Origin of the sequence: Pseudofulvimonas gallinarii (genome assembly GCF_004343305.1) — a bacterium.
GTDB lineage: Bacteria > Pseudomonadota > Gammaproteobacteria > Xanthomonadales > UBA2363 > Pseudofulvimonas > Pseudofulvimonas gallinarii.
Map to the genome: position 1 here is coordinate 1 of NZ_SMAF01000009.1, position 115,343 is coordinate 115,343.

The following is a 115,343-nucleotide window of genomic DNA, read 5'->3' on the forward strand; positions in this document are numbered from 1 at the left end:
GACCATCTGCGCGCCCATGTTCTCGAACTTGTCCTTCAGTTCGATTTCCTTGGCGACGGAGACGCCGTCCTTGGTGATGGTCGGGGCGCCGAAGCTCTTCTCGAGCACGACATTGCGGCCCTTCGGGCCCAGGGTGACCTTGACCGCATCGGCCAGGATGTTGACGCCGGCCAGGATGCGGGCGCGGGCGTCTTCGGAGAAACGGACTTCTTTGGCTGCCATTTTCGTGTTCTCTCAATATCTGTGGTGGATCGAAGCGGGAGGAGAAGCGAGCCAGCGATGGCCGGGCAAGGCGCGCGGCGCGGCACAATCCGGGTCAGGCATCAGCCTGACGGGGATTTGCGACGCGACGCAGCAACGCCGCCCGGGCGAGCTGGCGCCGCTTATCCCTCGATGACCGCCATCACGTCTTCTTCGCGCATGACCAGCAGTTCCTGGCCGTCGACCTTGACCTCGGTGCCGCTGTACTTGCCGAACAGAACCTTGTCGCCGGCCTTGATGTCCAGCGGACGCTTCTCGCCGTTCTCCAGGATCTTGCCGTTGCCGACGGCGAGGACTTCGCCACGGATCGGCTTCTCGGCAGCGTTGTCAGGAATGACGATGCCACCCGCCGACATGGTTTCAGCCTCGAGGCGCTTGATGATCACGCGGTCGTGCAAAGGACGCAGATTCATGTGCTTACCCTATACGCAAATGGTTGATTTCACTTGGATTCGGGCGAGGCTGTCAGCACTCTGCCCGGGTGAGTGCCAATTTTACGGATTCACCCGGACCGGACAAGCCTCGCCGCTGGCTGCAAGGTTGGGGCGGTGGGCGGCCGTTCAAGGGCCGGGCGCGAAAAAACCATCGGCTATGCTCGTGGCATGGAAACGACACCCGCCCTGCTCTGCCTGGCCACCTGCCCCGACGAGGCCTGCGCGGCCTCGCTGGCACGCGCGCTGGTCGGCGAAGGCCTGGCGGCCTGCGTCAGCAGGCTGCCGATGACCGCCTCGGTGTACCGCTGGCAGGGCGAGGTCCACGAGGAACCGGAAGTGCTGCTGCTGATCAAGACCACCCGTGAATGCTGGCCGCGCCTGAAGGAACGGCTGCCCGCGCTGCATCCCTACGACACACCGGAACTCATCGCCCTGCCGGTCTCCGATGGCCTGCCCGCCTACCTGGCCTGGCTGGCCGCGGAAACCTTGCGCTGATTCCGTTGTCCACCAGGGCCACGGCCGGCATCGTTCATGGTGCCGCCTTCCTCTCGACGATAATGCCCGGATGATCCGTCCCGCCTGCCTGCTCGCCGCCCTGTTCGCGGCCTTCCCGGTCGTCGCCTCGTTGAACGAGGACGACCTGCTGCCCATCGACGAGGCCTTCGCGCTGACCGCGCAGGCCGATGCGACCGACCTGCGCCTGCACTGGCGCATCGCCGACGGTTATTACCTGTACCGGCACCGTATCGCGGTCAAGGCGGTGACCGCCGACGTCGTCCTCGATGAGCCGGTCCTGCCCGAAGGCGCCCGCCACAACGACGAGTTCTTCGGCGAGGTGGAAACCTATCGCGGCGAGCTGTCCGCAACGGCGCGCATTGCGTCCTGGCCGGCCTCGGCGCGCGATGCGCGGTTCGAGGTCCGCTACCAGGGCTGTGCCGATGTCGGCATCTGCTATCCGCCGCACCGCGCGACCGTCACGGTGGCCCGCCCGTCCACGCTCGCCGCGGCGTCGCCGGCGGGCGACGGGAAGGTCGCCGACAACCCGCTGGCGCGCGCATTGACCGCGCCGTCGCTGCCGACATCGGGCGCGTCCGATCGCGCGCCGCTGATCGGCCCCGGCGGCAGCCAGCCGCCGTTGCAGGATCCGCTGCCGGCCGACCGCGAACCGCCACTGCCGGAAGAACAGGCCTTCGTCTTCGAAGCCATCGCCTGGTCGCCGACCGAAGTGCTGGCGCGCTTCACGATGCCGAAGAACTACTACCTCTACCGCAACGGCACCAATTTCAGCGTCGAAGGGGATGGCGGGCACTGGCAGCTGGCGGCGCCGGGCTGGCCGACGCCGCGACAACACACCGACGACCATTTCGGCACTGTTCCGGTGTATTTCGATCTGGTCGAAGTGCCGATCACGGTGGCGCCGCCACAGGCCGGCACGCCGGCGCCGCTACGGCTGACGGCGAGCTTCCAGGGCTGCCAGCTGGACGGCATCTGCTATCCACCGATGACGCGCCAGGTCACGATCGACATGCCGGCCGCCGACGCCGGGCAGATCGCGGCGGCGCAGGCGGCCATCGCCCGCGATCCGTATGTCACCAGCGTGCTGCAGGAGCGCGAGGAAACCGGACCCGTGGCCGGCACCGGCGCCACTGTCGCCGCGACCGGCGAAGAACCGGCTTCCTCACTGGGTTTCATCGGCGCGCTGCTGCTGGCGCTGACCGGCGGCGTGTTGCTGAACCTGATGCCCTGCGTGCTGCCGATCCTGTCGCTGAAGGTGCTGGGTCTGGCACGCAGCGGAGAAAGCGTCGCCAAGGCGCGCAGCCACGCGCTCTGGTACACCGCTGGCGTGATGACGACCTTCGCCGCGGTCGGTCTCGCCGTGGTCGCCCTGCGCGCCGTCGGCCTGGCGCTGGGTTGGGGCTTCCAGCTGCAGCAGCCGGTGGTCGTCGCCCTGCTCGCCTACGTGATGTTCGCGCTGGGCCTGTCCATGTCCGGCGTTTACAACATCGGTGTCGGCCTCACCGGCGCCGGCCAGTCGCTGGCCTCGCGCGGCGGGCCGGCTGGTGATTTCTTCACCGGCGTCCTCGCGGTCGTGGTCGCCAGCCCCTGCACGATTCCTTTCATGGGCTCGGCGCTGGCCTATGCCTTCGCCTCCTCGTCGCTGCTGGCGCTGCTGATCTTCCTTGCGCTTGGCCTGGGCCTGGCGCTGCCGTTCCTGCTGGTCGGCATGGTGCCGGCGCTGGCGTCGCGACTGCCGCGTCCGGGCGCGTGGATGGAAACACTCAAGCAGTTCCTCGCCTTCCCGATGTACCTGACGGCGATCTGGCTGTTGTGGATCCTGGGCAAGCAGCGCGGCATCGACGCCGTGGCCGCGGTGCTGGCCGGTGCCACCGTGCTGGCGCTGGCGCTGTGGTGGTGGGAACGCGGCCGTTACCGCGAGGGCGTGCTGCGCCGGCTGCTGCCCGTGCTGGTTGCGCTCCTGGCCCTGGCGCCGCTGCTGTTGGTGCATCGGGCGCCGCCACCGGCGCAGGTGGCGGGCACGCAGACCGGCTGGGTGCCATATTCGGCGGAACGGCTGGCGAGCCTGCGTGCGGAAGGGCGCACCGTGTTCGTCGACATGACGGCGGACTGGTGCGTCACCTGCAAGGCGAACGAGAAGCTCGTGCTGCACACCGACCGGTTCAACGAACTGCTGGAACGCAGCGGCGCCGTCGCCATGGTCGGCGACTGGACCAATGTCGACCCGGAGATCAGCGCCTTCCTGCGTGACTATGGTTCGGTCGGCGTGCCGCTGTACGTGGTCTTCGGCGGCGGCAGCCAGGGCCCCGGCCGCAAGCTGCCGACCGTGCTGACCTTCGGCATCGTCGAAGCAGCACTGGCGGGTACGCGATGAAGCGCTTCCTGCCGCCGCTGCTGATCCTGCTCTTCGCCGCCGCCGGCGGCACGGCCGGCTTCCTGCTCAGCAGCCGGTACTATGACAATCCGCCGCCACCGCCGGGCATTTCCCAGGTGGCGCTTGGCGACAAGGTCCCCGACGGCGTGCTGCACGATCCCCAGGGCCGGCCGCACACCTTTGCGCGCTGGCATGGCGACCTGCTGGTGGTGAACTACTGGGCGAGCTGGTGTCCGCCGTGCATCGAGGAAATGCCGATGCTCGATGCCTGGGCAAAGGAACACGCGCAGCAGGGCATCACCGTGGTCGGCGTCGCCGAGGATGATGCGGAAGCCGCGCTCGCCTTCCTGCGCGACCATCCCGTCGGTTATCCGGTGCTGATCGGCGGCCGTGCGCTCGACGGCTCGTCGATGCAGCTGGGCAACAGCCGCAACGTGCTGCCCTACACCGTGCTCATCGGTCGCGACGGCCGCCTGCTGGAGCGCAAGGCCGGGCTGCTGGATCGTGGCCTCCTCGATGGCTGGCGCGATCGCCACGGCGGTCCGGCGCGCTGATTCCCGACGCGCTGTCGTATTGCCCGCGCTTTCTGCGTCCTCCCAACCACCGGCCACCCTGGAAGGCGGCCGGTGCATCAGGGAAACTGTTCCCACAACTCGAACAAGAAGGGAGCTTCATGCGTCATACCACCTACCTCATTGCCCTCGCCCTCGCACTGGCCGGCTGCAAGGACAACGCCTCGACCACTGCCGACGGCAGCGCCGCCGCCAGCGCGCCACCCGCCGTTGCCCCCGCGGCACCCGCCGCTGCCGCCAGGCCGTCGATCATGTTCGATGGCGAGGACTACCAGGGCGAGATCACCCGCTACGAAATCGTCGGCAACCAGGTGATCGAAGCCATCGACCGGGGCGCCACCGCCGAGGAGATCGAATATCCGCTGACGGAGCTCACCGGCATCTTCGATGTGCTGGTGCCGCGCTTCGTGGAAGTGCATCCCCATTGCGCCGACTACCTGAAGGCGGCCACCGAGCTGCGCTTCACCTGGCGCGAGATGACGCCGGCTGACGTCGAGGCCGGCTACCACAACGACAAGCTGCTGCCCCCGACCGAGAACGCCCAGGCCTGCACCATCATCAAGAACCTGCTGGTCCGTCCGATGACCGCACTGGTGATGGTCAACACGGGCGCCAGCGAGCGCGAGAACGCGAAGCGCGAGCTCACCGACGTGTTGTCACAGATCCCGACCGTGCGCCAATTGCCGCGCTGATCCCGGATCACCCGGCTGACACTGCGGCGGCCCGCCTGTTCCGGCGGGCCGTCTGCATTGCGGTATCAGGCGCGCCGGACGGCGCGTCTCAGGCGATGGCGTCCGCCACGCCCTGTCCCTTGAAGGTCACCACCAGCACGTCGCGGAATGCGGGCGCAGCGACATCCAGCGCCTCGACTGCGGTGACGCCATGCATGACCCGCGCATCATCGACCAGCGCGGCGTCGAAGGGCTGCGCCAGTGTGAAGCAGCCCAGTTCGTGTCCGGACAGGTCGTGGATGGAGGTCGTGCCACGCGCGATGTTCTGCCTGCGGATCATCAGCACCATCACGTAGTCCACGCCGTCGCGGTGCATGCCTTCCGGCGTCGGCTGGCCGGGGCGGTCACCCGCCGCCTCGATGCGGAACTGGTGCACTTCCACTTTCCATGACGGCACGTCCGGGCGCAGGCGGCCGAACCAGTCGTGGCCGCAGCGCAGGATCGTCGCCAGGCTGTCGCTGGCACCGATGGCCGCCGTCACCGGTTCGAACCAGCGCGCGATGCCGCCGTTGAGCGGGTTGTAGTCGCGGTCCTGCCAGTGCGGCTGGTGCGGCTGGCGCACCGGTTTGCCATCGCGTTCCAGCCGGAACACCGCGTGGCGACGCCGACGATAGCGACCTCCGTCGGCCATGTAGCTGTCCAGATGCAGGTCGTTCCAGCTGTCGGCGAAATCCGCCCAGTCCGTCAGGGCGCCGAAGCCGGCCAGCAGCGCGGACGTGCGCGCACCGGGAATGAACGCGAAACCATCGCGGTCAAGCGTGGAGAGTTCGAGTTGCAGCACGGTGGGCGGCGGCGAGCACATGCGCCATGGTAACGCCGCGGCCTGGCGGCACAGCGATGCTCGCCACGCGCGATTCAACCGGCGTTGCCGGCGCGTCGTCGGCCGTGCCGGACCGGGGCAGTCGAACGCCGGTGGGCCGCGCCATGTCCGCCTGTCCACGGCGCCCATCGCTGTCGCCGCTGCAACCACAGACCCTGCTCAGGCGCCCGGCGCCAGTGCGCGCACGCACATCCTGGCGTGTCCCAGCACCAGGCCCAGCCGCGCTCGCCGCTCGGCCAGTACGGCCAGGACCAGCAACCCGTCCAGGCCGGGCACGCCGACCAGCACCAGCTTGCCGTCCTGGCCTTCTACCAGCAGGTGGTCCAGCTCGCCGGCGTTCAACTCGCGCAGCACCGTGCGCCCCAGCGCAGTCAGCGAACTGGTCATGGCGGCCAGCTTGCCGCTGTCGCCGGCAACCGCACTGCGCCACACGAAGGGTCGGCCGTCGCGCGATGCCAGCATGGCGATCTGTACGCCTTCGCAGCCACTGACGATGCGCGCCAGCGCCTGAAGCGCGTGATCCGGGTCCGGCCAGCGGTTCATGCCCCACCCCGCTCGCCGTCGAGGACCGGATAGTCGCCGTGATCGAGCAGCAGGCACAGCATCCGGAACACCTGTGCCAGGTCGGACCTGGAGCGTGCGTCGATCACCAGCAGCGGTGCGACCAGGCCCTGGTCGCGAAGCATCGCCATGCAGCGTTCGCGGAACGCCATCGGCGGATCCGGATGCTTGTTGAGGCAGAGCACGAACGGCCGCTGGCGCAGTTCATCGGCATAGGTGGCGAGCGTGCCCGCCAACCCATCCAGTCCTTGCGCGGAGGCGGCATCGACCAGCACGACCAGGCCCATGGCGCCGTCGCGCACCACGTCGAACATGAAGCGGAAACGTTCCTGGCCCGGCAGGCCGTAGAGCCGCAGCATGCCCTGCTCACCGAGATCCATCTCGCCATAGTCCAGGGCCACCGTGGTCGATGCCTTGCGGCGGGCCAGGTCGTCGGTGCAGCCGACATCGGTCGTCACCGGCGCAATGTCGCTCAGCGCGGCGATGCAGGTCGTCTTGCCTGCACCGGGTTCGCCGATGAAGACCAGCTTGTGACAGGCGTTCATGCCGGCAATCCCAGAAGGCGGCCGACACGGGTGGCCAGCGCGCGCCATCGGCCGGGCACCACGTTGCCGTGGACGATGCGCGGCGCCGGTGGAACACGCTGCGTGGCGAGTTCAAGCAGGCCCTGGTCGCGCAGCCGCGAAAGGACGACATCGACACGGGCGGGCGCGACGCCGGTCGCGGCGACGATCTCCGCCTGCGTCGCCGCCCGCGAGGTCAGCGTCGCCAGGATCCGCAGGGCATCGTCGTGCCAGCCGTCCAGCTGCAGCGGCCACGCCGCGAGGCGATGCCTGCCTGTGGGCGCGGACACGGCGGCGCAAACGGGTCGCGCTTCGGCGCTCACTGCATCATTGAGCACCGTGAGGATCTCGGACGCGCGCAGCGGACGGTGGATGCAGGCGCGATGGCGCAGGCGCGGCCTGGCCGCGCAGTCGATGCGGTTCAGGCCATCCGGCAACGGTGCCGGCGCCGGGTGGTCGAGGTTGACGAGGACCAGGTCGATGTCGCGGTCGATCCGTTCGACCACTTCCCAGCGGTTGCGGAGATAGGACTCCAGCAGGCGCAGCAGCGAGCGCAGTGCTTCGACATCGGTGGCCAGGAACTGGTGGCAGGCCAGGCGCATGTCAATCCCGTTCAACAAGTGCCGCATCCGTGCGCTTGCGCGTTCATGGCATCAGACCGCCGCTTCCGCCGCCGCCATCGATGCCCGCGATCGCACCAGCACCATGCCGATGTTCGCCGACGCGCGGGTGACGAACACGGCGGCATGGTCGGGATTCTTCCGCGAACGGATGAAGATGTGCAGCAGGTTGGTGCTGAACACCACGATCTCGTTGAAGTAATGCCCGGCACGGCCCTCGATGCCACGCGAGCGGTCGAACAGCTTTTCGATCTCGACCACGTTGCGGCCCTGGAACAGGTCGCCGGTGGCGGCTGCCACCAGATCCAGCACTTCGGATGGGTGCGAGTCCACCGTACGGATGCCGAGCAGCAGGCCGCTGACCATGTCCACGTAGCCGGCGGCCACGCATTCGGGGATTTCCGCCTGGGCTGCGCCCAGTACCTTGTCGAGCGACATTGATGTTGGCCTCCGCTATCGATGGGTCATTGCCAGCCGATGATCCGGCTGGCGAAGTCGTGGACGAACTGCAGTTGCACCGGACTCTGGATGGCACCCGCCCGTGCCGCGCGCACGCGCGCGATCGCGCGATCGGCGCTGTCGCCCATCCACGCGAGGATCGCGGCCAGCGCCGTGCCGGTGCGTCCGAGTCCGCCGCGGCAATGCACGGCGAGCCCGCGGTTCTGGCGCAGCTGGCCTTCGGCGAAGCGGCACAGGGCCACCCCCTGGTCGAAGGTCGGTGCCGCCATGTCGCGAACGGGAACGTGATGGAAGGCCAGGCCGCTGCGCTTGAGCGGCTCCAGCGGATAGACACGCCGTTCCTCCATGCACACCAGCGTGCGCACGCCAGCGTCGCCGAGGTGTCGGCACTGCTGGTCCGGATCGTTCACCAGGCCGGGCCGGCTCATGCCGCACAGCAGGCCGCGCTCCACCCACCACAGGCCGTCGGCTCCGGCGCCGCTCCTTTCGCGCGGCGGTGACAGGTTGCAGTAGCCGGTCTGCACGTAGTGGCGGCCGGCCGTCGTCGCCGGCGTGGAGAAAAAGGTCGCGGTCGGCGCGCATTCCTGGATGCGGCCACCGGCGAGCAGGGCGGTGTGGCCGCCCAGGGCCAGGCAGTCGCGACGGTTGTGCGTCACCATCACCACCGTCGCGCGCGCCGACAGTTCGCGCACGCGCTGGCGCAGCCGTTCGACATGGGCCTCGTCCAGGTCGGCGGTCGGCTCGTCGAGCAGATACAGGTCACCCGGCTGCGCCATCGCCGCCAGGCGACGCAACAGCCGCGACAGACCGGGTGACAGCCTGCCGGCGGGGAGTCCGATGTCGGCGGGATTGCCGCCCGCCTCACGGATCCACGTCGCGGTGACGTCCGGGGACACGCCGTGGCATTCCTGCATCTGCACCGCGACGACGGCCGCCGGGTCGAGTCGCGCGTGCTGCGGCAACCACACCGTCCGGACCTTTCCCGAAGCCAGGTCGGCACCGCCAAGACAGGCGTAGCCGCAGGCCACGCGCGTGTCCGCATCCGCCGGGCGTGCCAGCGCCATCAGCAGACTGGATTTGCCGGCGCCTCCCGCGCCGACAACCAGCAGGATGCCCGGATGGTCGCCCCGCATGCAGACATCGCGTGCGACCATGCCGTTGCCCCGACGGACTTCAACTCCCTGAAGCTGGAACACCGTCCTTCCTTGCCTGTTCGACCCCATTGACACCCGCGCCTGGAACCGAGCCGAAGCGGGGTGCGATGGCTGGACGATACTTGGGGTGCGCGTGGGCGAACCATCGGGAGATTCCCTAAAGTCACAGTCGTTCACAACGATTCGCCGTCAGGCGGCCAGCGTTCGTCGCGCGCCGCGCCAGGCGCGCGAAGACCGGCACGCGCGCCCGGAAGCGACATGGCCGACAATCGCGGCTGCTACGGCCGGTATAGGGAGATTCCCTATTCTCCGCACGGCTGAAGCGGTATTCGATAGCCCCGACTGGGGCTGGATCAATCATGGCGCGTGAGCAACACCACATTTCACATGGACAGGCCAGTACGCCGCCGTCCGTCATGAAACCCGGCAGCGCCGCCTCGCGTGGCACCGTCGCCGTCGCCACCGACTCCGCGCTGGTCGAGCGTGGCCTGGTCCAACTCATCAACGAACAGCCGCAACTGAGGTTCGCGGGCGGCGCACGCAGCCTGCGCGCCGTGCCCGGCCTGCTGGCGCGCTCGCATCCGGATGTGCTCGTCCTCGACATGCGGCTGCTCGATGACATGCCGGCCCGCAGCATGCCCACGGCGAACATGCCGCGCGTGCTGCTGTTGTCCCATCGTCGCTACGCCTGCATCGATGCCGAGCGCCTGCAGCCCCATACCTGCACCACCTTCCACCTGGCCTCGCCGGAATCGGAGATCGCCGCGGCGCTGCTGACGCTGTACGACTGCGAGCGCAAGGCGCCCGCCTCGCCCGACTGCAACCACTGCCCGGCCCGGCGGCGGCTGCGTCGCCCGAAGCCCGCGCTGTCGGCGCGCGAGTGCGCGGTGTTCGAGCGCATCGGCCACGGCGACAGCAACCGCGCCATGGCCGGGCGGCTGGGCATCAGCGTGAAGACGGTGGAAGCGCATCGCGAGAACATCAAGGCCAAGCTTGGCCTGGATTCGCGGCATGCGCTGGTATCGGCGGCGATCGCCTGGCTCAAAGGCGACCTCGACCTGGCGACGCTCAACCCGGCGCCGCGCGAACGCGGTCGCCTGCCACCGGGCTGAAACCGCCAACAGGCAACCCGCGCGATGGCCTCAGCCGGCCGCGCGTTCCTCCAGGATCGCCACCGCCGGCAGCGTCTTGCCTTCGAGGAATTCGAGGAAGGCGCCACCCCCGGTCGAGATGTAGGACAGTTTCGACTCGATGCCGTACTTCTCGACGGCGGCGACGGTGTCGCCACCACCGGCGATGGAGAAGGCATCGCTGGCGGCGATCGCGCGCGCCATCGCTTCGGTGCCCTTGCCGAAGGCATCGAACTCGAATACGCCGACCGGCCCGTTCCAGACCACGGTGCCGGCACGCTTGATCAGCTCGCCGTAGCGCAGGGCCGTTTCCGGACCGATGTCGAGCACCATTTCATCGGCGCCGATGGCCTTGGCCGACTTCACCGTCGCGCGTGCGTCGGCCTTGAACTCGTCGGCGACGACGACATCGCTGGGAATGGGAATCTCGGTGCCGCGCTCGGCCGCCAGTGCGAGGATCTTCTTCGCCGCCGGGATGAGGTCCGGTTCGTACAGCGACTTGCCGACCAGGAAGCCGGACGCGGCAAGGAAGGTGTTGGCGATGCCGCCACCGACGATCAGCATGTCGACCTTCTGCACCAGCGTTTCCAGCAGCTCCAGCTTGGTCGACACCTTGGAGCCGGCGACGATTGCCAGCACCGGCGGCTTCGGGTCCGTCAATGCCTTCGCCAGCGCATCCAGCTCGGCCGCGAGCAGCGGGCCGGCAACGGCGACCGGCGCGTACTTCGCCACGCCATGCGTCGACGCCTGCGCACGATGCGCCGTGCCGAAGGCATCCATGACGAAGACATCGCACAGCGCCGCCATGCGGCGGGCCAGCGTCTCGTCGTCCTTGCCCTCACCCTTGTTGAAACGGACGTTCTCCAACAACACGACCTGGCCCGGCTCGACCTCGACCCCGTCGAGCCAGTCGGTCACCAGCGGCACCTCGGCCTGCAGGGCTTCACCCAGCCACCGGGCGACCGGTGCCAGGCTGTAGGCCGGATCGAAGACGCCCTCGGCCGGACGGCCCAGGTGCGACATGACCAGCACGCGCGCTCCGGCATCGCGGGCCGCGCGCAGCGTCGGCAGTGCCGCTTCCAGGCGCTGCGTGGCGGTGATCCCGCCTTCCGGCGACAGCGGCACGTTCAGGTCCTCGCGGATCAGCACGCGCTTGCCGGCCAGATCGATTTCGCTCATTCGCTTGAAGGTCATAAGGTGACTACCTTGTTTCGGATGGGAGTAAGGTGGCGACGCGCCGGCCCCGTCCGGCCAGTCGCAGGCAGACGGCGAATGGTAGTGCATGCCCACCCGTACGGACCCGCGATCCGGACACAGGCAGCCCGTGGACAGGCTTGCGCAAATCCGTCCAGACGCACTTGCAAAATCTGCAGGATGAGGACGGAAACGGGACAAATGGCACTTGAAAACAGGCCGAAGCGGGAGCAGTCTGCCGCCATGCTGCCAGCCCGCCTCGCCATCACGTTCATGTTGGCACTCAGCCTGCCGATTTCCGGCAGCGTCTGGGCGCAAGGTCCGCTGCCCGACAATCTCGACAACGTGAATTACGCGGGCATCGAAGGCGGCAGCGGTTCCGACCGCGACGCCTCACCGGAAGGCCCGGCGCGTGCCGGCGACGATAGCAACGGCGACTGCGACCACCACGACGACGGTCCGACCGTCCCGGCAGTGAACGACGGTGGCAAGGCCCCTTCGCGCCAGGCACCCGGCAATCCGCACGGCTGCTGCGCCGACGGCAACTGCCCCTGCCCGCCGCCGATCGGCAAGGGCATGGCCATCGGGCCGGCGCATCTGGCATCCAACCGGTCAGCGACGCCGTACCCGCCCGTAGCCGTTCCGGTGTCCACCGACCCCTATGGCGCTGCCCTGAGGCCGCCCATTTTCTGAGCCGCACGCGCGCGGCCCGTACGCATTCCTGAGCCCGCCTGCCCGCGAAGCTGGCGCATCAGGTCCATCCGTACCATTCTCTGTCGCGCCCTGCCGCCGCACCGCGGCGGACGCCCGCGCCTGGACACGCCGACTGCAGGACAGCGCCGCACCCGCGGCACTGTCGCGCAGCCCGGCCGACCGGCACCGTGCTGGACAACCGGAGCACCGGAAACGGTGCCTGCGACACTGCCATGACATCGACCTTCAGATCCGGCCGCGGCGGGCTTGCGTGCATCGCGCTCTGCCTGCTGGCTGCCTGCTCCACGCTGCCCCGGAACGGCGGCCGCGACCAGCTTGATGCGCTGCTTGCCGGACGGACGCCACCGCTCCAGTCCGGAAGCAGCGGATCCACCGACCTGCGCGCCGCCTTGTCCGGGCCGCTCGATCCCGAGGCCGCGGTCGCCCTGGCCTGGCGGGAAAGCCCGCGCATCCGCCTGCTGCTGGCGGAACTGGGCCTGGCCAGCGCCGATCTCTTCGAATCCGGCCGCCTGCGCAACCTGACGCTGTCGGCCGGACGCATGGGCGGCAGCGACGGCACCACCACCCTCGGCATCGGGCTGCTGCTGGGCGACCTTGTGACCCTGCCGGCGCGCAGCCGGATCGGCCGGCAGCGCTGGCAGGCGGCGCTGGCGCAGACTGCGCAGGCATTGGTCGACGAAGCCGCCGCCACGCGCACCGACTGGATCCGCCATGTCGCCGCGGTGCAGGTCGCCGAACTGCGGGAAGCCGTCGCGGAGGCCGCGGCGCTGTCCGCGGAACTGGCCGCGCGATTCCACGCCGCCGGCAATATCAGCGCGCTGCAACTGGCGCGCGAGCAGGCGGCCGCGAGCCTGGCGCGGACCGAGGCGGCGCGTGCGCGCAGCGAACGCTTCGCCACGCGCATGGCGCTGGCCGAACGCCTCGGGCTGGCCGGACGCAGCAACGCCTGGCGCACGCCGGCGCGCCTGCCGCTGCCACCGCTGGCCGACCCGGACCTTGACACGGTGCTGTCGCAAGCAGGACAACAGCGCCACGACCTGGCCGCGGCGAACGCCCTGCTGGCCGCCGACCAGTCGGCCGCCAGCCTCGCCCGCAGCCTGGCCTGGCTGGGCGGGATCGAGTTCGGCTTCGAACGCGAGCGCGAGGACGGCGAACGCAGGAGTGGACCGCACCTGTCGCTGCAACTGCCCCTGTTCCAGCAGGGACAGGCGCAACGCACGCGCGCCACTGCCCTGCGCGACATGGCACGCGAGCGCGTTGCGCTGCTGCAGCTGCAGCTGCAGCGGGAAGTGCGCAGCGGGCTGGAGCGACTGGCGACCCAGCGCGCGATCATCGCCACCTTCCGCGATGCCCTGATCCCGCAGCGCGAAGCCATCGTCGCGCGCGAACAGGAGCGCTACAACTTCATGCTGATCGGCGTCTTCGAACTGATCCAGGCGCGGCAGCAGGAATACGACGCCTACCAGGCCTACATCGAGGCGATCCGCGATTACTGGCTGCATCGCGTCGAACTGGCGCGCGTCGCCGGCGGCGTGCTGCCTGGGGACGACACGCCCAGCGGCGAAGCACCGGCGCTGGACGACCTGCTCGGCCCGCCCGGCGACCACGACCCCCATCACCACCATTGAGGCCGACGCCATGAACCTGACCCGACGCGCCCTGCTGCTCGGCGCCGGCGCCGCCGCGCTGGCCCCGGCCATCGCCCGTCCGCAACCGGAAACCCGCCCCGGCATCGGCATCGCCCACGATCCGCCACGCGACCGCCGCTTCGCCTACACGCCGGTACGCACGCCGAATGGCTGGACGCTGCCTTACCGCATGAACGACGGCGTCAAGGAATTCCACCTCGTCGCCGAGGAAATCGAGCATGAATTCGCGCCCGGCACGCGCGCCGTCTGCTGGGGCTACAACGGCACCACGCCCGGCCCGACCATCGAGGTCGTCGAGGGCGACCGCGTGCGCATCTTCGTCACCAACCACCTGCCCGAGCACACCACCATCCACTGGCACGGCCTGCTGATTCCCAGCGGCATGGATGGCGTCGGCGGCCTGACGCAGCCGCACATCAGGCCGGGTGAAACCTGGGTCTACGAATTCACCATGCGCCAGCACGGCACGCACATGTACCACCCGCATGCCGACGAGATGGTGCAGATGGCGATGGGCATGATGGGCCTGTTCATCATCCATCCGCGTGCCGGCGAACCGCGGCGCATCGACCGCGACTACGCCATCCTGCTGCACAACTGGGCCCTGCACCCGGGTACCTCGCGACCCGATCCGTCGGTGATGACCGACTTCGACCTGTGGACCTTCAACTCCAAGGTGTTCCCCGCCATCGAGCCACTGGTCGCGCGCAGCGGCGAGCGTGTGCGCGTGCGCATCGGCAACCTGTCGATGTGGAACCACCCCATCCACATGCATGGCGTGCAGTTCGACGTCACCGGCGGTGACGGCGGACGCCTGCCGCGCGCGCAGTGGCGCAGGGAAGTCACCGAGATCGTCGGCGTCGGCCAGATGCGCGACCTGGAATTCACCGCCGTGCCGGGCGACTGGGCCTTCCACTGCCACATGTCGCACCACGTCATGGGCCCCATGGGCCACGGGATACCGAACACGCTGGGCGTCGACCAGGCCGGCATCGAGGATCGCATCCGCCGCATCCTGCCCGGCTATATGGCGATGGGCGAAACCGGCATGGCCGACCACCAGGGCCACACCGACAGCGGCCACATGCGCGGACCGGACAATACGCTGGCGATGATGGCCGGCAAGGGGCCGTTCGGAAACATCGAAATGGGCGGCATGTTCACCGTCATCAAGGTACGCGACGACCTCGCGGCCGGCGATTACCGCGATCCGGGCTGGTACACGCATCCGGCCGGCGAGCAGGCGCGCAAGGTCAGCGACGTGCCTGGCATTGGCGAGCCGGTCCGCCGCGGAACACCGCGCGCCGACGCAGCGCGGGACGATCTGCCGCGCGCGCACCGGCAGCACCGCCATTGAGGGATACGCGTAGACACCATGGCAGCGATGACCGCCCCCCCCTGTCGGATCAATGACCATGGCGGCTGACGCAAGTGAGCGGCGCAATGCTCGCCTTGCCGGGGCCAACGCATTGAGACCACCGGTGGAAGACCGGTGCGATGCGCTGCAAACCTGCGCACGTACACACGAAAACCTGCGTCGGCCAGGCAAGAAGCGGGCAGGATGCCCGCGCCTCTGCAGGGCCCCATCCGGCCTGGCGGGTGGCGGGCGGAAATGTCGCGCCACAGGCGCGAGCGGCCGCAGGGATGCGGCCGACCGGAGCGACGCGCCAGGGATGGCGCGCCGCGCAGGCCCGACCGCCGCACGCGAACCGCACGGGCAGGAGGCCCGGGCGGCAGGCCGGCTGGGGTGTCCTTCTCTTTGGTTACTTTCTCTTGGACAAGCAAGAGAAAGTAACCCGTGCGCCACGGACTGCGCACGGAAAAAGCCACGGAAGGCACCCCGATCACATTCCCCGCCGCTACCAACCGCAGCAACACGCATTGCCATGCTGTGATGCGTGGCGAAGCTTGAGGATCGGGCGTCAGTTGCGACGGGCGCGTGCCAGGGCGTCGGCCAGGGCGTTGCCGAGCGGCGAAGCCGGTGACTGCGCCCGGCCCGGGTTGGCGCGATCATCGCGGCGACCGCCTCGTCCATGGTCGCGGCGCGAGTCGCCGCCGCCGGCGGCGCGCGCCGGCTGCTGGCCCGGTTCGTCATCGAGGCGCATGCTGAGGGCGATGCGCTTGCGGCCAAGATCCACTTCCATGACCTTCACATTGACGATATCGCCCGCCTTGACGACGTCACGTGGATCCTTGACGAACCTGTGCGACAAGGCCGACACATGCACCAGGCCATCCTGGTGCACGCCGAGATCGACGAAGGCACCGAAGGCCGCGACGTTGCTGACCACGCCTTCGAGGATCATGCCGACCTGCAGGTCCTTGATGTCCTCGACACCCTCGGCGAAGTTGGCGGTGCGGAATTCCGGGCGCGGATCGCGGCCGGGCTTTTCCAGCTCGCGCAGGATGTCGCGCACCGTCGGCAGGCCGAAGCGTTCGTCGGTGAAGCGCGAAGGATCGAGCGCGCGCAGGAAGGGGCCGTCGCCGATCAGCTGCTTCACGTCGCGGCCGGTATCGGCCACGATGCGCTCGACCACCGGATACGCTTCCGGGTGCACGCAGGACGCGTCCAGCGGATTGTCGCCATCGGCGATGCGCAGGAATCCGGCGCACTGCTCGAAGGCCTTGTCGCCCAGGCGCGGGACCTTGAGCAGCTCGCGGCGGCTGCGGAAGGCGCCATGGCCTTCGCGATGACGGACGACGTTCTCGGCGACCGAAGCCGACAGGCCGGCGACACGCGCCAGCAGCGGTGCCGAAGCGGTGTTGACGTCGACGCCGACGGCGTTCACGCAGTCCTCGACGCGCGCGTCCAGCGCACGGGCCAGCTTCACCTGGTTGACGTCGTGCTGGTACTGGCCGACGCCGATGGATTTCGGATCGATCTTCACCAGTTCCGCCAGCGGATCCTGCAGGCGGCGCGCGATCGAGACGGCGCCGCGCAGCGACACGTCGAGATCGGGGAATTCCCGGGCGGCGGTTTCCGACGCCGAATACACCGAGGCGCCGGCCTCGCTGACGACGATCTTCGCCAGTCCCAGTTCGGGATGGCGACGGATGACGTCGGCGGCGAGACGGTCGGTTTCACGCGAGGCCGTCCCGTTGCCGATGGCGATCAGCGCCACCTGGTGGCGCCGGCACAGTTCGGCCAGCGTCGCGATCGAGCTGTCCCATTCGCGGCGCGGCTCGTGCGGATAGATCACGCCGGTGTCGAGCACCTTGCCGGTGGCATCGACCACGGCGAGCTTGCAGCCGGTGCGGATACCGGGGTCCAGGCCGAGAACCGCCTTCGGTCCGGCCGGCGCCGCCAGCAGCAGGTCCTTGAGGTTGGTGCCGAAAACATGGATCGCCTGTTCCTCCGCGGCTTCGCGCGCCTGCCCGATCAGGTCGATGCCCAGATGAACATGCAGCTTGGCGACCCAGGTGAGGCGCGCGGTGTCCAGCAGCCAGCGGTCGGCGGCGCGGCCGCGGTCGGCGATGCCGGCGTGCACGGCCACCTTCGCGGCCGCCTCGGCCTGTCCGGCGGCAATCGTGTCGGCCAGCGCGTCCTCGGCGATCACCTTCGGCGCCCCGGTCGGCATCGGCACCAGTTCCAGGTCGATGATGCCTTCGTTGCGGGCACGCAGCATGGCCAGCATGCGGTGCGAAGGCACGCCCGCGATCGGCTCGATGTGCGCGAAGTAGTCGCTGTACTTGGCCCCTTCGGCTTCCTTGCCGGTGACGACGCTGGCTCGAAGCTGGCCCTGCTGCCAGAGCCAGTCGCGCAACTGTCCGACCAGCGCCGCATCCTCGCCGAAGCGCTCCATGAGGATGGCACGCGCACCATCCAGCGCAGCCTTGGCGTCGGCGACGCCACGATCGGCATCGATGTAGGCGACCGCTTCGTCCTGCGGTACGCGGGTCGGATCTTCCAGCAGCGCCAGCGCCAGGGGTTCCAGTCCGGCTTCGCGGGCGATCTGCGCCCGCGTGCGGCGCTTGGGCTTGTAGGGCAGGTAGAGGTCTTCCAGCCGCGCCTTGGAATCGGCGGCGATCAGGTCGGCATGCAGCGCATCCGTCATCTTGCCCTGTTCGTTGATGCTGGCGATGATCGTCGCGCGGCGATCCTCCAGTTCGCGCAGGTAGCCCAGCCGCTCTTCCAGCAGGCGCAGCTGCGTGTCATCCAGCCCACCGGTCACTTCCTTGCGGTAGCGGGCGATGAACGGCACCGTGGCGCCGCCGTCCAGCAGTTCCACCGCCGCGCGCACCTGGTGCGGCTTCGCGGCGATGTCGTTGGCAATTCGTTCTTCGATTGAAAGCATCAGCGATTTCCGGCTATCCATAACGACGCCGGGCCGTCATGGCGGCCCGGGTCGCGAAGTCTAGCGCGGATGTCCGCCATGCCGGCCAGCCGCGCACCTCGCACGGCGCACTGCCTGCGACGCCCGGGCGGCGCTGGCCCTTGGGCGTTGCCGCCGCGTCCGGCGCGCGCGACTGCGGCAAAGCCGCGGACAGCGGCTACCCGGCGCGGGCCGGGCGGCCGATCGGCCACCAGGCGGCCGTCACGACGGCTTCGAGGTGACGATGCTGCCCCACGGCGAAGGCGAAGCCGAAAGGCCGAGGTCGTGAACGGGTCGGACATCAGGGCACGTTCGCTGGAGAACACCTGGTGTCCCGTGCCAGCCGCCTGTGACACGGCATTCGCGGAAGGCCGCAACTCCGGTCCGGACTGAGGCGCGCCTTCCTTCTGGCCGGTGCGCGGACGGTGACCATGAGCCCGTGGCGCATCGACGACGTCACGACCGCCCCATGGATGCGGGCGCTGCATGGCACATGCTTCGTCGACGGCAGGGACATGCCCGCGCCGGTCCATAGCGCACGGCGCGTCGTCCATGAGGCACGACGCGCTGCCGGGCAATCGACGCCTCCGAATTTCCGGGCCGCTTTAATTGCCGCAGGCGACTGGCGTTGAACGATGCCGTCGCGCGCATGCTGTTTCCCGCGCCGCCGGGTCGGCAATGGAGATCGCTTGCCGGCAACCCGTCGCCCGGTGCGGAAAGCCGTGGCACACGCGCGGTCGCAGGCCGTTGCATACGCAACAAACGACATCCGTCCAGAACAGGGGAAAAGCATGCAAGCCAATCGGTCCCGATCCTTCCGCATCGTGCGCCGCCAGCGCACCGGCCTGCTGCTTGCGGGCCTGCTGGCCGGCGCCACCGGCCCGGCCCTGGCCGGCAGTCCCGTGGTCGCGCTGACCCCGAATCCGTTCGATTTCGGCGCCGTCACGGTCGGCCAGGACAGTCCGGCCCAGGCCTTCACGCTGGCCAACCCGACCAGTGATCCGATGACCCTGACCAGCGTCGGCCTCGGTGGCGCCGCACCCGCCCAGTACCAGCTGGTGTCCACCAACTGCGCCGGCGTCCTCGATCCGGGCAGCAGCTGCACGGTCAACGTGCGCTTCGCTCCGTCCGCCACCGGTTCGCAGGTGGCGCTGATCCGCGTCCAGTACACGATGCCGCCGCCGGCTCCTCCGGGCGGCCAGGAGATCACCGCGACGCTGTTCGGCACCGGCGTGGCGGCGCCGGTCGCGCCGCCGCGGCCTGTGCCGGGCCCCGGCGCGCTCGCCGTCGGCCTGCTGGCGCTGCTGGGCGTGGTCACCGGCCTGCGCGCGTTGCGCCGCCAGCCGGGCTGAGGCCATCGCTGTCACCGGACTGCCGCGGCGTCATGGCGCCGCGGCGCCGGATTCCGGCACAATCGTGGGCTTCGCTGGCAAGCGCACGACCCACCTTTCCGAATGAGCAACCAGATGCCGGGCTTCGAGCCCGTCCCGCTGCGCCAGTACGCCGAGAACGCGTACCTGGACTACTCGATGTACGTCATCCTGGACCGCGCCCTGCCGTTCATCGGTGACGGCCTGAAGCCGGTCCAGCGGCGCATCGTCTACGCCATGAGCGAACTGGGGCTGTCCGCTGGCGCCAAACCCAAGAAGGCCGCGCGCACGGTCGGCGACGTGATCGGCAAGTTCCACCCGCACGGCGACAGCGCCTGCTACGAAGCGCTGGTGCTGATGGCGCAGCCGTTTTCCTACCGCTATCCGCTGATCGACGGCCAGGGCAACTTCGGTTCGCCCGACGATCCGAAGTCCTTCGCGGCGATGCGCTACACCGAAGCACGCCTGACCCGCTTCACCGAGCTGCTGATCGAGGAACTGGGCCAGGGCACGGTCGACTGGCAGCCGAACTTCGACGGCACCCTGGAAGAACCCAAGTTCCTGCCGGCCCGCGTGCCGACGCTGCTGCTCAACGGCGTCACCGGCATCGCCGTCGGCATGGCCACCGACATTCCGCCGCACAACCTGCGCGAAGTCGCCAGCGCCTGCATCCGCCTGCTCGACGATCCCGAAGCGACGGTGCGCGACCTGTGCGAGCACATCCCGGCGCCGGACTTCCCGACCGAAGCGGAAATCGTCACGCCGCGCGTCGAACTGCAGAAGCTGTACGAGACGGGCAATGGTTCGTTGCGCGCCCGTGCCGTCTACGTGCGCGAGAACGGCAACATCGTCCTCACCGCGCTGCCGCACCAGGTATCGCCGGCGAAGATCATCGAGCAGATCGCCACGCAGATGCGCGCCAAGAAGCTGCCGCTGCTGGAAGACGTGCGCGACGAGTCGGACCACGAGAATCCGGTGCGCCTGGTGCTGATCCCGCGCAGCAACCGCGTCGACGCCGAAGAGCTGATGAACCACCTGTTCGCGACCACTGACCTGGAGAAGAGCTACCGCGTCAACTTCAACGTCATCGGCCTGGACGGCCGGCCGCAGGTGAAGAACCTGCGCGCGCTGCTGGAGGAATGGCTGCAGTTCCGCACCGACACTGTGCGCCGCCGCCTGCAGCACCGCCTCGACCGCGTGCAGCGCCGCCTGCACATCCTCGCCGGCCTGCTGGTCGCCTACCTCAACCTCGACGAGGTGATCCGCATCATCCGCAGCGAGGACAAGCCGAAGCCGGTGCTGATGGCGCGCTTCGACCTCAGCGAGGACCAGGCCGAGGCGATCCTTGAGACGAAGCTGCGCCACCTGGCGCGCCTGGAGGAAATGAAGATCCGCGGCGAGCAGGAGGAACTGGAGCGCGAGGCACAGCGCATCGAGGGCATCCTCGGCTCCAGGGCCAGGCTGAAGAAGCTGATCAAGGACGAACTGGCCGCCGATGCCGAGGATCATGGCGATCCGCGCCGCTCGCCGCTGGTCGAGCGCGAAGCCGCGCAGGCGCTGTCCGCCACCGACCTGGCCCCTTCCGAACCGGTGACCGTCGTGCTGTCGGAAAAGGGCTGGGTGCGCGCCGCCAAGGGCCACGATGTCGATGCCGCCAATCTCTCCTACCGCGAAGGCGACCGCCTGCTGCTTGCAGTCGCCGGGCGCAGCAACCAGCAGGTCGCGTTCCTCGACTCCAGCGGGCGAAGCTACAGCGTTGCCGCGCATACGCTGCCGTCGGCACGCGGCAATGGCGAACCCCTGACCGGGCGCTTCACGCCACCGGCCGGCGCGCGCTTCCAGGCGCTGGCCACCGGCATCGAATCGCAGCGCCTCGTGCTCGCCTCCAGCGCCGGCTACGGTTTCGTCACGCAGTTCGAGAACCTGCTCGGCCGCAACAAGTCCGGCAAGCAGTTGATCAGCGTGCCCGACGGCGCCGACGTGCTGCAGCCGGCGCTGGTGACGGATGCCGACGGCGACCTGCTCTGCGTCGCCACCAATGCCGGCCACCTGCTGGTGTTCCGCGTCGCCGACCTGCCGGAGCTCGACAAGGGCAAGGGCAACAAGCTGATCGACATTCCGAAGAAGGCCGCGACGGCGGGCGAGAAGGTCGTCGGCATCGCCGTCATCGGCGCCGGACGCGAACTGATCGTCCACGCCGGCAGCCGTTACCTGCGCCTGAAGGCCGGCGACCTTGCCGCCTATACCGGCGAGCGCGCACAGCGCGGCGGCACGCTGCCGCGCGGCTTCACGCGCGTCGACCGCATCGAGTCGGAATGACGCCAGCCAAGGCCACCTGACCGGGGCCGCCCTGAGGGCGCGCCTCGCGAACCGGCATGGGCCGTTCGCGCCCGCACCGGTGCCGGTGATAGGTTTTCCGCGGCTCTCCCGCTTACCTGGATGAGGCCCGGACTGGTCCCTCCGTGACCGGCCCACGGCGACATCCAGGTAGCCACATGAAGTCCCAGCCACCCCTGCCGTACGGGCAATACGGCCCGGCACATGCGCCGACTCCGGACGCCGGTCGCCATCCCGGTCCCCAGCGGCCTGCGGCGACCCACGGCTGCAGCCCTGAGCCGACCGGGCCGGGCGCGTCCTTTGCATCCACGCTGGCCGCCGCGCAGCCCCGCGGTCCCGGCCTTGCCCGTCCACCTCGTGCCCGGGTTTCCGGCCCGGCAGTCCGCCGCCCGCGCTGTTCCGCTCGCGGCGCCCTGCACGCGCATTCCCGTCCACTGGGATGCGGACGGAACCGGATGCCCGTCTCCCTTGGCGACCACAAGTGAGGATCCCATGAAATCCCTGCGCTCGAACTCCAATCCCTCCACCCTGCGCCGCAGCAGCCGGCTGGTTGTTCCACTGCTGTTGGCCGTGGCCGGCAATGCCGGTGCCGTGGTCGACACCATCATCAATTTCGAGTCCTTTCCGCCGGAACTCGAGCTTCTCCCGGGGCAGGTCCACAACGAAAACGGATTCACGCTGCAGGTCGTGTCGCCCGGTTCCTCCTTCTGGATCCAGCCGTGGGGCGATCCTGACAACGTGCTGGCCATCGCGCCGTTTTCCGCCATCGGCACGGGCGACACGCTGGCCATCCGCCACGCGTCAGACCGGCCGTTCCGTTTCATCGCCTACGACTTCCGGTCCGGCGACGACCTGCCCTCCGATACGGTCGACCTGGTCGGCCTGCGGAATGGAGAGCAGACCGAACTCGTCGCCAACCTGCAAAGTGCCAGCTCTGGCTGGGTGACCCGGGCAGGCGAATTCCACGGCCGCATCGACACCCTGCACATCGTCGGCGTCCAACCGCAACAGGCCATGCTGCTTCTGGACAACCTGCAACTGGAGAAACCGCTGGAGGAGATCTTCCTCCACAGTGGCCCCGCCAGACTGGCGATTCCGGCGCCGGGCCTGGACGGCCTTCACCCCGCCGGTTTCATTACCCTGCTCGAGGCTCCGCTCGACACCCGGCACGCCTATGCGACCGGCTGGTTCATCCGCACGGATGCCGATACCACGCAGGTCCGGCAACCGGCTCCCGATGTCGCCGTATCCTCCGGCAACGTTGCCAATTTCCAGTGGCATTCGGTTGGCGCCGCCGGGCTGCAGGCGTGGCAGTCCGTCGTCCTGCATGCGGATCCCGGGGCGCCGGACAATGGCGGCATATGGATCCGCTGGATACTGAGGTTGACCAACCCGACCAGCACCGATCTAACGGTCGACGTCTTCGCCTACGCCGACCAGACACCCTTCGGCAGCTACGACGTATCCGCCGACCTCATGCGCGGCAATGACTGGCTTCGCGCGTTCCACGACAAGGGCTACATGGATTTCCATGGCGTCGATGCCGACCTTTACCGGGTGGCGCCCTATCCGGACCTGGCGGTGGACCTCAATGACGATGCCCTGGACCTGGACAACTCGGGTACGCCCTTCCAGGGCGACTACACCGCCGCCTTCCAGTGGCAGAAGCGCCTGCTGCCGGCGAACGGTCAGCTGACCTTCGAATGGATGCAGACGCTCAACCTGCCGGCGACCGTCGACACCCTGTTCGCGGACGGCTTCGAGAGCATCCACTAACGAAGCAGCGCGGGTCCTCCGGGCCCGGAAATGAGGGACGGGCGGGAGACGGCGGATGCCCGCCAGCCCGGATACCCGACGCGTGCACCCAACCGGTGCCGGACCCTTCCGACCGTCACCGACTTTTCCTGCAAGATCAATATTTTGCTGATGATGCCAGCATCGGATGGACGCCTCGGGCGCGCTACCGGCCCGGATTTTTCCTTGACTTCCCGAATCGATGCCATAAGTTTGTGATTCACATCACATTCTGTGGCAGACTCAGGGGGAATCCGTGAAAAAGCATTCCCATGGCGGGCGGACGGTCGCCTCACGCGCGTTTGCCGCCCTTCTGGCGGCAGGCCTGTTCCTGCCCGCCGCTGCATCCCTTGCCGCTCAAAGAGCCATCGGCTTTGATCCTTTCCGTTCACCAATGCGCCTGTGCCCGACGGCCAGGGTCATACGGAGGGCCGGTTCAACATCCGGGTGGAACCGGGCGAGTCATTCGCAATCGGATCAGGGAATCCCGGCAAGGGACTGGTCGTCGGGCCGGCGAGTCCGGTCGTGCCGGGCGACACCCTGGTGATCACCCACGTCGACGGACATCCATTCAAGATCCACTCGTTCGATCTTTATGCCCCGTACGGATCGCCCTCCGACGCAGTCGACATCATCGGCAGGCTCAATGGCGTTCAGACGGAGATCCTCGCCGGTGTCAGTACCTCGAGCCACGAATGGGCGACCCGTCCCAGTGGATTCAACGGTTACATCGACGAGCTGAGAATCGTCGGCGCCACGCCCGACGCCGACTCGCTCTACCTTGACAACCTCGTCGTGGAAGGGGAATCCATTCCGCCGCTCGGCGAGATCGTCCATGGCGCGTCGCGGATGGTGTTCCGCGCAGAAGGCCTGGACGACTGGGCGGATGGCGGATTCGGCCACTCACTGGAGTTCCCGGTCGGCGTCGATCATGCCATCGAGTCGGGCTGGTTCCTGCGCACGGGATCCGACACCAGCCAGGTGCGCCAGCCTGGGCCCGATACCGCCGAATACCATGGCGACAGCGCGACCTTTACCTGGGCCGATGTCGGCGCTGCAGGGCTGTCGGCCACGCTGACGGTCACCCTCCGGGACAGCTCGCCCGGTCTCCTCGGCACGCGGGGTTCGGCAAACTGGACGTTGACCCTGTCCAATCCTTCCGGAACACCGGAGGTCGTGAACCTGTTCGCCTATTCCGACCTGATCCCCGACGGCAGCATGAAAGTGGAAGCGGACCTGGTCAGGGATTACGACTGGCTGCGCGCCACAAGCGGGATGACGGAGGTCGAGTTCTTCGGCCGCGGCGCCGACGGTTACCAGGTCACCGCGTGGTCCGACCTTCTCGACCTGCTGAACTCGGTGACGACCACGCTCGACAACTCCGGCACGCCGTTTATCGGGGATTTCACGGCCGCGTTCCACTGGCAGGACCGGCCGCTGCCGGCGAATGGAAGCGTGACCTTCAACTGGGTCCACTCCGTCAACGAGCTGGCTGGTGACCGCCTGTTCGGCAATGGATTCGAATAGCGACCCTGACCGCGATCCGGCCAGGAGGGGAATGCCGCAGGCGGCGACCAGATCGACTTCCACGCTGCAGGCATCCGTCCGCACCTCGGAGGAACGAAGATGAAGAAGCGCAGCAATACCCCAGGACAACGCGCCGGCCGGCCCGCTTTCGCCGCGACGGCGCTCTTTCTGGCAACGGCCGCCCCGGTCCAGGCACAAACCATCATCGGTTTCGAAGGCATGCCCACGGGGCAATTGATGGTGGACCAGACCGAAACCGAACAGGGTTACGCGTTTACGAATGTCTGGGGCGACCAGTTCGACATCATCGACGAAAACATCTCCAACCAACTGCTGGCGATCGGCCAGTATGGCGCAGTCGCCCAGGGCGACGTTCTGGTGGTGCGCAGGGAAGACGGCCGGCCCTTCTGGTTCGACCGCTTCGATCTGCGCTCTGCCAGTAGCTACCACTCCGACTCCATCGATATGGTCGGATACATCGCCGATACGCTCATATTCGCTCTTGCAGAGGTGAACACAAACACCTCCGCGTGGTTGACCCGCCCCAGTGGATTCGGCGCACCAATCAGCGAGCTGCACCTGGTGGGCGCGACGGCAGGGCAGATGGCGCTGTACCTGGACAACTTCGTGTTCCGGGCAACAGCAGGTGGTGGGACGATCACGGATGGCGGCGCACGGGTGCACTTCAGTGATTTCGGCGTCGTCGGATATGCCGAGGGTGGATTCAATGTGCGGCTGGAATTTCCCGCAGGCCTCAACCATGGCTACGAGGTCGGCTGGTTCCTGCGCACCGGACCGGATCCGGCGCAGGTACGGCAGCCGATCCCGGACAGCGCGACTTATGAAAGCGACACTGCGACCTTCACCTGGTCCGGCGACGGCATCGGCGGCCTGACGGCGCAACTGGTAGTGGTCATCGAAGACACTTCGCCCGCGCAGGTGGGTTCCAGCGGCGCCAGCCGCTGGACCCTGACGCTCGGGAATCCGGACGCCGAGCCCAGGACGGTGAATCTCTTTGCGTATACCGACATCGACGCGGACGCCAGCACCGACAACACCGCGGTGCTTGCCCAAGCCAATGAGCGGATCCAGGTGACCGGGCCAGCCCACAGCATCATCGACATACACGGCATAGGGGCCGACCGTTACCAGGTGGAAGCCCACCCGGGCCTGCTCTCACTGCTCGCAACCGACTTCCTCACACTGCAGAACACCGGACTGCCGATGACGGGCGACTACACGGGTGCCCTGCAATGGCAGGATCGGTCAGTGCCCGCCAAGGGCACCCTGACCTTCGAATGGACGATCTCGGCGACCACCGCTGACATCCTCTTCATCAACGGTTTCGAAGGCTGATTCCCTCCCTGTAGTCGGCGCCGGGTCCTGGAGTGCGCCACCCCGGCGCGGCCTTCGCTAGACTGCGCGGCAACCTTCAAGTCGCCGCAATGACCCGTCGCCTTCTCCTGACTTCCGCGCTGGCAGCACTTTGCCTGGCGGCCACGCTTGCGCTGTTCCTCACGCGCGGCTGGGTTCATCTGGGCGTACCGCATTTCCATCCGGAGCTGCGCCCTTTCACCGACACCAAGGCGCATCTGGAAACCGCGGCGGGTTGCCGCATCGGCCTCGGCGAATGGCAGGGCTCGGCCTGCTTCGTGCCCGATGCCGTCACGGTGCCGCGCGCGCAGACCTACCAGCCCTGGCTGTTCCTCCATGACCTCGGCCTGCTGCCGTACCAGCATTACAGCGTCGTGGCCTGGGTCATGATCGTCCTGTTCTGGCTGGCGTATGCGCGACTGGCGGCACCCGACGGGCCGCGGCAAGCCCTGGTCGCCCTGCTGGTCGCGCTCACCGCAGGCGTGCAGCTGGGCGTCGAGCGCGGCAATTTCGACCTGTTCGTGTTCGTGCTGATGGCGATGGCGGCACTGGCGTTGCCACGGCGCAGACGCGCCGGATTCGCTGTCGGCACCGCGCTCCTGGCCTTCGCCACCGCGCTGAAGCTGTACACCGGCGCGGCGACACTGTTGAGCTGGCTGGCGGCAAGGCAATGGCACTGGCGCGCGGCTGCCATCAGCGCACTGATGCTGGCCGCGGCGATCGCGATCGTCGGGCCCGCCGAGCTGCTGGCCCTGGGCGCGGAAGCGCCGGAAGGCGCGACACGCTTTTCCACCGGCATTCCGTGGCTGGCACAGGCACTGGGTTGGCCGGCGGCGCTCGCGCTGGCATCCGTCGCGGCGCTGTCGGCCGGCGTCCTGTGCTGGCGTCGATGCGTCCCGCTTTACGCAGCCCTGTCCAGGCTGCCGCCGGCCAGCCGCACGGCGCTGCACCTCAGCGCCTTCAGCGCGGTGCCACTGTTCGCGCTCAAGGCCAGCTACGACTACCGTTTCGTGATCTGGCTGCCGGCCGTCCTGTGCCTGCTGAAGCTGGCGTCGCTCCCGGGCGCGCGCGGCATCGGTGCGCTGAGCGTCGTGCTGTTCTTCCTAGCCGCCGGCATGGAACTGCCGCTGTCTCAGATCGAGCACTGGTCGCAGACGTCGCTCGACTTCGCCGCGTCCGGGACCGTGCAAGGCCTGGTGTTGCTGAAACAGTTGTCGGCATTGCTGCTGGCGGCCTTGATCGGCTCGCTCAGCTTGGTCGATCTGTACGGCACGTATCGGCAGCGAAGTACCGCCTGACGGGTCCGTGCGCCGGCACGGACCCGCCGCGTATCATCGGGCGCCAGTCGCGATCCGGCGACGATGCAGCAGCCGGAACAGTGCCGGCAGCACCAGTAGCGTCAACAATGTCGCGCTGACAATGCCGCCAACCACTACCGTCGCCAGCGGACGTTGCACCTCGCTGCCGGCACCGACGTTGAAGGCCATCGGCACGAAGCCCAGTCCCGCCACCAGCGCCGTCATCAGAACCGGCCGCAGCCGCGATGCGGCACCGTCGAGCACGGCCTGCGCCAACGGCACGCCCTGGGCGAGCAGTCGCCGGAACACGCTGACCATCACCACGCCGTTGAGCACGGCCACACCGCTCAGCGCAATGAACCCGACTCCGGCCGAGATCGACAACGGCAATCCCCGCAGCCACAGCGTCAATACGCCGCCAGTCAAGGCCAACGGCACGCCGGAGAAGATCACCAGCGCATCGCGCAGTGATCCGAAGGCCATGAACAGCAACGCGAAGATGCCGGCCAGCGTCAGTGGCACCACCCACATCAGGCGCTGGCTGGCAGAAAGCATTTGCTCGAAGCGACCACCGAGCCCCAGCCAGTAACCCGAGGGCAGGGCCAGCCGCGTATCCAGTTGTGCGCGGAGATCGGCGACAAACCCGCCGAGGTCGCGATCGCGCACGTTGGCGGTGACGACGACGCGGCGCTTGCCGTTCTCCCGATTGACCTGGCTGGGGCCGATGCGCTCGCGGAGCGTCGCGACTTCGCGCAGCGGCAGCGCGCGCGGCGCACCCGCAGGCGACGTAGCGAAGCGCGCCTGCTCGTCCAGTTCGCGCGTCACCGGCAAGGGCACGGGCAGGTCGCCGAAGCGCGCGCTGTCGCCTCGCAGCGATTCCGGCAGTCGCACCACGATGTCGAAACGCCGGTCGCCGTCGTACAGCACACCGGCCGGTTCGCCACCGATGGCGGTGCCGACCAGGTCCTGCACGGCGCCGGCGTTCAGTCCGTAGCGTGTCAGCGCCTCGCGATCGGGTTCGATCTCCAGCACCGGCAGGCCGCCGACTTCCTCGGCGCGCACATCGGCCGCGCCGGGCACTGCGGCGACAATCGCGGCGATGTCGTCACCCAGGCGTGACAGCTGCGCCATGTCGTCGCCGTAGACCTTGACCGCGACATCGGCGCGCACGCCCGAGATCAGTTCATTGAAGCGCATCTGGATCGGCTGCGTGAACTCGTAGTTGTTGCCGGGCATCGCCTCGGCCAGCGCGCGCAGTTCGTCCTGCAGCGCCACCCGCGTCTTGCGAGGGTCCGGCCACTCCTCGCGGGGTTTCAGCATGATGAAGGTATCCGCCACCGAGGGCGGCATCGGATCGGTCGCCACTTCCGGCGTGCCGATCCTGCTGAAGATGTGCGCGACTTCCGGCAGCCGTGCAAGCTGCGCTTCCAGCTGCAACTGCATGTCCACCGACTGTCCCATGCCGGTGCCGGGAATTCGCAGCGCGTGCATCGCGACGTCGCCTTCATCGAGGTCGGGAATGAACTCGCTGCCCAGCCGCGTTGCCAGCAGCGCACAGGCGGCGACGAACAACGCCGCCAGCGGCAGCACCAGCCAGGGCCGGCGCAGTGACCAGGCCAGTACCGGGACATAGCCGCGCCGTGCCACCTTCATGACCGCATTGTCGTGTTCGCCGACACGGCCGGTCAGGAACGTGGCGACCGCCGCCGGCACGAAAGTCAGCGACAGCACCATCGCCGCCGCCAGCGCCAGCACCACGGTGAAGGCCATCGGGTGGAACATCTTTCCCTCGACACCGGAGAGCGCGAAGATCGGGATGTACACCGCGGCGATGATGCCGACGCCATACAGCGACGGCCGGATCACTTCGACGGTCGCCGAAGCCGCAACTTCCTGGCGTTCATCGCGCGTCAGCGTGCGCGCCAGTCGCGCCTGCATTTCGCCGAAGTGGCGCAGGCAGTTCTCGATGATGATGACCGCGCCATCGACGATCAGGCCGAAATCGAGCGCACCCAGGCTCATGAGGTTGCCGGAGACGCCACCTCGAACCATGCCGGCCATGGTCGCCAGCATCGCCAGCGGGATGATCGCGGCGGTGATCAGCGCGGCGCGGATATTGCCGAGCAGCAGGAAAAGCACCGTGATCACCAGCAGTGCGCCCTCGGCCAGGTTGCGACCCACCGTGCCGATGGTGCGGTCGACCAGCGCGGTACGGTCGTACACGGCACGCACGCGCACGCCTTCGGGCAGGCTGGCCTGCACCTGGTCAAGCCGCCGCGCACTGGCGCGCGCGACCTCGCGGCTGTTGCCGCCGACCAGCATGACCACCGTGCCGAGCACGACCTCGCGGCCATCCATGGTCGCGGCGCCCGTGCGCAGCTCGAGGCCTTCGCCGACCCCGGCGACATCGCGCACGCGGATCGGCACGCCTTCGCGGCGGTCGAGCACGATCGCGCCGATGTCGTCCACCGACTGCACCTGCCCCGGCGCCCGCACCAGCAACTGCTGGCCATGCCGCTCGATGTAGCCGGCGCCGACATTGCGGTTGTTCGCGGCAACGGCGGTGACGACGTCGTGCAGCGAAAAGCCCAGCGCCGTCAGTCGGAGAGGATCGGGCGTGACATGGATCTGCCGCGCGTAGCCGCCGATGCTGTTGACCTCGGTGACGCCCGGCACGCCGCGCATCTGTGGCCGCACCACCCAGTCCTGCAGCGTGCGCAGGTCGGTGGGCGTCCACGGCTCGCCGTCTTCGCGCAGCGCGCCGGCCTCCGCTTCCACGGCGTAGGTGAAGATCTCGCCGAGTCCGGTGGCGACCGGCCCCAGTGCCGGCTCGACGCCGGGCGGCAGCTGGTTGCGCACCGCCTGCAGTCGCTCGGCGACCTGCTGGCGCGCGAAGTAGATGTCGGTGTCGTCGTCGAATACCACGGTCACCTGCGACAGCCCGTAACGGGACAGTGAGCGCGTGTGGTCCAGTCCCGGCATGCCTGCCAGCGCCGACTCGATGGGTGCGGTGATGCGTTGTTCCGCTTCCTGCGGTGAATAGCCCGGCGCTTCTGTGTTGACCTGCACCTGCACGTTGGTGATGTCGGGCACGGCGTCGATGGGCAGGCGCAGCGCGCTGTGCACGCCGAGCGCGACCAGTGCCCCGGTCAGCGCCAGCATCAGCCAGCGATGGCGGATCGCGGCATGGATGATGCGTTCGAGGATGCCGCGCTCAGTGCTCATGCGCGGCACCCGCCTTCTCGATGTCCGCCTTCACCAGGAAGCTCTGCGCGACCACCACGAGCTCGCCCGCGCCGATGCCTTCAAGCACTTCGGCGTGCTGGCCGTCGCGGCCGCCGAGGATGACGACGCGTGCCACGTATTGGTCGCCGTCCTGCACGAAGACGACGTCTTCATCGTCCATGCGCTGCAGCGCGGCCAATGGCACGACATGATCTGCCACGCGTTCGGATACCGTGACCGCGGCGCGCACCGCCGTGCCCGGGCGCCAGCGCCCGTCGCTGTTGGCGATGCGCGCGCGCGCCACCGTGCTCTGGCTGGCCGTCGCCGCGCCCGGCAACACGCGTTCCAGCTGCGATGTCGCTCGGGCACCATCCGAGAGCCGCTCGATGCGCACCGGCATGCCGACGCCGACGTGGTCGGCATCGGCGCCGAACAGGTGCAGGTCGACCCAGAGTTCATCGAGGTCGGCGATCTCGAACAGCACCTGTTCGCCGGCCAGATCGCCGACGGTGACCGGCCGCGACAGGATCGTGCCGGCGATCGGAGCCGCCACGTCGTAGCGGCTGAGGCTGAGGTTGCTCTCGACGCTGGCCAGGCGCTGACCGGCGCGGACGCGGTCGCCGACGTCCACGTGCACCGCGCGCACCGGCCCCGGGAACCGCGCCACGACGCGGGCGACCTTGCCGTCCACCGGTACCAGCAGGCCCTGCATGTGGTGTTCGTCACGCAGCGTTCCCGATCGCACCGGTTCGGAACGCAGGCCGACCCGTGCCGCCATGGCGGCCGGAATGCGGGTGCGGCGGGATTCGCCTTCGTGAGCGGGCCCGTCGTGGTGCGGGTCGCCGTCACCCGCGTTGTCGCCGATAGTGTGAGCGTGCCGGTCGCGGTCGTCGCGATGGTCATCGTGGTCGTGACCAATGCGGCCGGGGCTTCGACCGCCTGCACGGCCGTGCTCTTCGCCGTCATGGCCAGGATCATCGCCGCGAACAGCGGCTGCGCCCGACTCCTGTCGACCCGCCGACCCTGTACGGACGCCTTCGCCTTCGTGGCGGGAGCAACCAGCGGCCAGCACCAGCGCCAGCGCCATTGACAATGCCATGGACAATGCGATCGACAATGCGCTCGAAAAGGCGATCGATAGGGCGCGGATCATGGTGTCACTCCGGTGGCGCCTTCGGCTTCGACGATGAAGGGTTGCGCCGTCAGGCGCTGGATTTCGATGAGCGCCCGACGCGCATCCAGCGCCGACGCCAGCCGCTCGTTCTGCAGGCTGACGATGTCGGCCTGCACCTGCGCCCATTCCAGCCAGGGCAAAGCACCGGCACGGAAGGCGACCTCGGCTGCCTGCTCGGTCCGCCGCAGCAGCGGCATCAGCTCGCTGTCGATGCGCTGCACGTCGCTGCGCGCGCCGACATAGCGACCATGCGCTTCGAGCAGCGCCGCGCGCAGGGCGACGTCCTCGACTTCCCGCTCGATGGACAGCGCCGCCAGTTCGGCACGCGCGGCGCGCACGCCGGTTTCCGCGCGGGCGCGGCTGCCGAGCGGAATGCCGATGGCGGCCACCAGCGCCACGTCGCCTTCGGCCTGCAGCCGCCGCACGCCCACCTGCCAGTCGATGTCCGGCGTGCGCCGGGTTTCCGCAAGGCGCAACCGTGCCTCGCGGACGCGCGCCTCGTCGGCGAAGCGCTGCAGTGCCGGCGTGGTGTCGATCAACGTCAGGAGGCTGTCGACTGCGGGGATGTCCGGCAGCTGCGTGATGACGCCTACCGTCGCCGGCGGATCATCGCGGTCGGTGCCGCGCCAGAGCAGCGCCAGCCGTCGCCAGGCCGCGCCGGCGTCGACGCTCGCACGCTCGTGCGCCAGCTGCGCCCTGACAACCGCCGCTTCCGCCGCCAGTGCCGATGATTCCGGCGCGCCCCCGATGCGATGGCGCTGTCGAGCCACCTGCACCGTACGCTCGCGCAAGGCGATGCCTTCTTCGGCAATCGCCTTGCGTGCCTGTGCGTCGGCCAGGTCCAGGTAACGCCGGGCGACTTCCGCCAGCAGGTCCAGGCGCCGGGCTTCGCGTTCCAGCGCGAGCGCATCGATGCGGGCGCTGGCAAGCAGCTGCCGCGCCTCACGCTTGCCACCGCGCTCCAGCACCGACGACAGGCTCAGTGAAACCTCCGCCCGCCTGATACCCGCGTGGTCGCCCGTGCCGATCGCGTTTTCCACGTCGGCCAGCATGCGCAGCGGCGGCCGGAATACCGCCTCGTCGCGCTCGGCGTCGAGACGCTCACGTTGCCTGTCGTACAGCCGCAACGCCGGGTGCGCCGCGGCGACTCGCGCTACGGCCTCGTCGAGCGTGAGCGACGACGATTCAGGGGGCAAGGCAAAAACCGGTCCCGGCAGGGACACAAGGACGGCGAACGCCGCCGAGATTCGAAACATGGATACCACTCCGTCATGAAGCCGACAGGTCTCAGCCGTGATCGCTGATCACGGCCGGCAACGGGAATTGACCGGACTCAGACGGAGATGGGTGGGCGGAACAGGAGGCTTGAAGGCGCCTCGGGCGGGCCGAGGGCGGACGCCGGGATCAATGCCGCCGCTGGCGCGGGTGGCAAATGCAATGCAACGGCGGGCCCGGTCGCCGGCACGTGCTGGCAGTGGTGGCCGGCATGGAACAGCACATGCCAGCTGTCGGTGTCCTGTTCGGGATGGCTGTCGGCATCGTCCACGGCATGACCGTGCAGCGCCGCTTCGACCACATGTCCGGCATCGTGCAGCTGGCAGGCGACCGCCACGACGCCCTGCAGCAACAGTGCGAACACCGCGAGCAGGGCGGGCAGTCGGGACGTCGGACGGCGGAACCGGGACATGTCGGCAGCCTAGCGGCCGCGCGCGGCGCGCACAAGGCAGACGCTGGCGAGACTGCGCAGCCGGTGCACGCCCGAGCAGCCGACGCTAGTCCTCGATCTTGGACTGAAGGTAATTGGCCAGGCCGATGCGCTCGATCAGGTCGAGCTGGGTTTCCAGCCAGTCGATGTGCTCTTCCTCGTTCTCGAGGATCTCCTCCAGCAGCTCGCGGCTGACGTAGTCGCCGACCTGTTCGCACCAGGCGATGCCTTCGCGCAGGTCCGGCAGGCCGCGCATTTCCAGGTCGAGATCGCAGGTCAGCACTTCCTGCGGCGTTTCGGCGATCGACAGCTTGCCGAGGTTCTGCAGATTGGGCAGGCCTTCGAGGAACAGGATGCGCTCGATCAGGCGATCGGCGTGCTTCATCTCGTCGATGGATTCCTCGTACTCGTGCTCGGCCAGTTCCTTCAGGCCCCAGTTCTTCAGCATGCGCGCATGCAGGAAATACTGGTTGATCGCGACCAGCTCGTTGTAGAGGACCTTGTTGAGAAATCCGATGACCTTGGGGTCGCCCTTCATGGCCGCGCTCCGGTTGCCTGTGACGCGGGAAGGTTAAGCCAAGCCGGCGGATGGCGCCTGAAAGAGAATGCAAATGGCACGCATGAGCGTGCCAGGGTGGTCAGCGCGGAGGGTGAAGCGGCGCGCTCAGGCGGCGATGGCGACGCCCATCCGGCCGTTGGCGGAGGGCGAGGCCGACTCCTGGAGGATCTGCTCGGCCAGCTCGACACAGGCGCCGCATCCACCGCCGCAGCCGGTGCGCATTGTCAGCTCGCCAACACAGCTCACGCCCTGGGCGGCCGCCTCGCGGACGGCACGGTCGGTGACAGCGTTGCAGATGCAGACGTACATGGCTTGGCGCTCCAGCCCCGGAGAGTGATCGGTCGGGGTGGCGCCATTGAATCGTGAATGAGAATGATTGTCAACCGCTTGCAATGCCGGTCCGCGGACGGGCATTCAGGCGACCGAAATGCAGCGGCCCGCGGGCATCGGCGACCGGCCGTGGCGTGTAGCCGGCCAGCGGCGCCAGCTGCGACAGCGCCTTGGCGTAGACCTGGCGCTTGAAATGGACGACATGCTGCAGCGGATACCAGTAGTCGACCCAGCGCCAGAGATCGAATTCCGGGCGCTCGCCGCCGCCGTCGAGGCGGACGGCGGTGTCGTCGGCAAGCAGGCGGAGCAGGAACCAGACCTGCTTCTGGCCGATACAGGTCAGCCGGTCGTCGCGGCGCACCTGCCGGTTCGGCAGGCGGTAACGCAGCCAGCCCGGCGTTGATCCCAGCACCTCCACGGCATCGCCCGGCAGGCCGGTTTCCTCGGCCAGCTCACGATACATGGCCTCGATCGGCGTCTCGTCCGAGTTCATCCCGCCCTGGGGAAACTGCCAGCCGTCGCGGCGGACCCGGCGCGCCCAGAACACCTGTCCCGCCTGGTTGAGCAGGATGATGCCGACATTGGGGCGATAGCCGTCCGGATCGATCACTTATCAGGTTCACCGCGTTCTACACATTCCGTGTAGCACAGCCCGCAGGGGCGGTTCAAGGCTGGCGGCCGCCAGCTTGACAGCGCACCCGCCCGCGCGGAGAATGCGCGGCCCCATGGCTATGTAGCTCAGCCGGTTAGAGCACAGCACTCATAATGCTGGGGTCGGTGGTTCGAGTCCACCCATAGCCACCAGGTCCAACCCCGCGAATCGGCGGGGTTTTTTGTGCCTGGATTCCGCGTGTCGTAACGTTGGGCGCATCCGCTCTCCGGCGCCGCCGCCTGGAATGCGCGCACGAGGTGGCAACGGCCTTTGGATATTGGATTGCCGGGCGGTGGCATCGGGTGACGCCCCCGCCCCGCGATGCCCCTGGTCACTCGAAGCCGTCGGCAAAGATGCGGTCACCGATGGCCAGCACCATGATGCGGGCCGTGCTGGCGTCGTTGCCCGCCTCGGGATCGTCGACAAAGCCCGTGACCGAGGCGTTCGTGTCCACCTTGCCGGAAGCGCTGGCATCGACGGTGGCGACGATAGCCAGCGACGGTGCGGCGACGGCGGCAGGCAGGCTGCCCGACAGTTCGCAGGTGACCTGGCCGGCCGCTTCCGCGCAGCTCCAGTGGGTGCCCAGCGGCATGCCCGGCCGGCGCGTCGAACGGAAGCCCGCATACGACAGCTCTGGCGGCAGATCGAACGTGACGACGACTTCCGGTGCAGCGTCCGGACCGTCGTTGCCGACCGTGGCAACCAGCGTGAGGTCTTCGCCGGCGACCACGGGATCTGGCGAAGCGGACAGCTCGATGCCCAGGTCCGCGGTGGCGTCCGGACCCACCGGTGCGGTCTCGGCCACCAGGCACCATTCCAGCAGCGTGCCGCTGTACAGGCTCGCCAGATCGGCGATGTTGAGGCGCCAGGTGCCGGCCAGATCGATGTCCGCGAACGTGGCCAGCGGTTCCTCTGGCTGGAAACTACCCGACAGTCCCTGCGCGGAGCCGCTGACGCATCCGTGTTCCACCGGCTTGTCCGCGGCATCGTCGAGCACGACGTCGACATTCACGCCATCGCAACCAAAAGTGGTGGCGGGCACGCCGGGACGATCGATCAGCACCGCGGCAGCGTTGCCGCCTACTTTCGACAGCTCGACGCGGGTGTCACCAACCCAGTCGTGGGCGTAGCGCAGGCTGACGCGCAAGGTCTGGACCCGTGCCGGCGTGCCGACGTGGATGTCGGCATCGACGCCGGCGGCATCGCCGTCGGGAATGGCAAGGCTGCCGGTCCAGCAGATCTCCGTGGCGGTGGTGAAGCTGGAGACGATGGAAGGGATGCTGTCGCCGCAACCGTTGCCGGCACTGACGCGCCAGTAATGGACGGTGGTGGGATCCAGCGACCCCGTCGGCGTGAAGCTGGTGCCCGGGACGGTTTCCTCAATCAGCACGTTGGTGAACGACGCATCGGTCGCCACTTCCAGGCGGTAGTTCGCCGCGCCGGGGACGCTGTCCCAGCTGAAGGTCGGTGCCAGCGCCACGTTGGCGCTGCCCGGTGCCGGCGACAGCAGGATGGGCGCAGTCGGAGCGGACGCGGCCACGGTGAGGTGGAAGGGCGCGCTGACGGTCTGTCCGCCAGCCGAGCCTTCGATTGCGATGGCATAGGTGCCGGTCGGGACCGAGGCGGTGTTGCCGATGGTCAGTGTGCTGTTGGCGGGCAGCGGGCCGACGATGGCCGGGCTGAAACTGGCCGTCGCGGCGCCCGGCAGGTTCGATGCACCGAGCGCTACCGGCTGGTCGAATCCACCGACGCCGGTCACCTTGACGTCGGTCGTCGCCTCGTCGGGCGCGCAGATCGAAGCCGCGGTCGGCATCAGCTGGACCAGGAAGCCGTCACCGAGGCTGCAGTTGTAGCAGGCCAGCGCGAAGTCCTGCCGTGGCATGCCGGGCGCATGGGGGTCCAGTGCATCCGCCGCGATGTTGGCTGCATTGACGCTGATGAGAACGCTGCCGCCGTGCTGCTCCGGACTGAGGAACACCCCTTCCAGGTTGTTGCGATCGTCCCAGTTGCCACCGGTGGCGGACCAGCCGTCGGCACCGATGACGTTGCCGTAGTACACGCCCTGTCCGGCTACGACAGTGAGGTTGAGGTCGTTGACCCAGGCCGGCGTGGTGCCGCCAAGGCCATGGCCGGGTGCATCCGTCCAGGCCAGCATGACCTGGATGGGCCGGGTCGGATCGTCGGCGACGACGGACTGCAGCCAGTCCTGTCCGGATGCGGTGAAGACGGTGGCCTGGTCGAAGAAATAGACGGCCGTGTCCGGATTGATGACCGCATCAAGGTCGAGGCGTCCGTACCCCTGGAAGCGGTCCGGCCGATGCCCCATCACGCCGCCGTCGGCGTTCTGGAAGCCCTGCAGGTTGCGCGCCGCAGCGGTAAAGGCCGCCTTCACCAGCGCCGGACTCGGCGTCACGCCTTCATGGGCGTCACGGTACTTCTCGATGAACAGCGCAACCGCGCCCGACACCACCGGCGACGCCATCGAGGTGCCGCAGGACAGCCCGTAGCTCGAAGTGCCGTTGCCGGCGCTGTCGGTATTGCAGCCCGGTGCCACCATGTGCGGAATGCGGCGACCGTCGCAGGCATTGCCATGCGCTGAGTTGCTGGACACGTTGAAGATGCCGGCCAGCTGTGCCCCCGAACCGTTCTGCAGTGAGGTGGACCCGATGGCGAACAGGTTCTTCGCTTCATCCGGCGATCCGACCGACGCCGGTGCGCAGGCGCCGCCGGCATCGCCATAGCCGTTCATGATCGACCAGACCGGCAGCACCGGTTGCGAACCCGGCATGTCGGCCAGCGCATCACGCGAGATGATGTCGATCTGCTGCGTGGGAATGTCGTAGCCCTGCGGCGTTGAAGTCGGACCCCACGAATTGTTGGTCAGTACCGCGTTGCCCAGCGCCGACTCGCGATAGATGGTGAGCATGGCGTTGGCGGCCATGCCTCCGGGCCCACCTCCACCGAGGAACGGACCATAACGCTGTGAAACCAGTTTGGCGCCGGGCGCGACGCCTTGCCCGCGCAGGAAACCGCCCAGCTGCGCATTGCTGGCGCCGGTGCCGGCAACCGCCGCACCGACATGCGTGCCGTGGTCACTGCTGCCTGCGGTACAGCTGGTCAGCGCACCGCCACCGGCTACGCAGGGGCTGCCCTGGCCGACCAGGTCCTGGTGTGTCATCAGCGTGCCGCCATCGACGATGCCGACGATCACGCCGGTGCCGTCGTAGCCTGCGCCCGCCAGCCAGGACTCGTAGCCTGGCGTGATCGTGTAGGTCGGCGCGGCACCATGTGCGCCCACCACCGACTGGTTGCTCATCTCGCCGCGCATCATCTGTTCTTCGGTCAGCGGCTCGATGTCCTGCACGGCATAGATGCCCGGCACCGAAGCGACCTCGAGGTAGCGGTCGCCGGCGACGGTGAACTGCGCGATGCTGAAACGCGTGTTGAGCGGCTCGATGAAATCGATCCGGGCACCTGTCGCGCGCAACGCAGCGCGGACCGCATCGATGTCGGCATGCCGGCTCAGCAGCGCCATCGTCGGACGCGGCGTGGCATCAAGGCTTCGATCCGCCGGACCGACGCGGAACTCGGCGACGAAGTCGCCGGACCAGCGGATCTCGGGACGCTGCGCGGCGCGACCGAGTGCTTCGCGCCCGGCCCAGACGACGTAAGTGTAGGGATGGATGTATTGCAGGACACGGACGCCTTCGTGCTCCAGCGCCGACAACCACTCCGGCCGCGTCGGTCCGATGAACTGGACAATGCGCAGGTCAGGCGTTGCCGCCAGCGCAGCGCGCGTCGAGGCGGGAACCGACTGCAGCGGATCGAACCGGTATCCACCCAGATCGAGCTCGAATGCACTGGCAGGTTCCACGCCGGTTTCCGTGGCAAGGACCGGCACCGCGGGAAGGACGCCGGCAGCAAGGCCGGCCATGGCTGTCATGAGCGCCGCCAGTGCGGCGGCAGGTCTGCGTATCACGGTTGCGGGCTCCCGAGGATGAAGACGTGCCTGTCCAAGGTTCGCAGGGTGGCAAAGCCGGCAACGGTGATGACGCGAACGCCCTGCCCGCCAATGCCTCGTGATGCAGCCATCCGCGCCGACGCCCCGTCGGCTGACTGGCAACCGGGCGCACGTCGAGGATCGCAGACCCTCCGAACCTTCCGGCCGTGAAACTACCACGCACTGCACGCGACTGCCGGAAAAGCGGGAACGCCGTTGCAGTCACCGCCCGGCCCGCCGAGGTGGCGCGTGCGCATCGCCCCCCTAAGGAAGCTCTGAACAACGCGCTCCACCCCATGGATTTCCGCGATGTTCGGCCTCGTCATCGGTTTGACGCGTGTTTGACGCATGAAAATTCCGCAGTCAGCGTGTTTTCGCACGTTGGTTTCCTTGCTACAGGCGCAACTCCCCTGTCGCCGGCAATAATTGCTTGCGTGTCATCCACAGATTCGACAACGCAAACAGCGTCGTCACCTGTGCCGCATTCTTTGCAATGCCCCGGTAGCGCACCTTCATGTAGCCGAACTGGCGCTTGATCACTCGGAACGGATGCTCGACCTTGGCACGCAGGCTCGCCTTCGCATGCTCCCAGCGCTCCGCACGCTTGCGCTCGCGTTTGTTCCCGATCGCCTTCACCTTCGAACGCTTCTCCGCGATCAGGAAACGTGCCTTCACCTTCTTCATTTCCTCACGCTTCTAAACGCCCGTGTAGCCGGCGTCGCCGCTCACGGTGTCTTCCTTGCCGTGCAACAACGCACGCACCTGCGTCACGTCCGCCACATTGGCCGCCGTGCATTCCACGTGGTGCACCAGGCCCGAGTCCTCATCCACGCCAATGTGCGCCTTCATCCCGAAGTACCACTGCTTGCCCTTCTTCGTCTGGTGCATTGCCGGGTCGCGTTCGCCATCGCTGTTCTTGGTCGACGTCGGTGCCGCGATGATCGTCGCATCCACGATGCGTGCCCGCACGCAGGCTCAAGCCCGCGCGCGATAGGTGTGCATTGACCTTGCTCAGCATCTTTGTTGCCAGGTCGTGTGTCTCCAACAAACGACGAAAGTTGAGGATCGTGGTCTCGTCCGGCACGGCATCCAGCCCGCCCAGCTGCGCGAAGCGGCGCATCACCGGCGTGTCGTGCAAGGCTTCTTCCATCGCAGGATCGCTCAATGCGTACCACTGCTGAAGGAAGTGGATGCGCAGCATCGTCGCCAAAGCGTACGGCTGACGGCCCGGACGTCCGAGCGTCGGGTAGTGCGGCGTGATCAGCTTCAACAGCGTCTGCCACGGCACCACGTGATCCATCTGGGCGAGGAATATCTCGCGCCGAGCTTGCTTGCGCTGGCTCAGGTCTTCGGCGTCACCGAACGTCAGTTGCATCACGAGGGGCCTCCAGAACAGGTGGTGCATTGTCGCGCGATGCGGGGGAGTTGTTCAGAGCCTCCCTAAGTCGTCATACCCGCGAAGGCGGGTATCCAGTGGGGCTTGCGTCGAGGCTACGTTCCCTGGATGCCCGCCTTCGCGGGCATGACGGGTCGAGGCAGCGCGGCAGCATCGGGAATGCGGCCGTTCCCCTCATTCGCCCACCCGCGCAGACCGTCAGCAACATCGCGACGTTTGCGGTCAGGTGCAGGCGCCGCGCACCGTCGTTATCGCGCAGGGACCAGACCGCGACGGGCAGTAGGTATCGAGGCTTGCGGCTCCCCTTCCACGCCCCGCTGCAGGCGCCGGTGTCGCCCTGCACGGCGCGTGATCGACGCGGAAAAGCGACTGCCGGGCACCAGTCCGCGGACAGACCGTGCGAATCGCGCGAAATGCCCGACCCGTGCACTGCAGGCTGCAAGCAGCGGTCACAACGCGCCTGTCCAAATCATTGTTTTTCCTAAGTAAACACAGTTGGCACGCCGCGTGTATTGGTACACCCGTCCTGCCGACGTGGCAGACATCCAACAAGGAGAACTGACATGACTCGCAACCCGAATCGCACTGCCCTGATTACCACCGCCACCCTGGCTGCCGCCCTGGCGTTCGGCGCTTCCGCGTTTGCCGCCGAGCCGGTCCTGGTCCAGGACGCGGGCCATGACTCCGAGCAGCCGGCCACCGACACCTGGATCACCACCAAGGTGAAGACGACCCTGCTGGCGACCGACGGCGTCACCGGCACCGACATCAACGTCAGCACCGTGAACGGCGTCGTGACGCTGGCCGGTGTCCTGGAATCGCAGGCTGCGGTGGACAAGGCCATTGAAGTTGCGCGTGACATCGAAGGCGTCGTTGACGTCGATGCCCGCGCCCTGACGGTCCGCTAAGAGCGGCCGGCAAACCTTTCCCACGTTGAACGTTCCAACGTCAAAGTCCAAGGAGACACGACATGAATGAAGATCGCATCAAGGGCAAGTGGAAGCAGCTGACCGGCACCATGAAGGAGAAGTGGGGCAAGCTGACCGACGACGACCTCCGGGTTGCCGAAGGCAATGCCGAATACCTCGCCGGCAAGGTGCAGGAACGCTACGGCCTGGCGCGTGACGCCGCCGAAGAGCAGGTCCGCGAATTCGAGCGTTCGCTCTGATCCGCGACTTCGACCGCAGCCGGTAACGCTTGCATGGCGTTACCACCCAGGATCCGCCCGGAAACGGGCGGATCGTTTTTTATGCCCCGCCATCGGCCTTCCACCAATATGGCGAGGAGGCCGCCCTGCTTCCCGCTTCCTGGAATGAGCAAAAAGTGGATTGAAGCGCCGCATGGACCCACGCCGGCCGCGAGGGGTGGGCGAATGGTGCCGCCGGGCCTTGGGCGGCCACTGGCGTTGGCGGAAGGCGACGGGCGGCACACACATTCGTGCGGATGGATGAGGCGCGGTAGACAGGGTTGTGCTTACGCATGTCTGGCGGCAGGGACATCGTGAACACAAACCCACGGGGACACCCCGATGTCACACAGGCGCGCAGGTCGGGAACGGCCGGGCCTTGGCGGCAACGGGCCAGTGGCCCGGGCGGATCAGAACCCGTGGCGCAGGAAGCCGCCGTCAACGGCGATGCATTCGCCGGTGATGTAGCTCGCCGCCGGAAGGCAGAGGAACGCGACCGCCGCCGCGACTTCCTCCGGCTCGCCGATGCGACGCATCGGCGTGTGCTCGATCACTTCGTCGTAATAGGCCGGATCGGCCAGCGGTCCACGCGTGCGGTCGGTGCGGATATACCAGGGCGCCACCGCGTTGACGCGGATGCCGTCCAGCGCCCACTCGCAGGCCAGGTTGCGCGTGAGTTGCAGTAACCCGGCCTTGGTCATGCCGTAGGGACTGCCTGTCCGAACATGCGTCATGCCGGACACCGAGGCCACGTTGACGATGCTGGACGCGCCGTGTTCGCGCAGGAACGGCTGGCACAGCCGGCTCATCTCGAAGGCGCTGACCAGGTTGGTTTCCAGCAGCCAGTGCAGTTCGTCGGCGGCATACTCCAGCGTCGGCCGGCTGCGGTTGTCGCCGACATTGTTGACGAGGATGTGCGGCGCAAGCCCGAGGTCGCGCAACCAGTCGAGGACGTCCAGGCGGCTTTCACCGTCGGCCAGGTCGGCGGCGAAACTGCGCGGCGGATTGTCAGTAAAGGATTCGGCGATCTCGGCACGCGCCGCTTCCAGCACATCCGGATCACGCGCCACCATCAGCACGTTCGCACCGAGTGCGGACAGCTCGCGCGCGCAGGCCAGGCCGATGCCACGGCTGGCACCGGTCACCAGCGCGACCTGCCCGTCCAGGCGCCAGCGCGCGGTCATCGGCAGCCGCTCCCGCCAACCGTCCGACCGCGCATGGCTGGCGTGCGCGCCATGACTCAGTTCACGTCGCCGCACTGGCAGTGCGCGTACACGCTCCACTGCCCGGCCTGCGCCAGCTGGAACAGGTGCCGGACCATGGCCATGTCGCTGCGCGCCTGGGCCGGCATCCAGCTCGCTGGCAGCATCCAGCCATGGTCCTGCGCGGCATGCACCAGCGCCGACTGCGCGAAGTTCTGCAGGAATCGGTCGAAGGTGGACAGCTCCGGCTCGACGTACTCGAAGCCCGCGTCGTCCGGCAGGCCGGCCAGCTGGCGCACGTGCGCCAGCGCGGCATCGAGGCCGCCCAGTTCGTCGAGCAGGCCATGCTCGTGCGCCTGCGCACCGCTCCATACACGGCCCTGCGCAACGGCATCGATCACGTCGGTGCTGGTGTTGCGCGCGCGCGCGACGCGTTCGAGGAAGTCGATGTAGATGCGATCGACGGTCGACTGCAGCACGCGGCCGACACGCGGATCGTAGGCGCGCGTCGGATCGAAGGCGCCGGCGATCTCGGTGGTGGCGACGCCATCGGTGCTCAAACCGAGCTTCGCCATCGTCTCCGGCGCGTTGAACCAGAGCGAGAACACGCCGATGGAACCGGTGATGGTGCTGGCATCGGCGAAGACGCGATCGGCGTCGGTGCTGATCCAGAAACCGCCGGACGCGGCGACGTCACCCATCGACACGACGACCGGCTTGCCGGCGCGGCGCGTCAGTTCCAGCTCGCGACGGATCAGTTCCGAAGCGAAGGCGCTGCCGCCCGGCGAATCCACACGCAGCACCACGGCCTTCACCGCGTCGTCCTCGCGCGCGGCGCGGATCAGTGCCGAGGTCGACTGTCCGCCGATGTTGCCGGGCGGCTGCTCGCCGTCGACGATCTGGCCTTCGGCCACGATGACCGCGATCGGCGCGGCCGACCGGCGCAGGGCGACCTGTTCGCGCTCCAGCACCGTCAGGTAATCCTGCAGGCCGATCTGCCGGAAGGAATGTCCCTTGGCATCACGGACGCCGCGGGCAATGAGAAGTTCGCGCACTTCGTCGAGCGTTTTCAGGCCGTCGACCAGGCCGGCGTCAAGTGCGGCCCTGGCAAGATCGCCACCCGCGGCTTCGACCACGGTGGGGAGGTCGTCGATGCTGGCCTGCAGTGCGGCGGCGTCGAGCTGCCGCGCGGAAGCGATCTCGCCCAGATAGCGACGCCACAGGTCGCCCAGCCAGTGCAGGTCCGCTTCGCGGGCGGCCTCGGAGGCCGAGTTGCGGATGTAGGCTTCGCCGGCGCTCTTGTAGGTGCCGGCCTTGAACAGCCGCGGCTCGATGCCGAGCTTGGCGAGCGCGTCGGCGAAATAGGTGCGATAGCGCGAAAAACCTTCCAGCACCATGGAGCCGCTCGGGTGAAGGTAAACCTCGTCGGCGCGGGCAGCCAGGTAATACGGCCCCTGCAGGTACCAGTCGCCGTAGGCAACCACTTCCTTGCCGGCGGCACGCACGCGGTCAACCGCCGCGCCCAGTTCGCGCGCGCTGGCCATGCCGACGGACTGCAGGCCGTCCAGGCGCAGCAGCACGCGCTCGATGCGCTGGTCGCGCGCGGCGCCGTCCAGCGCCTCGACGAGGTCGCGCAGCCGCACTTCCGGCACTTCGTTCCCGGTGAGCCTGGCGATGGCGCGATCGGCCACTGACGAAGAGTACTGCTCGACGACGGCGCCGACCGGCGCGACCACCAGCACGGTGCGATCGGAGAGCGTCAGGTCCGGGCGCAGCATCGAGGCGACGATCAACATCACCGCGATCAGGAACAGCACCGTCAGGATGAAGCGCCGGCTGAAGTCGAGGACGCGCCAGCTGCCAACGAACAGGCGCCGCAGCAGTCCGGGTTTTCTCTCGCTCATGTCAGGGTCCGTGGGAGGAAGCAGGGCGCGAGGATAGGTGCCCCGCCCGGCCCTGCCAAGCGCCGCAAGTCATGGCCGCCGCGTATTTCCGCTCCTTCCCTAGACGCTTCGATCCACCGCCAGCCGTTTCCAGCGCGCCGACCGGGCCAGGTGCTGGAAGCGCCAGAACAGGCTGATCGAGGCGGCGCCGAGGCCGACGATCAGGCCGATCCAGAGACCCTGCGCCCCCATCCCGCGCCCGAATGCCAGGTACCAGCCGGTCGTCATGCCGATGGCCCAGTACGAAATCACTGTCAGCAGCGCCGGCACGCGTGTGTCCTTCAGGCCCCGCAAGGCGCCATTGCTGGCCGCCTGCACGCCATCGGCGAGCTGGAATACCGCCGCGAACATCATCAGGTGCGCCGCCATCGACACCACGACAAGGTCGCCCGTGTAGGCCGAGGCGATCGGTCGCGCCGCCAGCGCCAGCACCAGTGCCGACACCAGCTGCGTGCCCAGCACCAGGCCGACGCCGGCGAATCCGGCCCAGCGCACGCCGGAAACGTCCTCGCGTCCGACCGCCTGGCCGACGCGCACGGTGATCGCCATCGCCACGCCCAGCGGCACCATGAAGGCGACGGAGGCGACGTTGATCGCGACCTGGTGCGCCGCCGCCATCGTCGGTCCCAGCGATCCCATCAGCAGCGCGGTGGCGATGAACAGGCCGCCCTCCATCAGGATCGCGAAGCTCACCGGCGTGGCAATCGCCAGAAGGCCGGCGATCGTCGTCCACTGCGGCCAGACCCAGCGCCCGAACAGCTGCAGGTCGTGGTAGTCACGATGCCGCAGCAGATAGACCAGGATGGCGATCATCTGGACCCACAGCGTCGCCGCATAGGCGATGCCCAGCCCGCGGATGCCCAGGGCCGGCACGCCCAGGCCGCCGTACATCAGCAGCCAGCCGGACGGCGCCAGCAGCAGCACGCCGAGCAGGCTGAACCACAGCGTCGGCCGCGTCAGCCCCAGCCCTTCGCTGAGTCCGCGCGACACCAGGAACACGCACTGCGCCGGCGCCCCCCAGGCGAGCAGTTCCAGGAAGCTCGCCGCCTCCGGAATGATGGCCGCATCGACGCCCGCCTTCGCCAGAAGCTGTTCGCTGAACTGCAGCCCGGCCAGCAGCAGTCCGCCGGTGAACGTCGCCAGCCAGAGTGCCTGGCGATACAGGCCGCCGATCTCGTGGCGACGACCGGCACCCGCGAGCTGCGCCACCGAAGGCGACACCGCCATCATCAGGCCGATCGCCAGCAGGATCGCCATCGACCACAGCGGCGTGGCGATGCCGACGGCGGCCAGGGTCAGTCCGCCCTTGTGCCCGGCCAGCAGCGTTTCGACCACGTTGAGGCCCATGGCGCACAGCTGCCCGGCCACCAGCGGCAGGGCCAGCACCAGGGTGGCACGCAACTCGCGGCCGATGCGGGAACGGTCGATCATGGTCATCACGCGGGGAGGAAGCCCGGGCGGCAGCACGAAGCCTCGGCGCCGGGTCGGGATCAGCGCGCAGTCTAAGGCGGTGCGACTTCCGCTGCCGGACGGTTTCGCAGCGGACAGTCAGCGAGGCGGGCGCGATTCCGGAGCGGCAACGCTCTACACTTCGCCGGCATGGCGAACCTCGAACCGGACCTTCCCGTCAGCACCTGCGGCAACTGCCAGACGCCGCTGCAGGGACCGCACTGCCATGCCTGTGGCCAGCCGGTCAAGGGACTGATCCGCCCGCTTGCCGGCTGGATCGCCGATTTCCTCGACGGCGTCCTGCAGTGGGATGGACGGATTCCGCGCACGCTCGGTCCGCTGCTGTTCCGGCCCGGATTCCTCACCACCGAATACATCGCCGGGCGCCGCGTGCGCTACGTGACGCCGGTGCGTCTGTTCCTGTTCCTGGTGCTGGCGCTGTTCGTGGCGGTGAACTGGCTGGCCGACATCGACGGCGGCAGCGTCGTCGATGCGACGATGCTGGCGCCCGCGGCGGAAGACAGCGAACGCGTCGAACGCATCGTTTCCTGGCTGCCCGATCCGCACCGCAAGGATGTGCTGGACGAAGTGCTGTCGCCGACGTTGCCGGCCAACGCCCTGGTCTTCAGCGTCGGCGACGAGGGCGCCGGGGCCAGGCCGCTGCGGGTGAGCTGGCTCGGCGATGCCCTCAATGCCCGCCTCGAGGAGGCGATGCAGCGCGTGAATGCGAACCTGCACCGTGCCCAGCGCGATCCGCGCGCGTTCGTCGAGCAGATGCTCGGCGTGGCGCCGCAGGCGCTGCTGGTGATGCTGCCGCTGTTCGCGCTGGTGCTGAAGCTGTTCTACCTGTTCAAGCGCCGCCTCTACATGGAACACCTGCTCGTGGCGCTGCACAGCCACGCCTTCATCGCGCTTGCGCTGCTGGCCATCGTCGCCCTGGACCTGCTCTCCGGGTCGATGGCGGCCTGGCCCGTGCTCGCTGGCGCGCTGCAGTGGGGGGTCATCGCGCTGTGGTGCTGGATCCCGCTGAACCTGCTGCTGACCCAGAAGCGCATCTACGGCCAGGGCTGGGGCATGACGCTGCTGAAGTTCGCGGTCATCGGCATCATCTACCTCGTCATGCTGACGGTGATCAGCCTGGTGACCTTCCTCGTCAGCCTGTTGCTGTGGTGAAGCACGACTGCAGTTCGCGGCCTAAGCTGCTGTCGGGGCAACGCTTTAGCGAAGTCCGAACGGAAACTGAAGGGCGCCGTTGTGCACAGCCTCGACGCGCATCGCAGAATTCGCGGCCCCTCCCGGCCCGGCTGCCGCCGACCCGGCACAGGCGTCGACGCAAGTGATTGAATTTCCAATCCATTTCGGGATGGTTAAAGTTTAGGCAAGGTGAGGCGAAGGCTGGACTCTCAGGCCTTTGCGAGCCGCTCTGCCGCGCCTTTCCACACAGTTATCCACAGATTGTGTGGATAACCAAAAAACGGTTGCAGGGCGCACAGTTAGGGAAACATGCTGGTGAAGCGATCAGGAAGTGCCGATAAACCGAAGGGGCCGGGCGCACCACCCCGCGTCCTTCGGGTGGCGCTGCCGGTACCGTTGCCGCAGAGCTTCGACTACCTGGCCGGTACCGCGGACGGCGCCCTGCCGGGTTGCCGGGTCCGCGTGCCCTTCGGCAGCGGTGAGCGCATCGGCATCGTCACCGGCCCTGGCGGGCCGGCCGACGGGCCGGCCGTGCTGAAACCGGTCCACGAGGTCCTCGACCGGGAACCGGTGTTCGACAGCGAGCTCTGGCGCACGCTGTCCTGGGCGGCGGCCTACTACCACTTCCCGCTCGGCGAAGTCCTCAACGCCGCCCTGCCTGCGCCGCTGCGCGCCGGCGAGCCCTGGCCGACGCTGGAGGAACCGGGTCTTGCCATCACTGCCGCCGGCCGCGACGCCTTCGCCGCGAAACCGCTGCGTGCCGGCCCGGGACGTGATGTCCTGGCCGCGCTTGAAGCCGGGCCGATGCCGACCTCGGCACTTCGACAACAGCTCGGACGCGGCGGCAGCGCGGCGATGCGGCGACTCCTGCAACGTGGATGGATCGGCGCGACCTCGCTGCCACCTTCGCGGCCGGCGCGCCCGGTGCTGGCCGGCCCGCCGCTGCATCCGGAACAGCAGGCCGTCATCACGGCGATTGAAGGCTGCGCTGAAGGCTACAGCGGCCACCTGCTGGAAGGCATCACCGGCAGCGGCAAGACCGAGGTGTACCTGCGCCTGATCGACGCCGCGCTCGAACGCGGCCGCCAGGCGCTGGTGCTGGTCCCGGAGATCGCACTGACACCACAGACGCTGCGCCGCTTTCGCGAGCGGCTGGCGGCGCCGGTGCTGCCCCTGCATTCGGGCCTGGGCGAACGCGAACGCGCCCGCGCCTGGGCGCAGGCCCGCAGCGGCCAACCCTGCGTCGTCCTCGGCACGCGTTCGGCGATCTTCACGCCCTTGCCGCGCGCCGGACTGATCGTCGTCGACGAGGAGCACGACGGCTCATACAAGCAGGGCGACGGCTTCCGCTATCACGCCCGCGACCTCGCGCTGGTGCGCGGCAAGGCGCTGGACGTGCCGGTGCTGCTGGGCAGCGCCACGCCGTCGCTGGAAACGCTGGCCCTGGCTGCCGAGGGCCGGCTCCGGCACCATCGCCTGATCGAACGCCGTGGCCTGGCGAAGCCGCCACTGCTGCGGCTGCTGGACCTGCGCAACCAGCGGCTGGTCGGCGGGCTGGCGCCGACAGCCGTGCAGGCCCTGCGCGACACGCTGGCTCGCGGCGAGCAGGCGCTGGTGTTCCGCAACCGCCGTGGCTTCGCCCCGGCGCTGGGCTGCGCACAGTGTGGCCATGTCTGGGAATGCCCGCGCTGCGATCGCCCCTACACGCTGCATCGCCAGCCGCCCGGGCTGATCTGCCACCACTGTGGCGGTCGCGCACGCATGCCTTCGAGCTGCCCTTCCTGTTCCAGCACGGCACTGGGCGGTCGCGGCCTCGGTACCGAACGCATCGAGGCCGAACTGGCCGAGGTGTTTCCGAAGCAGCGCATCCTGCGCATCGACCGCGACAGCATGCGCGCGGCAGGTCGCCTGGACGCCACGCTCGCCGAGATCGAAACCGGCGGACCGGCAATCCTGGTCGGCACGCAGCTGCTGGCCAAGGGCCATGACTGGCCGGCACTGAGCCTGGTGGTGATCGCCGATGCCGACAGCGGCCTGCTCAGCCCGGACTTCCGCGCGCCCGAACACCTGGCGCAACTGCTGACGCAGGTGGCCGGACGGGCGGGGCGCGGCGACCGCCCTGGCACCGTGCTGGTGCAGACGCGACAGCCCCAGCATCCGTTCTGGTCACGCTGGCTGGGCGGCGGTTACCGCGCCGTCGCCGATGCGGAACTGCGGGAGCGGCGCGAAGGCGGACTGCCGCCGTTCCAGCACCAGGCGCTGCTGGCCGCCGAAGCTCGCGATCCGCGGGCCCTCGATGTTTTCTTCGCCGCCGTCATGGCGCTGCCCGGCGAACGTGAAGGCGTCGGACTGATCGGTCCCTTGCCGGCGCCCATGCCACGCAGGGCCGGCCACCATCGCCGGCAACTGCTGCTGGAATGCACGACGCGGGCGCCCCTGCACCGCCTCCTCTCCGGGTGGATGCCGCGGCTGTACGCACTGCCGCAGGCGCGCCGCGTGCGCTGGTCACTGGATGTGGATCCGCTCGACCTATATTGAGGCGACACGATCCGCGTCGGCGGCGACGCCCCTGGCGATGACGCCGGGGCGGTATGCCCGGGAATCAATCCGGCAGCAGCGACCAGCCTCCGCCTCGGGAACCGCTTGCATGTGGCCTGGCCCGATGCCGTCGCGGATGTGGATGTTGACGCGAAGCGGGATCGGCGCAGCCGACCGCCACGTCGCCGCAGGTCGCGGCGAGGGCTTCCGCAACCGGCGGAACGCGATCAGGGGATATGGATGAAGGAGTGTCCGCCGATGACAGCCACGAGACGGTGGCTGCTCCACTGCGGCGTCACGATGTCCTGCGCATAGAAGTGTTCGGCGTCAGGCACGATGAGCTTGCGCTCCGTCGCCGGCAGCGACCAGTTGCGCATCGATGCCCCGGCGATCTCCCACGCCTTGTTCCAGGCGCGCACATTTTTCATACGGTAATTCTTGCTGACGATGCCCGGCGCGAACTGGCCGCGGGCGTTGACGACGGCACAGACCGTGTCGCCCCAGCGACCGCTCTGCCAGCGTCGCAGCGCCACTTCCGCAACCGCCTGCTGGCCCAGCGTCGGTTCGCTGCGTGCCTCGAGATAGATCGTCGTCGCCAGGCAGGTGCGATCGGCGAAAGGTTGCGGCAGCAATGACGCCAGCCAGAGGATCCATTCCAGTTTCATCGGTGTCGCGACTCCAGTTGCACTCGCCACGACGGCCGCGACGCTGGATCACATCGTCGGCATGGCATGGCCTTGCTTGCGGACCCAGGCGTCCGGCGCGCGCAAAGGCGCACGCAGGCTGCGTAGAGTCCCCGGGGTTGGACCCGCCACGAAGGGCGGGAAGGAACGGCAGGGACGGCGGACACCACCATGGTGTGCGTTCTGTTCCGTGCCGCCGGGCGGCTGCGGCTCATGCCGCGCTCTGCGCCGGTTTGGTCGGTGTCGTCTTCAGCGACGTACACCGATGCAATCGATCCGATTGAAGGTGGTCGCGGTCAGGCATGCAGCCGTCGCGCCCACGGGTAACTGGTCAAGCGGCGGGCATTGTCACGGCGACTCACTTAACGGCGGCATAACCTTGTTCAGGAAATATTGACAACCGCCAGACCATCAACTAGGCACAGCAGAAAGCTGCCAAGGCAAGCTGTCCAGATCCACATTTCCACCGGAAAGAACCAGTCCAATACGCGCATTCGCGAATAGGCCCGGATGTTTCATCACGCAGGCCAGCGTGATCGCAGCCGAAGGCTCGACGATCATCTTCAGGCGCTCCCACAGCAAGCGCATCGCCGCGACGGTCTCGACGTCATCGACGCACAGGATGTCATCCAGATGTTCACGAAGCACCGGAAACGTCAACGTCCCCAACTCGGCGCGAAGGCCATCACAGATCGTCTCCGCGGCGCGGCCAGTGATGCGTTCGCCTGCCGCGAGCGAATCGTGCGCGTCGGCGGCCCCTGCCGGTTCGGCGCCGTAGATCCGCAGTGAAGGCCTCACTCCATGGCCGGCGATGCACGTGCCCGAGAGCAGGCCGCCGCCGCTGACCGGCGTGACCAGCACGTCCAGATCGGGCACCTCGTCCAGCAGCTCCAGCGTTGCCGTGCCCTGCCCGGCGATGACGCGACCGTCGTTGTAGGGATGCACGAGACTGCCGCCCTGCCCGGCGAGGACCTCCGCCGTCACCCGGTTGCGGTCGGCCTGTGCGACTTCGCAGGGCACGATGCGTGCCCCGAAGGCACGGATCGCAGCCAGCTTCACGGCCGGCGCGCTGCGCGGTACCACCACCGTCGCCGGAATGCCGCGCTCGCGGCAGGCCAGTGCCACCGCTGCGCCGTGATTGCCGGACGACTGCGTCACCACGCCGGCGGCCGCCGTGATCGGGTCCAGCGACTGCACGGCGTTGCAGGCGCCGCGGAACTTGAAGGCGCCGACGCGTTGCAGGTTCTCGCACTTGAAGAACAGCCTCGCGCCCGCCAGCACGTCCAGTGATCGCGACGTCAGCACCGGCGTGCGGCGGGCGTGGCCGGCAATTCGCCGGGCGGCGTCCAGCACGTCCTCGAGGGTCGGGATCCGGTCTGAAGCGGTCATGTGCAGCCCGTGGGTAATTGGAAACGAACGAGCCGGCACAGGGCCGGCTCGTTGCGGGTGTCGATCAGCTCACGTCGGTGCGATCAGTCATCGCCACCGAAGAAACTCATCAGGTTGAGCAGGTGGGAGAACAGCACGACCATGTTCCCGAACAGCGACACCGTGATGTAGACCGGGTTGGCGTTGCCGTCGTGGATCATGCGGCTGGTGTCGTAGAGGATGAAGCCGCTCATCAACAGCACCGCCACGCCGGAAATCACCAGCGACAGCAGCGGGATCTGCAGGAAGATCTGCGCGACGATGGCGATCAGCACGACGATCAGGCCGGCCATCAGGAAGCTGGTGAGGAAGCTGAAATCCTTCTTCGTGCTGAGGGCGACCGCGGACAGGCCGATGAACAGCGCCGCGGTGCCACCCAGCGCATTCATGACGATGGTCGAACCGCCGGGAATCCGCAGATAGGCGGCGATCAGCGGGCTGAGCAGGAATCCGACCAGGCCGGCCCAGGCGAAGGTCAGCCAGATCGCGGTGTCGCCCTTCTTCGCGGCATTGATCGCGAACGGGCCACCGATGAACACGACCATGAACACCAGCCACATGCCCATGCTCCAGGCGATGCCGGAGCGCAGGCCGATGAATGCGCCGATGGCGGCGACGGCCATCACCATCGAGAGCAACAGGTAGGTGTTGCGAACAACGCTGGATACCGCGCCAGTGGCGGCAACGCCGGGCGCCGTCATGGGGTTGTCGGACATGTTCTTGCCTCGTGCAGGAATGGAATGCGCCAACCTTAGGGAAGAGCCGCCGTCCCGGCAAGTCGCGGCGTGAACGGCTGCCATCCACAACCCTGGCGAATGGCTTGCGGACGCTTCAGGGACGCTGCGGCGTCACCCGATCCCGCCTCCCCGGTCCGTTCCGGCGCTCCCTGCAGGGCGCCCCCTGGCGCCAACGAACGAACCCCTTCCGGACCGCTTGCGCCGGCGCGGATACGGAAACGGGGGCCCAACCGGGCCCCCGTCCGCTTTCCCACGGTGAAGAGATCAATCAGCCGCCGAGCGACACCACTATCAGCCCCGGACCGGCATCGACAGCCAGCCGAAGCTGGTCGGCGTCCACGCCGGAATCCAGCAGCAGGACGTTGCCGGAGCCCAGGGCCAGGCCGACACCCTCGCCCACCTGGATCCAGGCGCCGGCCCGATGCGCCGTCGCCGAGACGTCGCGCAGGCGGATCCATGCGGTTCCGCCATGGACAACGCGATCGACGAAGGCGACGGCACGTCCCTGTGCCGTCTCCACCACCAGCCAAGGCGCCGGCACGGTGCTCGCACCGCGCACGACGTCAACCAGGGCCAGCGGCGCGGCGTTGCCGCGCAGCTCGCCGACGACTTCATCGGTCTCGCCACCGTCATCGTTGGTGCCGTCACCGCCGACCTCGAAGCCGTTGCGGAACAGCACCACGACCGTCGTTGCCGATGCGCTGTCGTTGGACGGCTCGATATCGCCCGCGGCACTGACGCTGGCCTCGACAGTCACCAGCTCATCGATCGGCGGGAGGACTACCATCGCCGAGGTCAGGAACGTCAGCGACGAACCGGCCGGCAGGTTCACCGTCGTGCTGATCGCGCCCGTGCCGGTCGTCGCCGGACAGCTGGCACCACCCGCCGGCAGGCACAGCCACTGTGCCGTGGCGGCGTCATGCTCGGCCGGCAGCGGCACCTCGACACTGACGCCGCTGGCCGCAGTGACGCCGTCGTTGCGCACGACGATGACATGGTCGTGGATGGCGCCGACGCGGGTGTACCCGCCCAGCGCCATCACGCTCACCGCTGCATCGACCTGTGCCGTCGCCGTCGCCGTGAACACCACAGGCGTGGCGGTCGAGCCGATGACGCTGGCCGTCAGTTCATTGCTGCCGGCCGCCGAGCCGAGCGTCCAGCTGCCTACTTCGGCCAGGCCGTCGGCACCGGTCATCACCGTCGCGCCGGTTGCGCTGCCGCCGCCGGCGGTCACCGCGAAGCTGACGATCGCGCCTTCGACGACGTTGCCGCTGCCGTCCTCGACGCGAACCTGCGGTGCGATCGCGACGGCCGTGCCGGCCAGTGCGGTCTGGGCGTCGCCGGCGACCTTGACGATCAGTCCGGAGGAGCCGGTCACGTTCTGCAGCGCGAAGTCCACGCCGTCGACGACACCCGCTGCCGCTGCGCTGACGACGTAGCTGCCGGCCGTGCCGTTCGCCGTGGCCGACACCGAAGCCAGGCCGTCGCCGGCGGTCACGACTTCACCGTTGGCCGGATCCAGGATCGCGGTGGCCGCGGAGACCGGCGCGTCGAAGGTCACCGTCACGCCGGAGACCGCATTGCCGTGGACGTCGGTGACACGAACCACCAGGTCGGCGAAGGCGCTGTTGACCTGCGCCGCCTGCGGCGTACCGGAGACGATCTGCAGCGAGCTGGCGACATCGGCGGTGTTGGTCAGCGTCACGCTGGCCGGCGCCACGTCGGTGGCGCTGGCAGTGACCTGGAACACACCCGCCACGTTGTTGGCACCGGCGACGAAGACCGCTTCACCGTCGGCACCGGTGTTGACGATGGCCGTGGACGGGTTGATGCCCGCGCCACCACCCGACGCCGTGAAGGCGACCGCCACGCCCGGCAACGGATTGCCATGGCTGTCGGCGACGCTGGCGACGAAGCTGTAGGCGTTCGCCGTGCCCACGGTGGCGCTGGCCGCCGAACCGCCGTTGACGGTCAGGACGAGCGTCTGCGCACCGGCGGGCACGATCTGCAGGGTGCCGCTGGCGGTGCCGCTGTAGTTGCCATCGGTCACCACTGCCAGCACCGCGTAGCTGCCAACCGCCGAAGGCGCCGGGCCACCGTTGTAGGTGACGTTGACAGGCAGGCCGGCGGGCACGGTGGTGACGCTGGCCTGCTTGGCGGTGCCGTCATACACATGCAGCAGGTCGGACAGCACCACGCTGGCGTTGGCCTGGGCGATCACCATCACAGCCGCCGTCGAACCGGTGAGGCTGTAGTTCGGATTCGCCAGCGAGGCGGTGACGTCGTAGCTGCCGGCGTCGACCGGCACCGCCGCCACGCCACCCTGCGAGTACGACAGGCTGATGCCGCCGACACCCGCCGGCGTCGTCGTCACCGTCGCCGCCTTCGCCGTGCCGTCATAGACATGGTTGAGGCTGCCGAAGGCGACGCTGACCGGCGCCGGCGAGATCACCAGCTGCGCGCCGGCCGGCGTGACATCGCCGAGCACGTAGTTGGCGTTCGCCAGCTGCACGCTGATGTCGTAGCTGCCGGCATCGACCGGCGCCGCCACCGGCGAACCGGCCTGCAAGTAGCCGATGCTGACGCCGCCCACACCGGCCGGATCGGTCGTCACCGACGCCAGGCGGGCCGTGCCGTCATAGACGTGCGCAAGGTCGCCCAGTTCGACATCCACCGTGGCCGGGGCAATGGTCAGCATGGCGCTGGCACTGCCCTGGACATTGCCGTCATCGACGCTGGCGATCACCAGGTAGGTGCCGGCATCTACCGGCGCCAGGCTGCTGCCGTTGTAGGTGAAGCTCACCGCCTGGCCACCCGACGCCGTCGCGGTCGCGACCCTGGCGCTGCCGTCATAGACGACCGTGGTCGTGCCACTGTCGAGCCAGACGATGTCGCTGATGGTCACGGCACCGGTCGTGTTGGTCAGGCTGAAGTCCACCGGGCTGCCGATGGCCGCCGTTGCCTGCACCATGTAGCTGCCGGCAGTGCCGTTGGCCATTGCACCCACGCTGGCCGTACCGTCGACACCGGTCAGCACTTCACCGTTCGCCGGCGCCAGCAGCGCATTGGCGCCACTGCCCTGCGAAGTGAAGGTGACGGCGATGCCGGCGACCGGATTGCCGTGGATGTCCGTGGCGCGCACCACCAGCGGCTGCGCGAACGCGCTGTCCACCACCGCCGACTGCGGACTGCCGGACACCATAGCCAGGCTGGTCGCGGCATCGGCGAGGTTGGTCAGGGTGACGGCATCGTCGTTGGTTCCCGACGCCACCGCGCGCACCGTGAACGGTCCGGCGGCGGCGTTGGCATTGAAGGTCGCCGTGGCGACGCCGTCCTCGCCGGTGAGTGCGACGACATGGCTGGTCGTGGCACCGGCACCGCCGGCGCCGGGCTCGACGACGAAGGTCACCGACACGCCCGGCACCGCCAGGCCGTTGCCCGTGACGGTGGCCGCCAGGCTGTAGCTGCCGGTCGCAACCACCGCTTCGTCACTGCCCGTGACCGCCAGGGCCAGCGTGTCGGCGGCTTCGGCGGTGTTGGCCAGGCCGAAGTCGGCCGAACCGGCGATACCCGCCACTGTCGCGGCCACGGTGTAGTGGCCCGGCAGGCCGTTGGCGGTTGCCGTCACCTCGGCGAAGCCGTCGCCGTCCGTCACCGCGCTGCCTGCATCCAGCGTGGCGCTGGCGCCCGAGGCCGGCACCGCGAACGACACCGTTTCACCGGCCACCGCGTTGCCGTGGACGTCGGTCACGCGGACCGTCAGCGGCATGCCGAACACCTGGTTCAAGGCCGCCGTCTGGCCGCTGCCCGACACCCTGTGCAGCTGGCTGGCATCGCCGGCGACGTTGCGCAGCACGAACTCGACCTGCTGGCCGGCCGCGATGCCGATGCTCGCCGACACGGCGAAGTCGCCGGCAATGGTGTTCGACAGCGCTGCGATGGACGTCTCGCCGCCGGCATCCGTCAGCGCCGGCGCCGTGAAGCTGGCACCCGCGCCGTTGCTGCCGGTTTCGACGTTGAACGCCACCGCCGCACCCGCCACCGGATTGCCGCCCGCATCGCGCACCCGGACCACCAGGTCACCGTTGTCGTAGGCGTTGCCACCCACCACCGCTTCGCCGGCGTCGCCGCTGACCAGCTCGATGCTGGCCGCGGCACCCGTGCCGATGGCGACGGTGTGCGGCGCGGCCTCGGCGTACACCTTGCCGCTGTCCACGCCGATCACCTGCGAGGTCACCGTATAGGTGCCGGTGTGCTGGAGGAAGGTCGTGCGGAACAGGAAGCTGCCCGCGTAACCGGCCGGCACCGGCAGGCCACCCGCCGCCAGCGAACCGAAGTGGCCGTACAGGCGACCCGTCGGATCTCCGGCACCGTCAAGCTCGGCACGCAGGTTGTAGATGTGCTGGAAGCTGCCGCTGACCGGGTTGTAGAACTCGACCGAGACATCCGGCGAGGCGCAGCTGGCGTTGCCGCAGCCGGCCGACGAAGCGGCGGTGAGCGGAACCGGGCCTTCGATGAAGAAGCGGCCGCGGACGTTCTCGTCGTTCGGCGCCGGCATGTGCACGCCGAGGTCGGCCGTGCCGCTGTTCACCAGCGTCAGCGCGCTCTCGACACCCGCAGCAACCGTGCCCGTGGCGTTGCCGCTGCCGACCAGGCCCAGCTCGGCGGCGTCGACGCTGTGCGTCGCGATGGCGAAGACGGTATCGCTGCTGGCACCCGCCACGGCCGCGACGACGGTATAGCGGCCACCGCGCTCGACCTTCGCACGCAGGTTGGCGGTGCTCGCCACCGGATCCAGCGTATAGGGCCCGAAGGTGCCGGCCAGCGAATCACCGTCCACCGCCAGCGGGATGTCGACCCAGGTGCCGGGCGCGCCGTAGGGCTCGACCTGCAGCTGGACGTCACCGGCGGCGATGCCACCACCACGCTCGATGGCGATCTCGACCACCAGCTGTTCGCCCAGCGTGATGCCGGACGGATTCGCCGTCGTCGCGGTGAAGTGCGACCAGGTGTCCGGATCGCTGCCGGCGACGGCGACGGTATCGCCGCCCAGGGTGAAGCCGACGCCGTCGAGGATCGTCAGCAACGCGGTATCCGAAGCGGCGGCATAGCCCGGCTCTGTCACGGTCGCGGTCACCAGGTATTCGCCCACGGCGGCGGGCGCCGCCGTGGTCGGCGGATAGGCCGTGCCACCGACACCTTCATAGGTCACCACGTGGGCGAGACCCGCCGGCGTCGTCGTCGCACCCAGGGCCTGCGGCAGGCCATTGAACGCCACGGTCGCATCGTCGACCTCGATGGCCGCCGCAGCAGGCACCACCTGGTACAGCACCGAGCCGGAGGCGACGTGGTTGTCGCCCTCGCAGGTCGCCGAAACCAGGTACGCACCCGTCGCCGCCGCGCTGTCCGGCGTACCGGTAACGGCGCAGTCCGCGGCAGGATCCTGGTCGAGCGTCGCGGTCACGGCATGCGCCGTACCGAAGCTGCCCGACAGCGGCGCGAACGACACCGTGCCGACGGCCTTGGCCACCACCATGGTTGCGCTGGCGGAGCCGGTGTACCCCTGTCCGGCATCGATGCCCGCTTCGACCAGGTAGCTGCCGGCGTTCACCGGCACCGTGCTGCTGCCGTTGTAGGTCACCGTGTACGACAGGCCCGCCGGCATCGTCGACACCGACGCCTGCTTCGGCGCACCGTCGTACACCACGTACAGCGAGGCCGGATCGATCGCGATGTTCGCGCTGCCCAGGCCCACCAGCGTGCTCACGCCCGCCGTGTTGGACACCACCTCGTTCGTCGGGTAGCGCAGCACCGTCGCTTCGGCGCTGTACGTGCCCACGCTGCCGTAGGTGAACTGGAAGTGCCAGGTCCACGGACCGGTGATCGGGAAGCTCGCCATCAGCGGGTTCGGGAAGTCGTACAGCAGGTAGTTGCCGTCGGTCGGATCCGGATGGATCTCGGCCAGCACTTCCGGCGCCGGCGTCCAGTTGACGCCATCGGCGCTGATCGCCATCGACAGCAGGTCCGCCACCGTCATCGGATCGGCACCGCCGTTCTTGCCCAGGCGCACGCGCACGATGAACTCGTCGCTGCTGGCAGGCAGCGGATCGGCCGTCAGCGAACCGGTGTAGTGCGCCGGCTCACCCACGCCGATGCCCGACACCGGCCCCTGCAGCGTGATCGCGATGTCCGGCGTCTGCGCGAAGACCGTCGTCTGCACCGTCGCCGTGTTCGACACCGGCGTGCGGCCGGCATCCGCCGTCACCACCACCGCTTCGGCACGGTAGATGCCCTCGTCGGCGTAGGTGAAGCGGAAGTTCCAGGCCCACGGACCGGTGATCGGGAAGCCGTCAACCAGCAGCGGCTGCGGGAACTCGTAGGTCAGCGCGTTGCCGTCCTGCACCAGCGGCAGGCCGCCGGTGAAGTCCATCCAGCTGGCGCCGCCGTCGAAGCTGATCTCCAGCTTCGACAGGTCGGCTTCCGTCATCGGATCGGCACCCCCGTTCTTGTCCAGGCGCACCGCCACGAAGAACGTCTCGCTGCTGTCAGGCAGCGGATCGGCGTCCAGGTAGCCCACGTATTGCAGGGCCTGGCCGACTTCGCCCACCACCGGACCCTGCAGGTCGATGACGATCTGCGGCGTCGTCACCACGACCGTCTCGATGCCCGCACCAGCCAGCGAAGCGGCCGCGGCCACCTGGCCGAGGTTGTCCACGTCGGCGATGTCGGCGGCATCCACCACGTCCGCCTGCGCCGAGTACACACCCGTGTCGCCGTAGGTGAAGCGGAAGTTCCAGCTCCATACCGGACTGCTGATCGGGAAGCCGCTGTCCAGCGCCGGGCGCGGGAACAGGTACACCAGTTCGTTGCCGTCCTGCATCAGCACGCCCTGAAGCAGCGTCGTGGCATCCACCCACTGGCTGCCGTCGAACAGTTCCATCACCGCCAGATCCGCTGCGGTCATCGCCTCGGCGCCACCGTTCTTGCTCAGGCGAATGCGCACGAAGAAGTTGCGTCCAGCGAAGTCCACCGGATTGGCCACCAGCGTGCCGGTGTACTGCGCCGTGGCACCCAGCTCGACCGCATCCAGCGGACCGGTCAGCAGCAGGTGCATGTCGGGGATGACCACCGGCGCGTCCACCACCGTCGTCGAGACCGCGGCGGTGTCGAACACGTACGGCGTCGTGTTGCCGGCATCGGCCGCGTGGATTACTTCGGCCACCGCGGTGTAGACGTCCGCCTCGGCGTACTGGAAGCGGAAGTTCCAGGTCCACTCCTCGCTGGTGATCGGGAAGCCGCCGGGCAGCAGGTCGGCCGGGAACAGGTAGACCAGTTCATTGCCGTCCTGCGTGAAGGTCAGGCCCGCGCCGTCGATCCAGCTGCCGCCGTAGAAGATCTGCATGCCGGCCAGCTCGGCCGACGTCATCGCGCCGCCGTTGCGGCTCATGCGCACCTTCACGAAGAAGTCTTCGCCCACGTGCAGCGACGGGTCGGCGATCAGCGTGCCGGCGTACTCCGCCCAGTCACCCACCTGCACCGCCGACGCCGGGCCGGACAGCACCAGATGGATGTCGGTCGGCGGCAGCGCATCCACCACCACCGTCGCCAGCGAGGCCGATACCACCGGATCGATCGGGGCCAGCGTCAGGCCATCCACCAGCTCCGCCGACGTGGTGTAAACGCCGGTATCAGCAAAGCTGAATCGGAAGTTCCATGTCCACGAGGGATCCTCAATCGGGAAGCCACCGGCGTAGCCCGAAATGCCCTGCGGGAAGTAGTAGACCAGGTTGCCGTCGATATCGAACTGGAACAGCAACGACGGATCCAGGCCGATGTCATCGGCACCCAGCCAAGCGCCACCGTAGAACACCTCCATGCTGGCGATGTCGGACAGCGCCAGCGGATGCGTGCCACCGGTCTTGCTCAGCACCAGCTTGTAACCGAAGGTCTCGCCCGTATGCAGCGCCGGGTTGGCGATCATCGTCGCCGCATAGTGCGCCAGCTCGCCCACCGGCACATCGTCCACCGGCCCACTCAGGACCAGGGCGATGTCGGAGGCGCCGGGCACGATTTCCAGGGTCGCGGTATTGCCGCCACTGAGCACGAAGTTGCCGTCGGTGATCGTGGCCGCTACCGCGTAGCTGCCCTGCGCCGTCGGCGGCGTCGGGCTGCCGTCATAGGTGATCGCGACCGCGACGCCCGCCATCGGCGAGGTCGTCACCGTAACCGACTTGGGCGAGCCGTCGTAGGCCTGGACCAGGTGACCGAAGGTCAGCGCGGTCGGCAGCGGGGTCACCACCGCAGTGTCGGACGCGGCAGGTGCCTCGTAGTTGCTGCCGACGCAAGCCACAGCATTGACCGTGTACGGCGAGCCCACGACATCCGGACCCACCGTGCCGGTGACCGGACACGCGGTGCCCGGTTCGTCTGCCAGATGCGCGCTCACGATATGGGTGCTGCCGTTGTACTCAAAGCTCAACGGAGCGAACACGATGGTCGTAGCCGCACGGTTGATCGTCAGCGTGCCGCTGCCGGTTCCGCCGTAATTCGGGTTGTCGACGATGGTCGCCGTCGCGATGTAGGTGCCGGCATTGTCCGGACCACACGCTGGAGCCGTTGCCGCACAGGTGGCGACTACAACGCTGCTTGCATCGGTGTAGACAATCTGCACATCCGCTTCCAGCCCGGCTGGATCGGTGGAGAGCGAGACTGCGTGCGGTGCGCCGTTGTATACAGCAGTGACGTCCGAAACCGTCACCGTCGCAGTGCCCTGAGTGTTGGTCAGCGCGAACGATGCAGGCACCAACGATCCCGAACTGGCACTGACCGTGTACGAGCCGACAAAACCGTTCGCCACGGCCGTGGTGACCAGTTCGCCGTTGAGGTCGGTATTGCCCACCAGCGTCCCGAGCGTCGCGCCGGCCGCGGTGCTGCTGGATGGGTCGGAGAACGCCACTTCCACGCCCATCACGGCACCGCCCAGTTCATCCTGGACGCGGGCGCGCAAGTCGGTGAACGCGGTATCCACCGGCGTGGACTGGGTGCCGGTGCCGGCATAGGCCACGATCGAATGGGGCGTATTGATACCGCAACGCGAATCCCCGGACGGATCGGACTCCAGCGCAACAGCGACCTGTGGCGCAGGCCCGTTGCCACCCATCGAAGGTGCGGCACCGCCATACCAGTTCGAGCCTACGATCACGCCACCGGTGTGATCGTTGACCAAGGCCAGCGGCGCAGCGATCGCATTGTGGAACACATTGGCGATGTGGCCGCTGCCAGAAGAGTGGAAGTAGATGCCCTGATTATTTGAGGCGTCCACCATGTTGCAGGCCACTTCCGCAGCAACACCGGCGTAGATGCGGATCGCGGCACGCGTTGGCCCACCATCCGTATCGGCGCTGTAAAGCTCATTGCCGGTCACGGTAATGCCATTGCCGCCGCCGATATTGATGCCACCGTGAGCAGTGCCCTCAATTCGGTTTCCGACCACCTGAGTGTCGACGTTCAGCCCACCCAGCTGGATGCCCTGATAGGCGATGTTGGAGAAGTGATTGCCGAGGACACGAAGGTTGTTCGACGCTTCGGTCTTCACACCGTTGTAACTGCCACCGGTGAGCTCAGCAAAACGGTTCTGCTCAACAACGATGTTCTGTGTAAGGGTGTTGCTCAGGTAGACGCCGTTGCCGTTGATGCCGATGATGCGGTTGTTGCGCACCACCACGTCGGTAGCGGTGGTGCTGATAGCCGCAACGGGCGCAGAAGTAGTTGAGCTGGTGCCGGTGATGGTGAAACCATCCAGCACCGAACCGGAGCCCGCCGGAGGAATTCTGACCCGCACAGGCGCATCGGGGGCGATGATGGTTTCACCGCCGCTCCGCTCAGCCACCGCACTGGACGCATCCACACCTGCCTGGGCACCGAGCAGGCGCACCCGCTTGTTGACAGTCACGGCCTGGGCAAAGCTGCCCGCCTCGACCTGGACCACACCATCAACTGCCGCAGCAGCGATGCCGTTGTTGATGGTGCCGGCAGATACGGCCGCATCGGTCGAGCCGTAGATGTTGGCTGTCTGCCCGGATCGCACGAATACATCATCGACCGCAACGCCTTCGACAGAGGCACCCGGCCCAGACAGGACTAGCGTGTGTGCGGACGACGCCAGATCGTAGCTGTTGTCAGAACCGATGCTCAGGTGGGCAGAGCTGGCAGCCAGCCCCTTTTGCGTGTCTTCGACGTAGAACGCCGCCAACGCGATGGAACTGAAGTCGACATCGGTCACCTCAAAATTATCGACAGGTCCGTCATACCGGGTGGAGTCAGTCGCGAGGACGCCGATGTCGACATGACTGACCGAACCACCGCTGATGACATTGGCCGCACTGCCGTCATTGACCACATTGCCCAGCAGATAGCCGATGCTGGTGCGGCCTGCATCGACATCACTGCCGTCAATGCTGTTGCCACTGATGGAAACCGTGCCCCCACGAGTCAACGAGTGGACCCAAATTCCATTCCACTGAGCAGTCAAGGTCGGTTCTGCACCCTGGCCATATGCATGGATCGTATTGGAGCGAACATGGAATGTCGGCGGCGAACCAACTCCATTCAGCACATTGGCCCAGATGCCAACGCCCGTGGCTTTGATCAGATTGCCTTCCGCTTGCGCCTCGAAGCCGGCAGTCGGAGGCATTGCTGTCAGCGACTGGGCCTGGATGCCGGTCCTGACCTGCTCGATATGATTGTTGTCAACATGGGCATAGAGGCTTTCGTACAACAGGATGCCCACTCCATAACCATGGCCATCACTGTTGATGATGCGACTGTTGGCAATGATGTTCCGGTCGCCTGGCGCAAGTGCGGATGCGGTGCCACCAATGCCGTAATAGATCGGATTCCGGACCACGACATTGATCACTTCAACAGCACTTCGACCAGCGATGTTCACACCAATCGCGACGTCTGGGTTCGCGCCATTCATATCCGGCCGCCCCGATGCGTAGACCGTTACGAGATCCGGATTGTCCGCATCCACAACAACACCATCCAGGACTACATCATCACTGGTGATACGGATCACGGCTCCACTGGAGGATGACCAATCCGTGGCATGCGCCCCGCCGACACTGACACCCGTCGCGGCCGTTGCCGGAACGATGATGGTTTCACCCAGCCCATTGCCGTCACGAGTACCGTTGGCGCCAGCATCGACACCCGCTTGCGCACCACGCAGGGTGACAGGCTTGTCGATGACCACGTTTTCCACGTAGACCCCGGCATCCGCCACCAGCGTATCGCCCGCCGTTGCGGCGGCAATCGCGGCGTTGATCGAGCAGTAGCGGGCGCCGGTGTCCTGGTTCAGCACACGCGAGCCGACCATCGGCACGTCTGCGGGCACATGGCGCTCGTCGGTGCCGTTGCCGGCGAAGTTGTTCTCGTCCGCATCAACGCCGAGGCTGACGCAGGTGAACGGCGCATTGCCGCGATCGAACCAATCGGCGTACTCGGGCTCGTTGGGCAGCGGTGCATCACCTGGATGACCGGCGTTGCCCTGCTGGATCTGCAAGCCGAACTGGTTGTTCTCCAGCACATTGCCCGCCACGGTGGAATTCAGACCCTCCACCACGATGCCGTAGGCCTCGTGATCCGGATTGGCAGCCAGGAAATCACGCACCTCGTTCCCGCGAACGATCACGCCACGGGTGACATCGGTCTGGCCCTGCGCTGCGGAGAAGAAGCGACGCACCACCGAAATGCCGGCACGATCAAGAGGATAGGCGCCCATATGTGTGGGAGCGAGAGCCAGATTCCGGGTGACGCCACTGACGATGTTGTTCTGGACCACGATGGCGCCATCACCGCTCTCGCCGCCTGTTCCATTGGGCACCTGCAAGGAGATGCCAAGGCGCCCGGGATTGAAGACCTCGTTGTCGGCGATCAGGTTTCCACGAAGGCTGGGCGAACCGGACGTCAGCTGCTGTACCGCAATGCCGGTGTCCTCGGTGTTCTCCACCAGGTTGCCGGTAATGTGCACACCGGTGGCCCGGCCATCATTGAGGAGGATGCCACTGGGTGTATTCGGCCCATGCACATGGTTGTCGGCAATGGTGATGTCCTGCTTGAAGCCGTTCCAGATGATGATGCCGCGCGGCGCATCGTGAACCAGGTTGTGCTCGATGAGGACATTCTGCAGACCACCGACCGCGTTCGGGTAGATGGCGCCATTTCCGCCGCAGTGATGAACGTAGTTGTTGGCGATCACCAGACCATGATTGCCCGACGTGGCGTAGATGCAGTTGCCGCCGAAGTTGCGCACTTCGAGGTTGCGGATCTCGACATCCTGCACGCCGCCGGTAATGGTGATGCCGTTGCCCGGCGCACCGCCGCCGTCGATGATCGTCGACGGCATCGGATCAGGCCCCGCGGCCATTGGCGTGAACGCCACGCTGCCGACCAGCTTCACCGGCTTGTTCAGCACGATGGGGCCGGAGTACGTGCCCGGCGCCATTTCCAGCGTATCGCCGTCCTGGTGACCGGCATCGGCCAGCGCATCCGCCACACTGGCGAAATAGGCGCCATCGCGTAGGCGATGCACGGCGGTGGCACCGCCGATGGTGTAGTCGGTTGCCTCCAGTTGCGGCACGTAGTCCGCATCGGCGGTGGTCGCGGTGACCGCGTAGGTGCCCACACTGACCGGTGCCGCAGGGCTGCCGTTGTAAGCCAGTGCCACCTTGGAATCCAGATCGGCCACGGCCGGGTTGGAAGCCGGTGTCACAAAGAACGCCAGCGGCTGTGCGCTGCCGGTGTAACCGGTGGGATTGTCACCGGTGATCGTGACGTCCAGATCCTGCGTTACCGCGTAAGTGAAGCTCTCGCTGCCGTAGACCGTGGTCGGCTCGATCGCGTCGAAGATTTCGGCCAGCACGTTGTATTCGCCCGGCACGCGGAACAGCACGCCGATGTCCTGCGGAGGAAGTTCAGCACCCTCATCCAGTTGCACATCAAATGGCGGCCACACCAGCGAGACACTGTTTCCATCCACAGAACGGACCAGGTCCGTCAGCCCGAAACCCGTCATGACCAGCAGCGAGTCGGCAGTGTCATCCGAGCCATCGCCTGTCGGGCGCTGCGGGATCGGTGCGCCGTCGGCACGCGAAACGATGATGCGCCCGCGCACCAGACCCGGGCCGCCGGTGTTCACAGCGGCCAGCGTGAAGGCCTGGAGTTCGCCGGTTTTGTGGTTGTTGTCGGGATCGACGCCGATATCCAGTTCCACAGTCGGCGGCGGCGGCGGCGGCGTCCAGCCCAACAGCACGTCACCGACATCCGCGTCCGCGACGACTTTGTTGTGATCTGCAAACGTCTTGGCCTTGACCGCATTGAACTGGGCCTCATTCATGTCGCCCATGAACAGGCCACCGTAGATATTTCCGGGTGCATTCACATCCCAACGGAATGGGCGCTTGTAGCTGCTCGCGTTACTCCCTCCACTATAGGCGACGGCCTCTCCCAGCACATGCGGCGTATTGGAAGCGCCCCGACACCCACTATTGGTGCCACTGTTGTGACTGTTGGCGGTGGCGCACGTGCGATCATCCAGCGCGATATACCAGCGAATGTCAGCATCGAAATGGTTGGCATTGGCCAACGTGCCATCGCCAATCTGCAGCGTACCGCCCGGGGCAGCACCGCTCGGGTCGTTATCGTTAAGGAACAGAATCGCCTTGGTCTTGTTGCTGCTGCCGCCAGTGGCGCCGTTCGCATGGAATGTGTTGCGCAGGAACGTGACACCATAAGCTGTTGGGGCCGGCAATCCGTTCCAGACCTGCCGATTGCCCACCAACACTGCCGTGAAATCGGTCTGCTCCAGCTCCGGAGTAAACACATTGTCCTGGACGGTCACTCCTGCGCGGCTCATTACCCATAGCGCCCGGAACTGTCCTCGAAAGCCCTTGAATTCATTGCCCTCGATGATCGTCGGCTGCGTCTGGCTCGCCATCACCCGGACTGAATGCGCCTCGCTGCCGTTGCCCAAGGCGCTACCGGTGCTGCTTGGCAGGCCCGGCGGACTGAAGCTGCTGGGGAAGATGAAGTGGTTGTTGCGGATGGCGAGCGGCTCGACGATCCCGCTTGCGGACGGCAGGTACAGCTGAAGACGTCCGAAAAACCAGTTGTCTTCGATCTTCAGCACTTTCTGCGCCGCCGGGTTGCCGCTGACCACGGTAGGGCTCTGGATCCACATGTCCTGGGTAGTCGCAGCAACCTGGTTGCCGATGATCACACCGACTGCGTTCTGCATCGCGATGGCGCGCTTGGGTACGCCGCTGGTACCGGACGGCTCAATGACATTGCCTTCGATATGGACGAAGTTGCCCGAGCCGCGCGGCTCATCACTGGGAGCCGAGCTGTCCGTAGTTCCGGCGACACTGATTCCGATGGGTATGGCATTGGTTCCAGCGGTGACCTTGAAGTAGTTGTTGACCAAGGTAAGACCGTTGACTGCGCCGGTCGCGATCACGCCTTCCTTGGCTCGCGCCGAAAGACAAAAGAGACCACCACACGGAGCCACCTCGATATACAGGTTCTCGATCCGCACATCCTGGGCACCCCGCACCCAGATCATGCCGCTGGCATTTCCGCTGGCCACATTGGCGCTAGCGGCCTGGAGTACGACGGCGTTTGAAGCCTTGTTGTTCGCCGTGCCATACGCCACCGACACACCCTGCACCGGATTTTCCGCGTACGGCAAGGCAAACGGACTGGTCTGGCCGATCAGCCGCAGACCGTTCTTGCCGGGGCCCTCGATCTTGATGCGATTGCTGGTGAAGGCATAGTTGCCACCCGCGACATAGACGGTGTCGTTGACGCCCGCCTTGTCGATCGCCGCCTGGATGGTCTGGCAGGGCGCCTCGGGACTCTCACAGCTGTTGCTGTTGTTGCCGTTGGTCGCCACGTACCAGTTCGCTGCCAGGGCGTGGCCGGAGCCCACTAGCGCCATCAGCGCCGGCAGCAACCACCTCAAGCCCCATCCCCGGGTGGTGCAGCCAGCCTTGCGGCCGGGATCGATTCCTTCGACGTTCAATTCAGGGCTTAGGCGCATGACGCGGTCCTCGCGGTTGCGATGGGATGTGGAGATGGCGGAAACGGAGAAATGACGAGACCGGACAGTGTCCGGCTCGCCATGGGAATGCGTTGCTGGGAGCGGTGGAGGGGCGCCGCTGTCGCTGGCTGCCCGCATTCGCGAATCGCCGGGAGGTCGCCAGCGGTCAGGCCCGGGACCCGGGCCCGGTTCGGCGCCGCCGGCGCGGCCAGCAGGCCCGGCCAGGCGGACATGGCGACCAGAAGCGCAGTCGCCGGCGGCGCCGTTGGCGCTGAAACACCGGCAGCCACGGCAGGACGAGCGGGTATCGGCCTGCATCGTCGTGACGGCTCCATCCTTTATGCGGTTCATCCTTGCATCTCCCTTGCCCCTAGCCGGCATGGCGCGAAATCCGTCGGAAACGGCTCACCTCCATGAGACAGGACCCTGCGCCACCGTATGTACAAGCCTTTTTATACAGAAAGCGGGACGGACTTGTACTGTCCAGAATGCAAACTTTTGTGACCTGCACCCCGAAACACTTGTGACGCATCCTTGCACAGGCGGCAGGGCAGGTAAAGATTTTTGCCAACCACGTCACATTTCCGTCAAACGCCACCCATCTGGCAACCCCTAGTTCGGGGTCTTGCGTAGTTCTACGAATGATGTTCGCCGGTGCTGTGATCTCTACGTGGAGTGGACATTGCAACGCAGCATCCGGGGCGTGGGGCTCCCCAGACACCGCCGGATCGGTCCGTGTTGCAGACGCAGCATTGCCGGCCCCGGATGAAGCCAGCGCCCGATGCGGTCATACTTCCCGCCTGCGCGGCGACCAGCCAGGTCGACGCCCTGCCCGACCCGCCCGGAACAGGACCCGCAATGCCGGCTTTCGAATACCAGGCCCTCGACAACGATGGTCGCCGCCGCAAGGGGGTGATCGAGGCGGACAGCCCGCGCGGCGCGCGCGCCCTGCTGCGCGAGCGCGGCCTTTCGCCCCTGGCGGTGGACGCCGCGGCGTCCGACGCGCGCCCAGGCCAGGTGCTGTTCCGGCGCCGGCTTGGCGGCGGCGCCCTGGCGCTGCTCACCCGCGAGCTGGCCACCCTGCTGGCGGCCGGCCTGCCGATCGAGGAGGCGCTGGGCGCCCTGGCGGAACAGGCGGAAGACCCGCATCAGCGCGGCGTACTGGCCAATCTCCGCGCCCGCGTGCGCGAGGGCAGCAGCCTGGCGGCGGCGCTGGCCGAGCAGCCGGGTCAGTTCCCCGAGTATTTCCGCGCCTCGGTCGCCGCCGCCGAGCAGAGCGGCCGCATCGACTCGGTGCTGGCCCGCCTGGCGGACTACGCCGAAAGCCATGCCGCGCTGCGTCGACGGGTGTGGATGGCCCTGCTCTATCCGTTGCTGCTGACGGGTGTGGCGCTGATGGTGGTGGCCGGGCTGCTTCTCTATGTGGTGCCGCAGGTGATCGAGGTGTTCTCGTCGCTCAATCGCGAACTGCCATGGCTGACCCGGGCGCTGATTGCGCTGTCGGAAGCCCTGCCGCGCTTCGGGCCCTGGCTGCTGGCGCTGGCCGTACTGGCCGGGGTCGGCATCCGCGCCCTGCTGCGCGATCCGGCGCGGCGGGCAAGCTGGCAATCACTGCTGCTGCGCCTGCCGCTGATTGGCCGCCTGCGACTGGCGCTGGATACCTCGCGCTTCACACGCACCCTCGGCTTGCTGACCGGCAGTGGGGTACCGATGCTGGACGCGCTGCGCATGGCGACGGGCACGGCGGGGCTGCTGCCATTGCGGCAGGCCCTCGAACGCGCCGGCGCACGCGTCCGCGAAGGCGCCGGGCTGGCTGTCTCGCTGGCAGAGAGCCGGTTGTTCCCGCCTGTCACGCTGCGCCTGATCGGCAACGGCGAGCGCGCCGGCCGCCTGCCGGCGATGCTCGACCAGGCCGCCGACCACGAGGCGACGCTGCTGGAGAACCGGCTGTCCACCTTTGTGGCCGTGTTGGGCCCGGCGATGATCCTGCTTGTCGGCGTGCTGGTGCTGGCCATCGTGCTGGCCATCCTGCTGCCGATCTTCGAACTCAATACCCTGCTCGGCTGAGCGTCAGCCGTATGGGCGCTGCGACGGCCGGCGCAGCATCCATTTCGCCGCCGCGAGAGCACCGAAGTAGAGGACACCGAAAGCCAGCAGCCGGTGCGGCGATTCGACCCAGAGGCCGCTTCCAGTGAGACCGAGCGACGCGACCACGTCCGGCTGCAGCCCAAGGCGTGGCAGCGGCAGCAATGAAGTCAGCAACACGCCGCCGACATACAACGCCGCCGACAGCGCCCACAGCTGCATCTGCACGGCGGCTTCCCCCTTCGGCATCGCTCGTCCCGGCAGCACGCCGATGAACTTGGCCAGCAGCAGCCAGCCGACGACCAGCAGGGGCCACCACTGCCGGAATATCACCACGAACATGCCCGTGAAGGCGAGGTAGAACAGGCCGACGCCGGCAATGAATCCAATGCGCCTGCGACGCGAGGTCTTCGGGTCAAGCGCAATGCCACCCAGCATGCCGCTGGCATGAACGGTCAGGAACTCCACCAGCATGATCAGCAGTGCGGTCTCGACGTGGCCGGCGCCGAAAATGTCCGGCTGCAGCCACAGCGCAAGGAAGTAGCCGGCCGTCAGCGCATCCGGTACTGCGCCGGCGATGCGCTGCCACGTCACGGTGCCGCCGAGGGAGCTGCCCATGTGGACAAGGATAGTGGCGCACCGGAGGCATGGGCACGCGTCGGACGCGGACCGCCGCGACCGCCGCGACCGCCGGCTCACGCCGGCGGGATCAGCCCTTGCCGAATACCAGGTGGCTGTCGCCGGCGCTGACGGTCACGGTATCGCCCGCCAGATATTCGCCGGCGAGGATCTTCTGCGCCAGCGGATTCTCCAGCTGCTGCTGGATCGCCCGCTTCAGCGGCCGGGCGCCGTACACCGGATCAAAGCCGGCCTGGCCGAGCAGGTCCAGCGCCGCCTCGTCCAGCTGCAGCGCAAGGTCGCGCTCCGCCAGTCGCGCCCGCAGGCGGTCGACCTGGATCGACGCGATCGCGCGGATCTGGTCCTTCTTCAGCGGATGGAAGACGACGATCTCGTCGAGGCGGTTGATGAACTCCGGCCGGAAATGCGCCTGCACCGCGCCCATCACCGCAGCGCGCATCTGCACGTAGGCCTCCGGCGTTTCGTCGCCGGCCAGCTCCTGGATCAGGTGCGACCCGAGGTTGCTGGTCAGCACGATGACCGTGTTGCGGAAATCGACGGTGCGGCCCTGGCCGTCGGTGAGGCGGCCGTCATCGAGCACCTGCAGCAGCACATTGAACACATCCGGATGCGCCTTCTCGACCTCGTCGAGCAGCAGCACCGAATACGGCCGGCGACGCACGGCCTCGGTGAGGTAACCGCCCTCCTCGTAACCGACGTAGCCCGGAGGCGCGCCGATCAGGCGTGCGACGCTGTGCTTCTCCATGAACTCGCTCATATCGATGCGCACCATCGCTTCGTCGGTATCGAACAGGAACTGGGCGAGCGCCTTGCACAGCTCGGTCTTGCCGACGCCGGTGGGACCCAGGAACAGGAACGAACCGCTGGGACGGTTGGGGTCGGCGAGGCCGGCGCGCGAACGACGCACCGCGTCGGCGACCGCGCGCACCGCCTCGTCCTGGCCGACGACGCGCTGGTGCAGCGCGTCCTCCATGCGCAGCAGCCTGTCGCGTTCGCCCTCGAGCATCTTGCTCACCGGAATGCCGGTCCAGCGCGACACGACCTCGGCGATCTCCTCGGCGGTGACCTTGTCCTGCAGCAGCTGGAAACCCTGGGTTTCCGCCTTCTGCGCAGAAGCCAGTTGCGCTTCCAGCTCCGGCAGCCGCGAATGCTGCAACTCGCCGGCGCGGGCGTAATCGCCTTCGCGCAGCGCGCGATCCAGTTCGATGCGGACGCGCTCGATGTCTTCCTTCAGGCGCGTCACGCCCTGCACCGCGGCCTTTTCGCCCTTCCAGATTTCCTCCAGGTCGGAATACTCGCGCTCCAGTTCGGCGATCGCGGCCTCGAGGTCGTCCAGCCGCTGCTTCGAAGCGGCGTCGGTTTCCTTCTTCAGCGCCTCGCGCTGGATCTTCAGCTGGATCAGGCGGCGTTCCTTGCGGTCCAGTTCCTCCGGCTTGGAGTCGATTTCCATGCGGATGCGCGAGGCCGCCTCGTCCATCAGGTCGATGGCCTTGTCGGGCAGCTGGCGGTCGGTGATGTAGCGGTTGGACAGCGTCGCAGCGGCGACCACGGCCGGGTCGGTGATCTCGACGCCGTGGTGGACGGCGTAGCGCTCCTTCAGACCGCGCAGGATCGCGATGGTGTCCTCGACACTGGGTTCGCCGACGAACACTTTCTGGAAGCGGCGCTCCAGCGCCGCGTCCTTTTCGATGTACTTGCGGTATTCGTCGAGCGTGGTCGCGCCGACGCAATGCAGTTCGCCACGCGCGAGGGCGGGCTTGAGCATGTTGCCGGCGTCCATGGCGCCATCGGCCTTGCCTGCGCCGACCATGGTGTGCAGCTCGTCGATGAACAGGATGATCTGGCCTTCGTTCTTCGCCAGGTCCTTGAGCACCGCCTTGAGGCGTTCCTCGAATTCGCCGCGGAACTTCGCGCCGGCGATCAGCGCCCCCATGTCCAGCGAAAGCACGCGCTTGCCACGCAGACCCTCCGGCACTTCGTTGTGGATGATGCGCTGCGCGAGGCCTTCGACGATCGCGGTCTTGCCGACGCCGGGTTCGCCGATCAGTACCGGATTGTTCTTGGTCCGCCGGCTCAGCACCTGCACCACGCGGCGGATTTCCTCGTCACGGCCGATGACCGGATCGAGCTTGCCCTGCTCGGCGCGAGCCGTGAGGTCGATGGTGTACTTCTCCAGCGCCTGGCGCTGGTCCTCGGCCGACTGGTCGCTGACGCTTTCGCCACCGCGCATGGCCGCGATCGCCTGTTCCAGCCGGGCGCGCTGCACGCCGGCGGCGGCCAGCGCCTGGCCGGCCGCGCCCTTGTCGTCGAGGGCCGCGAGCACGAACAGTTCGCTGGCGATGAAGGCATCGCCGCGCTGCTGCGCCAGCTTGTCGGTGAGGTTGAGCAGCCGTGTCAGGTCGTTGCCGATATTGAGGTTGCCCTCCTGGCCTTTCACCTGCGGCAGGTTGTCCAGCGCTTCGCCCAGGCGCTGGCGCAGCACCGGGACATTGGCGCCGGCCTGCGCGAGCAGTGGACGGACGCTGCCGCCCTGTTGGTCGAGCAGCGCCACCAGCACGTGCGCCGGTTCGATCATGTTGTGGTCGCGGCCAACGGCCAGCGACTGGGCGTCGGCCAGGGCCTGCTGGAAGCGCGACGTCAGCTTGTCCATGCGCATGTGCGGATCCTTGTAGCGAACAGGGGAGGAACGCGAATGTCCTGACCGCAAGGTGCGGCTGAGTGGCCCGTTTTCAAGCCGTCGCCGCAGTCCGCTGGCCGGTCCGGCTCATCGCATAGGGACAGGCCTGCACTGCTGGGGCCACAATCTCATGGGCCAGCTCGGCAATGGGCGCCCAGGGCATGACGCGGTGCCGACGCCGCTGCGCCTGGACGGCTTGTTCGAGCACGGCTTCGAATCGCCATGACCGCTGTGGCACCGGTCGCAGACCGTGCCGGCAGCAAGACAGCGCCACCAGTGCCGCGCCTGCCGTCCGGGAGGCTACAAAGGCTCGAATGGTCTTACCGCACCGGCTTCCGGCGCACTCAGCCTTCCGGGCTTGCCAGGGCGGCGATCTGTGCCAGGTAGGATTCGGCGCGATGCGGCTGGCCGGTGCTGGCATAGATGTCGGCCAGCAGTTGGGCGTTGTTGCGCAGGGCGTTCGGCCGCACCGGCACCGGTGATGCCTGGTAGATGCGTTCGACATCCAGTGCCATGGCTTCGGCCTCGGCGACATGGCCAGCCTGGAACAGCGTGCGTGCCTGGATCATGCGGAAGTTGGCAAGGATCCACTCGTCGGGCCGGTACAGACGCTCCGCCTCCTGCAAGGCCTGTTCGCCCCACTGGATGGATTCCTCAAGTCTTCCCAGGCTGCGGAGGCTGGACGACAGGTTGATCGCGGTCGTGGCACGGCCACGTGAAAGGTCGTCGCCGGCCAATTCGTCATAGATCGCCCAGGAGCGCTCGTAGTGCACCAGTGTGCCTTCGAAGTCGCCCATGTCGGCGAGCGCCGTCGCCACCAGGGCATGGCTGTTGGCCAGGGCGCGATGCGCGGCCGGATACAGCTGCTCGGCGATGGCCAGTGATGCGCGATAGGCGTCCAGCGCCGCGGCACTGTCGCCAAGGTTGCGATGCAACGTTCCGGACAGCGCCAGCAGCCGATCCAGGCGGCGGCTGGGGCGACTGCCCAGCGCGCGCTCGATGCCAATCGCCTCGTTGGCGATGTCCAGCGCCGCCTGCCACTGCCCGGCGCGCTCGATCACGTAGACCACGCCGAGCATGGCGGACACGGTGGCGGGATGCTGCGCGCCGTACACCTGTCGCTGCATTGTCAGAGCCTGGTCGGCCACCTGCCGCGCGCGCTCGTGCTGGCCCAGGATCGAAAAGCTGTCGGCCATTTCCATCAGCAACGTTGCCAGCGTGTCGCGTCGCCCTGGATCGGTGCCAAGTTCCGCCCGCGCGCGCTCGAACCATTCCAGTGCTTCGACGTGCCGCTCGCGCCGGGCGGCGATATAGCCACGACGCTGCAGCAGTTCGGCACGATGCACCGTATCCGACGCAGGCACCGCCAGCAACGCCTGCTGCACCGATGCTTCTGCTTCATCCAGCCGCGAGTTGGCCAGATACATATTGGCCAGGGCCAGGTGCAATGACCAGTGGTCGTCGCCACCGTCGCGTGCCGCTTCCAGCAAGACCAGCGCCTCGTCGACGCGGTCGACGCCGCGCAGTGCCTCGGCCTGACCGACCAGTAGCGCGAGGCGACCCTCATCATCTTCGTCGGAAAGCTGCGTCTGCACCTGTCGCGCCCGTTCGTACAGCGGCAAAGCCAGGGCATGCTGGCCCAGGCTGCGCCGTACCTCAGCCACCTGCAGCAGGGCGGCGACTTGCACCGCCGGCGCTGCCCCGAGCTCGCTGTCGATGCGCATTGCCGTGGAATCGAGCAGCTCCGACAGTGTCAGGGCGGCGCCGCGCTCCTGCGCCGGATCGGCCGCCTGAATCGATGACAGCAAAAGGCCGGTGGCGGCGCGGGCGCGCGCGGACTCCAGCTCGGCACGGTCACGTTGCGCCACCAGATCGGCAGCTTGCAGCGCCAGCAATCCTGCCAGCACGGTGATGGCGACGACAGCTGCCGTCGACAGCGGCAGCAGCACCGGACGGCGGCGCAAAAGCGTGCGCAGGCGGTAGCCAGGGCTGTCGGGACGTGCCGATACCGGCCGCCGCACCAGCACCGCGCGCAGGTCATCGGCAAAAGCAGCGGCACTGGCGTAACGTCGTGCCGGGTCGACATGCATCGCCCGGGCGATCACTGCTTCGATGTCACGTGGTGCGCCGGATACACGTGTGCGCAGCGGCGACGCGCCGCGCTCGATCCGCCGCAACGCCTCGGTCACCGGCACACCGGCAAGCTGGAAGGGACGCTGTCCGCTCACCACCTCGTAGCAGATGGCACCCAGCGCGTAAAGGTCGCTGGCCACCGAAGTGACCTCGCCGCGAAGCTGCTCCGGACTGGCGTAATCCGGCGTCAACCAGCGCGCCAGCGTCACCGTCGCGCTGCCCTCTTCGGAGAGCACACGCGACACGCCAAAATCCAGCAGGACCGGGCGACCTTCGGCATCGACCAGGATGTTGTCGGGCTTGAGGTCCAGATGCAGGACCAGCTGTCGATGCGCCGACGCCACCGCATCGGCGATGGCGAGCATCAGCTCGATGCGTCGATGCATCGGCTGCCTGGCGGCATACCGGTCCACGGGCTCGCCATCAACACGATCCAGCACCAGGTAGGGCCAGCCCTCGGCGGAATGACCCCAGTCACGCAGGCGACAAATGGATGGATGATCCAGCCGCGCCAGCACGGCCGCCTCGCGCACGAAGCGCTTGCCGGCATCGGCATCGAACAGCGGCATCGCCAGCAGCTTGATGGCGGCATGTTGTTCGATGCCGTCGCGCACACGGCGGGCCGCGTAGACCACACCCATGCCGCCGCGACCCAGTTCCTCTTCCAGCATCCAGCCGTCAAGTTCGCGGCCGACCAGATCCAGCCACGGCCGCGCCTCGGCATCGGCGTCGGCCAGCGTGCGCCAGACCAACGCTTGCAGGTCCGGCGCGGTGGCGTCGTGGGCATCCAGCAATGCTGCCACCCGTTGCGCCAGCGCTTCATTGTCGATCGCCAGCGCCCGCAACGCCTCGGCGCGCCGCGTCTCCGGCAGCGCCATGAACTCGGCAAACACCTGTTCCAGGCGGAAAGCGTGCTCGTTCATCGCTCACTCCGCCTCGCGGAGGGCATCTGTCAGCCAGGCGCTGGCAAACACCCAGTCGCGCTTGATCGTCGACAGGCTTGCCGCCCGCACTTCGGCAATTTCTTCAAGCGTGAGGCCGCCAAAGCAGCGCAGCACGACCACTTCGGCGGCGCGCGGATGATCGACCGCCAGACGATCCAGCGCGCGATCAAGATCGAGCAGTCGCCCGTCGTCGACATCGGCCTGGCCTTGCGCCAGCGACAGCGTCACCTGGTGCATTCCTCCGCCACGCTTGTCGGCCTGGCGTTCACGTGCCTGATCGACCAGCACATTGCGCATGGTGGCGGACGCCAGCTTGAGAAAGTGTTCGCGGCGCGCCATTGGCTGGCTGGCCGGCGGCCGGATGCGCAGCCACGCCTCGTGCACCAGCTCGGTCGGCGTGAAGGGCGATGCCGACTCGCGACGCAGCCGCGCCGCGGCAATGCCGCGCAATTCACCGTAGACAAGCTGCGCGAGCGTCGACGCCAGCGCCGGGTCGTCCGGATCGTCCTGCCACGCCAGCAGACTGCGGGTTGCCGGCGACATCATCGGCTTGGCCTCCGCCGGCCGTGCACGGCTCCGATATTGCCATGCGCCTGCGACAGCACCAGGCACCGCAGACAGGCGCTTCGTCCAAACGAAGACTTCGCCCGCAGCACTACGACGTGCACCGGCGATGCGTGATCAATGTCCATGGTCAACTCCCAAATCCTTGACCGGCACCCATCTGCACCGCTCACCACTGCGAATGTTTCCGCCAATGCAATGCATCCAAGACTAGCAGGCCAGGACGATCGGCAATCGCGTGCACTGCAATTGTTTACAAGGTTTTGCAATATGCCATGTCGCCACCGTGGCATACCGCGGATGTGGTGAACCGTTTTGCGCCCGGATTGCGCCAGACATCCTGAACGCCGCTTCGCGCGGCCGACCAGCCTGGAGGAACCATCCGTGACCATCGCCCAACGTCTTCTTGCCGCGGCCCTGCTTCTGTTGCTCGCCGGCTGCGGCAGCAAGCAACCCGATCTCGCCGACATCCGCGAGCAGTTCGCACTGGCCGAACTCCCCGGCCTGGTGGAGCTGAAGTCGTTCGAGCTGGATAAGCCACGCAATGTCGGCAGCGAGGAGTCGCCCAGCTGGCTGGCACGCTTCACCGCCGAGGTCGCCGTACGCGAGGACACCTTCGAAATCGAAACCGTGGAAGGCGACACCCGCCTGCTCAAGCCGATACGCAAGGCCGGCGAAGCGTTCAAGCTCTACGGTACCGTGCAGTCCGACCCGGCCGGCGACGGCTGGCGGCACCGCTTCCTGCGCGACGGCAGCAGCAATCCGGTGCTCGGCCGTCCACGCGGCGACTACGGTCCCGATGCTCTGGTCGTCGGCTCCCCGGAAGCGCAGGCCCTGCTCGCCGACATCGAGCGCCGGCGTGACCAGGAGCGTATCGCCGCCGAGGCCACCCGCGCTGCCGAGGCCGCCGAACGCCAGCGCGCCGAAGAGGCCGAAGCGGCCAAGCGCAAGCGCATCGAGGAGGCCGTCGCACGCCACAACGCCGGCTTCGCCCCGGTATCGGCGCGATCGATCTTCACCCGCGCTGGAGACACGCTCAATGTGCTGGTCACCGCGAAGATGGAGTCGAGCACCCGCCGCGGTGAAGTCTATGGCACCGGCCGTTACGCAAATGAATCGGATTTCCCGCGCTCGGTGGTGCATGCCGGCCTGCTCAGGCCCGGCGAAACCGGCATCGTCGAGATCACCTTCTTCTACGAGGCCGGCCTGTTCCAGGGCTCGCCACGCAATGGCGTGGATTCGCTGGACACCAGCAAATGGAACACCTATTCGATGCGCCTGCTCGAGCGCATCGACTGAGCGCGCCAGGGAGACAACGCATGAACACCATCGATCGTGCCAGCGTCGATCGGGCGCTGGCACGGGCCCGTATGACCCGCCGCATCGCGGCGACCGTCTGGACAGCGCTGGGAATGGGGGTACTGCTGCTCCTCAACAAGCTGCGGCAAACGCCGGAGTTGGCATTGCGGTACAGCCGGCAAACCCAGGAGGAAGTGGGCTACTGGGTGATGGCGCTGGTGGCGCTGTTTCTGGTCACGCTGATGTGCTGGGCCATGGCCGTCTCGGCCCGGCGCAGCCTGCGTGGACACCTGGAGCCGTATCCGGCAACGATTCTTCGCCGGCTTGCGCAAGCCCGCGCAAGTTGCGATATCAGCACACAGGTCGAAGCCGAGAGCGAACTGCGGCGACTTGAACCTCATCGTGACGCCGCCGATGCCGCGCCGGCGGTCGCCGCTGCCGGCGAAGCGACGTCGACCAGCGCACCCGGCGCACCCGCAGCTACCACGACGGCGGCGGCCGACAACCGCTCGCCGGCCGTCGCTGGCGACCGCTACGACCAACTGGCGAAGGTGAAGCGCCTGCTCGATGACGGCGTGTTGGATGCCGTCGAATACGCGCGCGAACGCCAGCGTATCCTCGCCCGCGACTGATCTACCACAGACCGTCGCATTCTGCCGAATTCACGCAAGCAAGCCAGTTACGGAGTGAAATATCCATGATCGCTACTCTCATTCGCCTCACCCTGATCGGTGCCACGGCGCTGACCACCGGCTGTGGCAGCAACGCAGCCAGCAACGCCTGCGATGGCATTACGTTCACGCCGTTCATCGAGACCGTCACCACACGTCTGGCGGTCAATCGACCGGTGCATGCACGGATACACAACGCCGGCACGGAACCGCGCCGGGTGACCATCGCGGTGCAGGATGCGGTGGGCCGACGCCAGCTTGAAGGCCCGTTCCGCATCGAAGCCGGCAGCGTTGTCGAACACATCATCGGTGCTGTCACCCTTGATGCCGGACGCTCAATCCTTGAACTCAAGGCACGCGGCTTCGACTTCGTTGTCGAACGCTGCGAATAGGCGACTGCCTGCACCCGCATCGAAACGCACCGCCGAGGCGGTCGGGAAGACCTACAGAAACCGCTCGCGGAGCGCGGCATCGGGCAGCAGGCACTGCTCACGACGGCCGAACCAGCGGTAGCGGTTGCGCGCGATGCAGCGATACAGCGGATCGCGCAGCAGGCCCGGCACAATGCGCAGCGCGCCAGCCAAGCGCCATGCGCCGCCCAGGCCGGTGAGCACGGCGAGGATGGCGTCGGTATCGCGGCGGGCAAGATCGCCATCGACCAGCAACATCGAGGCAGGATCATCAGGGTCCAGGCCGTGCTGTTGCAGCAGCGCGCGACCCGCATCGTCCTGCATGGCGGCGAAGCGGTATCGGCGGCGATGGTCATGGTGCAGCAGGAAGCGGACCCAGCCATTGCACAGCAGGCAAACGCCATCGAACACGATCACCGGCCCGGGTGATGTTTCAGGTGGGTTCGAGCCAGCCTTCATACGCGATCACTTCGCCAAGCAGCGGCAGCGCGGCCTGCACCTGGAAAGCATAACGGCCGTCGCGCTGATATTCACGACAGCACACACCGGCGAACCAGGATGCCGGCAGCGGCAGTACGCCGAACAGGCGGACCGAGCGCACCGTCCAGTGGATCGCGCCATCCAGCGCATCAAGGCGGAAGACGAAGCGCAGCGGACCCAGTGCCTCGACCAGCACGCCATCGACGGCACGCAGTTGCGAGTGCATGGCATGGCCGGCGAAATGACGTTGCCAGGTTTCAACGCCCTTGCTGCAACGGAGTTGCACGCGCAGCGGCGACTCGCCCATGCCCGGCGGCAGGCCTGCCATCCACGCACAGCAACCCGCCAGCAGGCCGCTGCCGCGACGGACGACCACGCATCCGCTCCACACGGCGGTGCCGGTACTGGCATGCAGGCGCTGCACGGCCGGCGCCAGCGTCGCGAAGGCTTCGCCCAGGACGGTGCGGAACGCGGCGGGCATGATCCAGGCGCCTCAGTCGCGCAGCCAGATCAGACTGGCCATGCGACCCGTGCGGCCGTCGCGGCGATGCGAATAGAAGCGCCGGTCGCTGATCGTGCAGTGTCCGCCGCCGCTGATGTGGTGCACACCGACGGCAGCCAGCCGGCGCCGCGCCAGTGCGTACAGGTCCACATGCCAGTGACGGGGTCGCGTCGGCTCGAACACCGTCGCGGCACCACTGTCGCGGTCAACGAAAGCGGCACGGACCTCCTCGCCGACTTCATAGGCGGAAGCACCCGCGGCCGGTCCCAGCCAGGCGGAAATCCGCGATGCCGGTGCGGCCATGGCCGCGACCGTCGCTTCCAGGACGCCGGCCGCCAGTCCGCGCCAGCCGGCATGGGCGGCGGCGATGACGCTGCCATCGTCGGCGGCGAACAGCACCGGCAGGCAATCGGCGGTCAATACCGCCAGCACCGCACCCGGCGTGCGGGTGACCGCCGCATCGGCAACCGGCTCGTCGTCGATGGGCATGGGTCCGGGCAGCCGGCGATCCACAGGCAGAACGCCGGTACCGTGGACCTGCTGCAGCCACCACGGCGCCGAGGGCAATCCCAGCGCGGACATCAGGCCAAGGCGATTGCCGGCCACGGCCGCCGGCGTGTCGCCGCAACGCGCGCCGAGATTGCAGCGCCCGAACGGTGCCGAGGACACGCCCGGCGCATGGCGGGTCGTCGACACGGCCACGACCGCCGCAGCTGGCGTCCAGTCCGGAATGATCAGGCCGCCACCGTGGTCGTCGCGCATCACCAGGCCGCTCACTTGCGTTCCATTGCCGTCCCTGTCAGCCCGCGCGCAGGACATCGACCAGGGCCGACAGATCGGCCGGCGGTGGTGCCAGCACATCGACGGCCTGGCCGCCATCCGGACTGGCAAACGCCAGCCTCTCGGCGTGCAGTGCCTGGCGTCGCCAGCCGCGCAGGGCTTCACGCACCGGCTCGCTGGCGCCGCGCGGCAGTTTCAGGCCGCCGCCGTACAGCGGATCGCCGACGATGGGGAACCCGATGTGGGCGAGGTGGACGCGGATCTGGTGCGTGCGGCCGGTTTCCAGCCGCAGCTCGAGCAGGCTGTGGTCGCGCCAGCGTTCCCGCACCCGGTAATGCGTGGTGGCGGGCCGGCCGTCCTCGCGAACCGCCTTGCGCAGGCGGTCGCGCGGGTGGCGGCCGATGGGCGCATCGATGCTGTCGCCGGCAATGACCACGCCCTGGACCACGGCGATGTACTGGCGGTGAAGCTCGCGGCGGGCCAGGGCGGCCGTCAGGGCGGTATGGGCCGCCAGCGTGCGGGCGACGACCAGTGCGCCGGAAGTGTCCTTGTCGAGGCGGTGGACGAGACCTGCACGCGGCAGCATCGCCAGTGCCGGTTCGCGGTGGAGCAGGGCATTGACCAGCGTGCCCGAGGACTGCCCGGCGCCCGGATGCACGGTCAGTCCGGGCGGCTTGTTCAGCACCAGGCAGGCGGCGTCCTCATGAAGAATGTCCAGGTCGATCGCCTCGGGTGCATCGTGGCCGACCGGGGCCAGCTCGACGTCGAGAACGAGCACTTCGCCGCCGAGCACGCGCTCGCTGGGCTTGACCGTGCGGCCATCCAGCCGCAGCGCACCGGCTTTCAGCCAGTCGCCGAGCCGGCTGCGCGAATGTTCCGGGAACAGCTCGGCGGCGACCTGGTCGACGCGGCGGCCGCCGGCGCTGTCGGGGACATCGGCTCTGGCCTGCAGCCGTTCAGCCTGGATGGCCCGCTGTTGCGCCGGCCCGTTCGGGGTTTCCGCTATCATCTGCCGTTCTTACCGCTCGATGGAATGATGCGCATGATGCGTTGCCTGCGCCTGTTGTCGCTACTGTCCCTTCTGCTGCTGGTCGCCGCCTGTGGCGGCAAGCGGCTGGACAAGACCGAGACGCTGCCGGTTGACCAGCTGTACGAAATCGCCCGCGAATCGCTCAGCAACGGCAACAACGACCGGGCCATCCGCTACTACCAGCGCCTGATCGCGCGCTTCCCGTTCGGACTGTATACGGAGCAGGCACAACTCGACCTGGCCTTCGCGCTCTACAAGGGAAAAAAGCCCGACCAGGCCATTTCGGCGGTGGACCGCTTCCTGAAGACCTACCCCACCCACAGCAAGGCCGATTACGCCCAATATCTGCGCGGCATCGTCAATTTCTACCGCGAAATGAGCTTCCTCGGGCGCTTCGTCGAGCTTGACCCCGCCCACCGCGACCTCAACGCGCCGCGCCAGGCGTTCACCGACTTCTCCAAGCTGCTGCGCGACTATCCTGACAGCGCCTACGCGGCCGATGCACGCCAGCGCATGGTCTATCTGCGCAATACGCTGGCCCGGCACGAGGTCCAGGTGGCCGCCTATTACCTGCGCCGTCACGCCTACGTCGCGGCCCTCAACCGCAGCAAGTACGTGCTCGAGAACTACCAGCAGGCGCCGGAGACGGGCGACGCGCTGGCCCTGATGGTGGAAGCCTACGAGCGCCTGGGCGAACAGGAACTCGCCGACGACACCCGACGCGTGCTGCAGCTGAACCACCCCGACCACGCCTTCCTGACGGAAGACCGCTCGGTGGTGCGCCGCAAGCCGTTCTGGCGGCGCCTGGTTCCGTTCGGCTGATCCTTGCCGGGACAGCCGCCGCCCGGGACAGCCGAGGTCAGGGCAGGTTCGCCCGGTCTTCGAGGACGCCGGACAGCACCGGCCAGACAGTGTCGAGCAGGCGCGGTTGCGCCTGGGCGGTCGGATGCAGGCCGTCGTCCTGGACCAGTTCCGGTTCCAGCGCGACGCCTTCCAGCAGGAAGGGCACCAGCGCCGTGCCGTGTGCCTGCGACAGCTCCGAATAGATCGAACGCAGCCCGCTACGGTAGCGGCGCCCGAAGTTCACCGGCAGTTCGATGCCCAACAGCACGACGCGCGCGCCCGCCGAGTCCGCCAATTCGATCATCGCCGCGAGGTTGTCGCGGATCTGCGCGATCGCCAGGCCGCGCAGCCCGTCGTTCGCGCCCAGTTCGATGACCAGGACCGACGGCCGATGCGTCGCCAGCAGCCCGGGCAGTCGGGCCAGCCCACCGGCGGTGGTTTCGCCGCTGATGCTGGCGTTGACGACCGGATGGTCGCGGCCCTGGTCCTGCAGCCGCCGCGCCAGCAGCGACACCCAGCCCGACTCCGCCGGCATACCATGGGCGGCGCTGAGTGAATCACCCAGGATGACGATGGTGCCGCCCTTCGCCCAGGCGATGGAGGGCAGCAGCAACACGCACAACAGCACACGGAAGATCGGACGCATGGCGGATACAGGCAGGCAGTTGGACACGGCGATGATCGAGGCGCGCGGGCTGGGCAAGCGCGTGGACGGCCCGGACGGCGCGCTCACCATACTCGAGGGCATCGACCTGGTGCTGAACCCCGGCCGCAGCCTGGCCATCGTCGGGCGCTCGGGTTCCGGCAAGACGACGCTGCTCAGCCTTCTGGCCGGTCTCGACCGCCCGACCAGCGGCCGAAGCTGGCTGCACGGCCATGAGCTCACCGGCCTCGACGAGGAAGCACGCGCCGCCCTGCGGCGGCGCCTGGTCGGTTTCGTCTTCCAGTCCTTCCAGCTGATCCCGACGCTGGACGCGCTGGAGAACGTCATGGTCGCCGCCGACCTGGCGGGTCTCGATGATGCAGCCGACCGTGCCCGGCAGGCGCTGGAACGCGTCGGCCTCGGCACGCGCTTGCGCCACCTGCCGCACCAGATGTCCGGCGGTGAACAGCAACGCGTCGCGCTCGCCCGGGCCTTCGTGCATGCACCACCCATCCTGTTCGCCGACGAGCCGACCGGCAATCTCGATGGCGAGAACGCGCGCAGCGTGACCGGCCTGCTGTTCGACCTGCAGCGCGACCACGGCACCACGCTGGTGCTGGTGACGCACGATCCTGACCTGGCAGCGCGCTGCGACCAGTGCCTGCGCGTCGCCGACGGCCGCAGCGTGGCGCCGGCATGAAACTGCGGCGGCAGATCACCCGCGGACTGGGCGCACAGCTGCGCCAGGGCGAGACGCGTTTGTTCCTGGCCGCGCTGCTGTTCGCCATCGCCGCGCTCACTACGGTGCAGCTGGGCGCGCAGCGCACGCAGAGCCTGCTGCTGGCGAAAGCCGCCGAGGTGAACGGAGGCGACCTCAGCCTGTCCTCCCGGGCGCCGCTGCCCGCCGCGTTTTCCGGGGCCGCGCGTGAAGCCGGCCTGCGCGTCGCGGACAGCCTGGGCTTCCCGACCATGCTGTTCGCCGGCGAGCGCCAGCAGCTGGCCGATGTGAAGGCCGTGGCCGGCGACTATCCCGTCCGCGGCGCCCTGCGCGTGCGCGGCAGCGATGGCGTCGAACGGGATGCGGCCATTCCGCACGGGGGTACCGCCTATGCCGATGCGCGCCTGCTCGACGCGCTGGGTGTCGCACCCGGCGACATGATCGAGTTCGGCGAGCTGGACGTCCGCATCGCCGGCGAGCTGACCGAAGATCCCGACGGCTCCCAGCTGTTCGCGCTGGCGCCGCGCCTGCTGGTGCGGCTGGACGATGCACAGCGCGCCGGCCTGCTCGGCGCCGGCAGCCGGCCCGGTTACCGCCAGCTGTTCGCCGGCGAACCGGCGGCGATCCGGCGCTTTGCCGCGTGGCTGGAGCCCCAGCTCGACGGCGGCCAGCGCCTGCGTCGCGTCGAAGACACCGCCGACACGCTGCGCGGCGCCTATGAGCGCGGCCGCAGCTTCATCGACCTTGCGTTGCTGCTGACGCTGGCCCTCGGCGCGCTGGCCATGTGGCTGGCACTGGCGCGCTTTGCCGAGCGTGAAGCCGACAACGCCGCACTGCTGCGCTGCCTCGGCGCCAGTCGCCGTGACACGCTGCTGCTGCCGCTGGGTCAGGTGTTGCTGCTGTCGCTGCCCTGCCTGCTGCTGGGCATGCTGGCCGGGGCAACGGCTGAACATGTCCTCAGCGGAATGCTGGCGGAACGCTACGCGCTCGACCTGCCCCGGGCGGATCCGGTTGCCGCCCTGCCCGGCGTGCTGATGCTGGCGGTGCTGCTGCTGGCCAGCGTGCTGCCGCCGCTGTTCAGCCTCCTGCGCGTGTCGCCGCTGCGCACGCTGCAGTCGGCCGCGGCAGTGCCCGGTCGCTCCGCCCGCTGGCTGCTGCTGCCGATCCTGGCCCTGCCCGTTGCCGGCGTGCTGCTCGGCGGTACGCCTCGCCTGGTCCTGATCCTCATCGGCGCGCTGGTCGCCGCCGCGCTGCTCTGCGCGCTGCTGGTCTGGCTGGCCGTGCGCGCCATGGCCCTGCTCGCGCCGCGCCTGCGCGGACTGTGGCGCATCGGCCTGACGCGGCTGGCGCGCAAGCCGATGCTCGCCATCCTGCAGGGCACCGCACTCACGCTGAGCCTGACGGCACTGCTGATTGCGACGCAGGTCGGTCCCGACCTGCTGCAACAATGGCGCGCCAGCTTGCCGGCCGACACACCGAACTGGTTCCTGCTCAACATCCAGCCCGAACAGCGCGCGCAGGTCATCGATCGGTTGCAGGACAATGGCGCGGCGCGCCTCGGCCACATGCCGGTGGCCACCGGCCGCCTGGTATCGATCAACGGCAAGCCGGCCAGCGAACACATCCCGCCGGAGCCCTCGATGCAGCGCTGGCGGGATGGTCCGCTCAACCTCAGCTGGAGCGCCGCGATGCCCGAAGGCAACACGCTTGCCGAGGGTGAATGGTGGCAGGGTGACGGCAGCGCCGGCGAGGTTTCGCTGGAACGCGGATTCGCCGGGCGCCTTGGCCTGAAGCTCGGCGACAGCCTCGGCCTGCGCATCGGCGAGCGCGATGTGGACGTGCGCATCACCAACCTTCGCAGCACCGACTGGGATTCCTTCCGCGTGAACTTCTTCGTCGTGCTCGCGCCTGCCGCGGCGAGGGACATCGCCCACGCCTACATCGCCAGCTTCCACCTGCCGCCGGAGAGCGCCGCCATCCGCGAGGTGACGCGCGCCCACGGCAACCTGTCGGCGATCGATGTCGGCGCGATCCTGGCGCGCATCCGCGAGCTCGTCGGCCAGCTCACCAGCGCCGCGCAAGGCCTTCTGCTGCTGGCGCTGGCCGCCTCGGCGCTGGTTCTGCTCGGCGCCCTGGCCTATGCGCAGGCCGAGCGCCGCCGCGAGGCGGCCCTGTTGCGCGCGCTGGGCATCCGGCGCCGCGAACTGGCCAGGCTGCTGGCGCTGGAATGGCTGGGCCTCGGCGCGATCGCCGCGGTCATCGCCAGCGCGCTGGCCGCGACCGCCGGCCTGCTGCTGGGCAGCCAGGTCTTCCAGTTCGACTATCGGCCCTCGGCATCGATGTTCGCCTGGGCACTGTTCGCGGCGCTGGCGGTCTGCGCCCTGGCGGCGTGGACGGCAGCACGCACCGCCACGCGGACGCCGCCGGCCGAATCGCTGCGCGCCTGAGGACGCAGCCGCTGGCAGATCATCCATCCGCAAGCCCCGCGATGAGCCCGCGAAGGTCGGCTCGCGTCCCGTTGCTGCCGGCAGGCGGCTGCCCGCTCACCGCTCACCGTTCACCACTCACAGATCATGGTTCACCGCGCATGGCTGATGGCTGATGGCTGATGGCAGATGGCAGATGGCTGATCGCTGATCGCTGATCGTTGATCGCTGATCGCTCGCCACAATGGCTCATGGCGCGGGGCCACCCGCCCGGCGCTGCTGGCCGTTGGCGGGCCGCAGGGGGAAGCCGGGCAGGCCGGGACCGGAACCTCTCCGCTATTGCGCTGCGCGCGGCAAAGGCGCATAAGGCGCCACCGCCCATCCATTCCGGTGCCGCCATGCCTTCGATGTCCGCCTACCTGACACCGATCCTGCTGCTCATCGGCAGCAACATTTTCATGACCTTTGCCTGGTACGGCCACCTCAAGTACAAGGCCGCGCCATTGATCGCCGTCATCGCCATCAGCTGGTTGATCGCGCTGCCCGAATACCTCCTTCAGGTCCCGGCCAACCGCATGGGCCACGCCGTCTATTCCGCCGTGCAGCTGAAGACCATCCAGGAAATCATCACCCTGTGCGTCTTCGTCGGCTTCTCGGTGTTCTACCTCGGCGAAGCCATCCGCTGGAACCACCTGCTCGGCTTTGCGCTGATCATCGCCGCGGCGTTCCTGATCTTCATGGATTGACGGTCGCCCCCTCATTCGCGGGGCCCCCAGGTTCGGCCGGGATGGCGACACTGGCGCTGTCCTTCACAGGGAGTGCGGCCATGTCGATCCGGCCAGGAGCCTTCATCCTCTTCACCCTGCTGTCACCCGTCATCGCGGTGGCGCAGAATCCGTTGAACATGTCCATTTCCCATCTGGGTTACTGGACCGGATCAAGCGGATCGCCGCAGGTGATCTACAGCGACACCAACGGCACGGCCAACTTCGGCCCCCGCATCGTGCTGGCGATGTCGCGTGCCGGCAATCCGGCACCGCCGGCGCCTTACCACATCACCTTGACGCTGGGACCAGGCTTTACGGCCATGGCGCCGCTGTCACTGCCCAGCGGCACCACCTGCCAGCCAGCCACGGGCGGCGGCGCGGCACCGATCAGCATCCAGTGCACCAAGACCACCTTGCTGACCGGCGGCGCACACCAGATCATCCTGGCGCTGGACGCCGGGCCGATCGGACTGTTCCAGGGCGCCTCGCAGGTGACGGCGCGCTACACGGTGGACTACGACGCCTACCCGTTGCCGGATCCGCCCGTCTGCAGCAGCATTTCCGGCAACACCGGCTGCGTCGAACGCAGCGCTTCGGTTTTCGCTTCGTGGATCGGTCTGGATTCGCTGTCGGTGAACGAGCCGATGATCATCGGCCAGGACAGCCCTATCCAGGTGCGCCACCGCGTGGTCGGCTATGACGGCGGCCGCATCTCCACCACCACCTTGGTGCTGCCACCGGAACTGGAATACCGTGGCGTCAGCTCACCGTCGGCGCCGAGCCACACCTGCAGTGCCGCGTCCGGGCCACACGGCGGGGATGTGGTGAGCTGCCAGGGCAACATCCGCCATCCCTCGCCCAATGCTGCCGAGCGGACCGGCAGCTACTCGGTGATCGTGCGCACCCGGCCCGGTGTCCAGCCGCCCGGCCCCCTGCGCGTATACGCCTCGATCGGCAATGGCGCGCATCCGGCGCCGACGGATTGCGATGGGCAACCCAACCAGCTGCAATGCGCCGAGGTCGGGTTCGGCCTGGCGACGGCGCCGACGCCGGACCTGCATCTGACCGGTTCGACGTCGCCACAGCCGTGGGTCAACCTGGGCCGTAGCGAGAGCCCGTTCCGCATCGAATACCGCAACCTGGGCGGCGCCACCTCGGCGACACCGACACGGATCCTTGCCAAGCTGCCGGCCGGCTTCGGCTTCCAGCAACTCGCGGGCAGCAGCGGCCCGGTCTCCTGCACCGCCACCGGCAGCCTCGCTGATGGCCAGGAAGTGCGCTGCCAGCGCAGCACCGGCGTGCCGGCCAATGCCGTCACGTTCTGGCTGGAGCTGCGCCTGGACAGCGATCCGCTGCTGGCTGCCGATGCCGGCAACGGCGTACTCTGGGCGATCACCGATGCGGCAACGACCGATGGCGCGGCCCTGCTCGCCTGCGCCGCCGATCCGGAGCAGGCGCACTGCCGCTGGCATGACTTCGATGTGCGCCCGCCATGCCCCGGCGGTCCGGACGATTCGATCTACTGCCACGACTACGAGGTGTTCGTGCCGCCCGGTCCGGTGGCAAACCGGATGCAGGTGCCGGCCTGGTAGCGCCGGCACCTGCGCGTCGTTCATTCGAAGTCGTGGAAGAAGATGCTGTCGTCGGACGTCAGTTTGCGGATATTGCCGTTGATGCTGACCGAGTAGACGTTGCCCGCCTCGTCCTCGCCGAAGCCGACGTTGCCGGGATGGGTGGTGAACTGCGTCTTCGGCCACGGGCTGGCGGAATCGGTGGCGTACCAGACGCGGCCGTTGTTGGAATCGCCGAACCAGTAGCTGCCATGCAATGCGCGGATCGGTCCGCGGTACATGTAACCGCCACTGATCGCGCCACCATCACTGCGCGGGTAGTCGAGGATCGGCAGCGTCGAACCGGGGAACGAATTGCTGGTGCTGTTCACACACGGTGGCGACTGCTTGTTGATGCGGAAGCCTTCCATGCAACCCCAACCGAAGTGCCGCGCCTCACCCTCGGGTGCAAAGCTGATTTCCTCGCGCGCGCCCTGCCCGACGTCGCCGATGTACATGTTGCCGGTGGCGCGGTCGAAGCTGAAACGCCAGGGATTGCGCAGGCCGGTGTGCCAGATCTCGTCGCAGGTCGAGCTGCTGCCGACCATGGGATTGTCGGCCGGAATCGAATAGTTCGCAGGTTGTCCCGCGGTCGCGCCGCACATTTCGGCCGTGGCGCTGGCGGTCGCGTTGTCCACGTCGAGGCGCAGGATCTTGCCCAGCAGCCAGTAATTGGTGCCACCACCGGGCGCGCAGTTGTTCGGTGAGTTGTCGGCCGGCTTTTTCCAGTTGCACAGCGCGAAGCCGTGCGGGTCGTTCTGCGGTCCGCCATCACCGGACGAGTAATTCCGCCATCACCGGACGAGTAATAAAGATAACCGTCGGGTCCGAAATGCAGGTCGCCGCCATTGTGGTTGCCTGCCAGGTCCGGGATGCGGATGATGTCGAGGCGACTGTCCGGATCGGCGACGTCCGGATTCTCCTTCGACACCGAGTAGCGGGCGATCACCTGGTCGGGCGAACCGCCCAGACGCGGCTCGGCGGCCGGCGCCGTGAAGGCGACGTAGAAATACCCGTTGCTGGCGAAATCCGGATGGAAGGCCAGTCCGAGCAGGCCGCTTTCACTGGACGTGGTCACGCTGCGGCTCAGGAAATTGGTCAGCGTTTGCGGCGGCGAGCCATCCGCGGCCAGCTGGCCGACCCGGATCGTGCCGTTCTTCTGCACGATGAAGATGCGGTTGCTGCCGTCGCCGGCGTGCCGGAGCGCAACCGGTTCGCTGATGTCGGAGGTGATGAACGGACTGAGAGCGAGATCGTCGGGAATCGTCTGGGCGATGGCCGGCGTCGATGCCAGGCCGATCGCGGACACAAGCAGGCGGGTGGAGGTGATGCGCATGGCGGGCCCCGGGAATGATGGAGCGCCCGATTATCTCGACCGGGGGCGCTGGCGTGGGAACATTCCGTTATTCGCGTGACGGAATCGACATGATTCCGACCATCGGCCCAAGGCCGACGCCGCGTGGCACGGGATGTCCGCCCGCGGACATCCCGGCCGAACCATCAGAGCGGTGAATCCTCGAAGCCGTCGTAGAAGATCACGTCCGCATCAGGCATGAACACCGCCACCACCTCGCAGTCGGCGTCGATGGGCCCGGTGGTCCAGGTGGTACCGGACAGCACACCGCCGCAACCACTGACCTCGTCGATGACGAAGTGCGGATCGGCGAGGATCTCGAAACTGACGGTATCGCCCTCTTCGACTTCCTGCGGCACGGACGGATCGATGCTGCCGCCGGGTCCGATGACCGTCGGCGTCACGGTATGGACGATGGGCTTGATGTCAGTGGAGGTGAAGCGCGTGATGGCGACGCCGCCGCTGCGCACCACGTAGACATTGCCCTCTTCGTCCTCGCCGAAGCTGGTGATGCCGCCGCTCTGCGCCGTTCCCCATTCGCTGAAGGTCCAGCTCGTGCCGACCTTGTTGGCGAAGAAGATCTTGCGCGAACCGTAGTCGCCGAAGATATAGGTGCCGCGCAGGCCCTGGATGGGCCCGCGATACATGTAGCCACCGGTGATCGAATAACCCTGGCTGCGCGGGTACTGCATGATCGGCAGCACATGCGGATAGGCCATGCCGCCGGAGCAGTTCGTGTAGACGTTGCTCGCCTCGTAGCACTTCCAGCCGAAATTATGGATCTGGTTGAGCTGGTCGGCGGCGACGAAATCGACTTCCTCGATCGCGTTCTGGCCGACGTCGCCGATGTACAGGTCACCGGTCACGCGGTCGAAGCTCCAGCGCCACGGGTTGCGCAGGCCGATATACGCGATCTCCGCGCATCCGCCACCATTGGCGAACGGATTGTCGGACGGAATCGCATACGGCAGCGTGCCGGTGCCGCCGCAGGCATGGGCATTCGCGGCGCTGCCATCGACATCGATGCGCAGCATCTTCCCGAGCAGCGAGTTCAGGGCCTGGCTCCGGCCTGCACCCGTGCCGCCATTGCCACCGCCGTCACCCATGCCGATGTAGAGGTAACCATCCGGTCCGAACAGCAGGTTGCCGCCGTTGTGGTTCCAGTCCGGTTGGGCGATCAGCATCAATTGCCGGCGCGTGCCCAGGTCGGCGACATTCGGGTTGCTGTCCGATGCCTGGTACTCGACGATGCGCGTATCGCCATTGCCGTCAGTGTAGTTGACGTAGAACTTGCGGTTGCTGGCGAACTGCGGATGGAAGGCCACGCCGAGCAGGCCGCTTTCACCGCCGCCGGTGAAACCACCCGGCGTCGAGGCGTTCAGTGTCAGGAACGTCGGCGCCAGGACGACGCCGTTCTGGATAATCTTGAGATTGCCGCCCTGCTCGAGCACGAACAGCCGGCCGCTGCCGTCGCCGGCGTGGCGCAGGCCGGTGGCACCGGACACCGTTCCGCTGGTGATCACCGGCTGCAGCGAAAGGTCGGCGGGCGGCTGCGCCCAGGCACTGGCGGACGTGCCCAGCGCGACGGCGGCGGAAAGCGAAAGCAGGCATCGATTCATGGCATTGATTCCCGGAAGGTGGATGGGCTGCGACCGGTACCGGCACCAGCGACCACCGGAGTCTCGCACACATGGCCGCCGGGGTCGCCGTCGCCGGTCGATTTCCGGTCAGGCGCGGCGAGCTCCGTGGCCATGCTCACGCGAGCTTGAGGCGGATCAGTGAGGAAATGTCTTCATCGCCATAGCCGGCTTCCAGCAGGTGCGCGTAGTCGGCCTGGGCGGCCGTCGCAGTCGGCAGCGTCATGCCGGCCTCTTCGGCCAGCGCGGCGACGATGCCCAGGTCCTTGTGCAGCAGGCGGAGCTTGAATCCGACGTCGAACTTGCCGGCCAGCATGGTGCGGCCGCGCTTGTCCATGAACCAGGTGCCGGCGGCACCATTGCCCAGCGTGTCGATCAGTGCATCCGTGTCCAGGCCCAGGCGCTCGGCCAGGGCCAGCCCTTCGCACACCGCTTCGGCAATGCCTGCCACCATCACCTGGTTGACCGCCTTGGTCGCCTGCCCGGCGCCGACGTCGCCGAAGCGAACCACGCGCCGACCGAAGGTTGCAAGCACCGGCCGCGCGCGTTCGAAGGCGTCGGCGGTACCGCCGACCAGTACCGACAGCGTGCCGTTGCGTGCACCTTCGACGCCACCGGTCAGCGGCGCGTCGATGAAGTCGGCGCCGATGGCGGCCAGGCGCTGCGCCGCACTGCGCGCGGTCGCCGGCGCGACGGTCGAGGTGTCGATCACCAGTGACCCCGGTTGCAGGCCGGCACACAGCGCATCGACCACATCCAGCACGTCCCTGTCGGCGGACACGCAGGTCACCACCACGTCGCAGGCGGCGGCCAGTTCCGCCAGTGTCTGCGGCAGCGCCACGCCGGTGTTGGCGGCGAAGCGCCCGGACTTGTCGCGACTGCGGTTCCAGACCGCGGCCAGCAGGCCGGCGGCATGCAGGTGGCGCGCCATCGGTTCGCCCATCGCGCCCAGACCGACAAGGCCGACGCGGGATGCAGGGGTCGTCATGGGGATCTCCATCGGTAACGTTCGACCACCGCTTGCGCGGCGCGTCGTGTGGCAGGTGCTGTTGTTGGCCGGTCAGTAGGTGGCCACGGCGAGGCTCTGTTCGCGCTGCGCCGCGATGCGCTGCACGAGGTCGTCGCGCAGCTCCCGGAAGCGCGGCAGGTCGCGCAGGGCGTCAAGTCGCGGATCGATGTCGACCATCCAGCGTTCGTTGAATCCCATTGCCATCGCCTTGTCCAGCTTTGCCAGCGCGCCCTCCGCATCGCCATCGACAGCCAGCAGTGTCGCCTCGCCGAATTCGGTGGCGGCACCACTGAGGCCCTGCTCGTGCGCCTGCTGCAGGCTCTGCTGCAGCAGGTCATGCACCGATGCCGCTTCACTGTCGGCGCCGGACTGGCGCAGCAGCAGGATGAGGCCGGCGGCGGGGTTGAGCTGGTCGGTGGTCAGAAGGCCGCCGCCCTGCACCTCGACCAGCTTGCGCAGCGAACGCATGGCGCGATCGCTCTGGCCGTTGCGGTAGTCGGACAGCCAGCCCAGCCACAGCAACGGCTGGTATTCCGCGGCGACCGGCTCGGAGCGGCCGAGCACCTGCTCCAGGCGTGCCACCAGTTCCAGTGACAAGGGCGCCTGCGTGTCGCGCTGGAGCTGGAGCATGAATTCCAGCCAGTGCCGCATCGGCAGGGTCGAGGGCAGCCTCGTCGTCAGGCGTTCGGCCTCGTCCAGGCGCTCCAGCGCCGACAGCGACATGATCAGGCCCATGATGGCGTTCGGGCCTTCCGGATCCTGCCGCCATGCCAGGTCGGATTGGCGCAGCGATTCGACCAGGCGCCCGTTGTTGCGCTCGAAGGTGGCGAGGTTGACGCGTGCGACGTTGCTGTCGGGGATGACGGCCAGCAGGTCGACGAGCAGTCGCCGTGCGCCTTCGTTGTCGCCCTGCGCGTAGCGGTTGTTCGCAAGGTTGACGGTGATCGCCGGATCAAGGGGGCTCATCGCCAGGGCGCGTTCGAGGACTTCACCGCGTGCATTGAGGCGGCCCTGGCGACCGTAGAGGCCGCCCAGCCACATCAGCGCCATGTCGTAGTTGGGATCGAGGCGGATCGCTTCCAGCAGGTTGCCTTCGGCGGCGTCGAGCTGTCCTGCGGTGAAGCGCAGCAGGCCCAGCGAAGCCCAGGCCTCGCCCAGGCCCGGCGCCAGCGTCAGCGCCTTCACGACCGCCGGTTCCGCCAGGGTCACGGCCTCCGCCGCCGACACCCCGCCGTAGTCGGTCAGCAACAGCCGTGAATCCGCCAGGCCGCACCAGGCACGCGCATAGTCGGGATCGATCTCGATGGCCTGCTCGAACAGCGCTGCCGCGCGCGCCAGCGAGGACGGCGTGCGCTGGCGCCACAGCACGCGTCCCTGCAGGTACAGCTCGTGTGCCTTGAGGTCGCGGGTGTCGGCGCTGCCGACCGCCGCGCGGGCGGCCGGGCCGGGAACATCCCGGGTCAGCCCGGGAATGCGTCGGCGCAGGTTCGCGACGATGTCCGTGGTGATCTCGTCCTGCAGGTCGAAGATGTCGCGGTCGGGCCGTTCGTAGGATTCGCTCCACAGGTGATAGCCGTTGCCGGCGTCGATGAGCTGCACGGTGATGCGGATGCGCCCTTCGGCCTTGCGCACCGAGCCTTCGACCACCGTCGCCACGTTCAGCGCCTGGCCGATCCCCGTGACATCGAGCCGTCGTTCGCGCAGGGCGAACGACGAGGTGCGCGCCGCGACGCGCAGGCCCTGCACGCGCGCCAGCCGGTCCAGCAGCTCCTCGGCCAGCCCGTCGGCGAACCAGCCCTGGTCGCGCGCCGGACTCATGTCGTCGAACGGCAGCACGGCAATCGAATTGGGTGGCGCGGAAGGCGCCGCGGCGGCGGGCGCCGACCTGGCCTGCGGCGCGGGACCGGCCCCGTCGCCGTCGATGTCGCGATAGACATCGGACAGCCACCATGCCGCCACGCCCACGGTGATCAGGACCACGAACAGGGCGAACAGCCGCGCGGGCCCGACACCGCCGACACCGCCACGGTCGCGCGTGAGGCCGCCTTCGCCACGGTCGAACACCCAGGCCAGCACCAGCACGACGGGCAGGCCGAGCACGGCGAGCAGGATGGTCCAGGTCATCACCCAGCCGGGCAGGCCCAGCGGCTCGAAGGTGATTTCGCCCAGCTGCAGTACCACCCAGGCGACGAGCACGTAGCCGACGCCGGCCCGGACGACCTTCCGGCGCCGCAGTTCAGCCCAGGTGCGGGCCAGCAGGGGCAGGTTGTGCTCGGGGAGCTCGGGCATGGGCAGGCGCTGGAGGTGGCGATCATGATGCCCCATCCGTGCCGGAGGTTGAATCGGAATCGCCGGCCCATGCTGCCCCGTACGGCGCGGCCGGCTACAATGGCGACCCCATTTTCCCGCCTCCGGCCGCCCCGCCGCCGGTGGCGCGCCCTGCATCGAGGTCAATCGAGACGATGAAGATCCTGGTCGGTTACAAGCGCGTGGTGGACTACAACGTCCGCATCCAGGTCAAGCCCGACAGTTCCGGCGTGGTGACCGAAGGCGTCAAGCTGTCGCCCAACCCCTTCGACGAGATCGCGCTGGAAGAGGCCCTGCGCCTGCGCGAGAAGGGCATCGCCAGCGAAGTCGTGGTCGCGACCATCGCGCCGGCCGATGCCCAGGCACATCTGCGCAACGGCCTGGCCATGGGCGCCAACCGCGCCATCCACGTCGTCACCGACGAGGTCGTGCAGCCGCTGACAGCGGCGCGCATTCTGCTCAAGCTGATCGAGAAGGAACAGCCGGGGCTGGTGCTGCTGGGCAAGCAGGCGATCGACGACGATGCCAACCAGACCGGCCAGATGCTGGCGGCGCTGTGGGATCGCCCGCAGGCGACGTTCGCCTCGGAAATCGTCGTCGACGGCCAGGTCGCCCGCGTCACCCGCGAAGTGGACGCCGGCCTTGAAACCATCGAGATCGACCTGCCGGCGGTGGTCACCACCGACCTGCGCCTCAACGAGCCGCGCTTCATCAAGCTGCCGGACATCATGAAGGCCAAGAGCAAGCCGCTGGAGACGATCGCGCTCGCCGACCTCGGGGTCGAAGCCGCCGCCGGCCTGACCGCCAGCCACTATGCCGCGCCGGCCAAGCGCAGCAAGGGCGTGATGGTCAAGGACGTCGCCGAGCTGGTCGCCGCCCTGAAGGCCAAGGGCCTGGTCTGATTCCGCATCCGCCTTGCACGGACGGAGCCCGCTCCGTCCCGCACCTCAGTCGAGGACATATCCAATGAGCAAGATCCTGATCGTCGCCGAGCACCTCAACGGCCAGCTCAACGCCAGCACCGCCAAGTGCGTGACGGCGGCCGGCAAGCTGTCGCCGGAAGCCATCGATATCCTGGTGCTGGCCGCCGATGCCGCCGGCATCGCCGCGCAGGCCGCCCAGATCGCCGGGGTCAGCCGCGTGCTGACGGTGGAACGCGCCGAGAACGCGCAGTCGCTGTCCGCCGTGCTGGCGCCCCAGGTGGCCAAGGCTGCCGCCGGTTACAGCCACGTGTTCGGCCCGTCGACCACCTTCGGCAAGGACCTGATGCCACGCGTCGCCGCGCTGCTCGGCGTGCCGCAGGTTTCCGACCTGATGGAAGTGGTCGATGCGCAGACCTTCAAGCGCCCTGTGTACGCCGGCAACGCCATCGTCACGGTGAGCGCACCGGCGGGCGCGATCGTCGCCACCGTCCGAACCGCATCGTTCCCGGCGGCCGCCGAAGGCGGCGGCGCCAGCGTCGAGGCGCTGTCGCTGGACGTCGCGCTGCCGACGCACACGCGCTTCGTCGAGCTGAAGGCCGGCAAGAGCGACCGCCCGGACCTGCAGACGGCGTCCCGTGTGGTGTCCGGTGGCCGCGCCCTGGGTTCGGCCGACAGCTTCCGCATCATCTACTCGCTGGCCGACAAGCTCGGTGCCGGTGTCGGCGCCTCGCGCGCCGCGGTCGATGCCGGCTACGTGCCGAACGACATGCAGGTCGGCCAGACCGGCAAGATCATCGCGCCGGAGCTGTACATCGCGATCGGCATCTCCGGCGCCATCCAGCATCTCACCGGCATCAAGGATGCCGGCACCATCGTGGCGATCAACAAGGACGCCGAGGCGCCGATCTTCGAGATCGCCGACTTCGGCCTGGTCGGCGACCTGTTCACGCTGGTCCCGGAGCTGGAAGCCGCGCTCGGCTGAGCGCTCCCCCACCACGCCAGGGACGGCATGATGGAACCGCGTCGCCTTGTCGCCCGATTGCTCGCGCCGGCCCTCTTGGCCGGCGCGCTGCTATCCGGCGCCTGCTCATCGGATCACGCGGCGGATGCGGGCGTCGCGGCACTCGCCGCGGATTCGCCTGCCGGCCGCTGGCATCTCCAACAGGGAGGCCGGCGACTGGTCCTCGACCTGGGCGCCGAGGGCGGACGTGCCTTCGGGGAAATCCGCCGTGAAGGCGAACCGGCGCAGAAGATCGAACGCATCGACTGGCAGCCGGAGACCGGCACGCTGTCGTTCCGCAGCGGCATCGAAGGCCACTGGCGCTGGTATCGCGCCGTGCTGGTCGACGGCGTCCTGCGCGGACGCGCGACGCTGCTCGGCAACCATTCGGACATGCCGGCCGCCAGCGGTTTCATCGAGGTCGTGACCGGCTGGCATGCCCGCCGCTTCGACCAGGAACGGGTGCCGAGGTCCTGGGATGTCCAGCTTGCCGATGGCCGGCTGGCCCGAATCCGGATCGACCGCGGCAACGACCCGGACGGGACGGACCTCGTCGGCACCTACAAGGTCTTCGCCTCGCGCAGCCGCCATTCCAATGCCGAGGAACTGGAATACGCGCTGACCGGCATCGAATGGGACGGCGAGACGCTGCGCTTCCAGCGAGCGCTGGCCGACGGCATCGAGCAGTTCGAGGCGCGTGCCGAGGGCCGTCGCCTGCACGGCCGCTACCGGCACGACGGCGACGGCCGCTGGCGTTCGCTGCAGGGCACCCGCGCCGAGCTGCTGGGCTACGGCCTGTCTGCGCGGATGGCAGCGGAACGCGACGACTGGCAGGCGCTGACGCGGCGACGCGTCGCGCACCTGCTGATGGCCGGCGCGCCGGATCCGGTGGACACGTCAGTCCAGGTGCTGCAGGCCCGTGTGCCGGCGCGCCGCAGCCGTCGCATCGATGAAGGGCGCGACGACATGCCGGAACAGTGGCCGGCGAACTACACGCTGGATGAACTGGCGTTCCGATGGACGTTCACGGCCGGGGATGGCACGGCACTGGAACGCCATGCACACGGCTGGATCGCCACGCCTGCCGCCGAAGGCGGACGCCGACCGGCAGTCATCGTGCTCAATGGCCACGCCAGCAGCGCCTGGCAGATGTTCGATCCCGATGCCTGGATGTACTGGTACGGCGATGCCTTTGCGCGTCGCGGCCACGTCGTGCTCGGCCTGGACGTGTCGCACCGCGACTACGGCGATGACCCCGATGGCGGCAACCATGCGCATCCGGCGATCAGCCGCGACGGCCAGAGCAGCGAGTGGGAACAGGATGGCGAACGCGCCTGGGACGTGATGCGCGCCATTGATTACCTGCTTGCGCGCGACGACGTCGACCCCGACCGGATCGTGCTGGCCGGGCTGTCGATGGGCGCCGAGGTCGCCGTGCAGGCCGCTGCGCTCGATACGCGCGTGCGATTGACCGTGCTCGGCGGCTTCATGCCCGACCTGCAGGTGATGGCCTGGAACGGCAATCACGAATGCTGGCAATGGCTCAACGCCGACATCAACGAGTACGTGGACCTGTCCACCTACCTGGCGCTGGTCGCGCCGCGCGCGCTGATCGCGCAATCGGCGGCCCGCGACTTCACGTTCTCGCGACGCGACCCGCCCTTCAGCGCCGATCTGCAGGTCGCACGGCGCGCCCGCGTCGCCTGGAATGACCAGTCCTCGCGCTTCATCCACCTGCTCCACGACGGCGAACACAGCCTGCGCACCGGCGTCCGCGACGGCGGCGTGCGCGCCTTCGCCCACGATGTGGCGCGGGTGGAGGGCGATCCGCACTGGCAGACCGCGCCCGCGACGGTGGCGCCCGGGCGCGATCTTTTCGAACTGGTCGAACAGGCGCTGGACGACGGCCCGCGCTGAGAACGGACGGGGCCAGGGGACCGATCCGCTATGATCGCGGCCAGGTCACCGGCCCTTTCGCCTGCATGCATCCATCGTCCGAACCGACGCCATCCACCGGGAACCGCCCGCGTCCGCTGGTCGTGGATCTCGATGGCACGCTGGTGCTCGGCGACACGCTGCACGAATCACTGCTCGGCCTGCTGCACGCGGCACCCGTCAATGCCCTGCTTCTGCCAGCATGGCTGCTGCGCGGCAAGGCCGGCTTCAAACGTGCGCTCGCGGCGCGTCATAGGGTTGATCCGGGCACGCTGGCCTACAACCAGCCGCTGCTGGAATGGATCCGATCCCAGCGCGAGGAACGACAGGTCGTGCTCTGCACTGCGGCCGATGCCGCCATCGCGCAGGCGGTCGCCGCTCATCTGGGGCTTTTCGATGCGGTGATCGCCAGCAACGGCCAGGACAACCTGTCGGCCGGACGCAAGGCCGACGCGCTGGTGGCACGCTACGGCGAGCGCGGCTTCGACTACGTCGGCAACGACGCCGCCGACCTGCCGGTCTGGCAACGCGCGCACTCGGCCATCCTCTGCAATGCCACGACGAGCGTGAGTCGCGCTGCGCTGGCGCACGGCAACGTCGTGCACGAGATTGCGCCGCGCACCGGCACCTCCATCGCCTGGCTGCGGGCGCTGCGCCTGCACCAATGGGCGAAGAACCTGCTGCTGTTCGTGCCGCTGTTGACGGCGCACCTGGTATTCGAACCGGCCGCGCTGGCGAAGGCAACGCTTGCCTTCGTCACGTTCTGCCTGTGTGCCTCGGGCGTGTATCTGCTCAACGACCTCGCCGACCTGGCGGCCGATCGCCGCCATCCGCGCAAGCGCCTGCGCCCGTTCGCCGCCGGGCAGCTTTCTGCGCTGGCTGGATCCGGTGTCGCCCTGGCGCTGCTGGCCAGCGCGTTCGCGCTGGCGATCGCGACCTTGCCGTTGGCCTTTGTCGTCGCCCTGGCCGCCTATTTCCTGCTGACCTGTGCCTATTCGCTGCGCCTCAAGCGCGTGGAGATCCTCGACGTGGTGGTCCTCGCGGCGCTCTACACCGCGCGGATCATCGCCGGTGCGCTGGCGCTGCAAGTCGAGCTTTCGTTCTGGCTGCTGGCGTTCTCGATGTTCCTGTTCCTGTCGTTGGCGCTGCTCAAGCGACATACCGAACTGGGCGCAGTCGCCGAGCTGGGCGAGGCACATGTGAGCGGACGCGGCTACCGCGTCAGCGACCTGCCGCTGGTCGCGATGCTGGGCGTGACCGCGGGATACGCCTCGGTGCTGGTGTTCGCGCTCTACATCAACAGCCCGGCCAGTGCCGCCCTGTACGCGCGGCCGACCCTGCTGTGGCTGCTGTGCCCGCTGCTGCTGTTCTGGATCGGGCGCGTATGGCTGCTCAGCCATCGCCGCCGCATGCATGACGATCCACTCGTGTTCGCACTGACCGATCCGGCCAGCCTGCTGGTCCTGGTCGCTGCGCTGGTGACCGTCGGCGCGGCGATATGAACGACACCGGCATCGGCTGGGGTCGCCATCCGCGCCTCCCGCCAGCGCGGCAGGTCGTCTTGCGCGACCGTAACGCCGCTCTGCCGCAGACATCGACGACGCTGCTGCCGCATGGCCTGGGCCGCAGTTATGGCGACAGCTGCCAGAACGGCGACGGTACCCTGCTACTCACGCGCGGCCTCGACCGCTTCATCCACTTCGATCGTGAAGCCGGCGTCCTGGCCTGCGAGGCCGGCGTCAGCCTCGACGAGATCCTGAGACTGGTCGTTCCGCACGGCTGGTTCCTGCCGGCGGTGCCCGGCACGCGCTTCGTTACCGTCGGCGGCGCGATTGCCAATGATGTCCACGGCAAGAACCATCATCGCGCTGGCAGTTTCGGACGGCATGTGCGCCGCTTCGAACTGCTGCGCAGCGATGGCCGTCGCCTCGTCTGTTCGCCGGAGGAAAACACCGGGCTGTTCGAAGCCACCATCGGCGGCCTCGGCCTCACCGGACTGATGACCTGGGCGGAAATCAGGCTGGCCCCCATTCCCGGTCCCTGGATGCAGGTCGAGCATGTCCGTTTCGCGGGCCTCGACGAGTTCTTCGCCCTCAGCGAGGCATCGGCGAACAGCCACGAACACAGCGTGGCGTGGATCGACTGCCTGGCGCGCGGCAACAAGGCCGGGCGCGGCATATTCAGCCGGGCGAATTTCGTCGCCGATTCACGACCTGCGCGGCAGTTGGCGCCGCCACGGCTGGCGGTGCCCTTCACGCCGCCCGTGCCGATGATCGGGGGCCTCGGCGCGCGCTTCTTCAACGGCGCCTGGTACCGCCGGCCGTTGCGGCGCCCGCGGCGACAGCCCTATGCCCCGTTCCTGTTCCCGCTCGACGGCATCGCCGAGTGGAACCGCCTGTACGGACCACGCGGCTTCCTGCAGCACCAGTGCGTCATCCCGCCGGAATCGGAACGCGACGCCGTGCAGGAACTGTTGCACGCGGTGGCGTCGGCCGGCAGCGGTTCCTTCCTCGCCGTGCTGAAGCGATTTGGTGACCTGCCGTCGCCCGGCCTGCTCTCGTTCGCACGTCCGGGAACGACCCTGGCACTGGATTTCCCCAATCGCGGCGACGCGACCTTGTCCCTGCTGGATCGCCTGGACGGCGTCGTCGCCGCCGCCGGCGGTGCCGTGTATCCGGCAAAGGATGCGCGCATGTCGGGCCGCCATTTCCGGCAATTCTTCCCGCGCTGGCCGGCGTTCGACCAGCTACGCGACCCGGCCTTCTCCTCCAGCTTCTGGCGCCGTGTGATGACCGGTTCCGGCAGGATGCAATGATGAAAAAGATCCTCGTCATCGGTGCCACGTCGGCGATCGCGGAATCCTGCGCACGACTGTGGGCCCAGCGCGGCGATGCCCTCTATCTGCTCGGCCGCGACAAGGCACGACTGCGGGCCATTGCCGACGACCTGCGCGCGCGCGGCGCCGCCGAAGTCGCGATGGCGACGCTCGATGTCCGGGACAGGCCTTCGCATGTTTCCGCGATTGAACAGGCGCGCACGGCCATGGCCGGCGTGGACATCGCACTGCTGGCGCACGGAACGCTTCCGGATCCGGGCGAGTGCGACCGCGACCTTGCTACCGCGATGGATGCATTCGACACCAACGGCACCGGCACGATCGCATTGATGCATCGGCTCGCCGCGCTGCTCGAGCTACAGGGCAGCGGCCATCTCGCCGTGATCGGTTCCGTGGCCGGTGATCGGGGACGCGCCAGCAATGCGATCTATGGCGCCGCCAAGGCCGCGGTGGAAACCTATGCCAGCGCGTTGCGACAGCGGCTGGGCCGACGCGGCATCCAGGTGCTCACCATCAAGCCGGGGTTTGTCGATACACCGATGACTGCCCGCTTCCGCAAGAGTGCGCTCTGGGCATCGCCATCGCGTGTTGCCGCCAGCATCGTGCGCGCGATCGACCGCGATCGCGCCGTCATCTACGTGCCGTGGTTCTGGCGCCCGGTCATGGCGATCATCCGCGCGCTTCCCGAGTTCGTCTTCAGGCGCATGAAATTCTGAGACGTCGATGCGGCGACGCACACGCCGAACACAGGGGTTGCGTTGACCCGGCGCTTTTCGTTACAACGTGACCACCTCACGTTGACATATCCTGTAATTTGCCATCTGTCCTGAACGACGTTCAGGTCGATCCGTGACCTAATTCGCATCACCGGCTTCCGGCAGTGCTGCCAGGCGCGCGCTGCCATACATGCGGAAAAGGAAGGCCCATGCCACTTGCCCTCCGGCTGACAACGCTTGCCCTGCTCTCGCTCTGTGTCGCTGGCACCGCGCCGGCACAGGACACCAGTTCGCCAGAAGGCTTCTGGTATCTCTCGTCGGGAGGGCAACGCCTTGAGATGCAGTTGAATCACGTCGGCGGCAACTGGAACGGCTGGATCCGCGTCGAAGGCGCACCAGGAGCGGCCGACCCCATTGAACTTCTGGAATGGTATCCAGAGACCCGGCGCCTGACCTTCAGATCCAGCCTGCCCGGCGGACTGTACCGCTGGTACCGCGTGCATGTTGTCGAAGGCGTTCTCAAAGGGCGGATTACCGCACCGGTGGCTTTACCGTCACAGCCGGCGATTGCCGCCTTCACCGGTCACATCACCGGCTGGAATGCCACATATCTCGATGCCGGACTGGGGCCTCGCGCCTTCGATCTCGTACTGGACGGACAATATCGCGCTCGACTGCGCATCGACGAAAGCCCGGCGGGCAGCGGCCTGTTCATCGGCACGCTGAAGGTCTATGCAAGCGTGGACCAGGGTGCACTCGACGAAGCCCTGCAATATGACCTGCAGGTCACGCACTGGGACGGCACCCTGCTGCAATTCCATCGCGGCCACACCAGCGACTGGCAGGCCTTTTCCGGCACGGTCGACGGCCGCCGGATCAGCGGCCATTATTTCCAGGCCGGCGATCCTGTGCTGCATCCGTGGCAGGGCACACGCGCCGAAGTGCTCGGACGCGGGGTTGCCCCGCCATCGCCGGTTTCACAGGTCGAGAGCTGGCAGTCGCGGCTGCGAAGCCAGCTTGCCTTGCTCACGATGGCGCGGAATCCGGCACCGCTGGGCATGTCGGTGACGGCACTGCAAAGCAAGCTCCCGCCATTTCCATCGATCGCCATGACGCCACGACGCGACGACAATCCAATGGCGTGGCCACGCGCGTATCGTCTGGAGGAGCTGGCGCTCCAGTTCGAACTTCCCAACCCCTATGGCGCAGACCCGTTGGTGCGCGACGCGCATGCCTGGCTGGCGCGACCCGTGACATCAGCGAACCCGACGAGGGCCGCAGTTGTCGTGCTCAATGGGCACGGCGGCAGCGCCTATTCCATGATGAATCCGGACGATCCCGGTTACTGGTATGGCGAAGCGTTCGCCCGTCAAGGCTATGTGGTATTGGCACTGGATGTATCGCACCGCACGTACGGTGACGATCCGGCCCATGGCAACGTCGCTCATCCGCCCATCGCCGCTCCCGGCTTGGGCACGGACTGGGAAGAGGATGGTGAGCGCGCCTGGACGGCGATGCGTGCGATCGACTACCTGCTGACCCTGCCTGAAGTCGATCCGTCAAAAATCGTCGTCGCGGGCCTGTCCATGGGCGGTGAAGTCGCCTCCATCGTCGGCGCGATGGATGAACGCGTGGCGGCAACCATTGTCGCCGGCTACAGCCCGGACCTGGCCGTGATCCGCCACCGCGACAACCATCCCTGCTGGGAATGGCATCATTCGACAATTACTGAATATTTGGAAATATCCGACTATCTTGCGCTGGTCGCACCGAGGTTGCTTGTCGTCCAGACCGGCGCCATCGATCCGGTGTTTTCCGGTTTCCAGCCGCCGTTCGCATCGGACAAGCAGGTCGTGCGACGCGGCCTTCCCGCCCATTCGGCGCTTGATGGCACTCTGCTTCACCACCTGCACGACAGCGGCCACGCTTTCCGTGTCGGCGATATCGCGGTCGACGGTGCCCCCGCGCCCGGGATCCGGACCGCGACGATCTTCGAGCCGACTTTCCCACTGGATTTGGACTGGCAGGTCGATGCGCAGACCACGGCCTTGGGCATGAACCTGTTCGAGCTGCTGGGGTGGTCCGACGACAGCCTTGAGTTCATCTTCAGCGATGGGTTCGAGCCGGCGACTCCGTGATCGGACGTGAGTCGCCGGCCGCCCATCGCGGTGGGGTTCACTGGTTCCTCAGAACCGGCCGCTGCGCAGCACACGCGCCTTCAGGCGGGCCAGTCCCTGCTGCCAGGCATAGGGCAGACTGGCGACGACGCGACGACGCAGCCGGAACAGCGCCGGGGACGGGTCGGGCACGGCATGGCCATCGCCGATGCGCGTGGCGACGATCGAGCCCGGCAGTCCGGCAATGCGGCTGTCATGCACGTACAGCAGCGTGTTGAACCGGTACCAGAATGGCACCGCGGCATCCGGCAACAACTGCGGCCGAATCGCGTCGAAGGCACGGTAGCCGTGGCGCGCGAATTTTTCCCGCCAGTAGTCCAGCGGCTGCTCGTTGATGTGGTACTCGCCGCCCTGTCCCGGCGGCGCGGCGGAAAACAGGACCACGCCGCTGGCATGGTTGACGAGGTTGGCGACGAACTGGTCGGCACACGCGGCGTCGACATGCTCGGCGACCTCCAGCGATTGCACGAGGTCGAATCGACGCCCGAGGTCCAGGGGGCGTGACAGATCGGCCGCATGGAAGCAGTGTTCGGGGATGAGCAGGTGCTCACGCCGCACGTAGTCGCCATCCGCCCCGTGGATGTCTTCAATGCCGCTTTCACGCCAGGCGGCCAGCCAGGTGCCCGTTGCACAACCGACGTCGAGCACACTGCGCAGCGCCAGCGGCTCGCGCAGCATCGCAGCCACCTTCATCGCCGCGTGCCGCGACGCGCTGGCCGTGTAGTCCATGAAATGCTGGTCGTAGACATGACCCACGATTCAATTCTCCTCTAACGCGGCTTGCCGCAGGCATTGAATGAATGCGCGCCATCGCCCCGTTGATCCGTTCTTGTTGCAACGCATCGGACGACGGCCTGACGGTTGCTGTCGGAAGTCGATGCGTTTCCAGGCGCGTGCCCGGCCAATGGCCTGGGCAGGCGCGGCAGGATCAACGCGTGCATATGAACAATCCGACCGCGATCAGGCCGATACCCAGCCACTTGGTCGGGGAGACATGCTCGCCCAGCACCAGCGCCGCCAGCAGGATCGCCGCGACATACTGCAACGACACCACGATCTGCGCCGCATGCAACTGAAAATGTTTCAGCGCCCAGGCATAGGCCAGGATGCCGAACCCGAAGCAGCCGATGCCGGCGACTGTTTGCCAGGGAAGCAAGCCGAACAGCAGGGGCCGGCCAGCCGGCGTATCGGCGCCCAGTTTCAGCAGCAGGTTGCCGACGGCATTGCCGACGATGACCAGACCCAGTGCCGCGAAGGCGAGCCAGCGCACACCCAGTCCCTGTTCAATGCCCATGATGTTCTCCGCCTTCTCCGCAGGGACGCATGCTACTGCACCGCCTGCGCAGGACGCAGGCCTTCCAGGGCGCGACTGCCGGACAGCATGATCTCGCTCCACAGATACAGGCGATGATCGGCGCTGCCGGCGCGGTGCTCCGCGAGACGACGCGTCCACACATCGGCACGTGGCGCGGGCACCTCCAGTGATTCGCCGATGCGTCCTTCCGCCAGCCAGCGTCCCACCGGCAGCGCAAAGCCCTGCTTGCGCCGGTGCACGATGTCGTGTGGCAACAAGGTCGCGGCGACCTCCTTGAGCAGCCATTTCGTCTGACCGCCCCGCAACTTCAAGGACGACGGCAGGCGGCGCGCGAAGTCAACCAGTTCGATATCCAGGAACGGCGCGCGCACCTCCAGTGAATGCAGCATGCTGGCACGATCGACCTTGACCAGGATGTCGTCCTGCAGATAGAGGTCGACGAAGAAGCTGCTGGCGCGATCGACATCGTCGTCGGAAGGACAGTTCTCCCACGCCTCGATGGCTTCGGAATACACCTCGTCCAACGGCACCGGATCGGCGAACAGCTCGGCCAGATCCATCTCCGATGCCGGTGCCAGCCACACCGGCAGGCGCAACGCGGGCTTGCGGTCGATGCCGCGCAGCAGCCGCTTCAGGCGGAAGTCGAAACTCATGTAGCGATGCGACACGGGCATACGCGATGCCAGCGTACAGATCGCGCGATGCACCGGCCGCGGTACCATCCGCGAATACCAGCGCGCGTAGCGCAGCGCCTTGAAGGGGTCGTAGCCGGCGAACAGCTCGTCGGCGCCATCGCCGCCCAGAGCGACGGTCACCTGTTCACGCGCGAAGCCACACAGCAGCCAGGTCGGCAGGATGGAGGAGTCGGCGATCGGCTCATCAATGCCGGCCAGCAATGCCGGCAGCCTGGCGCGCGCCTCTTCAACACTCAGACGACGCAGCTGATGGTCGGCGCCAATGTGCGCCGCGACGGCACGCGCGGACGCCGACTCGTCGAAACTGGCCTCGTCGAAGCCGATCGAGTACGTCCGCAGCCGTTCGCGGCCCGCCTGCCGCAACGCCACCGCGGCGATGGTGGAGGAGTCGACACCACCACTGAGAAACAGCCCGACCGGCACATCGGCGACCAGGCGGCGGGCGACGGACCGGTCGATCAGGCCGGCCAGTTCTTCCACCAGCGCCGCTGTCGGACGCGATGCCAGCGCGGCATCCGGTTCAACCCGATAGCGCCAGTAGCAATGTTCGGATAGCCGGCCACTTGCCAGGTCCAGACGCAAGGAACAGCCGCCCGGCAACTTGCGCACGCCTTCGACCAGGGTCAAAGGTGCCGGTACGAAGCCATAGGCGAAATACTTGCGCAGCGCGACGCGGTCCAGCGACGACGGCACGTCCGGATGCGCGCGCAGCGCCGACAGTTCGGATGCAAAGGCGAACAGCCCGGGCGCGTGACGGTAGTAGAAGGGCTTCTTGCCGAAGCGGTCGCGCGAACAGAACAGCGTCCGCGCACGGCGGTCGTGGATCACGAACGCCCACATGCCGTTCAACCGTTCGGGCAGCGCGTCGCCCCAGGCGCGATAGCCATGCAACACAACTTCGGTATCGGAGTGGTCACTGCGGAAGACGGCGCCGCCGCGTTCAAGCTCCTCGCGCAATGCCTGGAAATTGTAGATCTCGCCGTTGAAGACAATGGTCAGGTCGCCATCGCTCATGGGCTGCGCACCGCCTTGGACGTCGAGTATCGACAGGCGGCGATGGCCGAGATGGACGCCTTGTGCCCCGTCGATGGCGACGGCCTGCGCATCGGGACCCCGATGCGCCAGGCGTGAAGTCATCCGTTCGATGAGGGCGCGATCACCCCGTCCGACGAAACCGGCGATGCCGCACATCGCGGATCAGGCGCCCTGGGTGCCGACGATGCGGGCAATGCGATAGACGGGTTTCGACTGCGATTCGTGATACGTGCGGTTGATCATCTCCGCCAACAGTCCCATCAGGATGCTGACCACGCCGATCATGAAGGCGAACACGGCCAGCAGTGGCAGCGGCGTCTGGATCAGCGACGTTCCGGCAAACACCTTGAGGCCGAGGGCCCACGACCCCAATCCGAACGACAGAAGGATCGACAGCAGGCCGAAGCCGCCGAACACGTAGATCGGCTTGCTCGAATACTTGAACAGGAATTTCACCACCAGCAGGTCGAGAACGACCTTGATGACCCGCTCCAGTCCGTACTTGGAAACGCCATGGATGCGCGGATGATGGGTCACCGCCATCTCGCCGACGCGCGCACCGTTCCAGGCCGCATAGATCGGCACGAAGCGGTGCATCTCGCCATACAGCTTGACGCCGTCGAGCACTTCTTTGCGGTACGCCTTCAAGGAGCAACCATAGTCGTGGAGATGAACGCCAGACACCCGCGAGATTATCCAGTTTGCGACACGGCTTGGCATATTTCTTCGCAGCGGATGATCCTGTCGCTCCTTCCTCCATCCAGACACCACGTCAAACCCTTCATCCAATTTTTCCAGAAGACGGCCGATGTCTTCCGGATCATTCTGCATGTCCCCATCCATGGGGACCACAATGTCGCCTCGTGAATGATCGAGCCCCGCCATGAGCGCGGCCGTTTGTCCGAAATTGCGACTGAAATGGAGCACCCTGACCTGATCGTCCGAGGCCGCAAGGGTATCCAACAATTGGGCCGAACCGTCACTGCTGCCGTCGTTTACAAAAACAATCTCCCAAGTGCGCCCCAGTGCATCCAACGCATTGCGCGTACGCATGTAGAGATCAAGGATGTTGCCTTCTTCATTGAAGATGGGCACGGTGACGGTTACCTGCACGCCGCAGCCTGAGGAATTGTCTGTCTGGTTGTCCATCGCAGCCACTTGGAAACGTTGTGATTGCCCCCGGGTCGTCCTGCGCTGTGTTTCGACACCGCCCCCCGGGGTGATGCTCATGGCACGTTGAATGGGTAGCCCGGCATATCACCGAGCTTGATCAGTGTATTGCCTTCGTGAACGACTACGCTGCCGGGCGCAGGCCACCTTGGCATCGCGGAAAAAATGCTCAGGTTTGCGCGCCGACGATCAGCACTGGCTTCGACGAGATTGGTGTAACCCAAAAGGCGCATGTAAGAAACCATGCGTAAAAGATTGCCGCCGTCCCACTCGAAAAACGAATAGCCCCAGGTTGATGTCATCGGCCGCACCTGTAGAGGCTGGAAGGGCAGTGCACCATGGATGTCGACGGCATAGATCTTGTGCGAATCGAAACTCTCTTGCACCTCTGCGATGCGGCGGTAAAGGTCCGCCGCCAACTGCCGATCATGATGACGCACGGCCATGTCCACTGACTGCACGAGATTGTTCGCTTGTACCAGTCCCAATAGCGACATCAGTAGGGCTACGACGGAAATCTTCTCCAGCCAGTACTGGCCACTCGTAAGCCCCGCCATCGTGAAGAACCATACCGCGGAAGGAACCGCGACCATCGTTCGAACTGGCATTCCCCCGGAAAGGATATCCAGGGAGAAGGGCACCAGCACTAGCACCCCAATCATTGCCAGAATCACGGCGCGTTTTGCGAAAGAAGGTACGACAGAGATCGTGAGTGCCCCAATCGCAACGATCCCAACAAGGATCAGGAGCGGGAACCCAAGTATGTTCATTCCGAACACGTGGGCGCTGCCGCCGTAAACAGCCGCCATGTTCCGCAGCGCAGCCCTCACCATACCCAGCGGATCCAAAAAGAAATGCCGGATATTCACGATATTCCCAACGTATCCGCCATCGCGAAGGCCAGTGGCGTACAGGAAAATGGAATTCATGATCCAGTAAGTGGCTACTGCCAGGCAAAGGATCAGCATCAGCATGACCAGATCGCGAAGAGGCCTGGATGCCTCCGGCTGCGCCAGCGCTCTGGCAACCAGCAAGCCTAGTCCTAGTGCCGCGCAGGTAATAACAAAGCTCTGATAGATTGAAGTAGCGAGGGCAGCCAGGACGACCGCCCGCATTAGATGCGTCAACGCACCTGCGCTGCGGCTAGTTGTTGCGTCGACATACGACACGAAGGCTCGAGCGAAAAGACAGCAGAACAGCAAAGCAAGCCCTGCGGCGGCGATGTTCGCAGAGAACGCCGCCAAGTGCATCCAGGTCGGAAAGGCCGCGAATACCGGAAACGACAGAACATGAATGACAGCAGGTCGGACCACCCCATGCGCGGACAACAGCACCAGGTACGCAATAGAAGAAAACACCCCGAAAATGAACAGTGCTGCGAAAGGTATCGCAGGGAGCGAGACTACCCAGCGCTCAAACAGATAAGCCCCCCATCGACCCTGCATGAGCCATACCCCAGGATCACTGCGCACCGAAGCAAGCTCATCATCTATCTGAAGAGAATAATTCGCTAGTGCGTGAAAATAGCATAAGGTAAAGATTACAAGGAGCGTCAGCAGGCGTGGCCCGATCCAGATGCGAATCCACTCAGGCCCCTCGCTACACATTCTCATTGCGCACCCCATGGGCGACAGCGAGGCGCCCGCAAACGCCAACCTTTGCGAACACGGAAGGCCTCCAGAATTCAATCTTGCGCCACATGTGGCGCCCTCGTGCCCAGCACCAGCTTGGCAATAAGGTAGTTGAAGGGCAAAAACGCAGCGATAACCACCAGAGCACTGACGCGTGGATCGATACCCACGCCTCGGATCAGTCCATGATTAAGGGCCATGCCAGCCAAAAGTTGTGGCAAGTAAACCAGAGGAAATCGCATGATTCTCTTCCATGTCGGCGGAACCCTGAATACCCAGCGCAGGTTCAGGACCAGACTCACACCAAGCCCACAGAGAAAGGCGAGCACATAGGCCGCGTGGTAACCGATGGCGCGAAGCAGGGTCAGATAAACCGCGTAGGACATTCCGGTATTGACGAGCCCGGTCAGGACAAACCTGATGGCACGCCAAATTTCGGCGCACAGTTTCGCATTGAAATCCGGAGTCACGCCTGCTCCATGGTCTCTCGGTAGTAGTCATAGTCCCTGATATAGTCTTCCGGATCATAGTGTTCGGAAGCAAAGACAAGCAGCAGGGCATCGGGTGAATATTTATATTGGATACCCCAGGTCATGGGTGGCAGCAAGAGACCGATATCGGGCCGATCCAATCGAATCTCGCGACGTTGCCGGGCGTCATCGACCACGACGGCGCAGCTTCCACGAACACAGATCAGGAACTGACTGCAACGCCAGTGAGCGTGCTCGCCGCGAACCTCCCTGCTTGGAACATCGTAGACCATGAACGCACGCTTCACTTCGAAGGGCACGTGCAGACCAAACTCTACCGCCGAAAGACTGCCCCGAAGGTCGCGTACATTCGGAAGGCGATACAGACTGGCCCCATTTACGCCCAAGTCGACAGTCTGGTCATTCCCCAACTCATCAAACCCTCGGACCGAATCGGCGCTCGCCGCCTGACCTGTGGCGTAACCGACAATTCGCGCCGGGTTGCCCACGACGACGGCGTTCGGCGGCACCGACTTGGTCACGACAGAACCCGCACCAACCATCGCATTGGAACCGATGACCACGCCTGGAAGTATGGTCGCATTGGCCCCTATGGAAGCCCCTCTTCGCAATGTCGTCACCGGATAGCCAGCAAGATGCTGTCTGCTTCTAGGAAAAGGATCGTTGCAGAAGGTCGCGTTTGGACCGATGAACACGTCATCTTCAACAACCACTCCATCCCACAACTGCACGCCGCACTTGACCGTCACCCGGTTCCCAACTACTACACCGCTCTCTATGAAGACGTTATCGCAAATGTTGCAATCCGTACCGATGCGCGCACCTTCAAGCACGTGTGCAAAGGCCCAGATGCGGCTGCGTGCCCCGATATGGACAGACTCGCACAGCGCGGCGGGGTGACAGTAGTATTCCGAACTCACATTGACTCCTCCGTACCCGGAGCTTCCCGCCCCCTGAATACCTCGTGTGAGCGGATCACCGATAACGCCCGCCCCTTGGTGTTTTCATAAGCCCGCCACGCATAGATACCAACAATGCCAAGACCCAGGGCGTTTAGTCCTCCAAATCCGAGCAGGACGATAAGCGTTGCCGTATAGCCCGGCACATCGATAATTCCAATCAGCCTCGATACCATTGCAACGACGGTTAGGATCAGTGCACCTGCAAGGGACAGCATCCCGAGTCCAACCAGAAGGCGGATCGGCAGATCTGAAAATGCAAACAGGCTGTCCAACAGGTAGTCGAGCTTGCGCCGAAATCCCCACGCACTCTTTCCTTCCAGTCGCGGCAGTCGTTCGTATTCAACCCCCACCCTGCGGAATCCCAACCAGAAAAGTTGCGCAACGAGCGAGCTTCGCGCCTCCCTCATCGCCAGCAGCTGGTCGCGAACAGCCCGGTTGAAGGCGAATATGTCAACACCCCCCGGCGGGATCTCTGGCATCACCAGTTTTCGATATGCGCGCCAAAACATGCCCGACAGCAGGCGCGTCAGCCATGGATCGCTCCGTCCGCGTCGAACACCCACCACTACATCAACATCGCCGGCTTGCAGCCTCTGATGAAATCGCACGATAAGCTCGGGGGGCTCCTGCAGATCTGCCGCCATAACGGCAAAATGGTCACCGGAAGCCATCTCGAGACCTGCCCTGATGGCAGCAAAGGAACCGAAGTTTCTACTCAGATCTACCAGACAGGCCTGGAATCCGTACTCTGGCAGGCGACAGGCCAATTCACGCGAGCTGTAGTCGGGACTCCCATCTACAACGAAGACTGCTTCGAACCCACCTTCGATCCGGCTGCGGATTTGGGCAATCGCATCAAGGAGCCGTGGAATCGATTGCTCATTACGATAGACAGGAATGATAAGTGAGAACATCAAGGACTCCACGCTCGGATGGCGTCGGCTACTTGCTCAACCTCACCGTCGTCCATCCACGGATGACAGGGAATTGTGACGACTTCCTGACATACGCGTTCGGTGACCGGTAGCCGAACTCCATTGAAGCGACCATTCCAAACAGGCTGCCGGTGATCCGGACAAGGATAGTGAATGTCACTGGCCACTCCGTGGCTTGCCAGATGCGCCTGAAAGGCCTCACGATGATTGGAGCGCAGAACACAAAGATGATGTACATGCGCTTCGCCCTCATCATCTTGGAACACCAGCCCGGAATGGGGGACACCTCGGTAGTAGCTGGCAATCGCCCGTCGGCGCGCATTTTGCTGATCCAGCGCGGGGAGTTTCGCCAAAAGAATCGCAGCCTGCAATTCGTCCAACCGACTGTTCCGCCCACCCGGTTCGACCGCGTAGTATTTGCCGCGCCAGCCGTACTGGCGGAGCGAGCGGGCCCTGTCCATGAGTGTCTTGTCGGCGCCAACAACTGCCCCACCGTCCCCGCAGGCGCCCAGGTTCTTGGTGGGATAAAAACTGAAAGCAGCCAGGTCACCCCAACTGCCTGCGCGCTTTCCATCGCGTTGCGCCCCGTGTGCCTGCGCGCAGTCCTCGATTACAGCCCAACCCCGGGAGCGCGCCACATTGAGTATCGCCGGCATATCCGCCAACAATCCATACAAATGGGTAACGACAACTGCACGAACCGTTTCCCCGGACAGCGTCGCGAGTGAATCCGGATCCATGAGGAGGGTGCCGGGGTTTATATCGCAATAGACAGGAGTGCATCCGGCGGCAACAGCAGCTGTGGCTGCATACATGCCGGCGTTTGCAACCATTGCCACGCCATCGCCTGGACCCAGGCCCAGGGCCCGCATGGCAATCTCCAGCGCATCCGTCCCATTACCAACCCCTGTCGCGAAATCAACGCCGCAGAAGCCGGCGAAGCGCGACTCGAAGTCTGCCACCGACGGGCCGAGCACATACCATCCTGATTCGATGACCTGTCGGGCAGCGACAGCAATGATAATTGCGTCCTGGTCCGCGGCACGTTTGAGGTCATTCAAAGAAATCACGATATCCCCACCTGTTTTAACTGCCCGCTGACGGGGCGGCGCAAGTATTAACAACACAACCCGGAATCATGTACGCGCTGCGCGAGCAAGGCAGTCCGCACTTTCACGAATCTACTGCGGCACGAGGATAGATTGAATCAGTAACGTCAGCCGGCACCAGATCCCAGCGCAACCGCGTCCGGTCATAGTCACCCACCTTGCGGGCGATGATCGCTATGCCCTGATGCATCTCGAAAAGGTGCATGGGTCGCGTGGCCGCGTCACGCACGAGCGAGAACATCCTGGCGGGCAAACCTTCCGACACGGTAACCACTTCAAAACCGGTAACCGGGTTGAACATGCAGTGTGCGCTGTGATGCAGGAATCGCCAGAAATCCCATGGCAACTCGTGTGTAATCCAAGCCGGATGAGTCGCCACAAACACATGGCCTCCCGGCTTCAGGATTTCGTTGATCTCCATGGCGGCTTTCCAAGGAAACATCAGGTGCTCAAAAACCGATATGGAGTAGACGAAATCAAAACGCTTCTCGGGGAATGCCTTGCCCAACTGATGAGCATCCGAAACAACATCGACATACTCCCCTGGATGAATGTCCACGCCAGTGTAGTCGGTGACGCCAGGAAAACGTTCGCGGCCATTGTGGCCTGAAACATTGCG

Annotated in this window: 83 protein-coding genes, 1 tRNA gene and 3 pseudogenes (1 of these 87 running past the window's edge); 37 read left to right on the forward strand and 50 right to left on the reverse strand. The window is 67.2% G+C overall.

Translation table 11 applies throughout. The features are described from left to right. Positions 1–222: TCP-1/cpn60 chaperonin family protein (locus tag EDC25_RS07850; protein WP_279432524.1), on the reverse strand; the 222-nt coding region annotated here is incomplete at its 3' end. Positions 223–383: 161 nt separating this feature from the next. Then, positions 384–674 (reverse strand): co-chaperone GroES, encoded by a 291-nt coding sequence (groES, locus tag EDC25_RS07855; RefSeq protein WP_123522294.1) that lies wholly within the window; start codon positions 672–674, stop codon positions 384–386. Between the two features lie 189 nt (positions 675–863). Between groES and cutA the strand changes: the two genes are divergently transcribed. The 4 genes from cutA to EDC25_RS07875 all read left to right on the forward strand — a co-directional run bounded on the left by cutA (position 864) and on the right by EDC25_RS07875 (position 4,849). Continuing rightward, entirely contained in the window at positions 864–1,190 is a 327-nt protein-coding gene (gene cutA, locus EDC25_RS07860; protein WP_123522295.1) for a divalent-cation tolerance protein CutA, read from the forward strand. Between the two features lie 70 nt (positions 1,191–1,260). Further along, the gene (locus tag EDC25_RS07865; RefSeq protein ID WP_123522296.1) at positions 1,261–3,585 is read left to right on the forward strand and encodes a protein-disulfide reductase DsbD family protein; all 2,325 of its coding nucleotides are present in this window, start codon (positions 1,261–1,263) and stop codon (positions 3,583–3,585) included. Next, positions 3,582–4,139 (forward strand): TlpA family protein disulfide reductase, encoded by a 558-nt coding sequence (locus tag EDC25_RS07870; protein ID WP_123522297.1) that lies wholly within the window; start codon positions 3,582–3,584, stop codon positions 4,137–4,139. The genes EDC25_RS07865 and EDC25_RS07870 overlap by 4 nt, the downstream gene beginning before the upstream one ends. 119 nt (positions 4,140–4,258) lie before the next feature. Next, positions 4,259–4,849 (forward strand): hypothetical protein, encoded by a 591-nt coding sequence (locus tag EDC25_RS07875; RefSeq protein WP_123522298.1) that lies wholly within the window; start codon positions 4,259–4,261, stop codon positions 4,847–4,849. Between the two features lie 88 nt (positions 4,850–4,937). Here the strand turns inward: EDC25_RS07875 and EDC25_RS07880 are convergent, their stop codons facing one another. From EDC25_RS07880 to EDC25_RS07905, 6 genes are all read right to left on the reverse strand, one after another. Further along, positions 4,938–5,690: a 2OG-Fe dioxygenase family protein gene (locus EDC25_RS07880; protein ID WP_123522299.1), complete on the reverse strand. Its 753-nt coding sequence runs from the start codon at positions 5,688–5,690 to the stop codon at positions 4,938–4,940. A 177-nt stretch (positions 5,691–5,867) separates the two neighbouring features. Then, positions 5,868–6,251 carry a roadblock/LC7 domain-containing protein gene (locus EDC25_RS07885; RefSeq protein WP_123522300.1) on the reverse strand — a complete coding sequence of 128 codons (384 nt, stop codon included), beginning with the start codon at positions 6,249–6,251 and terminating at the stop codon, positions 5,868–5,870. Then, complete coding sequence (locus EDC25_RS07890) at positions 6,248–6,814, reverse strand: GTP-binding protein (protein ID WP_164484063.1); 567 nt, start codon at positions 6,812–6,814, stop codon at positions 6,248–6,250. Before EDC25_RS07890 ends, EDC25_RS07885 begins: the two co-directional genes overlap by 4 nt. Further along, complete coding sequence (locus EDC25_RS07895) at positions 6,811–7,452, reverse strand: hypothetical protein (protein WP_132577387.1); 642 nt, start codon at positions 7,450–7,452, stop codon at positions 6,811–6,813. The genes EDC25_RS07890 and EDC25_RS07895 overlap by 4 nt, the downstream gene beginning before the upstream one ends. A gap of 33 nt (positions 7,453–7,485) precedes the next feature. Next, positions 7,486–7,890, reverse strand: coding sequence for a hypothetical protein (locus EDC25_RS07900; protein ID WP_123522303.1), 405 nt, complete (start codon positions 7,888–7,890; stop codon positions 7,486–7,488). A gap of 26 nt (positions 7,891–7,916) precedes the next feature. Continuing rightward, the gene (locus EDC25_RS07905; RefSeq protein ID WP_164484064.1) at positions 7,917–9,107 is read right to left on the reverse strand and encodes a phosphatase domain-containing putative toxin; all 1,191 of its coding nucleotides are present in this window, start codon (positions 9,105–9,107) and stop codon (positions 7,917–7,919) included. A gap of 317 nt (positions 9,108–9,424) precedes the next feature. Here EDC25_RS07905 and EDC25_RS07910 point away from each other — a divergent pair, with 317 nt between their 5' ends. After that, a complete protein-coding gene (locus EDC25_RS07910; protein ID WP_123522305.1) occupies positions 9,425–10,177 on the forward strand; it encodes a response regulator transcription factor in 753 nt (250 codons plus the stop codon). A 30-nt stretch (positions 10,178–10,207) separates the two neighbouring features. Here the strand turns inward: EDC25_RS07910 and EDC25_RS07915 are convergent, their stop codons facing one another. Then, positions 10,208–11,389: a phosphoglycerate kinase gene (locus EDC25_RS07915; protein ID WP_123522306.1), complete on the reverse strand. Its 1,182-nt coding sequence runs from the start codon at positions 11,387–11,389 to the stop codon at positions 10,208–10,210. Between the two features lie 243 nt (positions 11,390–11,632). Between EDC25_RS07915 and EDC25_RS07920 the strand changes: the two genes are divergently transcribed. From EDC25_RS07920 to EDC25_RS07930, 3 genes are all read left to right on the forward strand, one after another. Continuing rightward, positions 11,633–12,082, forward strand: coding sequence for a hypothetical protein (locus tag EDC25_RS07920; RefSeq protein ID WP_132577388.1), 450 nt, complete (start codon positions 11,633–11,635; stop codon positions 12,080–12,082). Positions 12,083–12,315: 233 nt separating this feature from the next. Beyond that, positions 12,316–13,731, forward strand: coding sequence for a TolC family protein (locus EDC25_RS07925; protein WP_132577389.1), 1,416 nt, complete (start codon positions 12,316–12,318; stop codon positions 13,729–13,731). 10 nt (positions 13,732–13,741) lie between these two features. Beyond that, entirely contained in the window at positions 13,742–15,109 is a 1,368-nt protein-coding gene (locus tag EDC25_RS07930) for a multicopper oxidase family protein (protein WP_205984985.1), read from the forward strand. Between the two features lie 565 nt (positions 15,110–15,674). Here the strand turns inward: EDC25_RS07930 and EDC25_RS07935 are convergent. After that, the gene (locus EDC25_RS07935) at positions 15,675–18,047 is read right to left on the reverse strand and encodes a Tex family protein (RefSeq protein ID WP_132577390.1); all 2,373 of its coding nucleotides are present in this window, start codon (positions 18,045–18,047) and stop codon (positions 15,675–15,677) included. Between the two features lie 407 nt (positions 18,048–18,454). Here EDC25_RS07935 and EDC25_RS15165 point away from each other — a divergent pair, with 407 nt between their 5' ends. The 7 genes from EDC25_RS15165 to EDC25_RS07970 all read left to right on the forward strand — a co-directional run bounded on the left by EDC25_RS15165 (position 18,455) and on the right by EDC25_RS07970 (position 27,765). Further along, positions 18,455–18,697: a hypothetical protein gene (locus tag EDC25_RS15165; protein WP_377601092.1), complete on the forward strand. Its 243-nt coding sequence runs from the start codon at positions 18,455–18,457 to the stop codon at positions 18,695–18,697. A 159-nt stretch (positions 18,698–18,856) separates the two neighbouring features. Further along, positions 18,857–19,417 (forward strand): choice-of-anchor D domain-containing protein, encoded by a 561-nt coding sequence (locus EDC25_RS07945; RefSeq protein ID WP_165910886.1) that lies wholly within the window; start codon positions 18,857–18,859, stop codon positions 19,415–19,417. Between the two features lie 102 nt (positions 19,418–19,519). Further along, the gene (parC, locus tag EDC25_RS07950; RefSeq protein ID WP_132577392.1) at positions 19,520–21,754 is read left to right on the forward strand and encodes a DNA topoisomerase IV subunit A; all 2,235 of its coding nucleotides are present in this window, start codon (positions 19,520–19,522) and stop codon (positions 21,752–21,754) included. Positions 21,755–22,264: 510 nt separating this feature from the next. Continuing rightward, positions 22,265–23,548: a hypothetical protein gene (locus EDC25_RS07955; protein ID WP_123521550.1), complete on the forward strand. Its 1,284-nt coding sequence runs from the start codon at positions 22,265–22,267 to the stop codon at positions 23,546–23,548. A 543-nt stretch (positions 23,549–24,091) separates the two neighbouring features. Beyond that, positions 24,092–25,093, forward strand: a complete 1,002-nt coding sequence (locus EDC25_RS07960) for a hypothetical protein (RefSeq protein WP_132577393.1) — start codon at positions 24,092–24,094, stop codon at positions 25,091–25,093. 99 nt (positions 25,094–25,192) lie between these two features. After that, a complete protein-coding gene (locus EDC25_RS07965; protein ID WP_123521548.1) occupies positions 25,193–26,449 on the forward strand; it encodes a hypothetical protein in 1,257 nt (418 codons plus the stop codon). 89 nt (positions 26,450–26,538) lie between these two features. Further along, a complete protein-coding gene (locus EDC25_RS07970) occupies positions 26,539–27,765 on the forward strand; it encodes a hypothetical protein (RefSeq protein ID WP_123521547.1) in 1,227 nt (408 codons plus the stop codon). 33 nt (positions 27,766–27,798) lie between these two features. Here the strand turns inward: EDC25_RS07970 and EDC25_RS07975 are convergent, their stop codons facing one another. Both EDC25_RS07975 and EDC25_RS07980 read right to left on the reverse strand, forming a co-directional pair. After that, positions 27,799–30,972, reverse strand: coding sequence for an efflux RND transporter permease subunit (locus EDC25_RS07975; RefSeq protein ID WP_123521552.1), 3,174 nt, complete (start codon positions 30,970–30,972; stop codon positions 27,799–27,801). Between the two features lie 7 nt (positions 30,973–30,979). After that, positions 30,980–31,813: pseudogene (locus EDC25_RS07980) on the reverse strand (efflux RND transporter periplasmic adaptor subunit); the annotation flags it as partial. Between EDC25_RS07980 and EDC25_RS15015 the strand changes: the two are divergent. Further along, positions 31,805–32,080, forward strand: coding sequence for a hypothetical protein (locus EDC25_RS15015; protein ID WP_132577395.1), 276 nt, complete (start codon positions 31,805–31,807; stop codon positions 32,078–32,080). The pseudogene EDC25_RS07980 and the gene EDC25_RS15015 sit on opposite strands and share 9 nt — an antisense overlap. 59 nt (positions 32,081–32,139) lie before the next feature. Here the strand turns inward: EDC25_RS15015 and EDC25_RS07990 are convergent, their stop codons facing one another. The 5 genes from EDC25_RS07990 to EDC25_RS08010 all read right to left on the reverse strand — a co-directional run bounded on the left by EDC25_RS07990 (position 32,140) and on the right by EDC25_RS08010 (position 35,368). Next, positions 32,140–33,420, reverse strand: a complete 1,281-nt coding sequence (locus tag EDC25_RS07990; RefSeq protein WP_132577396.1) for a TolC family protein — start codon at positions 33,418–33,420, stop codon at positions 32,140–32,142. A 77-nt stretch (positions 33,421–33,497) separates the two neighbouring features. Further along, positions 33,498–33,851, reverse strand: a complete 354-nt coding sequence (locus EDC25_RS07995) for a hypothetical protein (RefSeq protein ID WP_132577397.1) — start codon at positions 33,849–33,851, stop codon at positions 33,498–33,500. An 85-nt stretch (positions 33,852–33,936) separates the two neighbouring features. Next, positions 33,937–34,407: a bacterioferritin gene (gene bfr, locus EDC25_RS08000; protein WP_123520711.1), complete on the reverse strand. Its 471-nt coding sequence runs from the start codon at positions 34,405–34,407 to the stop codon at positions 33,937–33,939. Positions 34,408–34,533: 126 nt separating this feature from the next. Beyond that, positions 34,534–34,737 (reverse strand): (2Fe-2S)-binding protein, encoded by a 204-nt coding sequence (locus tag EDC25_RS08005; RefSeq protein ID WP_123520712.1) that lies wholly within the window; start codon positions 34,735–34,737, stop codon positions 34,534–34,536. 70 nt (positions 34,738–34,807) lie between these two features. Then, entirely contained in the window at positions 34,808–35,368 is a 561-nt protein-coding gene (locus EDC25_RS08010; RefSeq protein ID WP_123520713.1) for an RNA pyrophosphohydrolase, read from the reverse strand. Between the two features lie 117 nt (positions 35,369–35,485). Between EDC25_RS08010 and EDC25_RS08015 the strand changes: the two genes are divergently transcribed. Next, positions 35,486–35,562, forward strand: a tRNA-Met gene (locus EDC25_RS08015). A gap of 179 nt (positions 35,563–35,741) precedes the next feature. On the opposite strand, the gene EDC25_RS08020 is transcribed toward EDC25_RS08015, so the two are convergent. Together EDC25_RS08020 and EDC25_RS08025 are read right to left on the reverse strand one after the other, a co-directional pair. Beyond that, the gene (locus EDC25_RS08020) at positions 35,742–39,389 is read right to left on the reverse strand and encodes a S8 family serine peptidase (protein WP_132577398.1); all 3,648 of its coding nucleotides are present in this window, start codon (positions 39,387–39,389) and stop codon (positions 35,742–35,744) included. Positions 39,390–39,803: 414 nt separating this feature from the next. Then, positions 39,804–40,785: pseudogene (locus tag EDC25_RS08025) on the reverse strand (IS5 family transposase). A 584-nt stretch (positions 40,786–41,369) separates the two neighbouring features. Between EDC25_RS08025 and EDC25_RS08030 the strand changes: the two are divergent. Next, positions 41,370–41,714 (forward strand): BON domain-containing protein, encoded by a 345-nt coding sequence (locus tag EDC25_RS08030; RefSeq protein ID WP_123520716.1) that lies wholly within the window; start codon positions 41,370–41,372, stop codon positions 41,712–41,714. A 62-nt stretch (positions 41,715–41,776) separates the two neighbouring features. Continuing rightward, the gene (locus EDC25_RS08035) at positions 41,777–41,974 is read left to right on the forward strand and encodes a CsbD family protein (protein WP_123520717.1); all 198 of its coding nucleotides are present in this window, start codon (positions 41,777–41,779) and stop codon (positions 41,972–41,974) included. Positions 41,975–42,402: 428 nt separating this feature from the next. On the opposite strand, the gene EDC25_RS08040 is transcribed toward EDC25_RS08035, so the two are convergent. From EDC25_RS08040 to EDC25_RS08050, 3 genes are all read right to left on the reverse strand, one after another. After that, complete coding sequence (locus tag EDC25_RS08040) at positions 42,403–43,176, reverse strand: SDR family oxidoreductase (RefSeq protein WP_123520718.1); 774 nt, start codon at positions 43,174–43,176, stop codon at positions 42,403–42,405. 56 nt (positions 43,177–43,232) lie between these two features. Beyond that, a complete protein-coding gene (gene sppA, locus EDC25_RS08045; RefSeq protein ID WP_123520719.1) occupies positions 43,233–45,098 on the reverse strand; it encodes a signal peptide peptidase SppA in 1,866 nt (621 codons plus the stop codon). Between the two features lie 99 nt (positions 45,099–45,197). Next, positions 45,198–46,568 carry an MATE family efflux transporter gene (locus tag EDC25_RS08050; protein ID WP_240639548.1) on the reverse strand — a complete coding sequence of 457 codons (1,371 nt, stop codon included), beginning with the start codon at positions 46,566–46,568 and terminating at the stop codon, positions 45,198–45,200. A 168-nt stretch (positions 46,569–46,736) separates the two neighbouring features. On the opposite strand from EDC25_RS08050, the gene EDC25_RS08055 reads away from it, so the two are divergent. Next, complete coding sequence (locus tag EDC25_RS08055) at positions 46,737–47,759, forward strand: DUF3667 domain-containing protein (protein ID WP_123520721.1); 1,023 nt, start codon at positions 46,737–46,739, stop codon at positions 47,757–47,759. Positions 47,760–48,095: 336 nt separating this feature from the next. Then, a complete protein-coding gene (locus EDC25_RS08060; RefSeq protein WP_240639549.1) occupies positions 48,096–50,318 on the forward strand; it encodes a primosomal protein N' in 2,223 nt (740 codons plus the stop codon). A gap of 227 nt (positions 50,319–50,545) precedes the next feature. Here EDC25_RS08060 and EDC25_RS08065 read toward each other — a convergent pair whose 3' ends face one another. The 4 genes from EDC25_RS08065 to EDC25_RS08080 form a co-directional block, all read right to left on the reverse strand. Beyond that, positions 50,546–50,983, reverse strand: coding sequence for a cell wall hydrolase (locus tag EDC25_RS08065; protein WP_123520723.1), 438 nt, complete (start codon positions 50,981–50,983; stop codon positions 50,546–50,548). A gap of 429 nt (positions 50,984–51,412) precedes the next feature. Further along, entirely contained in the window at positions 51,413–52,390 is a 978-nt protein-coding gene (locus EDC25_RS08070) for a pyridoxal-phosphate dependent enzyme (RefSeq protein WP_123520724.1), read from the reverse strand. Positions 52,391–52,473: 83 nt separating this feature from the next. Then, on the reverse strand, positions 52,474–53,145 hold the full coding sequence (locus tag EDC25_RS08075) for a Bax inhibitor-1 family protein (protein ID WP_123520725.1): 672 nt from the start codon (positions 53,143–53,145) through the stop codon (positions 52,474–52,476). A gap of 289 nt (positions 53,146–53,434) precedes the next feature. Next, a complete protein-coding gene (locus EDC25_RS08080) occupies positions 53,435–68,188 on the reverse strand; it encodes an MBG domain-containing protein (RefSeq protein ID WP_164483862.1) in 14,754 nt (4,917 codons plus the stop codon). 936 nt (positions 68,189–69,124) lie between these two features. On the opposite strand from EDC25_RS08080, the gene gspF reads away from it, so the two are divergent. After that, positions 69,125–70,333: a type II secretion system inner membrane protein GspF gene (gene gspF / locus EDC25_RS08085; RefSeq protein WP_123520770.1), complete on the forward strand. Its 1,209-nt coding sequence runs from the start codon at positions 69,125–69,127 to the stop codon at positions 70,331–70,333. 3 nt (positions 70,334–70,336) lie between these two features. Here gspF and EDC25_RS08090 read toward each other — a convergent pair whose 3' ends face one another. From EDC25_RS08090 to EDC25_RS08105, 4 genes are all read right to left on the reverse strand, one after another. Continuing rightward, on the reverse strand, positions 70,337–70,969 hold the full coding sequence (locus EDC25_RS08090; protein ID WP_123520769.1) for a hypothetical protein: 633 nt from the start codon (positions 70,967–70,969) through the stop codon (positions 70,337–70,339). Positions 70,970–71,060: 91 nt separating this feature from the next. Continuing rightward, the gene (gene clpB, locus EDC25_RS08095; RefSeq protein ID WP_123520768.1) at positions 71,061–73,646 is read right to left on the reverse strand and encodes an ATP-dependent chaperone ClpB; all 2,586 of its coding nucleotides are present in this window, start codon (positions 73,644–73,646) and stop codon (positions 71,061–71,063) included. Between the two features lie 365 nt (positions 73,647–74,011). Next, complete coding sequence (locus EDC25_RS08100) at positions 74,012–76,723, reverse strand: serine/threonine-protein kinase (protein ID WP_132577399.1); 2,712 nt, start codon at positions 76,721–76,723, stop codon at positions 74,012–74,014. A 3-nt stretch (positions 76,724–76,726) separates the two neighbouring features. Next, positions 76,727–77,287 (reverse strand): ECF-type sigma factor, encoded by a 561-nt coding sequence (locus EDC25_RS08105; RefSeq protein WP_205984830.1) that lies wholly within the window; start codon positions 77,285–77,287, stop codon positions 76,727–76,729. Positions 77,288–77,692: 405 nt separating this feature from the next. Here EDC25_RS08105 and EDC25_RS08110 point away from each other — a divergent pair, with 405 nt between their 5' ends. The 3 genes from EDC25_RS08110 (at position 77,693) to EDC25_RS08120 (ending at position 79,670) form a co-directional block, all read left to right on the forward strand. Then, complete coding sequence (locus tag EDC25_RS08110; protein ID WP_123520765.1) at positions 77,693–78,607, forward strand: LCCL domain-containing protein; 915 nt, start codon at positions 77,693–77,695, stop codon at positions 78,605–78,607. A 20-nt stretch (positions 78,608–78,627) separates the two neighbouring features. Then, entirely contained in the window at positions 78,628–79,239 is a 612-nt protein-coding gene (locus tag EDC25_RS08115) for an SHOCT domain-containing protein (RefSeq protein ID WP_123520764.1), read from the forward strand. A gap of 65 nt (positions 79,240–79,304) precedes the next feature. Then, entirely contained in the window at positions 79,305–79,670 is a 366-nt protein-coding gene (locus EDC25_RS08120) for a hypothetical protein (RefSeq protein ID WP_123520763.1), read from the forward strand. Between the two features lie 51 nt (positions 79,671–79,721). Here EDC25_RS08120 and EDC25_RS08125 read toward each other — a convergent pair whose 3' ends face one another. Genes EDC25_RS08125 through rluD form a run of 4 tightly spaced genes read right to left on the reverse strand, consistent with a single transcriptional unit; the run spans position 79,722 to position 82,459 of the window. Next, the gene (locus EDC25_RS08125; RefSeq protein WP_123520762.1) at positions 79,722–80,147 is read right to left on the reverse strand and encodes a thiol-disulfide oxidoreductase DCC family protein; all 426 of its coding nucleotides are present in this window, start codon (positions 80,145–80,147) and stop codon (positions 79,722–79,724) included. Further along, positions 80,122–80,649 carry a DUF4166 domain-containing protein gene (locus tag EDC25_RS08130; RefSeq protein ID WP_123520761.1) on the reverse strand — a complete coding sequence of 176 codons (528 nt, stop codon included), beginning with the start codon at positions 80,647–80,649 and terminating at the stop codon, positions 80,122–80,124. Before EDC25_RS08130 ends, EDC25_RS08125 begins: the two co-directional genes overlap by 26 nt. 12 nt (positions 80,650–80,661) lie before the next feature. Beyond that, entirely contained in the window at positions 80,662–81,432 is a 771-nt protein-coding gene (gene pgeF, locus EDC25_RS08135; RefSeq protein WP_123520774.1) for a peptidoglycan editing factor PgeF, read from the reverse strand. Between the two features lie 37 nt (positions 81,433–81,469). After that, positions 81,470–82,459, reverse strand: a complete 990-nt coding sequence (rluD, locus tag EDC25_RS08140) for a 23S rRNA pseudouridine(1911/1915/1917) synthase RluD (protein ID WP_123520760.1) — start codon at positions 82,457–82,459, stop codon at positions 81,470–81,472. A gap of 27 nt (positions 82,460–82,486) precedes the next feature. On the opposite strand from rluD, the gene EDC25_RS08145 reads away from it, so the two are divergent. Further along, entirely contained in the window at positions 82,487–83,302 is an 816-nt protein-coding gene (locus tag EDC25_RS08145; RefSeq protein ID WP_205984829.1) for an outer membrane protein assembly factor BamD, read from the forward strand. 37 nt (positions 83,303–83,339) lie between these two features. On the opposite strand, the gene EDC25_RS08150 is transcribed toward EDC25_RS08145, so the two are convergent. Then, a complete protein-coding gene (locus tag EDC25_RS08150; protein WP_123520759.1) occupies positions 83,340–83,969 on the reverse strand; it encodes an arylesterase in 630 nt (209 codons plus the stop codon). Between the two features lie 31 nt (positions 83,970–84,000). Here EDC25_RS08150 and EDC25_RS08155 point away from each other — a divergent pair, with 31 nt between their 5' ends. From EDC25_RS08155 to EDC25_RS08170, 4 genes are all read left to right on the forward strand, one after another. Continuing rightward, the gene (locus tag EDC25_RS08155) at positions 84,001–84,666 is read left to right on the forward strand and encodes an ABC transporter ATP-binding protein (RefSeq protein ID WP_240639556.1); all 666 of its coding nucleotides are present in this window, start codon (positions 84,001–84,003) and stop codon (positions 84,664–84,666) included. Beyond that, entirely contained in the window at positions 84,663–87,131 is a 2,469-nt protein-coding gene (locus EDC25_RS08160; RefSeq protein ID WP_132577400.1) for an ABC transporter permease, read from the forward strand. The genes EDC25_RS08155 and EDC25_RS08160 overlap by 4 nt, the downstream gene beginning before the upstream one ends. A gap of 377 nt (positions 87,132–87,508) precedes the next feature. After that, the gene (locus tag EDC25_RS08165; RefSeq protein ID WP_123520756.1) at positions 87,509–87,856 is read left to right on the forward strand and encodes a DMT family protein; all 348 of its coding nucleotides are present in this window, start codon (positions 87,509–87,511) and stop codon (positions 87,854–87,856) included. An 80-nt stretch (positions 87,857–87,936) separates the two neighbouring features. Next, on the forward strand, positions 87,937–89,469 hold the full coding sequence (locus EDC25_RS08170; protein WP_132577401.1) for a hypothetical protein: 1,533 nt from the start codon (positions 87,937–87,939) through the stop codon (positions 89,467–89,469). A 20-nt stretch (positions 89,470–89,489) separates the two neighbouring features. Here the strand turns inward: EDC25_RS08170 and EDC25_RS08175 are convergent, their stop codons facing one another. The 5 genes and pseudogenes from EDC25_RS08175 to EDC25_RS08195 all read right to left on the reverse strand — a co-directional run bounded on the left by EDC25_RS08175 (position 89,490) and on the right by EDC25_RS08195 (position 95,776). Next, entirely contained in the window at positions 89,490–90,125 is a 636-nt protein-coding gene (locus tag EDC25_RS08175) for a PQQ-dependent sugar dehydrogenase (RefSeq protein WP_123520754.1), read from the reverse strand. A 206-nt stretch (positions 90,126–90,331) separates the two neighbouring features. Beyond that, a pseudogene (locus EDC25_RS15170) lies at positions 90,332–90,823 on the reverse strand (PQQ-dependent sugar dehydrogenase); the annotation flags it as partial. A 164-nt stretch (positions 90,824–90,987) separates the two neighbouring features. After that, entirely contained in the window at positions 90,988–92,460 is a 1,473-nt protein-coding gene (locus EDC25_RS08185; protein ID WP_205984828.1) for a PQQ-dependent sugar dehydrogenase, read from the reverse strand. A 136-nt stretch (positions 92,461–92,596) separates the two neighbouring features. Continuing rightward, positions 92,597–93,466, reverse strand: a complete 870-nt coding sequence (locus EDC25_RS08190; protein ID WP_123520753.1) for an NAD(P)-dependent oxidoreductase — start codon at positions 93,464–93,466, stop codon at positions 92,597–92,599. 72 nt (positions 93,467–93,538) lie between these two features. Beyond that, entirely contained in the window at positions 93,539–95,776 is a 2,238-nt protein-coding gene (locus EDC25_RS08195; RefSeq protein WP_132577404.1) for a tetratricopeptide repeat protein, read from the reverse strand. Positions 95,777–95,949: 173 nt separating this feature from the next. Between EDC25_RS08195 and EDC25_RS08200 the strand changes: the two genes are divergently transcribed. From EDC25_RS08200 to EDC25_RS08230, 7 genes are all read left to right on the forward strand, one after another. Continuing rightward, positions 95,950–96,696, forward strand: a complete 747-nt coding sequence (locus EDC25_RS08200; protein ID WP_123520750.1) for an electron transfer flavoprotein subunit beta/FixA family protein — start codon at positions 95,950–95,952, stop codon at positions 96,694–96,696. 64 nt (positions 96,697–96,760) lie between these two features. Further along, positions 96,761–97,699 (forward strand): electron transfer flavoprotein subunit alpha/FixB family protein, encoded by a 939-nt coding sequence (locus tag EDC25_RS08205; protein ID WP_123520749.1) that lies wholly within the window; start codon positions 96,761–96,763, stop codon positions 97,697–97,699. A 30-nt stretch (positions 97,700–97,729) separates the two neighbouring features. After that, a complete protein-coding gene (locus tag EDC25_RS08210; RefSeq protein ID WP_164483864.1) occupies positions 97,730–99,634 on the forward strand; it encodes an alpha/beta hydrolase in 1,905 nt (634 codons plus the stop codon). Between the two features lie 65 nt (positions 99,635–99,699). Beyond that, positions 99,700–101,154 carry a UbiA family prenyltransferase gene (locus EDC25_RS08215; protein ID WP_123520747.1) on the forward strand — a complete coding sequence of 485 codons (1,455 nt, stop codon included), beginning with the start codon at positions 99,700–99,702 and terminating at the stop codon, positions 101,152–101,154. Beyond that, on the forward strand, positions 101,151–102,467 hold the full coding sequence (locus EDC25_RS08220) for an FAD-binding oxidoreductase (protein WP_123520746.1): 1,317 nt from the start codon (positions 101,151–101,153) through the stop codon (positions 102,465–102,467). The genes EDC25_RS08215 and EDC25_RS08220 overlap by 4 nt, the downstream gene beginning before the upstream one ends. Next, positions 102,467–103,204: an SDR family oxidoreductase gene (locus EDC25_RS08225; RefSeq protein WP_123520745.1), complete on the forward strand. Its 738-nt coding sequence runs from the start codon at positions 102,467–102,469 to the stop codon at positions 103,202–103,204. Before EDC25_RS08220 ends, EDC25_RS08225 begins: the two co-directional genes overlap by 1 nt. 209 nt (positions 103,205–103,413) lie before the next feature. Continuing rightward, positions 103,414–105,342: a dienelactone hydrolase family protein gene (locus tag EDC25_RS08230; RefSeq protein ID WP_123520744.1), complete on the forward strand. Its 1,929-nt coding sequence runs from the start codon at positions 103,414–103,416 to the stop codon at positions 105,340–105,342. A gap of 48 nt (positions 105,343–105,390) precedes the next feature. On the opposite strand, the gene EDC25_RS08235 is transcribed toward EDC25_RS08230, so the two are convergent. The 10 genes from EDC25_RS08235 to EDC25_RS08280 form a co-directional block, all read right to left on the reverse strand. Next, positions 105,391–106,137: a methyltransferase domain-containing protein gene (locus tag EDC25_RS08235; protein ID WP_123520743.1), complete on the reverse strand. Its 747-nt coding sequence runs from the start codon at positions 106,135–106,137 to the stop codon at positions 105,391–105,393. Positions 106,138–106,309: 172 nt separating this feature from the next. Beyond that, on the reverse strand, positions 106,310–106,675 hold the full coding sequence (locus EDC25_RS08240; protein ID WP_123520742.1) for an EamA family transporter: 366 nt from the start codon (positions 106,673–106,675) through the stop codon (positions 106,310–106,312). A 32-nt stretch (positions 106,676–106,707) separates the two neighbouring features. Beyond that, the gene (gene asnB / locus EDC25_RS08245) at positions 106,708–108,582 is read right to left on the reverse strand and encodes an asparagine synthase (glutamine-hydrolyzing) (protein ID WP_132577405.1); all 1,875 of its coding nucleotides are present in this window, start codon (positions 108,580–108,582) and stop codon (positions 106,708–106,710) included. Between the two features lie 6 nt (positions 108,583–108,588). Further along, positions 108,589–109,656 carry a glycosyltransferase family 2 protein gene (locus EDC25_RS08250; RefSeq protein ID WP_240639555.1) on the reverse strand — a complete coding sequence of 356 codons (1,068 nt, stop codon included), beginning with the start codon at positions 109,654–109,656 and terminating at the stop codon, positions 108,589–108,591. Beyond that, positions 109,653–111,203, reverse strand: coding sequence for a glucosyltransferase domain-containing protein (locus tag EDC25_RS08255; protein WP_164483863.1), 1,551 nt, complete (start codon positions 111,201–111,203; stop codon positions 109,653–109,655). Before EDC25_RS08255 ends, EDC25_RS08250 begins: the two co-directional genes overlap by 4 nt. Before the next feature lie 77 nt (positions 111,204–111,280). After that, positions 111,281–111,697, reverse strand: a complete 417-nt coding sequence (locus EDC25_RS08260) for a GtrA family protein (RefSeq protein WP_123520739.1) — start codon at positions 111,695–111,697, stop codon at positions 111,281–111,283. Further along, positions 111,694–112,638, reverse strand: a complete 945-nt coding sequence (locus EDC25_RS08265) for a WxcM-like domain-containing protein (RefSeq protein ID WP_123520738.1) — start codon at positions 112,636–112,638, stop codon at positions 111,694–111,696. Before EDC25_RS08265 ends, EDC25_RS08260 begins: the two co-directional genes overlap by 4 nt. Next, positions 112,635–113,594 carry a glycosyltransferase gene (locus EDC25_RS08270; RefSeq protein WP_123520737.1) on the reverse strand — a complete coding sequence of 320 codons (960 nt, stop codon included), beginning with the start codon at positions 113,592–113,594 and terminating at the stop codon, positions 112,635–112,637. The genes EDC25_RS08265 and EDC25_RS08270 overlap by 4 nt, the downstream gene beginning before the upstream one ends. After that, entirely contained in the window at positions 113,594–114,685 is a 1,092-nt protein-coding gene (locus EDC25_RS08275) for a DegT/DnrJ/EryC1/StrS family aminotransferase (protein WP_240639553.1), read from the reverse strand. The genes EDC25_RS08270 and EDC25_RS08275 overlap by 1 nt, the downstream gene beginning before the upstream one ends. 103 nt (positions 114,686–114,788) lie before the next feature. Further along, positions 114,789–115,343: the 3' portion of a class I SAM-dependent methyltransferase gene (locus tag EDC25_RS08280; RefSeq protein WP_123520736.1), read on the reverse strand. 165 nt of this gene lie beyond the right edge of the window; the window shows 555 of its 720 coding nt (coding positions 166–720); the start codon falls outside the window, past its right edge; it ends in the stop codon at positions 114,789–114,791.

What these genes read in the sequence shown, in the direction of transcription:
- groES (WP_123522294.1), bottom strand. Translation starts at nt 674, where the DNA reads ATGAATCTGCGTCCTTTGCACGACCGCGTGATCATCAAGCGCCTCGAG.
- cutA (WP_123522295.1), top strand. Translation starts at nt 864, where the DNA reads ATGGAAACGACACCCGCCCTGCTCTGCCTGGCCACCTGCCCCGACGAG.
- EDC25_RS07865 (WP_123522296.1), top strand. Translation starts at nt 1,261, where the DNA reads ATGATCCGTCCCGCCTGCCTGCTCGCCGCCCTGTTCGCGGCCTTCCCG.
- EDC25_RS07870 (WP_123522297.1), top strand. Translation starts at nt 3,582, where the DNA reads ATGAAGCGCTTCCTGCCGCCGCTGCTGATCCTGCTCTTCGCCGCCGCC.
- EDC25_RS07875 (WP_123522298.1), top strand. Translation starts at nt 4,259, where the DNA reads ATGCGTCATACCACCTACCTCATTGCCCTCGCCCTCGCACTGGCCGGC.
- EDC25_RS07880 (WP_123522299.1), bottom strand. Translation starts at nt 5,690, where the DNA reads ATGTGCTCGCCGCCGCCCACCGTGCTGCAACTCGAACTCTCCACGCTT.
- EDC25_RS07885 (WP_123522300.1), bottom strand. Translation starts at nt 6,251, where the DNA reads ATGAACCGCTGGCCGGACCCGGATCACGCGCTTCAGGCGCTGGCGCGC.
- EDC25_RS07890 (WP_164484063.1), bottom strand. Translation starts at nt 6,814, where the DNA reads ATGAACGCCTGTCACAAGCTGGTCTTCATCGGCGAACCCGGTGCAGGC.
- EDC25_RS07900 (WP_123522303.1), bottom strand. Translation starts at nt 7,890, where the DNA reads ATGTCGCTCGACAAGGTACTGGGCGCAGCCCAGGCGGAAATCCCCGAA.
- EDC25_RS07910 (WP_123522305.1), top strand. Translation starts at nt 9,425, where the DNA reads ATGGCGCGTGAGCAACACCACATTTCACATGGACAGGCCAGTACGCCG.
- EDC25_RS07915 (WP_123522306.1), bottom strand. Translation starts at nt 11,389, where the DNA reads ATGACCTTCAAGCGAATGAGCGAAATCGATCTGGCCGGCAAGCGCGTG.
- EDC25_RS07920 (WP_132577388.1), top strand. Translation starts at nt 11,633, where the DNA reads ATGCTGCCAGCCCGCCTCGCCATCACGTTCATGTTGGCACTCAGCCTG.
- EDC25_RS07925 (WP_132577389.1), top strand. Translation starts at nt 12,316, where the DNA reads ATGACATCGACCTTCAGATCCGGCCGCGGCGGGCTTGCGTGCATCGCG.
- EDC25_RS07930 (WP_205984985.1), top strand. Translation starts at nt 13,742, where the DNA reads ATGAACCTGACCCGACGCGCCCTGCTGCTCGGCGCCGGCGCCGCCGCG.
- EDC25_RS07935 (WP_132577390.1), bottom strand. Translation starts at nt 18,047, where the DNA reads ATGCTTTCAATCGAAGAACGAATTGCCAACGACATCGCCGCGAAGCCG.
- EDC25_RS07945 (WP_165910886.1), top strand. Translation starts at nt 18,857, where the DNA reads ATGCAAGCCAATCGGTCCCGATCCTTCCGCATCGTGCGCCGCCAGCGC.
- parC (WP_132577392.1), top strand. Translation starts at nt 19,520, where the DNA reads ATGAGCAACCAGATGCCGGGCTTCGAGCCCGTCCCGCTGCGCCAGTAC.
- EDC25_RS07955 (WP_123521550.1), top strand. Translation starts at nt 22,265, where the DNA reads ATGAAATCCCTGCGCTCGAACTCCAATCCCTCCACCCTGCGCCGCAGC.
- EDC25_RS07965 (WP_123521548.1), top strand. Translation starts at nt 25,193, where the DNA reads ATGAAGAAGCGCAGCAATACCCCAGGACAACGCGCCGGCCGGCCCGCT.
- EDC25_RS07970 (WP_123521547.1), top strand. Translation starts at nt 26,539, where the DNA reads ATGACCCGTCGCCTTCTCCTGACTTCCGCGCTGGCAGCACTTTGCCTG.
- EDC25_RS07990 (WP_132577396.1), bottom strand. Translation starts at nt 33,420, where the DNA reads ATGTTTCGAATCTCGGCGGCGTTCGCCGTCCTTGTGTCCCTGCCGGGA.
- EDC25_RS07995 (WP_132577397.1), bottom strand. Translation starts at nt 33,851, where the DNA reads ATGTCCCGGTTCCGCCGTCCGACGTCCCGACTGCCCGCCCTGCTCGCG.
- bfr (WP_123520711.1), bottom strand. Translation starts at nt 34,407, where the DNA reads ATGAAGGGCGACCCCAAGGTCATCGGATTTCTCAACAAGGTCCTCTAC.
- EDC25_RS08005 (WP_123520712.1), bottom strand. Translation starts at nt 34,737, where the DNA reads ATGTACGTCTGCATCTGCAACGCTGTCACCGACCGTGCCGTCCGCGAG.
- EDC25_RS08030 (WP_123520716.1), top strand. Translation starts at nt 41,370, where the DNA reads ATGACTCGCAACCCGAATCGCACTGCCCTGATTACCACCGCCACCCTG.
- EDC25_RS08035 (WP_123520717.1), top strand. Translation starts at nt 41,777, where the DNA reads ATGAATGAAGATCGCATCAAGGGCAAGTGGAAGCAGCTGACCGGCACC.
- EDC25_RS08040 (WP_123520718.1), bottom strand. Translation starts at nt 43,176, where the DNA reads ATGACCGCGCGCTGGCGCCTGGACGGGCAGGTCGCGCTGGTGACCGGT.
- sppA (WP_123520719.1), bottom strand. Translation starts at nt 45,098, where the DNA reads ATGAGCGAGAGAAAACCCGGACTGCTGCGGCGCCTGTTCGTTGGCAGC.
- EDC25_RS08050 (WP_240639548.1), bottom strand. Translation starts at nt 46,568, where the DNA reads ATGATCGACCGTTCCCGCATCGGCCGCGAGTTGCGTGCCACCCTGGTG.
- EDC25_RS08055 (WP_123520721.1), top strand. Translation starts at nt 46,737, where the DNA reads ATGGCGAACCTCGAACCGGACCTTCCCGTCAGCACCTGCGGCAACTGC.
- EDC25_RS08065 (WP_123520723.1), bottom strand. Translation starts at nt 50,983, where the DNA reads ATGAAACTGGAATGGATCCTCTGGCTGGCGTCATTGCTGCCGCAACCT.
- EDC25_RS08070 (WP_123520724.1), bottom strand. Translation starts at nt 52,390, where the DNA reads ATGACCGCTTCAGACCGGATCCCGACCCTCGAGGACGTGCTGGACGCC.
- EDC25_RS08075 (WP_123520725.1), bottom strand. Translation starts at nt 53,145, where the DNA reads ATGTCCGACAACCCCATGACGGCGCCCGGCGTTGCCGCCACTGGCGCG.
- gspF (WP_123520770.1), top strand. Translation starts at nt 69,125, where the DNA reads ATGCCGGCTTTCGAATACCAGGCCCTCGACAACGATGGTCGCCGCCGC.
- EDC25_RS08090 (WP_123520769.1), bottom strand. Translation starts at nt 70,969, where the DNA reads ATGGGCAGCTCCCTCGGCGGCACCGTGACGTGGCAGCGCATCGCCGGC.
- clpB (WP_123520768.1), bottom strand. Translation starts at nt 73,646, where the DNA reads ATGCGCATGGACAAGCTGACGTCGCGCTTCCAGCAGGCCCTGGCCGAC.
- EDC25_RS08100 (WP_132577399.1), bottom strand. Translation starts at nt 76,723, where the DNA reads ATGAACGAGCACGCTTTCCGCCTGGAACAGGTGTTTGCCGAGTTCATG.
- EDC25_RS08105 (WP_205984830.1), bottom strand. Translation starts at nt 77,287, where the DNA reads ATGTCGCCGGCAACCCGCAGTCTGCTGGCGTGGCAGGACGATCCGGAC.
- EDC25_RS08115 (WP_123520764.1), top strand. Translation starts at nt 78,628, where the DNA reads ATGAACACCATCGATCGTGCCAGCGTCGATCGGGCGCTGGCACGGGCC.
- EDC25_RS08120 (WP_123520763.1), top strand. Translation starts at nt 79,305, where the DNA reads ATGATCGCTACTCTCATTCGCCTCACCCTGATCGGTGCCACGGCGCTG.
- EDC25_RS08125 (WP_123520762.1), bottom strand. Translation starts at nt 80,147, where the DNA reads ATGAAGGCTGGCTCGAACCCACCTGAAACATCACCCGGGCCGGTGATC.
- EDC25_RS08130 (WP_123520761.1), bottom strand. Translation starts at nt 80,649, where the DNA reads ATGCCCGCCGCGTTCCGCACCGTCCTGGGCGAAGCCTTCGCGACGCTG.
- pgeF (WP_123520774.1), bottom strand. Translation starts at nt 81,432, where the DNA reads ATGCGCGACGACCACGGTGGCGGCCTGATCATTCCGGACTGGACGCCA.
- rluD (WP_123520760.1), bottom strand. Translation starts at nt 82,459, where the DNA reads ATGATAGCGGAAACCCCGAACGGGCCGGCGCAACAGCGGGCCATCCAG.
- EDC25_RS08145 (WP_205984829.1), top strand. Translation starts at nt 82,487, where the DNA reads ATGCGCATGATGCGTTGCCTGCGCCTGTTGTCGCTACTGTCCCTTCTG.
- EDC25_RS08150 (WP_123520759.1), bottom strand. Translation starts at nt 83,969, where the DNA reads ATGCGTCCGATCTTCCGTGTGCTGTTGTGCGTGTTGCTGCTGCCCTCC.
- EDC25_RS08155 (WP_240639556.1), top strand. Translation starts at nt 84,001, where the DNA reads ATGATCGAGGCGCGCGGGCTGGGCAAGCGCGTGGACGGCCCGGACGGC.
- EDC25_RS08160 (WP_132577400.1), top strand. Translation starts at nt 84,663, where the DNA reads ATGAAACTGCGGCGGCAGATCACCCGCGGACTGGGCGCACAGCTGCGC.
- EDC25_RS08165 (WP_123520756.1), top strand. Translation starts at nt 87,509, where the DNA reads ATGCCTTCGATGTCCGCCTACCTGACACCGATCCTGCTGCTCATCGGC.
- EDC25_RS08170 (WP_132577401.1), top strand. Translation starts at nt 87,937, where the DNA reads ATGTCGATCCGGCCAGGAGCCTTCATCCTCTTCACCCTGCTGTCACCC.
- EDC25_RS08185 (WP_205984828.1), bottom strand. Translation starts at nt 92,460, where the DNA reads ATGAATCGATGCCTGCTTTCGCTTTCCGCCGCCGTCGCGCTGGGCACG.
- EDC25_RS08190 (WP_123520753.1), bottom strand. Translation starts at nt 93,466, where the DNA reads ATGACGACCCCTGCATCCCGCGTCGGCCTTGTCGGTCTGGGCGCGATG.
- EDC25_RS08195 (WP_132577404.1), bottom strand. Translation starts at nt 95,776, where the DNA reads ATGCCCGAGCTCCCCGAGCACAACCTGCCCCTGCTGGCCCGCACCTGG.
- EDC25_RS08200 (WP_123520750.1), top strand. Translation starts at nt 95,950, where the DNA reads ATGAAGATCCTGGTCGGTTACAAGCGCGTGGTGGACTACAACGTCCGC.
- EDC25_RS08205 (WP_123520749.1), top strand. Translation starts at nt 96,761, where the DNA reads ATGAGCAAGATCCTGATCGTCGCCGAGCACCTCAACGGCCAGCTCAAC.
- EDC25_RS08210 (WP_164483864.1), top strand. Translation starts at nt 97,730, where the DNA reads ATGGAACCGCGTCGCCTTGTCGCCCGATTGCTCGCGCCGGCCCTCTTG.
- EDC25_RS08215 (WP_123520747.1), top strand. Translation starts at nt 99,700, where the DNA reads ATGCATCCATCGTCCGAACCGACGCCATCCACCGGGAACCGCCCGCGT.
- EDC25_RS08220 (WP_123520746.1), top strand. Translation starts at nt 101,151, where the DNA reads ATGAACGACACCGGCATCGGCTGGGGTCGCCATCCGCGCCTCCCGCCA.
- EDC25_RS08225 (WP_123520745.1), top strand. Translation starts at nt 102,467, where the DNA reads ATGAAAAAGATCCTCGTCATCGGTGCCACGTCGGCGATCGCGGAATCC.
- EDC25_RS08230 (WP_123520744.1), top strand. Translation starts at nt 103,414, where the DNA reads ATGCCACTTGCCCTCCGGCTGACAACGCTTGCCCTGCTCTCGCTCTGT.
- EDC25_RS08240 (WP_123520742.1), bottom strand. Translation starts at nt 106,675, where the DNA reads ATGGGCATTGAACAGGGACTGGGTGTGCGCTGGCTCGCCTTCGCGGCA.
- asnB (WP_132577405.1), bottom strand. Translation starts at nt 108,582, where the DNA reads ATGTGCGGCATCGCCGGTTTCGTCGGACGGGGTGATCGCGCCCTCATC.
- EDC25_RS08250 (WP_240639555.1), bottom strand. Translation starts at nt 109,656, where the DNA reads ATGAGCATCACCCCGGGGGGCGGTGTCGAAACACAGCGCAGGACGACC.
- EDC25_RS08255 (WP_164483863.1), bottom strand. Translation starts at nt 111,203, where the DNA reads ATGTGTAGCGAGGGGCCTGAGTGGATTCGCATCTGGATCGGGCCACGC.
- EDC25_RS08270 (WP_123520737.1), bottom strand. Translation starts at nt 113,594, where the DNA reads ATGTTCTCACTTATCATTCCTGTCTATCGTAATGAGCAATCGATTCCA.